Source organism: Candidatus Caldatribacterium saccharofermentans (assembly GCF_050267035.1).
Taxonomy (GTDB): domain Bacteria; phylum Atribacterota; class Atribacteria; order Atribacterales; family Caldatribacteriaceae; genus Caldatribacterium; species Caldatribacterium saccharofermentans.
In genome coordinates this window covers 2,029,779-2,144,105 of record NZ_CP187957.1, presented here as the reverse complement: position 1 = coordinate 2,144,105, position 114,327 = coordinate 2,029,779, and the positions used below count along the sequence as shown (strand labels likewise).

110 protein-coding genes, 2 tRNA genes, 1 other RNA gene, 1 riboswitch and 1 other annotated feature (1 of these 115 cut by a window edge) are annotated in these 114,327 nt (G+C 52.8%); of the genes, 37 read left to right on the top strand and 76 right to left on the bottom strand.

Features of this window, described 5'->3' with window-relative positions:
* The 4 genes in view from ACPT9Q_RS10955 to ACPT9Q_RS10940 are tightly spaced (at most 60 nt apart) and all read left to right on the top strand, a layout consistent with a single transcriptional unit that may run on beyond the window.
* Positions 1-413, top strand: partial view of an ABC transporter substrate-binding protein gene (locus ACPT9Q_RS10955; protein ID WP_427365868.1) — the 3' end only. 1,078 nt of this gene lie to the left of the window's left edge; the window shows 413 of its 1,491 coding nt (coding positions 1,079-1,491); its start codon lies off the left edge, out of view; the stop codon is at positions 411-413.
* Positions 414-473: 60 nt separating this feature from the next.
* Positions 474-1,337 carry an ABC transporter permease subunit gene (locus ACPT9Q_RS10950; RefSeq protein ID WP_017872592.1) on the top strand — a complete coding sequence of 288 codons (864 nt, stop codon included), beginning with the start codon at positions 474-476 and terminating at the stop codon, positions 1,335-1,337.
* Position 1,338: 1 nt separating this feature from the next.
* Complete coding sequence (locus tag ACPT9Q_RS10945) at positions 1,339-2,190, top strand: ABC transporter permease subunit (protein ID WP_017872593.1); 852 nt, start codon at positions 1,339-1,341, stop codon at positions 2,188-2,190.
* Between the two features lie 23 nt (positions 2,191-2,213).
* Positions 2,214-2,654: a universal stress protein gene (locus ACPT9Q_RS10940; RefSeq protein ID WP_017872594.1), complete on the top strand. Its 441-nt coding sequence runs from the start codon at positions 2,214-2,216 to the stop codon at positions 2,652-2,654.
* 37 nt (positions 2,655-2,691) lie between these two features.
* On the opposite strand, the gene ACPT9Q_RS10935 is transcribed toward ACPT9Q_RS10940, so the two are convergent.
* Genes ACPT9Q_RS10935 through ACPT9Q_RS10910 form a run of 6 tightly spaced genes read right to left on the bottom strand, consistent with a single transcriptional unit; the run spans position 2,692 to position 11,837 of the window.
* Entirely contained in the window at positions 2,692-3,555 is an 864-nt protein-coding gene (locus ACPT9Q_RS10935) for a thiamine pyrophosphate-dependent enzyme (RefSeq protein WP_427365867.1), read from the bottom strand.
* On the bottom strand, positions 3,552-5,246 hold the full coding sequence (locus ACPT9Q_RS10930; protein WP_017872596.1) for a 2-oxoacid:acceptor oxidoreductase subunit alpha: 1,695 nt from the start codon (positions 5,244-5,246) through the stop codon (positions 3,552-3,554). The genes ACPT9Q_RS10935 and ACPT9Q_RS10930 overlap by 4 nt, the downstream gene beginning before the upstream one ends.
* A 45-nt stretch (positions 5,247-5,291) precedes the next feature.
* Entirely contained in the window at positions 5,292-6,110 is an 819-nt protein-coding gene (locus tag ACPT9Q_RS10925) for a mechanosensitive ion channel domain-containing protein (RefSeq protein WP_017872597.1), read from the bottom strand.
* The gene (carB, locus tag ACPT9Q_RS10920; protein WP_017872598.1) at positions 6,107-9,400 is read right to left on the bottom strand and encodes a carbamoyl-phosphate synthase large subunit; all 3,294 of its coding nucleotides are present in this window, start codon (positions 9,398-9,400) and stop codon (positions 6,107-6,109) included. Before carB ends, ACPT9Q_RS10925 begins: the two co-directional genes overlap by 4 nt.
* Positions 9,393-10,472 carry a glutamine-hydrolyzing carbamoyl-phosphate synthase small subunit gene (carA, locus tag ACPT9Q_RS10915; RefSeq protein ID WP_427365866.1) on the bottom strand — a complete coding sequence of 360 codons (1,080 nt, stop codon included), beginning with the start codon at positions 10,470-10,472 and terminating at the stop codon, positions 9,393-9,395. The genes carB and carA overlap by 8 nt, the downstream gene beginning before the upstream one ends.
* A 15-nt stretch (positions 10,473-10,487) precedes the next feature.
* Positions 10,488-11,837, bottom strand: coding sequence for a B12-binding domain-containing radical SAM protein (locus tag ACPT9Q_RS10910; RefSeq protein ID WP_427365864.1), 1,350 nt, complete (start codon positions 11,835-11,837; stop codon positions 10,488-10,490).
* Between the two features lie 45 nt (positions 11,838-11,882).
* Between ACPT9Q_RS10910 and ACPT9Q_RS10905 the strand changes: the two genes are divergently transcribed.
* Entirely contained in the window at positions 11,883-13,118 is a 1,236-nt protein-coding gene (locus ACPT9Q_RS10905; protein WP_017872601.1) for an NfeD family protein, read from the top strand.
* Positions 13,119-13,120: 2 nt separating this feature from the next.
* Positions 13,121-13,861: an SPFH domain-containing protein gene (locus ACPT9Q_RS10900; RefSeq protein WP_017872602.1), complete on the top strand. Its 741-nt coding sequence runs from the start codon at positions 13,121-13,123 to the stop codon at positions 13,859-13,861.
* A 6-nt stretch (positions 13,862-13,867) separates the two neighbouring features.
* Here ACPT9Q_RS10900 and ACPT9Q_RS10895 read toward each other — a convergent pair whose 3' ends face one another.
* Positions 13,868-14,392: a flavin reductase family protein gene (locus tag ACPT9Q_RS10895; RefSeq protein WP_427365863.1), complete on the bottom strand. Its 525-nt coding sequence runs from the start codon at positions 14,390-14,392 to the stop codon at positions 13,868-13,870.
* Positions 14,393-14,418: 26 nt separating this feature from the next.
* Here ACPT9Q_RS10895 and ACPT9Q_RS10890 point away from each other — a divergent pair, with 26 nt between their 5' ends.
* The gene (locus ACPT9Q_RS10890) at positions 14,419-15,270 is read left to right on the top strand and encodes a radical SAM protein (protein ID WP_427365862.1); all 852 of its coding nucleotides are present in this window, start codon (positions 14,419-14,421) and stop codon (positions 15,268-15,270) included.
* On the opposite strand, the gene ACPT9Q_RS10885 is transcribed toward ACPT9Q_RS10890, so the two are convergent.
* Positions 15,260-16,351: an HD-GYP domain-containing protein gene (locus tag ACPT9Q_RS10885; protein WP_427365861.1), complete on the bottom strand. Its 1,092-nt coding sequence runs from the start codon at positions 16,349-16,351 to the stop codon at positions 15,260-15,262. The genes ACPT9Q_RS10890 and ACPT9Q_RS10885 overlap by 11 nt on opposite strands.
* Positions 16,352-16,364: 13 nt before the next feature.
* Positions 16,365-17,504 (bottom strand): HD domain-containing phosphohydrolase, encoded by a 1,140-nt coding sequence (locus tag ACPT9Q_RS10880; RefSeq protein WP_017872758.1) that lies wholly within the window; start codon positions 17,502-17,504, stop codon positions 16,365-16,367.
* A 74-nt stretch (positions 17,505-17,578) separates the two neighbouring features.
* On the opposite strand from ACPT9Q_RS10880, the gene ACPT9Q_RS10875 reads away from it, so the two are divergent.
* Genes ACPT9Q_RS10875 through ACPT9Q_RS10845 form a run of 7 tightly spaced genes read left to right on the top strand, consistent with a single transcriptional unit; the run spans position 17,579 to position 25,685 of the window.
* Positions 17,579-18,424, top strand: a complete 846-nt coding sequence (locus ACPT9Q_RS10875; RefSeq protein WP_427365860.1) for a hypothetical protein — start codon at positions 17,579-17,581, stop codon at positions 18,422-18,424.
* Positions 18,390-19,169 carry a hypothetical protein gene (locus tag ACPT9Q_RS10870; protein ID WP_017872756.1) on the top strand — a complete coding sequence of 260 codons (780 nt, stop codon included), beginning with the start codon at positions 18,390-18,392 and terminating at the stop codon, positions 19,167-19,169. Before ACPT9Q_RS10875 ends, ACPT9Q_RS10870 begins: the two co-directional genes overlap by 35 nt.
* Positions 19,166-20,302: a M14 family zinc carboxypeptidase gene (locus tag ACPT9Q_RS10865; RefSeq protein WP_017872755.1), complete on the top strand. Its 1,137-nt coding sequence runs from the start codon at positions 19,166-19,168 to the stop codon at positions 20,300-20,302. Before ACPT9Q_RS10870 ends, ACPT9Q_RS10865 begins: the two co-directional genes overlap by 4 nt.
* A gap of 1 nt (position 20,303) precedes the next feature.
* On the top strand, positions 20,304-22,436 hold the full coding sequence (locus ACPT9Q_RS10860) for a hypothetical protein (protein WP_017872754.1): 2,133 nt from the start codon (positions 20,304-20,306) through the stop codon (positions 22,434-22,436).
* A gap of 16 nt (positions 22,437-22,452) precedes the next feature.
* Positions 22,453-23,580: a hypothetical protein gene (locus ACPT9Q_RS10855; RefSeq protein ID WP_017872753.1), complete on the top strand. Its 1,128-nt coding sequence runs from the start codon at positions 22,453-22,455 to the stop codon at positions 23,578-23,580.
* A gap of 12 nt (positions 23,581-23,592) precedes the next feature.
* Complete coding sequence (locus ACPT9Q_RS10850) at positions 23,593-24,375, top strand: HAD-IIA family hydrolase (RefSeq protein WP_427365859.1); 783 nt, start codon at positions 23,593-23,595, stop codon at positions 24,373-24,375.
* Positions 24,376-24,380: 5 nt separating this feature from the next.
* Positions 24,381-25,685, top strand: coding sequence for an iron-containing alcohol dehydrogenase (locus ACPT9Q_RS10845; protein WP_017872751.1), 1,305 nt, complete (start codon positions 24,381-24,383; stop codon positions 25,683-25,685).
* On the opposite strand, the gene ACPT9Q_RS10840 is transcribed toward ACPT9Q_RS10845, so the two are convergent.
* The 21 genes from ACPT9Q_RS10840 to ACPT9Q_RS10740 form a co-directional block, all read right to left on the bottom strand.
* Positions 25,675-26,223 (bottom strand): hypothetical protein, encoded by a 549-nt coding sequence (locus tag ACPT9Q_RS10840; RefSeq protein WP_017872750.1) that lies wholly within the window; start codon positions 26,221-26,223, stop codon positions 25,675-25,677. The genes ACPT9Q_RS10845 and ACPT9Q_RS10840 overlap by 11 nt on opposite strands.
* A complete protein-coding gene (gene mtaB / locus ACPT9Q_RS10835) occupies positions 26,220-27,488 on the bottom strand; it encodes a tRNA (N(6)-L-threonylcarbamoyladenosine(37)-C(2))-methylthiotransferase MtaB (RefSeq protein ID WP_017872749.1) in 1,269 nt (422 codons plus the stop codon). Before mtaB ends, ACPT9Q_RS10840 begins: the two co-directional genes overlap by 4 nt.
* A complete protein-coding gene (locus ACPT9Q_RS10830; protein ID WP_427365858.1) occupies positions 27,457-28,212 on the bottom strand; it encodes an RsmE family RNA methyltransferase in 756 nt (251 codons plus the stop codon). The genes mtaB and ACPT9Q_RS10830 overlap by 32 nt, the downstream gene beginning before the upstream one ends.
* 5 nt (positions 28,213-28,217) lie before the next feature.
* Positions 28,218-29,384, bottom strand: coding sequence for a molecular chaperone DnaJ (gene dnaJ / locus ACPT9Q_RS10825; RefSeq protein ID WP_017872747.1), 1,167 nt, complete (start codon positions 29,382-29,384; stop codon positions 28,218-28,220).
* A 71-nt stretch (positions 29,385-29,455) separates the two neighbouring features.
* Positions 29,456-31,369, bottom strand: a complete 1,914-nt coding sequence (gene dnaK / locus ACPT9Q_RS10820) for a molecular chaperone DnaK (RefSeq protein ID WP_017872746.1) — start codon at positions 31,367-31,369, stop codon at positions 29,456-29,458.
* A gap of 16 nt (positions 31,370-31,385) precedes the next feature.
* Positions 31,386-31,982, bottom strand: coding sequence for a nucleotide exchange factor GrpE (locus tag ACPT9Q_RS10815; protein ID WP_427365855.1), 597 nt, complete (start codon positions 31,980-31,982; stop codon positions 31,386-31,388).
* 150 nt (positions 31,983-32,132) lie between these two features.
* Positions 32,133-33,041 carry a TIM barrel protein gene (locus tag ACPT9Q_RS10810; protein WP_017872744.1) on the bottom strand — a complete coding sequence of 303 codons (909 nt, stop codon included), beginning with the start codon at positions 33,039-33,041 and terminating at the stop codon, positions 32,133-32,135.
* Between the two features lie 11 nt (positions 33,042-33,052).
* A complete protein-coding gene (locus ACPT9Q_RS10805) occupies positions 33,053-34,207 on the bottom strand; it encodes a Gfo/Idh/MocA family oxidoreductase (protein ID WP_017872743.1) in 1,155 nt (384 codons plus the stop codon).
* Positions 34,204-35,193: an ROK family protein gene (locus tag ACPT9Q_RS10800; protein ID WP_427365852.1), complete on the bottom strand. Its 990-nt coding sequence runs from the start codon at positions 35,191-35,193 to the stop codon at positions 34,204-34,206. The genes ACPT9Q_RS10805 and ACPT9Q_RS10800 overlap by 4 nt, the downstream gene beginning before the upstream one ends.
* A 14-nt stretch (positions 35,194-35,207) precedes the next feature.
* Positions 35,208-35,975: a GntR family transcriptional regulator gene (locus tag ACPT9Q_RS10795; RefSeq protein WP_427365851.1), complete on the bottom strand. Its 768-nt coding sequence runs from the start codon at positions 35,973-35,975 to the stop codon at positions 35,208-35,210.
* A gap of 122 nt (positions 35,976-36,097) precedes the next feature.
* Positions 36,098-38,221, bottom strand: a complete 2,124-nt coding sequence (locus tag ACPT9Q_RS10790; protein ID WP_427365849.1) for an FAD-dependent oxidoreductase — start codon at positions 38,219-38,221, stop codon at positions 36,098-36,100.
* Between the two features lie 23 nt (positions 38,222-38,244).
* Positions 38,245-38,946, bottom strand: a complete 702-nt coding sequence (deoC, locus tag ACPT9Q_RS10785) for a deoxyribose-phosphate aldolase (protein ID WP_427365848.1) — start codon at positions 38,944-38,946, stop codon at positions 38,245-38,247.
* 102 nt (positions 38,947-39,048) lie between these two features.
* The gene (locus ACPT9Q_RS10780; protein ID WP_051040777.1) at positions 39,049-40,302 is read right to left on the bottom strand and encodes an AAA family ATPase; all 1,254 of its coding nucleotides are present in this window, start codon (positions 40,300-40,302) and stop codon (positions 39,049-39,051) included.
* A 136-nt stretch (positions 40,303-40,438) separates the two neighbouring features.
* Positions 40,439-40,777 (bottom strand): hypothetical protein, encoded by a 339-nt coding sequence (locus tag ACPT9Q_RS10775; RefSeq protein ID WP_427365846.1) that lies wholly within the window; start codon positions 40,775-40,777, stop codon positions 40,439-40,441.
* Positions 40,778-40,779: 2 nt separating this feature from the next.
* Positions 40,780-41,820: a GntG family PLP-dependent aldolase gene (locus tag ACPT9Q_RS10770; RefSeq protein ID WP_017873546.1), complete on the bottom strand. Its 1,041-nt coding sequence runs from the start codon at positions 41,818-41,820 to the stop codon at positions 40,780-40,782.
* A 9-nt stretch (positions 41,821-41,829) separates the two neighbouring features.
* Positions 41,830-42,405, bottom strand: coding sequence for a TetR/AcrR family transcriptional regulator (locus ACPT9Q_RS10765; RefSeq protein WP_427365844.1), 576 nt, complete (start codon positions 42,403-42,405; stop codon positions 41,830-41,832).
* Positions 42,406-42,413: 8 nt separating this feature from the next.
* Entirely contained in the window at positions 42,414-43,679 is a 1,266-nt protein-coding gene (locus ACPT9Q_RS10760; protein WP_427365842.1) for a DUF1302 family protein, read from the bottom strand.
* Between the two features lie 10 nt (positions 43,680-43,689).
* Positions 43,690-44,454 carry an outer membrane lipoprotein-sorting protein gene (locus tag ACPT9Q_RS10755; RefSeq protein WP_427365840.1) on the bottom strand — a complete coding sequence of 255 codons (765 nt, stop codon included), beginning with the start codon at positions 44,452-44,454 and terminating at the stop codon, positions 43,690-43,692.
* Complete coding sequence (locus tag ACPT9Q_RS10750) at positions 44,454-47,231, bottom strand: efflux RND transporter permease subunit (RefSeq protein ID WP_427365839.1); 2,778 nt, start codon at positions 47,229-47,231, stop codon at positions 44,454-44,456. The genes ACPT9Q_RS10755 and ACPT9Q_RS10750 overlap by 1 nt, the downstream gene beginning before the upstream one ends.
* Before the next feature lie 89 nt (positions 47,232-47,320).
* Positions 47,321-49,222, bottom strand: coding sequence for a 3-deoxy-7-phosphoheptulonate synthase (gene aroF, locus ACPT9Q_RS10745; RefSeq protein WP_427365837.1), 1,902 nt, complete (start codon positions 49,220-49,222; stop codon positions 47,321-47,323).
* Positions 49,219-49,779 (bottom strand): NAD(P)H-dependent oxidoreductase, encoded by a 561-nt coding sequence (locus ACPT9Q_RS10740; RefSeq protein ID WP_026137259.1) that lies wholly within the window; start codon positions 49,777-49,779, stop codon positions 49,219-49,221. The genes aroF and ACPT9Q_RS10740 overlap by 4 nt, the downstream gene beginning before the upstream one ends.
* A 104-nt stretch (positions 49,780-49,883) precedes the next feature.
* Between ACPT9Q_RS10740 and ACPT9Q_RS10735 the strand changes: the two genes are divergently transcribed.
* The gene (locus ACPT9Q_RS10735) at positions 49,884-50,342 is read left to right on the top strand and encodes a redoxin domain-containing protein (RefSeq protein WP_427365836.1); all 459 of its coding nucleotides are present in this window, start codon (positions 49,884-49,886) and stop codon (positions 50,340-50,342) included.
* A 35-nt stretch (positions 50,343-50,377) separates the two neighbouring features.
* Here the strand turns inward: ACPT9Q_RS10735 and ACPT9Q_RS10730 are convergent, their stop codons facing one another.
* The 7 genes from ACPT9Q_RS10730 to ACPT9Q_RS10700 form a co-directional block, all read right to left on the bottom strand.
* Positions 50,378-51,376 carry an ABC transporter permease subunit gene (locus ACPT9Q_RS10730; protein WP_017872901.1) on the bottom strand — a complete coding sequence of 333 codons (999 nt, stop codon included), beginning with the start codon at positions 51,374-51,376 and terminating at the stop codon, positions 50,378-50,380.
* A 10-nt stretch (positions 51,377-51,386) separates the two neighbouring features.
* Positions 51,387-52,409: an ABC transporter permease gene (locus tag ACPT9Q_RS10725; RefSeq protein ID WP_427365834.1), complete on the bottom strand. Its 1,023-nt coding sequence runs from the start codon at positions 52,407-52,409 to the stop codon at positions 51,387-51,389.
* Positions 52,410-52,424: 15 nt separating this feature from the next.
* Complete coding sequence (locus tag ACPT9Q_RS10720) at positions 52,425-53,927, bottom strand: ATP-binding cassette domain-containing protein (protein ID WP_017872903.1); 1,503 nt, start codon at positions 53,925-53,927, stop codon at positions 52,425-52,427.
* Between the two features lie 62 nt (positions 53,928-53,989).
* Positions 53,990-55,048, bottom strand: coding sequence for a substrate-binding domain-containing protein (locus tag ACPT9Q_RS10715; RefSeq protein WP_427365833.1), 1,059 nt, complete (start codon positions 55,046-55,048; stop codon positions 53,990-53,992).
* Between the two features lie 196 nt (positions 55,049-55,244).
* The gene (locus ACPT9Q_RS10710) at positions 55,245-55,415 is read right to left on the bottom strand and encodes a hypothetical protein (protein ID WP_017872905.1); all 171 of its coding nucleotides are present in this window, start codon (positions 55,413-55,415) and stop codon (positions 55,245-55,247) included.
* Positions 55,416-55,459: 44 nt separating this feature from the next.
* Positions 55,460-55,984, bottom strand: a complete 525-nt coding sequence (locus ACPT9Q_RS10705) for a ferritin family protein (protein WP_017872906.1) — start codon at positions 55,982-55,984, stop codon at positions 55,460-55,462.
* A gap of 99 nt (positions 55,985-56,083) precedes the next feature.
* Positions 56,084-56,152 (bottom strand): hypothetical protein, encoded by a 69-nt coding sequence (locus ACPT9Q_RS10700; protein WP_427366767.1) that lies wholly within the window; start codon positions 56,150-56,152, stop codon positions 56,084-56,086.
* A gap of 155 nt (positions 56,153-56,307) precedes the next feature.
* Between ACPT9Q_RS10700 and ACPT9Q_RS10695 the strand changes: the two genes are divergently transcribed.
* The 5 genes from ACPT9Q_RS10695 to ACPT9Q_RS10675 are packed head-to-tail and all read left to right on the top strand — an operon-like array spanning position 56,308 to position 59,126.
* Positions 56,308-56,610: a hypothetical protein gene (locus ACPT9Q_RS10695; RefSeq protein WP_017872907.1), complete on the top strand. Its 303-nt coding sequence runs from the start codon at positions 56,308-56,310 to the stop codon at positions 56,608-56,610.
* A 12-nt stretch (positions 56,611-56,622) separates the two neighbouring features.
* A complete protein-coding gene (locus ACPT9Q_RS10690) occupies positions 56,623-57,216 on the top strand; it encodes a sigma-70 family RNA polymerase sigma factor (RefSeq protein ID WP_427365832.1) in 594 nt (197 codons plus the stop codon).
* Positions 57,195-57,422 (top strand): anti-sigma factor family protein, encoded by a 228-nt coding sequence (locus tag ACPT9Q_RS10685; RefSeq protein ID WP_427365831.1) that lies wholly within the window; start codon positions 57,195-57,197, stop codon positions 57,420-57,422. The genes ACPT9Q_RS10690 and ACPT9Q_RS10685 overlap by 22 nt, the downstream gene beginning before the upstream one ends.
* 10 nt (positions 57,423-57,432) lie before the next feature.
* The gene (epsC, locus tag ACPT9Q_RS10680; RefSeq protein WP_427365830.1) at positions 57,433-58,350 is read left to right on the top strand and encodes a serine O-acetyltransferase EpsC; all 918 of its coding nucleotides are present in this window, start codon (positions 57,433-57,435) and stop codon (positions 58,348-58,350) included.
* A gap of 8 nt (positions 58,351-58,358) precedes the next feature.
* Positions 58,359-59,126, top strand: coding sequence for a hypothetical protein (locus ACPT9Q_RS10675; protein WP_427365829.1), 768 nt, complete (start codon positions 58,359-58,361; stop codon positions 59,124-59,126).
* Here the strand turns inward: ACPT9Q_RS10675 and ACPT9Q_RS10670 are convergent.
* Complete coding sequence (locus ACPT9Q_RS10670; protein WP_017872912.1) at positions 59,090-59,485, bottom strand: YlbF family regulator; 396 nt, start codon at positions 59,483-59,485, stop codon at positions 59,090-59,092. The genes ACPT9Q_RS10675 and ACPT9Q_RS10670 overlap by 37 nt on opposite strands.
* Positions 59,486-59,623: 138 nt before the next feature.
* Here ACPT9Q_RS10670 and ACPT9Q_RS10665 point away from each other — a divergent pair, with 138 nt between their 5' ends.
* Complete coding sequence (locus ACPT9Q_RS10665; protein WP_017872913.1) at positions 59,624-61,030, top strand: hypothetical protein; 1,407 nt, start codon at positions 59,624-59,626, stop codon at positions 61,028-61,030.
* A gap of 50 nt (positions 61,031-61,080) precedes the next feature.
* On the opposite strand, the gene ACPT9Q_RS10660 is transcribed toward ACPT9Q_RS10665, so the two are convergent.
* The 4 genes from ACPT9Q_RS10660 to ACPT9Q_RS10645 form a co-directional block, all read right to left on the bottom strand.
* A complete protein-coding gene (locus ACPT9Q_RS10660; protein WP_427365827.1) occupies positions 61,081-62,043 on the bottom strand; it encodes a substrate-binding domain-containing protein in 963 nt (320 codons plus the stop codon).
* An 85-nt stretch (positions 62,044-62,128) separates the two neighbouring features.
* Positions 62,129-63,109 (bottom strand): ABC transporter permease, encoded by a 981-nt coding sequence (locus ACPT9Q_RS10655; RefSeq protein ID WP_427365826.1) that lies wholly within the window; start codon positions 63,107-63,109, stop codon positions 62,129-62,131.
* Positions 63,093-64,607, bottom strand: a complete 1,515-nt coding sequence (locus ACPT9Q_RS10650) for a sugar ABC transporter ATP-binding protein (RefSeq protein WP_427365825.1) — start codon at positions 64,605-64,607, stop codon at positions 63,093-63,095. Before ACPT9Q_RS10650 ends, ACPT9Q_RS10655 begins: the two co-directional genes overlap by 17 nt.
* 9 nt (positions 64,608-64,616) lie before the next feature.
* Entirely contained in the window at positions 64,617-65,822 is a 1,206-nt protein-coding gene (locus ACPT9Q_RS10645; protein ID WP_427365824.1) for a hypothetical protein, read from the bottom strand.
* Between the two features lie 181 nt (positions 65,823-66,003).
* Here ACPT9Q_RS10645 and ACPT9Q_RS10640 point away from each other — a divergent pair, with 181 nt between their 5' ends.
* On the top strand, positions 66,004-67,011 hold the full coding sequence (locus ACPT9Q_RS10640) for a LacI family DNA-binding transcriptional regulator (protein ID WP_427365823.1): 1,008 nt from the start codon (positions 66,004-66,006) through the stop codon (positions 67,009-67,011).
* A 19-nt stretch (positions 67,012-67,030) separates the two neighbouring features.
* Here the strand turns inward: ACPT9Q_RS10640 and hcp are convergent, their stop codons facing one another.
* Complete coding sequence (gene hcp, locus ACPT9Q_RS10635) at positions 67,031-68,674, bottom strand: hydroxylamine reductase (RefSeq protein WP_427365822.1); 1,644 nt, start codon at positions 68,672-68,674, stop codon at positions 67,031-67,033.
* A 233-nt stretch (positions 68,675-68,907) separates the two neighbouring features.
* On the opposite strand from hcp, the gene ACPT9Q_RS10630 reads away from it, so the two are divergent.
* Positions 68,908-68,984: transfer RNA gene (locus tag ACPT9Q_RS10630), tRNA-Arg, on the top strand.
* A 42-nt stretch (positions 68,985-69,026) separates the two neighbouring features.
* On the opposite strand, the gene ACPT9Q_RS10625 is transcribed toward ACPT9Q_RS10630, so the two are convergent.
* The 4 genes from ACPT9Q_RS10625 to ACPT9Q_RS10610 form a co-directional block, all read right to left on the bottom strand.
* Positions 69,027-70,199 (bottom strand): iron-containing alcohol dehydrogenase, encoded by a 1,173-nt coding sequence (locus ACPT9Q_RS10625; RefSeq protein ID WP_427365821.1) that lies wholly within the window; start codon positions 70,197-70,199, stop codon positions 69,027-69,029.
* A 24-nt stretch (positions 70,200-70,223) separates the two neighbouring features.
* A complete protein-coding gene (locus ACPT9Q_RS10620) occupies positions 70,224-71,051 on the bottom strand; it encodes a carbohydrate ABC transporter permease (protein ID WP_427365820.1) in 828 nt (275 codons plus the stop codon).
* 15 nt (positions 71,052-71,066) lie between these two features.
* The gene (locus ACPT9Q_RS10615; protein ID WP_427366765.1) at positions 71,067-71,678 is read right to left on the bottom strand and encodes a carbohydrate ABC transporter permease; all 612 of its coding nucleotides are present in this window, start codon (positions 71,676-71,678) and stop codon (positions 71,067-71,069) included.
* Positions 71,679-72,009: 331 nt separating this feature from the next.
* Positions 72,010-72,384 (bottom strand): hypothetical protein, encoded by a 375-nt coding sequence (locus tag ACPT9Q_RS10610; RefSeq protein WP_427365819.1) that lies wholly within the window; start codon positions 72,382-72,384, stop codon positions 72,010-72,012.
* Between the two features lie 215 nt (positions 72,385-72,599).
* On the opposite strand from ACPT9Q_RS10610, the gene ACPT9Q_RS10605 reads away from it, so the two are divergent.
* Positions 72,600-73,601, top strand: coding sequence for an IS110 family transposase (locus tag ACPT9Q_RS10605; protein WP_427365818.1), 1,002 nt, complete (start codon positions 72,600-72,602; stop codon positions 73,599-73,601).
* A gap of 137 nt (positions 73,602-73,738) precedes the next feature.
* Here ACPT9Q_RS10605 and ACPT9Q_RS10600 read toward each other — a convergent pair whose 3' ends face one another.
* The 4 genes from ACPT9Q_RS10600 to ACPT9Q_RS10585 are packed head-to-tail and all read right to left on the bottom strand — an operon-like array spanning position 73,739 to position 78,494.
* A complete protein-coding gene (locus tag ACPT9Q_RS10600; protein WP_017873573.1) occupies positions 73,739-74,908 on the bottom strand; it encodes a BMP family ABC transporter substrate-binding protein in 1,170 nt (389 codons plus the stop codon).
* A 31-nt stretch (positions 74,909-74,939) separates the two neighbouring features.
* Positions 74,940-75,857 carry an ABC transporter permease gene (locus tag ACPT9Q_RS10595; RefSeq protein WP_427365817.1) on the bottom strand — a complete coding sequence of 306 codons (918 nt, stop codon included), beginning with the start codon at positions 75,855-75,857 and terminating at the stop codon, positions 74,940-74,942.
* The gene (locus ACPT9Q_RS10590) at positions 75,832-76,896 is read right to left on the bottom strand and encodes an ABC transporter permease subunit (protein ID WP_017873575.1); all 1,065 of its coding nucleotides are present in this window, start codon (positions 76,894-76,896) and stop codon (positions 75,832-75,834) included. Before ACPT9Q_RS10590 ends, ACPT9Q_RS10595 begins: the two co-directional genes overlap by 26 nt.
* Before the next feature lie 44 nt (positions 76,897-76,940).
* The gene (locus ACPT9Q_RS10585; RefSeq protein ID WP_427365816.1) at positions 76,941-78,494 is read right to left on the bottom strand and encodes an ABC transporter ATP-binding protein; all 1,554 of its coding nucleotides are present in this window, start codon (positions 78,492-78,494) and stop codon (positions 76,941-76,943) included.
* 106 nt (positions 78,495-78,600) lie between these two features.
* On the opposite strand from ACPT9Q_RS10585, the gene ACPT9Q_RS10580 reads away from it, so the two are divergent.
* The 4 genes from ACPT9Q_RS10580 to ACPT9Q_RS10565 all read left to right on the top strand — a co-directional run bounded on the left by ACPT9Q_RS10580 (position 78,601) and on the right by ACPT9Q_RS10565 (position 82,358).
* Entirely contained in the window at positions 78,601-78,768 is a 168-nt protein-coding gene (locus ACPT9Q_RS10580) for a symporter small accessory protein (protein WP_017873577.1), read from the top strand.
* 12 nt (positions 78,769-78,780) lie between these two features.
* Complete coding sequence (locus tag ACPT9Q_RS10575; RefSeq protein WP_427365815.1) at positions 78,781-80,376, top strand: sodium:solute symporter family protein; 1,596 nt, start codon at positions 78,781-78,783, stop codon at positions 80,374-80,376.
* Between the two features lie 181 nt (positions 80,377-80,557).
* Positions 80,558-82,039, top strand: a complete 1,482-nt coding sequence (gene hydG, locus ACPT9Q_RS10570; protein WP_017873579.1) for a [FeFe] hydrogenase H-cluster radical SAM maturase HydG — start codon at positions 80,558-80,560, stop codon at positions 82,037-82,039.
* The gene (locus ACPT9Q_RS10565) at positions 82,014-82,358 is read left to right on the top strand and encodes a hypothetical protein (RefSeq protein WP_017873580.1); all 345 of its coding nucleotides are present in this window, start codon (positions 82,014-82,016) and stop codon (positions 82,356-82,358) included. The genes hydG and ACPT9Q_RS10565 overlap by 26 nt, the downstream gene beginning before the upstream one ends.
* On the opposite strand, the gene ACPT9Q_RS10560 is transcribed toward ACPT9Q_RS10565, so the two are convergent.
* Complete coding sequence (locus ACPT9Q_RS10560; protein WP_427365814.1) at positions 82,322-83,470, bottom strand: radical SAM protein; 1,149 nt, start codon at positions 83,468-83,470, stop codon at positions 82,322-82,324. The two genes, ACPT9Q_RS10565 and ACPT9Q_RS10560, sit on opposite strands and share 37 nt — an antisense overlap.
* Before the next feature lie 107 nt (positions 83,471-83,577).
* On the opposite strand from ACPT9Q_RS10560, the gene ACPT9Q_RS10555 reads away from it, so the two are divergent.
* Complete coding sequence (locus ACPT9Q_RS10555) at positions 83,578-84,207, top strand: SGNH/GDSL hydrolase family protein (RefSeq protein ID WP_427365812.1); 630 nt, start codon at positions 83,578-83,580, stop codon at positions 84,205-84,207.
* Positions 84,208-84,219: 12 nt separating this feature from the next.
* Positions 84,220-84,618, top strand: coding sequence for a PaaI family thioesterase (locus ACPT9Q_RS10550; protein ID WP_427365811.1), 399 nt, complete (start codon positions 84,220-84,222; stop codon positions 84,616-84,618).
* Between the two features lie 12 nt (positions 84,619-84,630).
* Here the strand turns inward: ACPT9Q_RS10550 and ACPT9Q_RS10545 are convergent, their stop codons facing one another.
* Genes ACPT9Q_RS10545 through ACPT9Q_RS10525 form a run of 5 tightly spaced genes read right to left on the bottom strand, consistent with a single transcriptional unit; the run spans position 84,631 to position 87,805 of the window.
* A complete protein-coding gene (locus ACPT9Q_RS10545) occupies positions 84,631-85,119 on the bottom strand; it encodes a ferritin (RefSeq protein WP_427365810.1) in 489 nt (162 codons plus the stop codon).
* A gap of 32 nt (positions 85,120-85,151) precedes the next feature.
* Positions 85,152-86,348 carry an FprA family A-type flavoprotein gene (locus ACPT9Q_RS10540; RefSeq protein WP_427365809.1) on the bottom strand — a complete coding sequence of 399 codons (1,197 nt, stop codon included), beginning with the start codon at positions 86,346-86,348 and terminating at the stop codon, positions 85,152-85,154.
* Between the two features lie 46 nt (positions 86,349-86,394).
* Positions 86,395-86,931: a permease gene (locus ACPT9Q_RS10535; RefSeq protein ID WP_017873820.1), complete on the bottom strand. Its 537-nt coding sequence runs from the start codon at positions 86,929-86,931 to the stop codon at positions 86,395-86,397.
* Positions 86,932-86,934: 3 nt separating this feature from the next.
* Positions 86,935-87,432 carry a permease gene (locus ACPT9Q_RS10530; protein WP_017873821.1) on the bottom strand — a complete coding sequence of 166 codons (498 nt, stop codon included), beginning with the start codon at positions 87,430-87,432 and terminating at the stop codon, positions 86,935-86,937.
* Positions 87,425-87,805: a helix-turn-helix transcriptional regulator gene (locus ACPT9Q_RS10525; protein ID WP_017873822.1), complete on the bottom strand. Its 381-nt coding sequence runs from the start codon at positions 87,803-87,805 to the stop codon at positions 87,425-87,427. The genes ACPT9Q_RS10530 and ACPT9Q_RS10525 overlap by 8 nt, the downstream gene beginning before the upstream one ends.
* A gap of 120 nt (positions 87,806-87,925) precedes the next feature.
* A riboswitch (FMN riboswitch) is annotated at positions 87,926-88,079 on the top strand.
* A gap of 73 nt (positions 88,080-88,152) precedes the next feature.
* Here ACPT9Q_RS10525 and pdxS point away from each other — a divergent pair.
* Together pdxS and pdxT are read left to right on the top strand one after the other, a co-directional pair.
* Positions 88,153-89,028, top strand: coding sequence for a pyridoxal 5'-phosphate synthase lyase subunit PdxS (pdxS, locus tag ACPT9Q_RS10520; RefSeq protein WP_026137359.1), 876 nt, complete (start codon positions 88,153-88,155; stop codon positions 89,026-89,028).
* Entirely contained in the window at positions 89,028-89,615 is a 588-nt protein-coding gene (pdxT, locus tag ACPT9Q_RS10515; protein ID WP_017873824.1) for a pyridoxal 5'-phosphate synthase glutaminase subunit PdxT, read from the top strand. The genes pdxS and pdxT overlap by 1 nt, the downstream gene beginning before the upstream one ends.
* Positions 89,616-89,912: 297 nt before the next feature.
* Here the strand turns inward: pdxT and ACPT9Q_RS10510 are convergent, their stop codons facing one another.
* From ACPT9Q_RS10510 to ACPT9Q_RS10450, 13 genes are all read right to left on the bottom strand, one after another.
* Positions 89,913-90,962 carry a radical SAM protein gene (locus ACPT9Q_RS10510; protein ID WP_427365806.1) on the bottom strand — a complete coding sequence of 350 codons (1,050 nt, stop codon included), beginning with the start codon at positions 90,960-90,962 and terminating at the stop codon, positions 89,913-89,915.
* Entirely contained in the window at positions 90,946-92,067 is a 1,122-nt protein-coding gene (locus ACPT9Q_RS10505; RefSeq protein ID WP_427365804.1) for a tetratricopeptide repeat protein, read from the bottom strand. Before ACPT9Q_RS10505 ends, ACPT9Q_RS10510 begins: the two co-directional genes overlap by 17 nt.
* Before the next feature lie 52 nt (positions 92,068-92,119).
* Positions 92,120-92,851, bottom strand: coding sequence for a hypothetical protein (locus ACPT9Q_RS10500; RefSeq protein WP_017873911.1), 732 nt, complete (start codon positions 92,849-92,851; stop codon positions 92,120-92,122).
* Positions 92,852-93,271 carry an NIL domain-containing protein gene (locus ACPT9Q_RS10495; RefSeq protein ID WP_427365802.1) on the bottom strand — a complete coding sequence of 140 codons (420 nt, stop codon included), beginning with the start codon at positions 93,269-93,271 and terminating at the stop codon, positions 92,852-92,854. It lies immediately after the preceding gene.
* Between the two features lie 2 nt (positions 93,272-93,273).
* Positions 93,274-94,503 carry a homocysteine biosynthesis protein gene (locus tag ACPT9Q_RS10490; RefSeq protein ID WP_017873909.1) on the bottom strand — a complete coding sequence of 410 codons (1,230 nt, stop codon included), beginning with the start codon at positions 94,501-94,503 and terminating at the stop codon, positions 93,274-93,276.
* 38 nt (positions 94,504-94,541) lie between these two features.
* Positions 94,542-94,784 (bottom strand) — a binding site (T-box leader).
* Between the two features lie 33 nt (positions 94,785-94,817).
* Positions 94,818-96,140: an alpha-galactosidase gene (gene melA, locus ACPT9Q_RS10485; RefSeq protein ID WP_427365800.1), complete on the bottom strand. Its 1,323-nt coding sequence runs from the start codon at positions 96,138-96,140 to the stop codon at positions 94,818-94,820.
* Between the two features lie 28 nt (positions 96,141-96,168).
* On the bottom strand, positions 96,169-97,527 hold the full coding sequence (locus ACPT9Q_RS10480; RefSeq protein ID WP_427365798.1) for an alpha-glucosidase/alpha-galactosidase: 1,359 nt from the start codon (positions 97,525-97,527) through the stop codon (positions 96,169-96,171).
* Between the two features lie 40 nt (positions 97,528-97,567).
* Positions 97,568-98,569, bottom strand: coding sequence for an ABC transporter ATP-binding protein (locus ACPT9Q_RS10475; RefSeq protein WP_427365797.1), 1,002 nt, complete (start codon positions 98,567-98,569; stop codon positions 97,568-97,570).
* A complete protein-coding gene (locus tag ACPT9Q_RS10470; RefSeq protein WP_427365796.1) occupies positions 98,556-99,629 on the bottom strand; it encodes an ABC transporter ATP-binding protein in 1,074 nt (357 codons plus the stop codon). Before ACPT9Q_RS10470 ends, ACPT9Q_RS10475 begins: the two co-directional genes overlap by 14 nt.
* The gene (locus ACPT9Q_RS10465) at positions 99,592-100,725 is read right to left on the bottom strand and encodes an ABC transporter permease (protein ID WP_427365795.1); all 1,134 of its coding nucleotides are present in this window, start codon (positions 100,723-100,725) and stop codon (positions 99,592-99,594) included. Before ACPT9Q_RS10465 ends, ACPT9Q_RS10470 begins: the two co-directional genes overlap by 38 nt.
* Positions 100,718-101,710 carry an ABC transporter permease gene (locus ACPT9Q_RS10460; protein ID WP_427365794.1) on the bottom strand — a complete coding sequence of 331 codons (993 nt, stop codon included), beginning with the start codon at positions 101,708-101,710 and terminating at the stop codon, positions 100,718-100,720. The genes ACPT9Q_RS10465 and ACPT9Q_RS10460 overlap by 8 nt, the downstream gene beginning before the upstream one ends.
* A 61-nt stretch (positions 101,711-101,771) precedes the next feature.
* Positions 101,772-103,784 carry an ABC transporter substrate-binding protein gene (locus tag ACPT9Q_RS10455; protein WP_427365793.1) on the bottom strand — a complete coding sequence of 671 codons (2,013 nt, stop codon included), beginning with the start codon at positions 103,782-103,784 and terminating at the stop codon, positions 101,772-101,774.
* 84 nt (positions 103,785-103,868) lie between these two features.
* Positions 103,869-104,900 carry a LacI family DNA-binding transcriptional regulator gene (locus ACPT9Q_RS10450; RefSeq protein ID WP_427365792.1) on the bottom strand — a complete coding sequence of 344 codons (1,032 nt, stop codon included), beginning with the start codon at positions 104,898-104,900 and terminating at the stop codon, positions 103,869-103,871.
* Between the two features lie 366 nt (positions 104,901-105,266).
* On the opposite strand from ACPT9Q_RS10450, the gene ACPT9Q_RS10445 reads away from it, so the two are divergent.
* The 5 genes from ACPT9Q_RS10445 to rnpB all read left to right on the top strand — a co-directional run bounded on the left by ACPT9Q_RS10445 (position 105,267) and on the right by rnpB (position 107,928).
* Positions 105,267-105,341: transfer RNA gene (locus ACPT9Q_RS10445), tRNA-Ile, on the top strand.
* Positions 105,342-105,363: 22 nt separating this feature from the next.
* On the top strand, positions 105,364-106,458 hold the full coding sequence (locus tag ACPT9Q_RS10440; protein WP_427365791.1) for a Nif3-like dinuclear metal center hexameric protein: 1,095 nt from the start codon (positions 105,364-105,366) through the stop codon (positions 106,456-106,458).
* A complete protein-coding gene (locus tag ACPT9Q_RS10435; protein WP_427365790.1) occupies positions 106,455-107,153 on the top strand; it encodes a zinc ribbon domain-containing protein in 699 nt (232 codons plus the stop codon). The genes ACPT9Q_RS10440 and ACPT9Q_RS10435 overlap by 4 nt, the downstream gene beginning before the upstream one ends.
* Positions 107,134-107,568 (top strand): reverse transcriptase-like protein, encoded by a 435-nt coding sequence (locus ACPT9Q_RS10430; RefSeq protein WP_017873228.1) that lies wholly within the window; start codon positions 107,134-107,136, stop codon positions 107,566-107,568. The genes ACPT9Q_RS10435 and ACPT9Q_RS10430 overlap by 20 nt, the downstream gene beginning before the upstream one ends.
* Before the next feature lie 9 nt (positions 107,569-107,577).
* Positions 107,578-107,928, top strand: an RNA gene (gene rnpB, locus ACPT9Q_RS10425) — RNase P RNA component class A.
* Here rnpB and ACPT9Q_RS10420 read toward each other — a convergent pair.
* From ACPT9Q_RS10420 to ACPT9Q_RS10395, 6 genes are all read right to left on the bottom strand, one after another.
* The gene (locus tag ACPT9Q_RS10420) at positions 107,927-108,886 is read right to left on the bottom strand and encodes an ABC transporter permease subunit (protein WP_017873229.1); all 960 of its coding nucleotides are present in this window, start codon (positions 108,884-108,886) and stop codon (positions 107,927-107,929) included. The two genes, rnpB and ACPT9Q_RS10420, sit on opposite strands and share 2 nt — an antisense overlap.
* A 62-nt stretch (positions 108,887-108,948) precedes the next feature.
* Positions 108,949-109,779 (bottom strand): ATP-binding cassette domain-containing protein, encoded by an 831-nt coding sequence (locus ACPT9Q_RS10415; protein WP_017873230.1) that lies wholly within the window; start codon positions 109,777-109,779, stop codon positions 108,949-108,951.
* Between the two features lie 4 nt (positions 109,780-109,783).
* A complete protein-coding gene (locus ACPT9Q_RS10410; protein ID WP_427365789.1) occupies positions 109,784-110,782 on the bottom strand; it encodes a substrate-binding domain-containing protein in 999 nt (332 codons plus the stop codon).
* 99 nt (positions 110,783-110,881) lie between these two features.
* On the bottom strand, positions 110,882-111,973 hold the full coding sequence (locus ACPT9Q_RS10405) for a uroporphyrinogen decarboxylase family protein (protein ID WP_427365788.1): 1,092 nt from the start codon (positions 111,971-111,973) through the stop codon (positions 110,882-110,884).
* Complete coding sequence (locus ACPT9Q_RS10400) at positions 111,970-113,094, bottom strand: substrate-binding domain-containing protein (protein WP_017873232.1); 1,125 nt, start codon at positions 113,092-113,094, stop codon at positions 111,970-111,972. The genes ACPT9Q_RS10405 and ACPT9Q_RS10400 overlap by 4 nt, the downstream gene beginning before the upstream one ends.
* Positions 113,095-113,218: 124 nt before the next feature.
* Entirely contained in the window at positions 113,219-114,280 is a 1,062-nt protein-coding gene (locus tag ACPT9Q_RS10395; RefSeq protein WP_026137299.1) for a galactose-1-epimerase, read from the bottom strand.
* Between the last annotated feature and the right edge of the window lie 47 nt (positions 114,281-114,327).

Here is a 114,327-nt window from a genome sequence, read left to right as displayed (position 1 = left end):
ATCCTGTTCCGGCGTACAAGTTCGCCACGTACTTCACTGCTCCTGAACGGAGTCTCCTTGACGTCTGTGGCATCCACGGATACACTGGAGCCAACCCCTGGCGTTTCTCGCACTTCAAGAACATTGACAGGTGGATCGAGGGCGGCTGGGGCAAGGATTCTGTTACAAAGTATCTGGAAACCATCCAGACCATTCTTTCCGACCCCAAAGCTATCACGGACCTCCGCATTCCTGGAGCCGCAGAGTACTACGACTACCTTGACCTCTACCTTGCTGAGGTGCTCTCTGGAACCAAAGCACCCAAGGAGGCCTGTGACGCCATTTACGCCGAATGGGTGAAAATCACCGAGGCTCATGGAAAGGAGAAGCAAAAGGCCCTTTACCGTGAGTCCCTTGGACTGCCTGCAGAGTGAACGCCTTCTAAAGGGCTGGGGAACACCCCCAGCCCTTTGCCTTTCAGGGCGTGAACACCAATGAGGAAAGAGGCCACAAAGTTTGGTTTCCTTCTGCCAGGACTTCTGTACCTTATGGCCATGGCGGTATTTCCCCTCATCTGGTCACTAACACTGAGTCTCCATCGCTGGAAAGCTGCCACAGCCGCGCCAAGGGTTTTCGTGGGTATTGAGAACTTCCTCAACATCTTCTTTCGGGATCCCCGCTTTTGGAACAGCCTTCGCTTCACGGTGCTTTACGTCGCTATCGTCGTGAGCGTGGAGCTCTCTCTGGGCCTTCTTCTTGCGTACATTCTCAACGAGCGCATTCGTTTCCGGAACTTCTTCCGGGTACTTTTCCTCCTTCCCATGGCAGCACCGCCCATTGCCGTTGCCTTTATGTGGCGAATGCTTCTCAACCCCGACGCGGGCATCGTGGTGAAAATCCTGAACTCTCTGGGTTTGAACATGGTTCGATGGCTCACCGATGCCCGGCTCACCCCTTTTGTGCTCATGGCGGTAGACATCTGGGAGTGGACACCTTTCATGTTCCTCGGTCTTCTCGCCGCCATGCAATCGTTCCCCGTGTCCCTGTACGATGCTGCTCAGGTTGATGGAGCCTCCCGCCTGCAAATCTTCTGGTTCATCACTCTTCCCCTCCTTCTCCCTATTATGGTGACGCTTGTGCTTCTGCGGGCGATCGACGCCTTCAAGCTCTTCGAACTTGTCTTCGGCATTACCGGTGGTGGACCGGGAACAAGCACAGAATCCCTTTCCTACTACACGTATACCGTGGGTTTCCAGTACTTCGACCTTGGATACGCCTGTGCGCTCTCGTGGGTGTTCCTGGTGATTGTTCTCATCATGGCCAACTTTCTCCTGAGGAGGCTCCGCAGGGAGGTATGAGATGAAAAAGGGGCGAATTACCGGATTTGCCATCTTTGCCTGGGTTATCCTCATGCTCTTTTCGGTATGGACAGTCTTCCCGTTTCTCTGGGGTGCTATCACTTCCTTCAAGTCCCCCGGAGAACAGTATACCACCGCTTTCCTCCCCCTCGTCCAGTTCCGGCCCTCTACCTATGCCTGGCAGGTTGTGCTTGGACAGGCAGAGGGCGAACGTACCCGCCAGGGCCTGCGAAATAGCGTCCTCATTTCTTCGCTAAGCTCACTCCTTGTTCTTCTCCTTGGATCCTTTGCCGGTTACGCCCTTACCCGCTTTCGCTTCCACCGCTGGAAAAATAAAGATATTGCCAGCTGGATTCTCTCCAATCGCATGTTCCCCCCCATTGCCGTGGCCATCCCCTTTTTCCTCATCATGCGAACCCTGAGGCTCCTTGATACTCTGCCTGCCGTCATTATGGCTCACACGGTGTACAATCTTCCCCTCGCCATATGGCTCATGATGGACTTCTTCCGTGAACTTCCCGAAGAGGTGGAAGAAGCTGCTCTGATTGATGGGTGTTCATCGTTCCAGGCTTTTTTCCGCATCGCCTTGCCTCTTTCGCTTCCAGGAATCGTTGCAGTGTACATCCTCTGTTTCATCTTCTCCTGGAATGAGTTCCTCTTTGTGGTGACGCTCTCATACCGGAAGACTATGACCATGCCGGTGATCATCGCCGGAACGCTCACCGTACGGGGGCTGGATTTCTGGAAAGTTTCTGCGCTATCGCTCCTTGCCATCACCCCTCCCGTGGTTCTTGCTGCATTAACCTCCCGTTTCCTTATCCGCGGGTTGACACTTGGTGCTATTAAAGAGTAAAGAGCAATAGAGGAGGTGGAAACATGAACATCAAACACATTCTGGTGCCGACGGATTTTTCGCCCTTCTCAGACCTGGCACTTCAGATTGCTTCATCTCTTCAAGAAAAATTCAATGCCAGAGTTACCGTGCTCCACGTGCTTACTCCCCTTGAGGCCGAGACTTTGACCGCTCAACCTGGAAATCCCTGGGAAAATGTGGTGCTACAAATTCAGAACACTATGATCAAGGAAGTGGAGAAAAATGCTCCTTCTCTTCCTAGAGAATCCGTGAACCTTGAAGTCGTGGTGGGAGACCCGGCAGAAGAAATTGCTCGCTTTGCAGAGGAAAACGGTGCCGACCTCATCGTCATGGGAACCCACGGGAGAACAGGACTTGCAGGAATCCTCCTTGGAAGCGTGACCGTAGGAGTCATCAGGAAAACTTGCATTCCCGTGATGGTGGTGAAGTGCCCGGAAAACTGAGATCAAAAGTCCCTGCCCCGGGTCCCAGGGCAGGGATTCACAGGAACCGAGCGACCTCTTCTTGCAGGATTCTCTGGAACTCTTCCTCTTCAAAGAGATTTCGTCGCTTTTTTGCCCGTCCTTCTACTTTCATTTCGTAAGTCGGCTGAGGATTACGGTAGAAAACCCCAAGAGGGATACGATCTCCCCACTCGAGACTTTTCTGAAATGCCGCCACCTGGTCCTCGGGGTTGTGGTCCTTTCCAAGGTAGTACACTCGCTCCCGGTACCAGGCGTAGGTGTTCACAGGGTTGAAAGTCACACAGGGTTGCAGGATATCCACGAGAGCAAAGCCGCGAAAGCTCAGGGCTTCCTTAAGAATCTCTTTTAGTCCCTCTTTGTCTCCGGCAAAGGCCCTGGCCACGAGCCCTGCTCCCTGGGATATGGCCAGACTCAGGGGGTTGAGTGGTCTTGAGAGGTTTCCCCAGGGTTGTGCTTTACTCCTAAAACCCTCTCCTGAGGTTGGGGAAGCCTGGCCCTTCGTGAGACCGTATACCTGGTTATTGTGGACAAGAACGGTAATGTCAGGATTGCGGCGAATAGCATGCAGGAGGTGATTGCCACCCTCGCCGTACATGCATCCATCACCCGATTCGGCAATGACGAGGAGTTCTGGTCGAACGGTCTTAATGGCGAAAGCTACAGGAATGCTCCTTCCATGGAGACCATTGAAGACATTGACTCTGAGGTAATGAGGAGCCTTGGCTGCCTGACCGATTCCAGAAACCACCACAACGTCCTGGGGGCGATAGCCAAGTTCATTAAGGGCTTCCTTTAAAGCCTGGAGGATACCAAAATTCCCACACCCGGGACACCAGGCAATTTCCACACCATGAGCGTCAAAGGGGGTAGCCACAGTCACAGTACCTCCTCAACCTGTTCAACAAGTTCCTCGACAAGAAACGGAAGCCCATCGTAACGACAAATCCTTTTGGGGAAAGGAAAAAGCGTTTCTCGCTCGAGGAGCATGGCCAGCTGACCACTGAAATTCTGCTCCACCACGATAGGATTGGGGAAACGCTGGAGGAAGTCTCGAAGGCCTTCTGGAAGGGGATAGAGGTCGCTAAAATGCACCACCCCGATGCTTTTGCCTTTTTGCGCCAAAGCTTTGCGCACTTCAAGGAGCACGCCCCAGGTGGATCCCCATCCAATGAGCGTAGCATCTTTCCCCTCAAGCACAAAGGGAAGACGCATCTCTTTCCGCATGAACTCGAGCTTCCTCATTCGCTTCTCTTGCATCGCTTTTCGGAGCACAAGGTCTTCAGTCAGGTGTCCATACTCGTCGTGTTCGTCGCTATCGGCAATCACAAGGGCTTCTCCTCCGGGGGAGAGTCGTGGAGAAACGCCGTCAGGGGTCAGGGCGTACCTTTGGTAGGGAGGGACACCATCCCAGGAGAACAAGGGCCGGACTGGGCGCTCCTCGCAGGACAGTTGGTCATAGGACCACTTGGTGTCCGCAAGGTACTGGTCGCTGAGGATAATCGCCGGGACCTGGTATTTCTCAGCCAGGTTGAAAGCTCGGATAACCATGTTGAGTGCCTCCTGGGGGTCCCGGGGAGCAAAAACAAAGCGAGGAAACTCGTCGTGGGAAGCATGGAGCACGAAAAGAAGATCTCCCTGAGCAGTCCTCGTTGGAAGACCAGTGCTGGGCCCGGGGCGCTGCGCATCAATAACGACGATGGGGGTTTCGGTCATTGCCGCCAGCCCCAGCCCTTCGCACATGAGACAAAATCCCCCACCCGATGTCCCTGTCATGGCTCGTGTTCCTGCATAGGATGCTCCAATAGCCATGTTAATGGCAGCGATTTCATCCTCTGCTTGCTCCACAATAAGACCATAGGCTTCGGCCCTGGAAGCAAGGAAATTCAGGATGCCCGTTGAAGGGGTCATGGGGTAGGCGCTGTAGAATGTGCACCCGGCAAGGAGTGCCCCAAGCCCCAGAGCTTCGTTGCCGCTTATGAGGTACCGCTGTGAAGCTTTTAAGGAATCTGAGCGCTTTTTGAGGAATGGAGAGGAGAAGAGCCCCGATGCTTCCACAAACCTTGCCCCTTCCTCCAGAGCCTCCTCGTTCCTTGCTACAATCTCAGAACCCTTTTGGGCGAAAGTCTCCCGAACATACTCTTGAGCTTTCTCAAGACCCACACCCAGGATTGCCAGAAGTGCCCCTGTAGCCACCATATTGGCAAAGACCCGGTTCCCAAGGCGCAGGGCCACCCCCTCAAAGTCAAGAGGCAAGAGGTGAACACCCTTCCCAGAGTCCCCATTGCCAACCTTTCCCAAAATCACTCCACCTTCCTTCACCTCGCCACGGTGCAGGAGGTATGTCTCTTCGTTGAGACATACGAGGATGTCCAATGCCCTCTTTCCTCCTGAAATCCACTGCTCTGCAGTACGTATGAGGGTAAAGGTGTGGCCCCCTCGAATCCGCGACTGGTAATCCTCGATGGAGAATACGTAGTACCCATGCCGTGCAAGAATGAGGGAAAGTGCCTCGGAAACGGTTTGCACCCCCTGTCCTGCCGCACCACCCACCTTCAGGGTAACATCCACCATGACCTCACCCCCGTTTGTTTTGCCAGAGGATAACCAAAGACGCCTTTAGGTATTCCTCGGGGTATTGAGGAAAACCACGTACTTCGGGTAGGGAATCTCAATGCGCTCAGCGTCAAAGGCTTTCTTGATATGGTACAGGAGGTCCCGTTCCACTTCCCAGTGTTTCTGGGGAAGTACCTGCACCATCACTCGCAGAACAACGCCTGAGTTCTCCAGGCGAACAATACGCTGCACCGAAGGCTCACCAAGAAGGAGGTGGGGATGGCTCTTTCGGTACGCTTCCACCACTCTTTGAAGCACCTCTGTGGCCCTATCAATGTCTGCTTCATAGGCCACACTGACTTCAACCACAGCCCGGCTGAATCCCCGATTGTAGTTCACAATACGGGAGATTTCCCCATTGGGAACAGTCACCAGCGCTCCCGACAGGGTGCGAACCCGCGTGACCCGCAGACCAATTTCCTCCACAGTCCCGGTGATGTCCCCAATCTGCACCATATCCCCTACTGAGAGACTGTCCTCGAAAACCAGAAAAAGCCCCGTGAGGATGTCCCGAATAAGAGTCTGGGCACCAAAGCCCACAGCGATACCCACTACTCCCGCACCAGCCAGAATCGCCGTGGCGTCAATACCGATTTCCCGGAGGATTAGTACCAGGGCGAAGAACACCACAAGGTATGTCACCACGCTTTGGAGGAGAGGAAGGAACGTGTTGAGCTTGCGGGAGAGATCGACCTGCCTCTTTGAGGCTTTCAACCGTCTGAGGAGGAGTCGTCGGAAAACAAAACGACTCATGTATACCAGAATCCAGGAAAACCCGACAACAGCCCCAATGCGAAGAACTCTTTCAAGAAGAAGGCTCACGGAAGTATGGCAATCTCCTCTTTGTTTCTCCTTAAGTTCAGGGAAAGACCCAAAGCGGCACGGATTTCCTCGTGATACTCCTGGATTGACCGTATGGTCATTTTCCCGCTTTTGAGCCGCTCAATCGCGTAGACCGTAGCTTCCGCTCCCGAGAGCGTTGTGACACAGGGAATGTCACGCATGATGGCTTCTTTTCGAATGACGCTGCTCTCTTTCTGGGCTTTCCCTCCAGAAGGCGTGTTGATGATGAGATGAATTTCCCGGTTCTTAATCATATCTACGATGTTTGGTCGACCTTCCCCGACTTTCTTCACGACTTCAACCGGAATACCATTGTTGCTCAAGACTTTTGCTGTACCCCTTGTAGCTACAATGCGGAAGCCCATGTCCCAGAGTTTTTTTGCGAGGAAAATCACACCCCGCTTGTCCTTGTTCTTGACACTGATAAAGACCGTTCCCTCAAGGGGGAGATACGACTGGGCAGCGAGCTGGGATTTCGCATAGGCCATACCAAAGTCCCGGTCAATGCCCATAACCTCGCCTGTCGAACGCATCTCGGGGCCAAGAACGGGATCAACCCCTGGAAAACGACGGAAGGGGAATACCGACTCTTTCACCGCAAAGTATGGGATTTCGATTTCCCGTGTGAGACCAATGTCCCGGAGCTTTCGCCCCGCCATCACTTGGGACGCAAGACGAGCGAAAGGAACACCGGTGACCTTGCTCACAAAGGGAATGGTTCTAGAGGCCCGGGGATTCACCTCAAGAACATAGACCTCGTCATCCTTGACTGCATACTGCACGTTTATCAACCCCACAACCCTGAGTTCCCGGGCAAGAGCATAGGTGTACTTTTTCACCTGGTCAATGATGTCGTCGCTTAGAGAGAAAGGAGGAAGAACACAGGCACTGTCGCCAGAGTGAATTCCCGCTTCCTCAATGTGTTCCATAATTCCTGCAACAACGGTGAGCTCACCGTCACTTATGGCGTCAACGTCGATTTCGATGGCATCTTCAAGGAATTCGTCAATGAGCACTGGCCTCCCGGGGGAAACCTCCACAGCCTGAGAGATGAACTCTTCAAGCTCCTCTTCAGTGTAAATAACCCGCATGGCCCTGCCTCCAAGAACGTACGAGGGGCGGACCATGACCGGATACCCGATGCCCTGAGCGACATACTTGGCCTCCTCAAAGGAGATTGCCACACCATTTCTTGGTTGTTTGAGGCCCAGGCGTTCCACAAGGCTTTTGAAGCGATCCCGATCTTCAGCGATGTCGATGCTCTCTGGAGACGTTCCCAGAATCGGCACCCCAGCTCGCTCCAGGTCTTTGGCCAGATTCAGGGGAGTCTGCCCGCCGAGTTGGAGGATAACCCCCTCAGGACGCTCCTTCTCGATGACATTGAGAACGTCCTCAATGTACAGGGGCTCGAAGAAGAGCTTGTCTGAGGTGTCATAGTCGGTGCTCACCGTCTCGGGGTTGCTGTTCACCATAATGGTTTCGTACCCCATGTCCTGCAGGCCCCAGGTAGCGTGAACACAACAGTAATCGAACTCAATCCCCTGGCCAATACGGTTTGGCCCCGCTCCAAGAATAACAGCCTTCTTGCGGTTGCTGGGGTTTGCCTCACACTCCTCTTCATAGGTGGAGTAGTAATAGGGGGTCTCAGCCTCAAACTCCGCAGCACAGGTATCCACCTGCTTGTACACGGGCTCAATCCCCAGGGATTTGCGAATCCGACGAACTTCCCACTCATCGGTCCCAAGAAGACGAGCAATCTGTCGATCGGAGAAGCCAAACTCCTTTGCCCGCCGGAGGGTATCCCTGTCAATCTCGTAGAGCGAGGGAACTTTGCGCAGTTCTTCTTCCATCTCGACGATTTCTTCGATTTGGCGGATGAACCATGGATCGATCTTCGACCACTCGTAGATTTCCTGAATGCTCAGTCCCTCTTTCAGGGCCATTTTGATGTAGAAGATTCGGTCAGGGTTGGGGCGCGTGAGCTTCTCATAGAGGATTTCCCTCCGCCTTGCCCTGGGAATGTCATCCCATCCTTTCACGTCCTCAAGACCGCACTTCCCTATCTCCAGGGAACGGAGGCCTTTCTGTAGCGCCTCCTTGAAATTCCGCCCGATGGCCATGGTTTCTCCGACGCTCTTCATAGAGATGCCAAGGTATGGCTCTGCTTCGGGAAATTTCTCAAAGGTAAACCGGGGAATCTTGACCACACAGTAGTCCAGAGCAGGCTCAAAGCAGGCAGGGGTCTTCTTCGTGATATCGTTCGGGATCTCGTCGAGAGTATACCCCACGGCGAGTTTGGCAGCAATTTTAGCGATAGGAAACCCGGTAGCCTTTGAGGCCAGGGCAGAACTCCGGGACACTCGGGGATTGATTTCAATGATGACCATACGACCGTTTTCAGGGTTGACGGCAAACTGGATATTACACCCCCCTGTGTCCACGCCGATTTCCCGGATAGCCCGAATAGCGTAATCCCGCATCTTCTGGTACTCTTCATCGGTGAGCGTCTGCGCAGGAGCAACAGTGATACTGTCACCGGTATGGATCCCCATGGGGTCCAGGTTTTCAATTGAACAGATGATCACCACGTTATCCTTTCCATCACGCATGACTTCAAGCTCGTACTCCTTCCACCCAATGACCGACTCTTCAATGAGGATTTCCCGAATCATGCTGCTGTCGAGGGCCCGCTGGGCGAGTTCTTCGAATTCCTCAATGTTGTAGGCGATAGCCCCTCCTGTTCCCCCCAGGGTGAAACTCGGCCGAATCACAAGAGGAAAGCCAATTTCCCGAGCAACCTCCAGAGCTTCCCTAAGGTTATAGGCCTGGCCGCTTCGGGGTACATCAATGCCAATTTTCAGCATGGCTTCCTTGAAGAGCTTTCGGTCTTCGGCTTTCTCGATCGCCTCCGGCGAGGCCCCAAGGACCTTGACGCCGAAACGGTCAAGAACCCCTCGCTTTTTCAGTTGGACGGTAAGGTTGAGCGCCGTCTGGCCTCCAAGGGTCGGCAAAAGCGCGTCAGGGCGTTCCCTGGCAATGATGCTCTCCAGAACCTCAGGAATCAGGGGTTCAATATAGGTTCGGTCAGCCATCTCCGGATCAGTCATGATGGTTGCGGGATTGCTGTTCACAAGGATGACCTCATACCCCTCGCTTTTCAGGGCTTTGCATCCCTGGGTACCTGAGTAATCGAACTCACATGCCTGCCCGATGACAATCGGGCCCGAACCGATAATGAGAATCCGACGAATATCCGTCCTTTTAGGCACGGCAGTCCTCCACCATCCTTATGAACCGGTCGAAAAGGTACGTGGTGTCATGGGGTCCGGGACGGGCTTCAGGATGGAACTGCACGGAGAAAAGCGGGAGTTCCCGATGGGCAATGCCCTCGAGGGTGAAGTCGTTGAGGTTCACATGGGTGACCTCCACATTCCCCGGGAGGGTATCGGCATCGACGCTGAAACCGTGATTCTGGGTGGTGATGGCTACCTGTCCCGTTCGGAGATCCTTTACCGGATGGTTCCCTCCATGGTGGCCGAATTTGAGCTTGAAGGTTTTCGCTCCCAACGCCTGGGCAATGACCTGGTGTCCGAGGCAAATTCCAAACACCGGAACCTTCCCAATGACCCGGCGGGCGAATTCCACAACATATGGCAACGCCGCAGGGTCTCCTGGTCCGTTGGAGAGGAGGATGCCATCAGGTTTTTCTCGAAGCACATCCTCTGCTTGTGTAAAGGCGGGGTACACGATAACGCGACAACGCCGTATGGCCAGCTGCCGTAGAATGCCAAACTTCACTCCACAGTCCAAAACAGCAATGGTATAAACCCCATCCTCGCTCCACACATAGGGCTTTCGGGTTGTCACCTTCTGCACCAGGTCCTGGCCAGCCATCTCAGGGATGTTCCGTGCCTTCTCAACCAGAGATACTGGATCAAGGTCGATGCAAGACATCACTCCACGCATTGCTCCCCGTTCCCGGATATGACGCGTAAGCGCACGGGTATCAATGCGTTCAAGCCCCATGATACCATGGCGCTTCAGGTACTCTTCAAGACTCTCCTCTGCTCTCCAGTTACTGTAGAGGGAGCTCTTCTCCCGAACGATGAAACCTTCCACTTGAGGCTTTGCCGATTCCACATCTTCAGAGTTCACGCCGTAGTTCCCAATGAGGGGATACGTCATGGTGACAATCTGGCCCTTGTAGGAGGGATCGGTGAGGATTTCCTGGTAGCCGGTCATGCTGGTATTGAAGACGACTTCCCCGCTGACTTCCCCTAAAGCTCCGAAGGCGTAACCCCAGAAAACCCGTCCGTCTTCTAAAGCAAGCAGTGCCTTCACAGCAACACCCTCTGCCTAATATACCATACCTGTCAAGGGGCGCTTGCCTTCCTGGGGAAGACTTTTGGGATGGGAAGCCACCCAGTGGTAGTAGAGGCTCGCGGGAAGGAAATAGTGGAGGTACCGCCAGTTTCGGAGGAGCCGCCGGGCAATACGGGGCAAGGAGTAGAATTCCCGAAAGACAAAATTGTACCCTTCCTGAAGCTCCTGTGGGGTCATCTTCGCCGGTTGATACACCACGTGGGCGAAGTCGTACTTTGACCAGTCAAAAGAGAAAATGCGCCCCTGAGCGCGCAGCTGGTGAAAAACCTCTGTCCCGGGAAGAGGAGTAAGAATCGAAAACTGGGCAAAGTCGATTTTTGTGTCCTCAATGAACCGGAGTGTTCGACGAAAAACACCAGAGTCATCCTCATCGAATCCAAAGACGAAAGAACCTATCACCATGATGCCGTGTTGGTGGAAGCGGTCGATGAGCTTTCGATATTGGTCAACTCGGTGAAAAGATTTGTGCATCTCCCGGAGATTTTCCTCGTTCACCGACTCAAATCCCACAAAAAGGGCGATGCACCCGCTCTGGGCAGCAAGGCGCAGAAGTTCTTCGTCTTCTGCCATACGGAGTGTCCCCTGGCTCACCCATTTTCTCTTGAGGGGGATGAGTGCTCGAAAAAGCTCCCGGGAATAGGCAGGATTCCCCACAATGTTGTCGTCTAAAAACCCAATCATTCGGGAGGAGTACTGCTGGATCTCTTCAATAACTTCCTCCACCGGACGGTGACGGTATTTTCTTCCCATGAAGGCTGAAACAGAGCAGAAACCACAGGCATGAGGACATCCCCGGGTGGTCTGAAAGACGTGCTTCAGGAGATACCTCCCCTGCAGAAGGTCGAGCCTCGAGTGAGGAAGACCAGCAAGAGACGGGAAATTCTCCCTCTTGTAAAATGGTTGCAATGTCCCCCGTTCATAGTCCTCGAGAAGTTTTTCCCAGAGACCCTCTGCCTCCCCAATCACCACGCTATCTGCGTGTTCTTTTGCCTCCTCAGGAAGCGCCGTGGGATGGATACCTCCGAGGACAACTTTCACTCCTCTTTTTCTGAACTCATCGGCGATCTGATAGGCTCGAGCTGCCGTGGCACTCATGACGGTGATACCTACAAGGTCATACGATCCGTCAAAATCCACATCCTCAACTCGCTCATCCACAATGCGAACTTCGTGACGCGAAGGGGTCAGGGCAGCAAGGAGGGGAAGGCTGGCCTGAGGAAAAGGAACATACCATGCCTTCTTCCGACGTGGCGCATTTGGATCCGGAGCAACAAGGAGAATCCGCAAGCAATCAACCCTCTTTCTCTCTAATCTTTTCTGCATTATACATCACTCTCCAGGGATTGAGAATTGTGCTACAATGGAAGCGTGAAGGGGAGCATAGGAGTCCTCGGTGTTGTCGCGTGTTTCATAGCAATGGCCTTATCTCCCCTGGGGGCTCAAGAGAGGGTTCTTGGAGGGAGACTTGTGGGTGTTATTACTCCGGTTCTTGAAGATTTTGTCGAGCGTGTTCTTGACCGTGCCCTCTCTGAAAAGGCACAGGCAGTGCTCTTCCTCCTCGACACTCCTGGAGGTCTCGAAGAGTCCATGCGGAACATCGTGCGGAAAATCCTCCAGTCCTCAGTACCCGTTGTGGTGTACGTCCATCCCCAGGGGGCACGGGCTGCCTCTGCAGGGAGTTTCATCGTCCTTGCTGCCCATCGCGCTTTCATGAGCCCAAACACCACCATCGGAGCGGCTCATCCGGTGACCATTGAGGGGGAGAAGGTGAGTGAGAAAATCGTCAACGATATGGCCTCTTTTGCCCGATCCCTGGCTGAGAGCCGAAACCGGAATCCTGAAATTGCAGAGAAAATGGTCCGGGAAAGCCTCTCGCTCACGGAGCGAGAGGCATACGCTCAGCAGGTTATCGATGGGGTCTTTATGTCCGTTGAGGAGGTTCTTGAGGCTCTCCATATGAGGGGGATCCCTGTCTTCTGGGTGGAGATGTCGGGAAAGGAAAAGTTCCTCCAGTTTCTTGTCAACCCAAATCTGGCGTATATCTTTCTGGTGCTGGGAATCCTCGGGCTTATTTTTGAGCTCTCCAACCCTGGTGCCGTTGTCCCTGGAGTCTTTGGAAGCATTCTCCTTTTGCTCTCGCTGTATGCATTTTCCCTTCTGCCCACCAACTGGAGTGGCATCATCCTCCTGCTCCTCGGCTTTCTCTTCTTCGCTCTGGACCTTTTCGTCACCCCGGGCATCGGTGTCCTCACCGCAGGAGGGATAGTCTCCCTGCTCCTTGGTTCGCTCATGGTTTTCAGTCCTCAGGGAGGCATCCGCATTCCCCTTGGGCTCATCTTCGCCGTTACTGGGAGCGTGGCTGTATTCTTTGTCTTTGCCCTTTTCATGGCCTTGCGCGCCCACAGGCAGAGAGTGACAACGGGCGTGGAATCCATTATTGGGAAGATGGGTGTGGCCCGGGAAGACCTTGCCCCTGAGGGGTTCATCGTAGTCGATGGAGAGCTGTGGTGGGCGAGAGCCAAAACCCCGGTTCGAAAGGGGGAGAGAGTAGTTATTCTGGGAAAAGAGGGAGCAATGCTCCTTGTAGAGAAAAGGGAGGGATAGGCATGGTGGTACTGGGCACTATCATCGTGATTGCGCTCATTTTCTTCCTTGCGTCCATCCGGGTAGTTCGGGAATACGAACGCGGGATTATCTTTCGTCTGGGGCGTCTTGTGGGAGCAAAGGGTCCAGGGCTCTTTTTCATCATCCCCTTCATCGACCAGCTGGTGAAGGTGGACCTCCGGGTGGTCACCATGGACGTTCCCAAACAAGAACTTATCACCCGGGACAACGTCCCAGTTACGGTGGATGCAGTGGTGTACTTTCGCGTCATGAACCCTGAAGACGCGGTGACCAAGGTGGAGAACTACATTACAGCAACATCGCTGATTTCCCAGACCACCCTCCGCAGCGTTGTCGGACAGTCAGAGCTTGATGAGCTTCTCATCCATCGCGACAAAATCAACGAGTCCCTGCAGCGAATCATTGACGAAAAAACTGACCCCTGGGGTATCAAGGTTTCGGCGGTAGAGATCAAAGAAGTGACCCTTCCTGAAGAGCTCAAAAGGGCCATGGCCCGGCAGGCAGAAACCGAGCGGGAACGCAGAGCCAAAATCATTAATGCCGAGGGCGAGTTCCAGGCAGCTGAAAAACTCTCCCAGGCTGCCCGTATCATTGCAGAAAACCCCATTGCTTTGCAGCTCCGGTACCTTCAGACCCTGAGTGATATCTCTGCAGAGAATGCCACAACCATTGTTTTCCCGCTTCCCATCGAGCTTCTTGAGGTCTTCAAGAAAAGAACATAGGCTGTCCTAAGGCTCAATCCTCTTCCAGGAGGCCTGGATTTCACCAAAGTAGATGGTATGGTAATCCCCCTGAGGATAGTAGGTCTCCTGAATAAGGGGTGTGAGCGTTGAAGGTTCAACCTGTGTCTTCTCGACAACAGTACACTGAACAGTGGCAACGCACTCAGCAACGGAAGGAACAGGAAACCCTCCAAGGTAAATGGGGGTCAGTGCACAGTGGGTGAACTTGTTCATCGACCGTCCTGAGTATCTCCCACACTCCTCAACGGCTTTCTGGAGCTGTACAGGGGGAACATTGATGGTGAAAAGAGGAATCTCCTCAAGAAGGACATGGGTGAATCGGGAAGGGCGAACCAGAATGCAGGCGACTGGCCGTCCCCAAACTATCCCAAAGGACACCCACCCGATGGTCATAACGTTCGTTGCTGTGTGTTCCTTCCCCTGGGTCACAAGGAGCAATCCCCCTGTGGTTCCAAGGGCCTGGAATGCCAGAGAACACAGTTCCTCCCAGGAACATCTGTCAAAACGCACAGATCTCACCCCCATTGTAAAGTGCTATGCGAGTACTCCGCCTCTTTGATCCCTGGCAGGGAGAGCTTTGCACCTGCCCTCCAAAGTATACTTTGAACCCCTACACCGGATGTGCCCATCAGTGCCTCTACTGTTACATTTCCTCCTTTATCCCCCGAGCCTTTGAGGTCCGAGAAAAACCTCCCTTCCTCCACCTTTTGGAAAGGGACCTGAGAGAATGCGAAAAAACCCTCTACCTCTCCCTTGCAAACTCTTCCGATCCCTACCCCCCGGTAGAGGCAGAGCGGGAACTCACAAGGGCAATCCTCAAGCTCTGCCAGAGGGAAGGTATGCCCGTACTGATTCTGACTAAATCCCCCTTGGTAGTGCGGGACATTGATCTTCTGCAGGCGATGCAAGCAGCAGTGAGCATCACCATCACGACCCTGGACAGCCAAAAGGCCCGGCTTCTTGAGCCCGGTGCTCCTCCTCCACAGGACCGTGTCCGCGCTCTTCAGGCCCTGACGGAAGCCGGTATCCCCACCATCCTTCGCCTGGATCCCATTATTCCCGGCATCAACGACACTCAGGAAGAATGGCATACCATGCTTGCGCGGCTTGCTCCGTACATCAGGCAGGTTGTTGCTTCCACCCTGAAACTCCGGTGGGATACAGGGGAAAGGATCGCTACCTCCTTTCCAGAAATACGCCACTTTCTGTCTCTCTTCTCCGAGAGAAAGGGACGGAGTCTGTACCTTGAGCGAAAGGTGCGGCGCGCTCTTTTGGAAAAGCTCCGGGAAATCGTCCACGCTCATAACCTCCCCTTCTCCACCTGCCGGGAGGGTTTCCCCGAATTCAACGACCTCACCTGTGATGGAAGTGCTCTACTCAGTCGATGAGGTGTTCAATGTTGAAGGAGGCAATGTCTTCTTTCGTGTAAAAGCTCTCGAAATTCTCCTCTGCCGTCCCCACAATGGCCACGGTGAGTTCTTTCATGAGGTCAAGGTCCCTGGGTTTCTCAAGGGGCTGGCCATTCGGGTCACGGATGACCCGAACTACAGGGCGAATTGGGAGACCCTCGTTCAGACGGACCACCACGGCAATCTCCCCGGTTGTGAGACGAACGGTTTCCCCTACAGGATAGGGGGCGATGTGGCGCACCATGGTGGTGACCACCTGGAGGTCAAAGAGTCGCGAGGCATTCCCCATGAGGTACTCCAGGGCCTCTGCATAGGAGAATCGCTTCCGGTATGGTCGATCCACTGTCAGGGCATCGTACACATCGGCACAGGCACAGATACGGGAGAGGAAGTGGATCTCTTCTCCTGAGAGTCCGTAGGGGTATCCGCTACCGTCAAGGCGCTCGTGGTGCTGCAGGGCGATAACTGAAGCGAGAAAGTCGTAATCCGGGTTTCTCTGGATCATCTCCTTACTCCAGATGGGATGCATACGAACGAGATTCCGTTCATCCTCGGTGAGGTTTCGTTCTTTCACCAGAAGATCTTCGGGGAGACGAATTTTCCCAAGGTCATGGAGAAGAGCACCGAGTCCGAGTTTTCGAAGCTGCAGACGGGAGAGGTTCAAGCATTTCCCCACAAGGAGGCTCAGAACGGCCACGTTCACCGAGTGATGGAAGATGAGGTCATTGCGACTCTGCATCTGGATGAGATAGAAAACAGTGGTGGAGTTGGTAAGAATTTCATCAAGAACCTCCTCAAGCACCTGAAGAACCTCATGGTATGAAACTCCTCCACCACGTCTGAGGCGCCTCACGGTATCATGGAGTATTCTCTGTACTCGTTTCCTGGTCTCAACACGCAGCGGCTCGCTCGCCGCAATATCTTCAAAAAGCTCGTGTTCCACAAAAATCGACTGGAAACCGAGTTCCCGAAGTTTCTGAATATAGGCTTCAGTGAGCACTACACCTCTGTTAAGGAGAACAGAGCCGTCTTCCCGGAGCACTGGGTACGCAACCTTCATTCCAGGTTTCAGCTCACTCACCGGAACCCGAATCATGGCCCGTACCACCGCCGAAGAAAACGAAAGACTTCTTCTGGGGCACCTCCCAGGTGACTTCTGCCGTCCCCACAATGGCCACGGTGAGTTCTTTCATGAGGTCAAGGTCCCTGGGTTTCTCAAGGGGCTGGCCATTCGGGTCACGGATGACCCGAACTACAGGGCGAATTGGGAGACCCTCGTTCAGACGGACCACCACGGCAATCTCCCCGGTTGTGAGACGAACGGTTTCCCCTACAGGATAGGGGGCGATGTGGCGCACCATGGTGGTGACCACCTGGAGGTCAAAGAGTCGCGAGGCATTCCCCATGAGGTACTCCAGGGCCTCTGCATAGGAGAATCGCTTCCGGTATGGTCGATCCACTGTCAGGGCATCGTACACATCGGCACAGGCACAGATACGGGAGAGGAAGTGGATCTCTTCTCCTGAGAGTCCGTAGGGGTATCCGCTACCGTCAAGGCGCTCGTGGTGCTGCAGGGCGATATGGATGCTCTCTCCTTCCTCTGACACCCACTCAGACATAAGCTCCGCAGACCAGCACGAGTGTTTCCTGATGATATGCCACTCTTCCTCAGAGAGACTCCCTGGTTTATTCAGGACTTCAAGAGGCACGCGAATCTTCCCAAGATCATGCATGAGGCTCCCCAGGGCAAGCACCCGGAGCTGCTGGCGGGAGAGCCGCAGGAATTTCCCGATGAACACACTTAAAGCGGCTACATTCACGGAATGGGAGAACACTGCATCATCGTGCTGCCGTAGCTGAATCAGGCTCACCACCGATTTTTTGGTACTCAGCACTTCATCAATGATCTCATCAACAAGCCTCTTGAGGGGCTCCACCGCGGCCTCTTTCCCCCGAACAATCTGGTAGAAAGATTCGTTGAGGGTGACAAGAGCCTGGCGGCGGATATCATGAGAGAGAATCTCCTCAAGATCAACATCGGCGAAACCCGGATCCCGGACGTAGATGTACTCAAACCCCAGTTCTCGGATCTTCCGGATAAGGCGGTCGTTCAGACGAACTCCTTCTTTCAGAAGGACCACTCCATCGTCTCGAACAAGGGGATAACCAACGATCATGCCCGGCCTTAGGTGGCTTGTGGCAATACGAATCATTGTCTTCTCCCGTTGCCTTCTGATGTGTTTTTGTCTATTATACTGTCAAAAGGAGCGTGGCAAAAGGGACCTTGGTGAACTGGAGAGAGCATCTTGAAGCAGTAAATATCCCACTCTATATCCTCCCTGCAAGGCTTTCGGGATGGTACGAAGAAGGAGCATGGGTTGCCTCCCCACCTTGCGATATTGTGGAACTTGCAAGAAAAGTCCGGGGGAAATCTCCCTTTGTACTCCAGTGGGAAGTATATGCTCCTTCTTCGTCCTTGCCCCTGAGCGAGGGGGAGATGGAGAACATTCTCTGTTCTCTTGAGAGAATGATTGACGAATTCCTGTATTCTCTCTCTTTCTACGAGAAGATCGCGAGGAATTACCGTTTTATGTTCTCCCTTTGCCTTGTGGCCTACGTCATTGGACTCTTCAGCGTGAACACCTGGTGGTTTATCTGGTTCCGCCAGCCTTACCTTGCACTCACGGGTATCGATAACTGGGCAAGGCGAAGGCGTTTCCTTCGCCTTGCCCAGTGTCGGCTTCAGACAATCACCCAGGGTCAGGACCCCGAGCGGCACAAAGCGCTCTCTGAGGTGCTGGACTTTTTCCTTACCCTCTCCCCTGGGGATCCCGCATACCTTGAAAAAATCCTAAGCTTCCTGAGAGCAAAGGAAAAGACAGGTTTCGTCTTTGGAGAAATTCGCAAGGCGTACGAGAACCTCAAAAGACGCGAGAAGGACAAGAGCTATCTCCTCAAGCGCATCCCGCACACCCCCTGGACCAAGGTGAAGCGCTTCTTCCTCGGAGACCTCCTTCTCATCCCTGAGGTCTTCACACCTTTCCTCTGCGTTCCCGTGCGGGACCTCTCTTTCACCCTGGAAGCAGTGGAGGAACGTTATGCCCAAAATCGAGCTCTACAAGCTCTTCAATAAAGGTGGTTACACGCTCTTTTCCCCAAGACACCCCTTCTTTGCGGAAGAGCGATTTGCCCAGTACCTCCGGGCTTTTCGGGGCGAAAAGACAGAAATCATCCTCCATGTCGAGGATAAAGAAAAAGAAAGCTTCCTGATGCGCCTGCCTTCAGAGTTTTTGGCTGTTGAGGAAATCTCGAACGGGTACGCCGTTACTCCCCGGAAGTCCGCCAAGGAAGTGCGGGAGTACCTAAAAAACGTGTTCTTCGACACCCTCCGGAAAGACGATGCCCTCCTTCTTGAAACACAGAAACACCGGGACCTTTTCTACCATTATGGTCGTTTCCGCTTCCGGGGCTTTTACAGCATTCTCCACCGCCTCTTCCCCATCCTCTTCATCATGCATGGCATTCCGGGGTTCCAGCCGATGGCCTGGGACATGATTATCGGAGACCCGTACTTTGAAGACCGGAACTTCCTCGAGATTTCCCGACACTATCAGCAGGTGTCCTGGGGTCTAGAAAGCGCCTTTGAAGATATGGTGCTTCGCGTTGTCGAAAACCATGCGCTTCGCCTGCTCAATGATGTGGTACGGCAGGACAGAAACGGCGAGGGTTTTGTGCAGGCCTTTCGCCTTGCTGCACGGCTTGGTCTTGGATTCCTTAAGGACTTCTTCTGGCCAGCAACTCAGGCGACGGAAAAGAGCGAATGGACGAAGTTCCTCCGCCCTCCCGTACCCCTTGCTCCATGGAGCGATTCGCAATGATACCGGTTCTTGCTGACGTTACCTCCTTGGGAGCTCATCTTGAACTCCTCGAGAGAGATTACGAAGACTTCCTGGAAGCAATGGAAACCCTCGCCCTTGAACACCTGAGCAAAAGCCCTGTTCCAGGGCGTTTCCTCTTCCTTCCTGACGCAACGGGGAATACATTCCGCACCGCTGGGGGAAGGAAAATTCCTGTTCTCGAAATCGGAAATCCCGAAGCACGGAGGAACACCCTGGTCTTTGAAGCCACATGTCACGGGGGAGAAAAGGTCCATTCCCTGACCCTATTCCTTGCCTTTCTTGCCCTCTGTCAGGGAGGGAGCGAGTGGGAAACTCTCCTGGGAGAAGCGTACTGCGTCTTTCTGCCTGTCATGGACCCGGATGGGTGGCACAAAGAAACCCGGGCGTACGTGGATCGCAGCGGTGAGGAAGTTCGTACTCCTGTGGTGGTCAGTGTGAACCATATCCGGAACTTCTTCGGCTGGGAAGATGCCAATGCGGCTTTTGGAAGAAAAACGGTGACAACCCGTGGCCGGCGTATCCAGGCACTCCAGCGGTATCTCCTCTCCCAGCCGGGAAACATCCGGGTGTATTCCAGCCTCCATGAAACCGTAACCTTGGAGAGCGAATATGTATACAAGAATGCCGGTATCATGATCTTCCTCCATGAGCGTCTGTCTCCCGAAGAGTACGAGCGTGTAGCCCGTCTCCGGTACCATCTCACCTTCTGTGAGAAGGTGGAATACTTTCTGAGGAGTCGCTTTCCCTTCTTTCCTCCAAAATACCGAGGTGAGGTGTTGATGCGCTATCCTTCGGTGCAAAAGACGCTAGCCATACGGAATTTCATCCGGAAGTGCGGGTTGCCTATTTTCCAGGACGCCTTTGAAGCTGCTTTTCGGGAAATTCCTTTCTTCATGGAACGGGATCTCCCCGTTTTTGAGGGCATCTATCTCATTGGGCCCATTTTCCAAAAAGCAGGAATTGCCCTTGCACCGGACTTCTACCAGTACCACACCGGATGCATAGGACGAACCATTGAGACCTTTGCTCAGCGTAAAGAACTGAGAATCCTCCAGGGCCTTGCTTTTGTTGAGGGAACGCTGCGAGTCGAAGTGAAAGGAGAACGTTTCTGAAATGCATCTGGAACGAGCCTTTCTTGTTGAGATCCCCCATCCCCTCAATCCCGAAGAGAAAATCGTTGTGGGTTCAAAGAGTTCTCTGAGAAAGCGTTACCAGAGGCTTTCAGCTTTTTGGAGAGGCCCCGCAAAGCCCTTTCTCCTCTACTGCGTGGATAGTGCTAGTCCTGATGGATCAACAAAGGAGCGAGTCCTTGAATACGAACAACGGCTTTTTGCCCAGTGGCGGAGAGAGTACGAGAGCGCTCTGGGGAGGGATGTGCTTACTCTGGTGCTCTGTATTCTCCTCTCCTACGCCATATGGAACATCGGCTTTATATTCCAGGCAGTGGATGCACTCTTCATGCTGGCTGGGGATTACCTGAATCCGTACGCCCGGGTTGTTCTCATTATCGCCCCCCTCCTCTACGGGGTGTACCATAAACTCCTTGTGGGAGATACCATCTTTGCCAAAAGAAAGGCTTTTGCCTTCCTCGAGCTCCTACCGCATCTTGGGACCCCTCAGAAGGCGGAGCTTGAGAAAGACCTCAAGAGATTCATCGCCCGGGTGGAGGGTCCCCAAAAGTCAGCCCTCCTTGCCCTGCTTCGTGCCCTTGAGAACAATGACTACGAGACGGCAAAACGCACGCTTTCTGCCCTGGGTACCTATTCCCTCCCCCTTAAGGAAGCCCAGCAAATTGCTTCTCTCTGCAGGGAGCTCGAACTCCTCCTCGAGGGACAATTCTCCCGCCGGGTATGTCAGATTCGGCGAAATGAAGCCCTTGAAGAGTTCTTCTCCTCTTCCCTGTACTGGGACTTTGCCTCGCAACTGCAGCGCCTTGTTCAGGAACTCCCCTCGTCCTCTGTTGCCCTTTTCGAAACGCTCCAGGATCTTGAGCAAACCCTGTGTTCCAGGATAGGGGGAAGGGTGGAGGAAGAAGTACTCGAAGCCCTTCTGGAGTATTACCGGGAAATTCGTCATGCCCTGGCTTCCAGAACGCGAAGAACTTCAAAGCTTTTCGAATCCCCCAGAGAGTACCGTCTTTTCCCAACACCCGTCCAGACTGTGCTTGTGAGCTTTTTGCTCATCGGCGTGAGTCTCCTTCTCTTCAGCGTCCATCTTGTGGACCGAGAAGACTTCCTTATCGTGCGAAGCCTGAAAATTGGATGGCAGGAATTCCTGGGTGAACGGCTTGACATCGTCGAACGGGGTGTGCCCCTGGGGTCGAAAAAACTCCTCCTTACCACTCCGAGACCATTTGCCTTCGCGCACCGGGGAACACGCCGCCCCCAATCCGTCGACGCGCTGTTGCTTTTGCGAGAGGTCGAGCCCACTCTGCAGGGAGGCGTACTGGGAACACTCCGGTACCTTTGGGAAAAAAGCATGGCATTCTTCAAGGAAGGATATGGGAATGACTTTGTGGTACTCCGCTTTTCCTTCAAATTCCAGATTACTGACCCCGAAAGGTGGAAACAGTATGACTTTGACGGGAGGGGAAAGGAGCGGCTCTCACGGGACTTAGAGAGCTTCCTTCTGGCTTACGCCGATAGGGTACGGGAGAAGTACCGCCAGGCTTTCTTCGAGGAAGAATACGAGACAGCACGGGCAAAGCTTGTGGAGATTTCCCGAAGCCGAACCTTCCGGGAATGGATCCGCCGTTTCCTCTACCCTTCGCCCCTTGATACGTACCGGGTAGGGTCGGTATACGACATGTACCTCCTTGGTCTTGAATGGTTGCGGCGCCACCCGCACATGGAGAATAACCCAGAATGGCAGGCTTTTGTTGAGCATGAAATGGCGCTCATCCGCGAGAAGATGCAGAGTGAGCACGACGACCTCATCGCCAACCCCCTCCGCGTCCGAGACCTTGTGCGCAACCCGAACGTTTTTGAGCTTGCGGATTACCCCGGTCTCTACCAGACGCTCCTTGTGATGGCCATCAACGAAATTGCCATGGGCAAGCTTCTGGAAGACCTCAAGGATGAGACTTACCGAAAGGGCTTCGAAGGAGAAGCCCTGCAGTATCTCAAAAACGGGAATCGACTTTTCCAGAGTATCGGCGTTGACCTCCTTGAAGTTCGAACATCCCTTGAGCGGGTATCGTACCTGTACTACCTGCGATACCTCCAGAAACGCCAGAATCTCCTGTAAGGTGGGGGAATGAAAAATGAGAGGCAAAAGGATCTTGAGCATTCTCGGGACCTGGGTTCTCGGTTTTCTACTGTTTCTGCTCTGCGTTCTGGGCTTTTGCATCTTTTTCGCCTCCTGGCACACTCTTCCCCCAGAGAGTGTGGCCATCGTGCGAGAGGTGTGGGTACGGGAAGGAGCACTCTTTGGACCCAGTGCGCTTCCTTTTAGAATACGGGTTGTGAAGAACACCAAGAATATTCCGGTCCGCCTTTTCGTCCAGCCCCCTCCTTTCGGAGTGGTCGAAGAGGTCCTGCCCCTCCGGGGGGATATAGTTTTCTCTTTCCGGGTCCCGCTTTGGCGAAAGGACACCATTACCGGAAACCCGTATGATGGCAGTATCGCCTTCGTGGGTGAAGTAGAAGCGAGCCTCAGGGTGGTCAACTACGAACGCCTTGCCAGAAGACTTGATCCTGTTCTTGCCCGCTACGCAGGGGCAGGGCAAATCTCCCCCCTTCTTGCGGCACCCGAACGGGAAGGTCAGGAGCTTCCCCGGAAGCGACAGGACTTGCTCCGTGAAATACTCCGCTTGGACTTTTCGCAGCGTGTGATGGGAGAGTTAGGGAAACTCTTCCAGAGCCTCCACTTCAAACTTTACTTTGCCGAAAAAGTTCTGGAAGAGGCTTCTGCTCCTTCTCCTTCGGAGCGAAAGATTGTGATCTGGAAGTACCTCGAGAGATACCCCTGGTACAAGCTCGAACCCCAGGAGATGGGGAAAATCATCGCTGAAAACGCAGAGATTTTCGAAAAAATCATGACCTACCTGCGTGAGGAACACGAAAAGGGTGAAACCTACGAGAAACTCCGAGGAGAAATCCAGGAGTACTTTGCACAGTACATCGCGCAGCATCCGCAAAGCTATGTCCAGGAACTCTGGGAATACGCCATTGAGAAAGTCTCCTCAGGTCACCCTCTGCGTCTGACACCCGAGGTGCTCCGTGCCCTCTCGTACCAGTACCTTCATGGGCGACCCGTCTTCTTGGAAAACCTTTTGAAGAACGAGGACTATACGAAGTTCCTCGTCACACAGTACGGTGTGGAAGTGAAGGATCTCAGTATCCGGATTACCGAGGATTTGGCTTTCCGGTATCCAGAACTCCTCAAGTAGAGGTGAAAGAGAGTGCTCCAGAACATCAGGGTTTTTCTCTCCGATATGGACGGAACGTTCTACCTTGGTAACCGCCTGCTTCCTGGAGCTCTGGATTTTGCTGAAACTCTCACAAAGCAGGGGAAAAACCTGTACTTCCTCACCAACAATTCTTCCCACCGGGCCACCTTCTACGTCCAGAAGCTCCAGAGGCTGGGCCTTCGGGATTTTACCGAAGAGCACATCATCACCTCCACCGATGCCTGCATCTTTTACCTGAAGAAGAACTATCCCGGCTCCAGGGTGTTCCTCCTTGCCTCCCGGGAGGTGAGTATAGACTTCCTGCGAGCCGGATTCATCCTGGTTCAGGAGAATCCAGACATTGTGGTTCTTTGTTTTGACACAACGCTCACGTACTCCAGGTTAGCAAAAGCCTGCGTTTTCCTCCGAAAGGGCATCCCGTTCTTCGCCACCCATCCTGACCTTAACTGCCCCACAGAAAGCGAACCGCTGATTGATGCCGGATCCATTGCGGAAGCCATAAAAGCTGCAACCGGGAGAACCCCCCGGTACTTTGGGAAGCCCTATCCGGAAATGGTGGAGTACGCCCTCTGGCGCACGGGAGCAAGCAAAGACGAAGTTGCCATTCTCGGAGACCGGCTGTACACCGACATCGCCATGGGACAGCAAGCCGGCATCACCACCATTCTTCTACTTACCGGGGAGACCCGCCGTGAGGATCTCAGGTCCTCTCCGTGGCAGCCAGACTTTGTATTTGCCTCCCTTGAAGAACTGACTCAAGCCATCAGGGTGTGAGGGAAATGGGAAAAGACCCTCTTGCTCTCCTCGGAACAGCTTTCTCCTGTTCCTGTGGCAAAACCCATAGAATTCGGACGAAGAGGATTCTCGTGGGCAAGGGTGTCATCGCCCACATGCCTAAAGTCCTCAGGGAGCTCGGTTTTTGTGGAAAAGCTCTGGTGCTTTTCGACGACGCAACCTATGAGGCAGCGGGAAAAGCGGTGTGTGACCTCCTTTCCCGGAATGGCTTTGCCGTCATCCCCGGCCTTCTCCAAAAGCAGGAACGTTTTCCCTTCCTTGAGCCAGACGAGGAAGCAAGAAGCCAGGTTGGGGAGTTCCTCTTCCATCGGCCGGATTTCCTCGTGGCTGTGGGATCAGGGGTGATCAATGATCTGACGAAGTTCATCGCTCACAGAACAGGGCTTCCCTATGCGGCTGTTGCCACCGCTCCTTCCATGGATGGATATGTGTCTCCTGGAGCACCGATGCTCGTTGGGGGGTACAAGGTGACCTATGACGCCACGCCCCCGGTGGCACTCTTTGCCGACATAGAAATTCTCTGTGCTGCTCCTCTCTCGCTCATCCAGGCTGGTTTTGCGGACCTTGTCGGAAAAATCACCGCTAACGCTGATTGGACTATTCGTCGAGTACTCTTCGGTGAGGATTTCTGCGACGTCCTCTGGGAACATACTGCTTCTTTCCTGAGAGCCCTGAGTGCTCACGCCGAAGGGATACAACAACGGGATGAGCAGGCCATCACCGTACTCACGCAGGCTCTCATCCAGTCCGGGCTCGGCATGGAGATGATCGGGGATTCCCGTCCTGCCTCAGGAGGAGAGCATCTTATCGCCCATCACCTTGAGATGATGGCCCTCCACAGGGGCATTCATCCCTCTTTCCACGGTCTGCGAGTAGGAGCAGCAACTTGCATCGTGTGGAACCTCTTCCAGCGTTTCCTCACCGAAGAACTCCCCCAAGGAGGGAGGCTGAAATCCACCGTAGATCAGGAAACGCTGAAAGTCCACTTTGGTCCCCTCTTTCCCTTTATCGAAAAGCCGGCTCAGAAAAAGCTCAATATTCTGTGGCCAGAAATCGACTTCTCCACTCTCAAGCAGGCTGTGGAAGAGAAAATTGCCCTTCTGAATCCTCTTCGCCTTCTCAGGCGAGCAGGCATCCCCACGAGCTTCGAAGCCCTGGGGTTTCCCCCCACAATGGTCCGTGAAGCCTGTCTTTTTGCCCGATTCCTGCGCGATCGGGTGACGCTCCTTGACCTTTTGGACCACCTTGGGGTCCTTCAAGAGTTCCTGAATGCCGCCCTCAGCGAATGATACAGGAGGGACATTCGTCGACTTTCCTTTTACGCTCTTTGGGGATTTTCCTCCACAGACCGACTCCTGCCTCCTTGGCTTTCTCCTGCATACTCAGAAGATACCCAAGGAGGTTTCTCCCTGCAGTCCTCTCGTCGAGAGTCACAAGACCCTCGCAGAGGAGTACAGCGTTGACGATGCAGGGTTCTTCTTCTGGATCCTGTTGCACGTAAAGGTACCCCACCCAGGGGTGTTCTTCCGGGGTATGTCCCAGGGCAAAGTCAAAGTATACCTTTCGTCCTTCCACCAGTTCCCGCAGACGGGAAAGGGCCAGGCGGTATGCCTCAGGGTCCTCAAGGGGAGATGAAACACCAGCAAGCTTCACCCGAACCTTCTTGAATTCCTCCTTTTCCAGAACCTCGGCAACGACAAGGTTTGGACGGACGCACTTCGCAACCCGCATTTCAAGGAGCTCCTCTTCCCCAAAGGTTTCGAAGGGGAAGAGGAGAAAGGCCGCCATCAGCACCATGCACAGAATTCCAAAAAGCGCGTTTTTCACCCCGTTACCACCCTCCCCCAGGCGCCAGTGTCATCAGCACCCTCCACAAGGACCGGGAGAATTTTCCCTATCCATGCCCCCTGGAGATTCTCCACCCGCACGACAATGTAATTCTCCGAGTGACCCATTCCTACACCGTTCTCGCAAGATTCCACGAGGACCTCAAGTCTTCTGCCTACGAAAGACTGGTGGTATCGCCGGGAAAGCTCTCTCCCTACCTCAATGAGGCGTCGCACCCTCCTTTCCTTTTCAGGCTTGGGAATGTCTTCCCTCTTTCCCCATTCAAAGGCCCTGGTGCCGGGTCGAGGGGAAAAGGCAAAAACGTGCATCCTCGAAAAGCCTATGGTCTGGCAGAAACGCACGGTTGCCTCAAAATCCTCCTCTTCCTCTCCCGGGAACCCCACGATAACATCGGTGGTGATGGCCACATGGGGACAGAGTGCCCTTACGGTCATCACCAGCGCCTCGTATTCTTTGGAGGAATACCCGCGAGACATCTTCGCCAGTATCCTATCGCTTCCACTCTGGAGTGGCAAGTGCAAATGAGGACAGATTCTCGTTCCCAGGGCAAAGAATCTACAGAGGAAGTCCCTTGAAAGGAGGTAGGGCTCAAGAGAACTCAGCCGAAAGCGAATGTTCCTGGTGTTCTGCACAAGGAGCTCCAGAAGGTCAATGAGCGTTACGGATTGCAGGTCTCTACCAAAGTACCCGAGGTTCGTTCCGCAGAGAACCACCTCCTGAACCCCCTGTGCTTCAAGGTACTGAACCTCCCGCAGGATATCTTCAGGACTTCTGCTTTTCACCCCTTCCCGGAGATAGGGCACAAGACAGAAGCTGCAGAAGTGGTCGCATCCATCCTCAACTTTCACCCAAGCCCGGGACCGGGAAGGGAGAGGAAAAGGGGGGAGAGAAAGAGCGATGCCCCAGTGTTTGGCAAAGAACTGGCAAACCTCCTTTTCTTTCTGGTCTGAAACGAGCAAAACCACCCTTTCCTCGAGGGGCCTGTATCCACGACGTTGCCAGGCCTTGGCGCAACAGCCGATAAGGAGCACCAAGGCCTCTGGATTCTTCCGCAGAGCTCGACGAACATACTGCCGGGTTTTACGCTCTGCTTCTCCGGTCACTGCACAGCTGTTGATAATATAGCAATCCGCAACCTCTTCAAAGTCAACTACTTCAAGACCTGCCTTACGAAAAGCCGAGAGCAAGAAGTCACTTTCTGCCTGATTCACCTTACATCCGAGGGTTTTCACACCTATCCGCATGGTTACCCTCCATGAAGGCTACAAGAAGCGATGCTCCAAAAAGCGCCGCGGTTTCGCTACGGAGAATTCTCCCTCCCAAAAATACCGGGTATACCCCTATCCTGGAGAGCGCCTTCTTCTCCTTTTCGGAGAAATCCCCCTCAGGACCGACAATAAGTGCTGCTGAACCCTTCACCTCTCCTCTTTGCAGAACTTCGAGGAGTCGCTCCCTACAAGAAGCATCTGCAAGGAATACCCGCTGCCTTTTCCTGGAAAGACCAACGAGGAAGTCCTCCCATGACTCAAAAACTCGTACTACAGGAAACCAGGTTCTCCCAGATTGTTTACAGGCACTCACAACAATTCTCTCCCATCTTGCCATGCGGTCCTTTGAAATCCGCTCTTTTACAGAGCGTTCTGCCGGGAAAAACCCAATTTCCGTGACCCCTATTTCGACGAGTTTCTCTATCATCCAGTCCATCCTCGCTGGGCTTTTGAGAAAACCCTGCCAGACGGAGAGGAAAAAAGAAGGAGCTACATCTTCCACCTTCTCCTCAATGAGTACCAGAGCATGTTCATCTTTTCTGTCGAGCAGTATCCCCCGATACAGCCCTCCCTTGCCGTCGCCAACGAGGACAGGCGTCCGGAGGGGAACTCGCTGTACCCAGAGATGGTGGGTTTCCTCAGGAGAGAGCGCGATGACTTCCCCAATTCGGGGCGTCGGATGGAAGAGAAAACGAGCCATGGGCGCTACTCCTCGGGGTGAATGAAAGCCTCCCGCAGACGGTCAAAAAATCCCCCCTTACGGTTCTCTCCAGAGTTCTCCTCCTGAACACCGCCACGCTCGATCTCAAGAAGCCGTTCCAGAAGTCTTCGGTGTTCCCCACTGACCCCCCGGGGGACATACAACCGTACTCGCAGAATCTGGTCTCCCCGGGTTCCTGTCCGGGGATCAGGAAGGCCCCTCCCACGAAGGCGCAAAAGCGTTCCACTTTCCGTCCCGGGGGGAATGCGGATCCTTTCACTTCCCTGCAAGGTGGGAACCTCAACTTCATCCCCAAGGACAAGTTGAGCGTAAGTGACGACAAGGTCATAGTAGAGGTCCTGTCCCCTCCGTTCCAGGAATCGATGTGGTTTCACCTTCACAAGGATGTAGAGATCCCCTGGAGGACCCCCATGCTCACCTGCTCCTCCCTCTCCTGAGATCCGCAGGCGATAGCCCGTATCCACTCCAGGGGGAACCTTGATCTTCATCTTTCGTTCCCTTTGAACTTTCCCCCGACCCCGGCAGGTGGTGCAAGCCTCCTCCACCACCCAACCCCTGCCCTGACAGTACGGGCATGGACGGGACGTAATAATGGAACCAAAGAAAGAGGTTTGAGTATGGCGTATTTCCCCTGTACCGTGGCAATTGCCACAGGAAACCTTTCTCCTTCCTCCTATCCCCCGGCAGTCAGGGCACTCTTCCAGGCGCCGAAAAGATATCTCCCTTTCGGCACCGAATGCGGCCTCCTCAAATTCCAGTGTAATCTCAACCGTAACATCCTCACCCCGGACAGGCCGTGCCGTCCGTTCCCTCCGCCGGGTTTGCGTTCCGGATCCGAAAAAGAAATCGAAGATATCCCCAAAACCCGTGAACTCCCGGAAAATCTCAAAATCAGGCCCAAAATCACCATACCCCGCCTGTGCCTCGCCTCCAAAAGCACTGTGCCCAAAGCGGTCGTACAGAGCTCGTTTCTCGGGGTCGGAAAGGACCTGGTAGGCTTCGTTAATCTCCTTGAAGCGCTCAGCTGCCTCCCTGTCCCCAGGGTTCACGTCGGGATGATACTGGCGAGCCAGGCGACGGTACGCCTTTTTAATCTCCTCTTGGGTTGCGTTTCGGTCAACTCCAAGAATCTCGTAGTAATCCCGTTTCATTGCCCACCCACCTTAGCGCTTCCCACAAAAAAGAAAGCCCATATCCTCCGGGATATGGGCTTTCTTTTTTGTCACTTTCCTTCATCATCCACAACCCGGTAATCCGCATCCACGACGTTATCCTGAGTGCTTCCAGCAGTGCTACCTCCCGAGGAGTAACCGCTCGAAGACCCACCCTGGGCTGCCTTCTGGTAGAGTTCCTGAGCCATGACGTGCGAAGCTGACTGGAGATCGTCCATCTTCCGACGGATGTCTGCGACATCAGTGCCTTTCAGGGATTCCTTCAGGGCATTCAGTGCGCTCTCGACACGGGACCTTGTACTCGCTGAGAGCCGATCGCCCGATTCGCGGAGCGTCTTCTCCACCGTATAGATGAGGTTATCCGCCTGGTTCCGGAGCTCTGCTTCTTCTCGCTTGCGACGGTCCTCTTCGGCATGGAGTTCGGCTTCTCGGATCATCCGCTCGATCTCCTCTTTGGTGAGGCCACTTGATGCCTTGATGGTGATGGCCTGTTCCTTACCCGTTGCAAGGTCCTTAGCCGAGACGTGGAGAATACCGTCAGCATCGATGTCGAATTTCACCTCAATCTGTGGTACACCCCGTGGAGCCGGAGGAATCCCGGTAAGCTGGAACCTCCCGAGGGAGAAGTTATCCTTCGCCATGGGTCGTTCACCTTGGAGTACGTGAATTTCCACCGTTGTCTGGTTATCTGCTGCAGTGGTGAAGATCTGACTCCGCGAAACCGGAATGGTAGTGTTTCGCTCGATGATTTTTGTGAACACTCCACCAAGGGTCTCGATGCCCAGGGAAAGAGGTGTGACATCAAGGAGAAGAACGTCCTTCACTTCTCCCTTGAGGACGCCAGCCTGGATGGCTGCACCCATAGCGACGACCTCGTCAGGGTTGACACCCCGACGGGGCTCCCTCTTAAAGATTTTCTCCACGATTTCCTGGACTTTCGGCATCCGGGTCATGCCACCAACAAGAATCACCGCGTCGATGTCTTCGGGTTTGAGACCAGCGTCACGCATAGCCTGCTCACAGGGTCCAATAGTTCGCTCAATGAGGTCGATGGTCAGCTGCTCGAGCTTTGCCCGGGTAATGGTCATGACCAGATGTTTTGGGCCGGTGGCATCGGCGGTGATGAAGGGAAGGTTGATTTCTGTCTGCAACGCTGTAGAGAGCTCGCACTTTGCCTTTTCTGCAGCCTCCTTCAGGCGCTGAAGCGCCATCTGGTCACCCCGGAGGTCAATCCCCGTGTCCTTGCGGAACTCCTCGATGATATAGTCCATGAGTCGGCGGTCGAAATCGTCGCCACCAAGGAATGTATCCCCAGCGGTCGCCTTAACCTCAAAGACTCCGTCGCCAATTTCAAGGATGGAAATATCGAACGTTCCGCCTCCAAGGTCGTACACCGCGATGATTTCTTCCTTCCCCTTCCCAAGGCCATATGCCAGGGCTGCTGCAGTGGGTTCGTTGATGATACGCTTGACATCAAGTCCTGCAATTTTCCCTGCATCTTTGGTGGCCTGTCTCTGGCTATCGTTGAAGTAGGCTGGGACGGTGATAACAGCCTCCTGGATTTTCTCCCCCAGGTATTCTTCGGCGTCTTCCTTGAGTTTGCGGAGAATCATAGCCGAGATTTCCGGAGGAGTGTAGATCCGGTCCCCCACTTTGACACAAGCCTCACCGTGTTTCCCGGGGACGATCTCGTAGGGGAGCACACGACGGGCTTTTTCCACTTCAGGGTCGTCGTAACGGCGACCCATAAGCCGCTTGATGGAAAAAATAGTATTCTTGGGATTTGTGATTGCCTGTCGCTTGGCCAGCTGCCCCACCAGGATCTCACCCTGTTTGGTGAATGCCACAACTGACGGTGTCAAGCGAGATCCTTCCTTATTGGGGATGATGACGGGCTGACCACCTTCAAGGTAAGCAACCACTGAGTTTGTCGTTCCAAGGTCTATCCCAATGACTTTGGGCATTTCCCTCAACCTCCTTTCAGGCCATTCTGTCCTGTAAAATGCGGTTTACCTTGACCTGCGCTGGGCGCAGGACCTCATCGTGGTAGAGATACCCCTTTCGTATCTCTTCAACAATCTCAAAATCCTCCCGATCAGGGAGGGAAACTGTTATCATCGCCTCATGGTACTTGGGGTCAAACTTCTGACCCCTGGTCTCTATGGGTCGAACACCCTCCTTCTCAAGAATCCCCAGGAACTTCCGGTAAATGAACTCCACGCCCTGGAGAAACGCCTCATGAACTCCATTTTTCTGTCCCTCAGCAAGGGCTTTTTCAAGATCGTCGAGAACGGGAAGGAGTTTCAGAATCAAATCTCGATTGGCGGTCTTCACAAACTGCTGCCTGTAGAGCATTTCTCGTTTCCTGAAGTTGTCGAAATCGGCCTTTACACGCTTGAGGTCGTTCAGGTACTCATTGGCCAACTGTTCTTTCTCAAGAACTTTCTGCTTTTCCTCTTCAAGGGCTGCTCTGAGCTTTGCAACTTCTTCTTGCAATGACACTTCCCCGGTTTCCTGGAGTGGAGTGGACTGTTCGTGACCCGTTTCAGCATGCCAAAGTTCCTCTTTGTTCTCCATGCTGCCACCTCCCTTCCTTTACCTTCTTCGACTATTCACAGTTTATCGGGCAATCCTTCATTTGTCAAGTAAGGTCAAAAAATTTTCTTCCCAAAAAACATAAACCCTCCCCTTGTAAGGGAGGGTTGGTCTTTGGAAAATCCTCCACCATCACACGATATAGGGTTCAAGAAGTTTTTTCGCTAAAAGAATCCCCCGGAGCTTGCTCTCGGTGTCCTTCTCGAAACTCCGGTCCTCGTGCTCGATGCTCACCACGTAGTCATACCCGACCTCGTGGAGTGCAGTCAAAAAGGCAGACCAGTCGATGTCTCCTGTTCCGGCTACCTTGTCCACATACCAGCCAAAGCCGAAAATCCCCACCTCATACAGTTTGTCCCAGAGGATTTTCGTGTCCTTGGCATGAACATGGAAGATTTTCTCCTTGAAGTCGTACACCACCCGGACGTAGTCAATCTGCTGCCAGATGAGGTGGGAGGGGTCAAGGTTCAACCCAAAGTACGGAGAGGGAATGGCCTCGAACATCCGCTCCCAGATATAGGGAGTGGTGGCGAGATTTGTCCCTCCAGGCCAGCGGTCCAGGGTGTAGAGCATAGGGCAGTTCTCAATGGCAAGCTTCACCCCGTGGTCCTCGGCAAATTTCACAAGATCAGGGAAGACCCTGCGGAATTCCTCAAGGGCCTCTTCCACGTTCATCTTCGGATCTCGACCTACGAAAGTCCCAACCACCGGTACCCCGAGCATCTGCGCTGCTCTGATGACCTTCTTAAGGTGCTCGTGGTAGAAACGGCGGTTCTCGAGGTTGGGATCGAGGTTATTGGGGTAGTACCCAAGCGAAGAAATCGCAAGCCCATGGGAGGCAAAGAGCTCCCGGATTCGGGCAGCCTCCTCCTCGGTGAGACTGGCAACATCGATGTGCTGAGTTCCGGCATACCTCCGTTTTTCATAAACCTTTGGCCAGCAAGCCACCTCAAGCATTTGAAAGCCGTTGCGGCTGGCCCACGCAATGAGCTCTTCAAGGTTCATCTCAGGCAAACATGCGGTCATAAACCCCAGCTTCATGACCTTCCCTCCTACCGTACCTGAACCCACGTGCCTTTTCGGGCACTCTCAAGGATTGCTTCACACAGGACGACCTCCCGTAACCCATCCACAAAGGTGGGGAAGGTCCATTCCTCTCTTGACCGGGCCTCAAGGATTGCAGAGTATACCTCCCGGAAGAAGTGTTTCGAGGTATCCGGGAAGCCCTCGTTGTGCCCTCCAGGGAAAGAGATGATCTGACGCGTGGCTTCGCTCACTAAAGACGGGTCCTTCATGAGGAGTTCGTTGGCCTTATCCCTTCTCCCAATCCAAAGCTCATTCGGTCGCTCGGAATCCCAAAAGAGCGCACAGAGAGATCCATCGATCTCGTAGGTGATTCTGTTCTTCCTCCCGGCTGCTACCTGGTTCACGGTCATCACCCCATGGGCACCACCGTCAAAATGCAAGAGCACACTGGCGTAATCCTCAGTGGTAATGGGGACGGTTTCGTAATCTTCGGGTTTCAGAATTTTTCCGGCGTATGTCTCTACAGGCTTCAGGGGTTTCTTCCGGGTCTTGTGGAAGGTGGCAAAATCAGCGAAAACCTCCACCACTCGCTGTCCCGAAATGTACTCTACAAGATCCAGCCAGTGAGAACCGATATCCGCCACTGCTCTTGAGGGTCCACTGAGTTCGGGTTCTAAACGCCAGTTATAGTCCGTCTCATAAAAGAGCCAGTCCTGAAGATATGAACCGTGGATGGCAAAAATCTTCCCAACCTTCCCCTGGCTTACCAGGGAACGTGCCTCCCGTACCAGGGGGTAAAACCGGACGTTAAAGTGCACCGCGTGAACCCTTCCGACTTTTTCGGCAAGCTCCACAAGCTCTTCGGCTTCTCTCCGGTTCATAGCCAGAGGTTTTTCGCAGACCACGTGTTTCCCAGCAAGTAGAGCTTCCTTCGCCATGGTGTAATGGAGGTGATTGGGTGTACAGATATGCACGACCTCAATATGGTCTTGCCGGAGCAGTTCCTGATAATCCCCAAAGGAGAGCTCAACCGCAAGGTCGTTCGCTTTACGACAAGCGACGTCTTCATTGATATCGGCAAGCGCCACAACTTCAGCAAGAAAGGTTCGTCGCGCTGCTTCGATATGGGCAGGACCAATGAACCCGGTACCAATAACCCCAACCTTCAGCGTCCTTCTCACCCTATAACCCCCTTTTCCAGGCGTTCCTTTGCCCAGGTTGCCGTCCCAATAACCCCTGCATCAAGACCAAGCTGTGCGGGCACGAACTGAATGGTGTCAACCGGAACCATGAAAAGCCGTTCCCGGAGGCCTTTGCGGATACTCTCAAAAAGGAGCTCTCCCGCCTGGGCAACACCCCCACCGATGACGATCATCTCTGGGTTCACCACCACGCAAATACAGGAGAGCGCCTGTCCAATGTACGCCCCACTCCGTTCGATGATTTCCAGAGCCACGCTGTCTCCTTTCTGTGCTGCCTCGGCAATGACCTTTGGCGTGACCCGGGTGAGGTCATCGGCAACAAGGTCCCGAATCAGGGTGTCATTCTGTTGCACCAGAGCACGCAGAGCCTGAGCCACCATAGCTGGGCCCGAAGCGTACGCTTCAAGGCATCCCCGGTTACCACACCCACAGCGTATGCCATTGGGCTCCACCGTGATATGGCCGAATTCCCCAGCGCTTCCATCTTTTCCGATGTAGAGCTCCCCGTCGATGATAACTCCCCCACCGATGCCGGTTCCGATGGCCACCATGACCATGCTGTTGACGACTTTCCCTGCGCCAAATCGTTTTTCCGCCAGGGTAATTGCCCGAACATCGTTAATCACTGCCACGGGAAGCTCAAGGCGTTTCTCCAGCCATTCCTTCACCGGAACACCGTGCCACTTTCCAGGAAAATTCGGCAGAAGAATGCCCACTCCGGTTTTCCAGTCAATGAGCCCCGGTATGCCGATTCCTGCCGCCCAGACCTTGAACCCCCGGGCTTCGAACCTTTGACGAAGCTGGAGCGCCTCCTGGGCAATGTCGTCAAGGACTTCCTGTGCGCTTCGCATGGCCCTTGTGGGGATGACGCTTCGCTCAAGCACCACTCCATCCTTGTCCACAAGGGCGATTTTGGTATTCGTTCCCCCGAGGTCAATTCCCAGAAACAGTGCCTTGGCCACCATCGTCTCCCAACCTCCTACACTTCAACCTGGCGGCGAATTTGAGCCTGATCGGCAACAAGGAGAACCGTAAAGCGGAGGCGATCTCCCCGGGCCACGGATTTCGTCCATTCCACAGGGACCTCATTCCGGAGATAGGCAACCCGCTCAATGATGAATGCCGGAAGGCCAACGCGACATTCAAGGTGCTGCGCCTCCTCTTTTCTCACCTTTCCAACTTCATAGGTTTCATAGGCGTGGTCGAGGAGAAGGCCATACTTTTCTCGAAGCACTGCATAGAGCGACCCCCGCTCGAGGTCTTCCTCGATAAGTCCTGGACAGAGATACAGAGGAATAACAGTGGTTTCAAGGAGAATCGGCTCGTTGTTGGCACAGCGAACCCGGACAATCCGGTTCACCTTTTCCTCCTGCGCAGGGAGTCGGAGGATTTCTCGTATTTTGTCATCCGCAGTAACCACCTCGCAGGAAAGCACCCGGGAACTCGGCTGAAGGCCAAGCTCGAGCATGTCTTCGGTAAAGCTGTAGAGCTTTGGTAACCTCCGGCGAAGTTTCGGAGAGGTGACGAAGGTTCCTTTCCCCTGTTTTCGGTAGAGAAATCCCTCCTCCACGAGGCTGTGAATGGCCTGTCGAACTGTGATCCGGCTCACCCCGTATTTCGCGCACAACTCGGTCTCTGGAGGAATCCGGTCCCCCGGTTTCAGTACCCCGCTGAGAATCTGGCCTTTGAGGATATTCTTCAGCTGCTGATACAGTGGAATACCACTCTCTTCAAGAATCTCAGGCATTGCTCCACCCTCCTGTTGTTCAAAAATTCCTTTCCCTCCCGGGAGGGAGGGAGGAGTACGCCTTCTAAGTATACCGTACCCACCTTCTTTCAGCCATCATCCCAGGGAGTACCGGGAAATGCTCACCGCCCCTTTACCTCTGTGGGCAGGGAAGCTACCAGGGCAAGGTTGCCATTGAGTATGACATCCTCCTCAAGGAGGAGACCGGCGTTGGCTCCATCAGTAACGGCTCCCCGGAGATTGCGAACTTCCTTTGCATCGCCGATTTTCCCAACAAGAAGTCCTGCTTCAAGGCACTGCCTGTAGAAGGCATCGTTGGGCACAACCCTGGCAAGGATAACCTGGTCGACCTTGACCACCTTTCGTCTAAATTCACTGTCCTGAAGCACAACCTCTCCTTCAGGACGAATCTCAAGCACCGTTGTCTGGGTAAAGACCGTTACCGGATGCTTATAAGAACGAAGGGTGAGGGCTTCACCATTTCCTCCTGCAAAACGTTTCACCATGACATCCCGGTGACACGGTTCCATCCAGGAAGCAAACTCCCGGTTTTCGGTAACAATGTAGACCTTCTTCCCTTCAAACCCGAGTTTCTCTGCAGTGTCTGCCGCTCCGAAGTGATCCCCCCAGATGAGCACTGTTTCTCCACATTCCAGCGGTTCGGGCCTATCACCCGGGTAGTACGCGCACCCTCTGGCCTTGCACCGGAGAACCTCGTCAAAAGAAACCACAAAGGGCAGATCAACACCCGGAATATCAGGACGAAGAACCTTACTGCCAGTGGCTACGAGAACAACGTCGAAAGCCCTCAAATCCTCAACAGTAGGTTCGGTCCGAAGACGCACAGTAACACCAAGCTGCGTGATTTGTTCCCGTAGCCAGTCAGCATACCAGCGCATTTTCGTTTTCCCCGGAACGGTACAACAGAGGAGTATTGCTCCTCCCAGTTCTCCGGTCTTCTCAAATACCGTGACCTCATGACCCCGCAGGGTGGCAATTCTTGCCGCCTCAAGACCTCCTGGACCCCCACCGACGACGGCAACCCGAAGGGGTTTCCTGGCCTTTGGAAGATCGATAAAGCGCTCATCGCCCATCGCAGGGTTAATCGTACAGCGGCATTCCCGCTTAATCATGAGGGACTCCTGCCAACACCCCACAAGGCACGAGATGCACTTACGGATTTCCTTCACCTTTCCTTCCTTGGCTTTGTTCGCCCAGTAGGGGTCTGCAATGAGTTGCCTTGAAAGCCCAACCATGTCAGCCTTTCCTTCGGTGAGAATTCGCTCACAGTACTCAGGGTCTCGCAGAGTATGGCTCGTTATAACGGGAATCTTAACGTGTTTTTTGATTTCCCAGGCAGCATAGGTGTTCCACCCCTGAGGGTAGTACATGGGATCCATGGTCGGTCCGGGCACCTCGAATGTTCCAGCGCTGATGTCAAGAAATGCCACACCGTTTTCTTCCATCAGCTTGGCAATCTTAATGCTCTCTTCGAGAGTCCTGCCACCCTCGATCCACTCTTCTCCAGAATACCGGATACCGATGGGGAAGTTCTTCCCACACTTCCGCTTGATGCGGTCAATAATCTCGAGAACGAATCGCATCCGGTTGATGAAACTCCCGCCAAAGCGGTCATTCCTCCGGTTGATGTAGGGACTCATGAACTGGGCAATGAGATATCCATGGGCTCCGTGAAGTTCCACGGCGTCGAAACCCGCCTGCTGAACACGCCAGGCAGCCTCGGCAAATTTCTCAATGAGATCATAAATCTCTTCAATGGTCATAGCCCGGATGGATTTCCCTTTCTTAGAAATTTCCTCGGCGTAGACGATTTCGTGTCCTGCAGAACCAGGAAGGGACACCACCATATCGGTAGCAGAGAAAAGGTCTTTCCTCGGCCAGGCTGCCTGCCTTCCGGGGTGCTGGATCTGCACAGCGCATCGTGCTCCGTGACGGTGCATTGCTTCGGCAAGACGGGCAAGCCCGGGGATCATGGGATCTTCATCCGCTGCAAGGCAGGTCACAGTGGGTCTTCCTGTTGCCTTGTCGGGAGTTGTCGCGCCAACAATGATGAAACCGCAACCCCCCTTGGCAATTTCCTCATGGTACCGGATAACTCGCTCGTTCACCGAACCGTCGGCGTTCGCCGAGCTGATATCTGTAGGTACGTGGACAATCCGGTTAGGAACGACAAAGTTCCCAATCTCGATAGGAGAGAAAAGATGGGGGAAATATGGATTCTTCACTGGAATGCCTCCTCTCGCTGTACTCAACAGCACTCTTCCTTTCCTTTTCTTCGGTAGCACTCCTCCATAATCTCTTCGGTTCTCGTTGCTCCAAACCTCGTGGCACCCACCTCCCGAACCTTCAGGGCGGCATCGAGATCCCGAACGCCCCCTGCCGCCTTGACCTGGACTTTTGGAGAAACGGACTGCCTCATCAGGATAAGGTCCTCAATGGTCGCGCCTCCAGGACCAAACCCTGTGGAAGTCTTGACAAAGTCAGCCCCCGCTTCTTCAGCGAGCCTGCACCCGATGCGCTTCAATTCATCCGTGAGGTAGCAGTTCTCAAGGATGACCTTCACGATGACTCCGTGCCGGTGGGCAACCTCGACCACTGCCTGGATGTCCCGCTTCACGTACTCGAAGTCGCGGGAACGGAGCTTCCCAATGTGGATAACCATGTCGAGTTCTTCTGCTCCATCGCGAATGGCCTGTTCCGCCTCGAAGACCTTGGTTTCTGTCTTGTGAGTACCGTGGGGAAAGCCAACCACGGCTCCAACCTTGACTTCGCTCCCCTCAAGGAGCTTTCTGGCCAGAGCTACATCAGAAGGGCGACAGCACACCGAGGCAACGTTGTACTTCCTGGCAATCTCACATCCCTTCACAATGTCCTCATCGGTGAGGTCGGGTCGAAGGAGAGAATGGTCAATCATTTTGGCAATGTCTTGACAGGTGTAATCCACCACCACACCTCCTTTGTAATAACAAAATAAAAACATGATATCGCTATTCATTGTAGAAGAACATCGTCAGCCTCGTCAAGGGGGCTTCGCGAAAATCCCTGGCGGTGACTACTTCTGCTCTCCCCAGAGGAGATTCAGACGTTCTGCGAGAACCTTCTCATAACCGCGCTGGGTGGGACGATAGTACACTCTCCTTCCCAGCGAGGTGGGAAAGTACTCCTGAAGCACAAACCCTTCCGGAAAATCGTGGACGTACTGGTATTCCTTGGCGTATCCCATTTGCCGCAAAAGCCCGGTGGGAGCATTGCGAAGGTGCAAGGGAACAGGGAGTGAGCCGTATTTCTTCACATCCTCCAGGGCTTCCTGAAGTGCTCGGTACGAAGCATTGCTTTTTGGAGCACAGGCGACATAGACTGTCGCCTGTGCAAGAGCGAGTCGCCCTTCAGGTTCTCCGAGAAAATCGAAAGCCTCCCGAGCAGCCAGAGCAATGAGCAGTGCTTGAGGATCGGCATTTCCGACGTCTTCCGAAGCACAGGCAATGAGACGTCGAAGAATAGCGTGGGGGTCTTCTCCAGCTTCAAGCATTCGTGCAAGCCAGTACAGTGCCGCATCAGGGTCACTTCCCCGAAGACTCTTATGGTAGGCTGAAAGGAGGTTATAGTGTTCCTCCCCTGACTTATCGTAGAGGTAGGAGACCCTCTGGAAAAGGCCCTGCAAGAAATCAACGTCAACCCGCTTTTTGCCTTCCTGCCTCGCAAGGAGGGCAGCGGTTTCGAGCATATTCAGCGCCTGGCGGGCATCACCATCAGCAAGACGGGCAATCCACTGCAGGGCTTCCTCTTCAAAGGGTGGAGCCTTCCCTCGGAGGCCCCGCTCTTCCTCAAGGGCACGTTGAAGGAGATGCAAAAGGTCCTCAAAGGGTATTTCCCGAAAGACGACGACCTGCACTCGGGAAAGGAGGGGTGCGATGATTTCAAAAGAGGGGTTCTCTGTGGTGGATCCGATAAACGTGATAAGCCCTTCCTCAACGTAAGGCAGAAGGAGACTTTGCTGACCCTTGTGGAAGCGATGCACTTCATCGATGAAGAAAACGGTTTTCTTCCCCTGGAATTTCAGAACGTTTTCGGCTTCCTGCACCGCCTCCCGAATCTCTTTGACCCCTGAAGCCACCGCGCTCAGGGAAGTCATGCGGTACCCACACGCTTCGGCAAGGAGAAAGGCCACTGAGGTCTTTCCCGTTCCCGGTGGTCCCCAGAAAATGAGGGAAGGAAGAAATTGGGCTTCCACAATTCGGCGCAGCAACCCCTGGGGACCCGTAAGATGGGGCTGTCCTACGACTTCATCCAGCGTTCGGGGGCGCATTCGAAAGGCAAGGGGCTTTGTTTCCTCCCGAACTCCAAAGAGCTCTCCTTCTCTGAAAACCGCCGTTCTCCCCTTCCTTTAGAACTCTTGTTCTACATGTAACATTATATTCCCCAGGGCAAAAGAACACAAGCTTTTATTCCTGCAAGGCAATAAAGACCTCTCCGGGATCCAGTGCTCGGGCCAGTCCTTCCCGGAGTACCCCGAGGGTCCTTTCAATCTCAACAAGCCAAAGGAGCGTGAGATGGGAGAACTGAAGGAAGTATCCCCCGGTGGCCCGCTGCAGCATCCCAAGAAATGACGTTTCCGAGAGGAGTGCTCCCATATCTTCTGCATCAAGGCATGAAAGGTCTGCAAGATACGCCTTTACGGCTTCCTGGAAGGCATACTCTTCGAGGGGAATGAACCCCTGTTGAGGACAGGCATCGATAAGGGAATGGAGCAGCTTCTTCACCACATTCTCCAGACGCCTCATCGCTACCGTAACACCTCTTTGACAACTTCCACTGCCTCGAGGATGTCCTCTCTTGTTACCTCTCTTGAGGTCACAAACCGGACAAGCGATGCAGAAACCGGGGTAGCCAGAACACCCCGTTCTTGAAGAAGCTCGACGAAGCGATGCGCAGCAAGGTCCTTTCGGTGCAGGTGAAGCAGGACAAAGTTCGTCTGCACCCGGGAAAGGTCCACAGAAAGCCCCTCAATTTCTGCAAGTCTTTCGGCAAGAAGTCGAGCGTTTCTATGGTCCTCCTCAAGACGAGCGATATTCTCCGGAGAGAGTGCCACAATCCCACAGGCACAGAGCCACCCGGTCTGACGCATTCCCCCTCCAAGCATTTTTCGGTACCGCTTTGCTTCTTCGATGAAATCTTTCGGTCCAGCAAGAAGTGAGCCAACCGGGGCACCAAGACCCTTCGAAAGGGAAATCATCACCGTATCCGCACAGGCAGCAATGTCTCTCGCAGGAACCCCAAGGTACACCGCCGCATTGAAAAGGCGGGCCCCGTCGAGGTGGACCCGTAATCCAGCCTCTTCTGCCAGGCGCTTGATAGCCCTGAGCTTCTCAAGAGGAGGAACGATACCCCCGTAGCGGTAATGGGTGTTCTCAAGACAAATGAGGCGAGTGCGGGGATAGTGGATATCCTGCGGGCGGATGGCCCGACGAATGTCATCGGGATCCGGAGCGCCATCCTCCCCCCGGAGCGTCCGTACCATGAGTCCCGCTATGGCCCCGATACCTCCGGTTTCCGAGGTTCGAATGTGGGCGTTTTCTTCAAGAATAACCTCATCCCCCCGAGTGGTATGGGTGAGAAGGGCTACGAGATTCCCCATGGTGCCACTGGGGAGAAAGATACTCGCTTCCTTCCCCAGAAGGGACGCCGCCAGGGATTCAAGCTCGTTCTGCATGGGGTCTTCGCCGTACACGGAATCTCCCAAGGGAGCTTGAAAGGCAAACTGCTTCATTTCCTCTGTGGGAAGGGTGATGGTATCCCGGCGGAGGTCAATGATTTTCCTCTTCATCGTCTCACCTCAGGTCAGAAAGGCAGTGAAAACCTCTTTGAGGATTTCCTTGTCATCCTGAGTAATAGTCCGTCCCTCTTTCAACTCCTCAATACAGTACCCTCCAATGCTTGCGGCAACCATCCGCAAGAGCGCATCTCCCGGGATTTTCTTCCCGGTCCTCGTGGTCACTTCCCCAATTTTCTCTGCTATCCTCTTCCGAATCTCCTGGAACCTCTGGGCGACTTCCTGGAAACGCCGACAGGCCTCATCGTGACTCAGAAGGTCAAAGGCAGCGCGCTGGAACACAAAAAGGAGATCCCTTTTCTCTGAGAAAAACTCACAGTAGCAATCCACAATCCTTGCTAGAATCTCTTTAGCATTACCCCTGGGAAGGGTACTCTCTAAGGCCTCGGCGAGTTCCTCAAAAACCTCCTGAATGACTTTCATGAGGAGGTCAAGCTTACTCTCAAAGTAATAGTAAATCGTGGATTTCTTCACCCCCGAAAGGGCGGCTACGTCTTCGAGAGTGGCATCGAAAAAACTCTTCTCGGCGAAAATCTTCTTCGCCGCTTCAAGAATCTTTCTCTTCGTGTCCTCCAACACTCACCACCTCAGAAGCTGTACTTTACCTCAAGAGCAATACCCTCACCAACGCTACCCAGTTTGCTCCCCTGGGCGCCTGAAGAGACGGAATACGTCAAGGTAACATGCCAATTACCTCTTGGTTTGTATTCTGTTCCAAGCATCCATACCGTGCTTCCATCTTCAAAACTTGTAACGCAATTCAGAAAAGGCTTCCACTTCCCGTCTTCGCTCTGCCAGTCGACATGGAAATACCCGTACGGGGAAACCCGCTCTCCCTCTTCCCAGAAGTTCCCCAGGAGGTAGGCGAGATTCACATAGGTGTTGTTCCAGGAATAGTCGACTCCAAGACTTGCCTTCCAGTACGGGGTATCGAAAACGGGGATTTGAACCTCTCCTCCCTGGGGAAGGGTCACAGTATGCATCCACTTTTCGGGGACCACAAAGGCCACGTCTCCCCGGAGAGTGAGTCCCTCTATCCCGGCAAGGGTCCCCTGGAACTCCAGACCGAGGACAGACCTTTTCGGATACCCCGAATGCACCTGAACGTCCCACAGGCCTTCGGGAAGAAGGGTAATGGTGGTTTTTCGGGGGTACGATGAAAGGAAATATCCCTGAATGTAGCTCAAAGCAACGTCAAAAGCACCCATTGACCCCCGGGCCCGGAGAGCCCAGATAGGGGAAGAAAAGCTCACCGGTGGCTCATCCCTGGTGATGACCACATTCGTCCTCTGTGGGTCCACCCCAAAAGGGAGGAGAGAGGGAAGAAGGAATTGTTTCTCCACAAATTCGGGGACGAAATTGGCCACAAACCTCGGCTGGTAGAAAAACTCCAGAGACCAGGTGGCGTTAAGATACCACTCAAAGTCAAGTGCCGGAACGGGAATCTTCTCCTCAAGGACATCCGCGCTGAGATCCCGGGAGAACGGGCGGGGATTCAGGACGTCCACAGGGCTCATGACGTCTGAAGCTCCCCAGGTAACCTCAAGAAGCCCTACCCGGAAGTCTGTTGTATCCCAGGGGGCCTGAACTCCCTGGAAACTGACCTCCCGCACCCGCAAGGGGCGAATATTGTTCTCGTCCTGGTACTTCAGGAGAAGTTCCACGTTGCCGAAATAGCGGCTGTCCAGAGGTATGGTGGAAGAAAAATTCACCTTTATGCCATAGTCGAGATCCCTCTCCTGGAAGCTGTAGGAGCTGAAAGCCACAACGTTCCCTTGGGTTTCAAGAGCCCAGGCCGGGCCCAGAACACAGCCAAAAAGGAGAACAACCACTCCTGCCAGAAACCGTTTCATTGGCGTCACCTCATAATGTCGGCCGCTGAATGGTGCGGACGCTGAAGAAATCATCAGGTAGAGGAATATCCTCCTCGATGGATGAAACCTCCATGATGGTTGCATGGTTTTCCTTCACGTCTTTCAGGGAAAGCTTGAGAATCTGAATACTCCCGTCTTCCCTTTCCCGAACCTCATGAACTTCCAGCGTTTTCCAGAGGTTTCCGGCGGTATCGAAGAAGTCAATCTTTTTGAAATAGAACTTCTCCTTGTCCACGGTCATACTGAGCTTTCCGTACTTTGAGTCCGCCTTTTTAGGGATAAGCTCAAGGTAGTAGTTGGTGTCATCCTCCCCTTTCAGCGTGCTCTCGTAATCCTCCTTGCCGTAGCCTCCGGAGAGATCGTCGTAGGTAAAATCCGTTCCCATGAACTTTTCGCTCTTGCTCGAGCCAGCAATAAGGCGAACCTTCTTGTATGCTGGCATGTAGAGATAGATTTTCTCGCCGTTTCGAAGACTCAATAGCGTAACCCCCTTGACATCCGCAGGACTCAAGAAACGAAAGATGAGGGAGACCTTGTCTTCCCCTTCATCCTTAGAGTACATGACCATTTCCCGTGCTTCCTCTTTCCCCGAAGCATCAACAAGCACAATTCTGCCCACGGTCTTCTGAGTTGTAAATCGCGTCCGGCGCGCTTCCATTTCATCGAGGATCTCCGAGGCGGTAAGGGCGAACACACAACCTGTGACAAAAAGGAGAAGCAGCACAAAGAGAATCAGAACAATACCGCGCTTCATCAGGCATTCCCCCTTTGTCGTGCTTTATTGTTTCCAAGGTACTCCTCAAGGTGTAGCAGGAGAGCCAAAGCAAGGAAGGTGTAGAAAACCCCGATGAGGAGCACCGTTGCCACCAGGGAACCAAAAATCCGCAACATATGGATGCGAGAAAGGGCAAGGACATAGAGACCCCCGGCAACACCCAGGGCGTTCAGCAGAATACCTCTGCCCGTATTGGTGAGCGTTGCCTGAAGAGCCCGAGTTCCAGGGTTCTGCGCAATTTCTCTGTACCAGCGGGCCGTGAAGTGGATAGCGTAATCAATGCCTGCGCCAATGGCAATGCTCGCCACCATGAGAGTGGCTACATTAAGCGGAATACGGAACCACCCCATCACTCCAAAAGACGTCACCACGGTAAGTAGAATAGGAACCATGGCGACACTTGCCCGTCGTAGAGACAAAAGCTGCAACACAAGAAGGCCAAAGACAATCACCAGGGCAAGGAGCATGCTCTTGGCCTGCTGGCTGAAAAGCATTTCGTTGATGTGGTTGGCGATAATCGGAGTCCCAGTAATCCTGTAGGCAACCGTTATATCGCCATCCTCCGCCTCAAGGTATACCGCCTCGTCGAGGACCTCATACAGTGCGAAGTCGTGGCTCTCTTCAAAACGAACACCTGAAAGTTCTTCCAGCTTTTCCCGCAAGGTCTCAACCTTTACCCTTTTGGCCACCCGCTCAAGAGATGTTTCAAGAACACTCCCCAGGTACTCGGCGCTCTCGGCATCAAGGCCAAGCTGCTCTTCAAAAACTCTCGGAAGGGGGAGGTTTCCAGCAAGGCTCTCAACGAGCGCCGCGCAAACCGCCTCTTCCTCAAGGCCCAGATCTTCAATTTCAAGGCGAGCATCCTGGACAACCCGCTGAACAAACTGGTCGTCTTTCCTGATAAATTCCTGCCAGGGTTTTTCAAGGAATTCAAGAACAACGGCGCGGGCTTTCTCCTGAGGAAGGGAAACACCAAAAAGGCCGAGATCCTCGATAATAGTCTTTGCGAGGAATTCTCGGGCTTCGGCAATCTCAAGGGGAACCCGCTTCACTCGCTTTGGACGGCTCTCAAGGAATGCCCGTGCTTTTTCGAGTTCTTCCCTGAGCTCTGCTGAGGTCGTTTCCCGGGCTTTGAACTCGATGAACGTCTCCCGCCCATCCTCGGTCATTCTCCCTTTCAGATACTCATTATCGTTCACAAAGAACCACAGGTTGTTGATTTTCTCCTCCTCAAGGGGAATTGCTCGCCATCCCTCCATGGCCTCGTTGAGATCCAAAAGAAAAGAAGCCAAAGAGGAAGGTTCCTGGAAGTTCTGGAATCTCTTCATGTACTGGGCAACCCGGATCATCTCCCGGAGCACAAAGGGTTCCCTGATATTCTCTGTAGTCACACAAAGGTAATTGTAGTCCGTGCTCCCAAAGCGGTCCTTAAAGTACTCGACGAGCTTCGTGATGGGATGCTCTGCTCCCATTTGCATTCGGATTGTTGTCTCCACGTGAATCCTGGGAATACCGACACAGAGGATACCCGTAACGGCCACAAGAAAAAGCACAACAGCGCGTTTCCGGTGGAGTAAGGAGTGACTCAGAAAACGCAAGAATCGGTGGAAATAGTCTCCCCCGTTTTCTCCAGAATGCTCCAGGTGATGGGGAACGTACCGGATAGGGAAAACCGTATAGAATGCCCCCAGGGAAAAAGTCGAAAGAACCATGCCGAAGAAGACGCCTAAAGCCGCATAGAGGCCAAAATCGGAAACTGGCCGGATCTCGGCGGTGAGCAAAGACAAAAATCCGCCCATTGTCGTCAGAGCGCTCATGAGAATGGGCAGAAAAACACCCTGCAGTGCCCGCTCCACTGCCTCTTTGCTCTCTGCAATTCTCCGTTCCTCATAGTAACGATTGATAAAGTGTATGCCATAAGCACTGACCAGGGCGAGTAAGAGCACAGGGAGCGAAGCCGAAATGACGGTGAAGGATTTTCCCAGAAACACCGCAACACCCATAGCCCAGAGGGCCGAAAGCAGAGCCACAAAAATGGGCAAGAGCATTCCCCGAATACTCCGAAACCCAAACCAGAGGATGGCAAGGAGTACACCTCCCGCCACAGGTGTCAGAAGCCGCATGTTCCTCTGGGCGTCCTTCGACATCTCTTCCATGATAATGCGTGCCCCAAAGAAGGTCACCCGAACATCCGGGGGGATTTCGCTACGTACCACCTCCGTCACATCCCGGATGGCCTGCCCCTGGTCAACGTTGTCGAAAAAGGAGACCACAATAATGGTCCCCCTGCCGTCGGGGGTCACGATCTTCCCCCACACCAGGTCGTTACCCACCAAGCGTTCCCGGAGTGCCCGGGCTTCTTCATGGCTTTCGGGGAGGGCCTCCACGACTTCCCGGACCTCGATGCCGTATTCTGTAGTGAGGATTTCCGGCATATTCGTGAGGGCGGTAACCTTCTGAACTACGGGGAGACTCTCGATTTTCTCCACCACATTCTGGAGAAGGGCGAGGCGCTCGGGGGTGAAAAGGTCGTCAAATTCTAAAGCCACGATCATGCTCTTTTTCTGAAAACCGGAAAACTTCTCCTCCAGGGTGTTGTAAAACGACACTTCAGGGTCGCTTTCAGGAACATACTTGGTGACGTCGTCTTCAAAGCGGATGCTCTGTAGCTTCCAGAGGAAAAGCAGAGTGAGGAAAAGGGTTGCTCCAAGAATAGGCCAGGCGTACTTCCGAACCCACCGGGCGAGGCGCTCCATCCATTACCACCTCCAGAGAACTGTAAACCGACCGTTCAGTCGAAAATTATACTCTTACATCTCCCTTTCCACAACCCTGGAGCTGGATGTCACACCTCGAGTTTCCAGGCATTCCTGTAACTTCCCAGAACCCTGAGGAAAGTGCTCCGGGTTCTCAGTTCTTCAAGGAGCTGCCGGTACTTCTCCTCGACCAGATTTCCTTCCCAGTCCACGTAAAAGAGGTACTCCCAGGGCCTTCCTATGAATGGACGGGATTCAAGCTTTAAGAGATTCACACCTCTTCGGGCAAACACCCCTAAAGCCTCGTACAACGCCCCCGGGTAGTTCCGGAGGGCAAAGACGCAGGAAACCTTATCGTGTTCAGGAAGGGGCTCAAAACGCGTGGCAATGATGATGAAACGAGTGAAGTTTCGAGGGTTATCTTCGATATCCTCTTCCACCTTCTCAAGACCATATTTGGCAATGGCCTCATCGCTTGAAATGCAGCCACTCCCAGGACCAAACTCAGCAGTCCTCCGGGCCGCTTCTTCCGTACTCCCTACATTGATGATCCGCACGCCCTTAAGACGCTCGAGGAATTTCCCACACTGGGCAAACCCCTGAGGATGCGCAAAGAGCACCCGAAGGGTGTCTCTCGCTGTTCCTGGGTAAAGCCCCAGGTGCTGGGAAACCCGGATGAAACGCTCGCCGACGATGAACGTTTCCGGAAACTCCAGAAGGAGGTCAAAATTGTGGTGAATGCTCCCCGTAATGGTGTTCTCTAGGGGAACCACTCCGTGAGTTGCTTCACCCCTCACCACACGCTCAAAAACCTCACGGAAGTTCTGGCAGGGAAGAAGTTCCACGTCCTCCCCGAAGGAACGTCGAGCCACCTGGGAGCTGAAGGATCCCTGCTCCCCAAGGAATGCCACCCTCGGCTTTTCAGGGTTTGGGCCTCTGGAGGTCCTTCCAGAGCACGGTACGATTCCAGCAATGTCCTCTCGCTTGAGTTCCCGGCCCACAAGAACGCTGATCACCTCGAGGTCCCTCATGAGTTTACGGAATTGCTCAAAGCGAAGGCTCTGAGGGCCGTCAGAGAGCGCTCGCTCCGGCTCTGGATGCACTTCCACCATAACACCATCTGCTCCGCAGGCCACAGCAGCCCTCGCCATGGGGATGACCTTCTCCCTGAGGCCCGTACCGTGGCTTGGATCCACCACGATGGGAAGGTGTGAGAGCTCTTTCACCACCGGGATAGCGGTGAGGTCCAGGGTGTTTCTGGTGAAGCGCTCAATGGTCCGGATGCCCCGCTCGCAGAGAACCACCTGAAAGTTCCCAAGACTCAGAATGTACTCTGCCGCAAGAAGCAGGTCTTCAACAGTGGCGGACATGCCTCGCTTCAGGAGAACGGGCTTCCGCAACATTCCCACCTTTTTGAGAAGCTCGAAATTCTGCATGTTCCGGGCACCAATTTGAATCATGTCCGCATACGCAGCCACGAGTTCAGCATTCTCGGGACTCGTCGCCTCAGTAACCACGGGAAGGCCAAAACGTTCCCGGGCCTTGGCAAGGATTTCAAGTCCTGCCTCTCCCAGTCCCTGAAAGCTATACGGGGAAGTGCGGGGCTTAAAGGCTCCTCCCCGAAGGATATGGCCCCCAAAACGCCTCACCACTTCTGCGGTGCGGAAGAGCTGGTCCTGCGACTCCACCGCACAGGGCCCGGCAATGACCACCACGGTTTCCCCACCTATGGCAACGTCCCCAACCCGCACCACAGTGCCCTGTGGCAGGAAAGCACGATGGGCCAGCTGAAAGGATGTCTCAAGGTCAATCACCCGTTCCACAAAGGAGGCGGGGAGGACCTCAGAAACGGGGAAAGTCCGCTCGCTGACCACAATCGTCTTTTTTCCATCAAAATCCACAAAGTGCACCATGAAGCCACGATGTCGGAGGATCTCCTCAAGTTCACGCTTTTCCTTCTCATCAAGAACACGATGCCCAATAACAATCACGCGTCCTCACCCCGAAGAAAGAATCGGCCACTGGCCCTCGTTTCCTCCTGGCAGGTATGGCATTCTCTTATCGAAGCGAGAGCATCAAAACCCCGAAAGAACAGCCCTCCCTCATACGAGCACCGGAAGGCGTCAAAGAAGTACTTTATGGTCAATACCACTCCTTCAAAAAGCCTCTCTCCCCTTGTTGCTCCCACCGCCAGGAGAAAACCTTTCTTAGGTTTCATGTTCTCCTTAAAAAGATATCGCCTTGCCCAGAGCACCTGTGCCCGGTCCACCAGTGCCTTAAAAGGAGCAGGAAGGCCATAGAAGAACACCGGGGTGCTCACCACGACTCTATCTGCCGCAAGGAGCTTCTCGACTACCACGGCCATGTCATCCTGAATGACGCACTTTCCCATGGCTTCACAGTACCGGCAGCCCCGGCAAAACTGAATATGAAGCTGAGAGGGAGTGAGAATCTCCGCATCAGAAAACCCAGAAGAAAGAAACCACTCAAGGAGCACATCGCTATTCCCCCCTCTACGGGGACTACCGCGAATACCCAGAATCTTCAAAAAACATCACCCTCCTCAATTCTACACGACTTTCAGAATAAAATCCGCCTTTCCTGGTTGAAGAAGAAAACCAAAATTTGGAAGAAGAAAAGGAGGCGATCAGAATGCCCATCCCCATTGGTGAAAAGGCCAGAACTTTTGCTCTGAAGGATCAGCATGGGAACGTCGTTACCCTTGAAAGCCTTCGCGGCAGGAAAGTTGTTCTCTCCTTTCACCCTCTGGCCTTCACTCGTATATGTACTTACCAGATGCAGGACCTGGAGAGCATCAAAGGGCAACTGGATGCACTCAACGCTGTTGCTTTGGGTATCAGCGTTGATCCGGTACCAGCCAAGCATGCCTGGGCCAGAGAGATTGGGGTAAAACATACCCCTCTCCTTTCGGACTTCTGGCCCCATGGCGAAGTCGCAGAGATGTATGGGGTTTTCAGGAAAGATGACGGCTTCTCAGAGCGAGCTGTGTACATCCTCGATGGAGAGCACACCATTCGATGGGTCAAAGTGTACCCCATTTCTGAACGGCCCAGTATTGGAGAGATTCTCAAGGTTCTCGAAAGCCTCTAATTGGAAGCTGAAACCCTCTGGGACCCCAGAGGGTTTCAGCGGCTTCGCCGGTTACCGGCATACACGCTCAGCATGGCAAAAAGAATGATACCGAATCCCAACCACTTTCCGGCATCACCAAGGCCAAGAGCGGTAAGGAGATTGATCAGCGTCTGGAGGAAAATTGAGCCCAAAATGACCCCAAAATAGCTCCCCCCACCGCCGGTAAGCGGCACTCCTCCAACCACCACAGCAGCAATACTCGGCATGACGTAGTTCGATCCCATATCTTTGAAAGCGATCCCCATGTTTCCGAGAAGAAGGAGTCCAATAAGGCTTGCCAGGATACCACTTGCCACAAATGTCAGAAATCGAACCTTTTTGACGTCAATGCCACAGAGATACGCCGTCCGTTCATTGGCACCGACACCGAAAAGAACTTGCCCCCACTTCGTCCTCTCAAAAACCAGTATCGCGAGAACAGCTACCGGAATGAGCACAAAGAGGATGTTTGGGAACACTCCAGTTAACTTTGCGGCAAGGGTCACAAGGACTGGCGATGGCCTCCCTGTGATGGCCTTCCCCGCTACATAAGCGTTCACAATTCCCTGAAGAATATCTGCCATTGCCAGAGTGACCACAAGTGGAGGCAGTTTTAGGTACGACGTGAGTACCCCGTTGGCAAGTCCCACCAAAAGCCCAAGAACCAAAGCCACAAGGAGCGCCACCCAGAGATAGGCATTCCGCCCATCCATGATGCTTGCAGTGAGCACTGCAGTGAGCGTTGCTGTGTACCCCACAGAGAGATCCAACCCCCCACCTCCTGCAACAATGACAATCATCTGGCAGAGACCAAAAAGGGCAATGAAGGACGCGAGTTTCAGGGTTAAAAGGATTTGCTCAAGGGTTAAAAATCCTGGAACGATTACACCACCACCAACGTACAAAAGAACAGTGAGAAGGAGGATGGCAAAGGCTTTCCGGTACTGTACAGGGAACCAGGAACCCAGAATCCATCCATACCAGGGGGACGTTTTTTTCAGGAATGTCTCCATACATCTCACCTTAACGGAGTTCTCGACGCAGGGTGGCATACGCCGGACCTGCAATGGCAGCAATGACAATGATGCCCGAAACCAGGGTCTGGTACGCATTGGGAACATTGGCAAAAAAGATGATCCTTCCCACAAATCCAAGAATGAGCGCACCCACAATGGCAAGGTACACGCTCCCCCGACCACCAGAAAGAGCAATTCCTCCCACAACCACCGCAGCGATGGACCGAAGCGTCAAGGGTCCCCCCATGCGGGCATCGCCAGTCTGGTTCTGGCCAACAAAGAAGAGAGCTGCCAGGAAAATCAAAATGGCGTTGAGCATACAGGCAAGCATCTGTGTTTTTCCCGTATTGATACCACTCACGTAGGTGCTCTCGATATTACTTCCCACGGCGTAGATGTACCGTCCAGTACGGGTTCGACTCACAACGTACCACAGAACGCATGCCCCAACAATTAAGAGGAGAGCCGGAGGAACGTAGTTCCCAAGGCTTTTGAGTACTTCGGGGACACCTTCAACCACGCGCATGTTGTAAAACACCCTAAACCAAGGAACGCTTTCCCCGCCCGGGGTTGGGCGCAAGAAAAGCGCAATTCCGAGCCAGGCATAAGATGTGGCAAAGGTCACAATAACCGGTGGAATCCGCAGATACCCAATACCAAGGCCGTTTACCACACCGGTGCCCAGAGCTACAAGGAATGCTATGATGAGTGCATAGACACCCGTTACCGGGTCATCTCTTCTCATAACCGTGGTGAGCACACAGGTGAGCAGCGACAATGCTGCTCCAGAAGAAAGGTCAATTCCCCCAGAAACGACGACAATGGCCTGCCCCATAGCAAGGAGAATCAGGGGAGCGAAAGAGTTGATGGTTCGAACAATAGACTTGGCTTCGAAGAAATTCTTCTGCAAAATAGCGGTAATACCAAAGAGCACAAAGAACATCAAGAGACTAGAGGTTTCGGGCTGAAGCAGGGCGCGTTTCAGAACTTCGAAAGACAGGACAACGATACTCTTCCGTGCCGCATCCATACAACCTCTCCCCTTTTACCGGGCTCGTACAGAAGCAGCGGTGATAGCCTCTTCGCTGATGTCTTCTCCCGTCAGTGTGGCCACAATGTCACCCTCGTACATGACGAGAACCCGATCCGCGTACTGGGCTAACTCCTCGTGGTCGCTGGCGTAAAGGACAACGCCGATACCCCGTTCTCTTGCCAGACGTCTAATGTATTCGTACAGGTCCCTTTTGGCACCAATATCCACACCCTTTGCCGGATCAGCGAGGAGGAAAACCTTGACATCGAAAGAAAGCCATTTTCCCACAACAACTTTCTGCTGGTTACCTCCAGAAAGCGTACTCACCGGAGCATCAAGGCTAGAAACCTTAATAGAGAGGAGTCGAACAATGTCCTCACACTCTTCCCGGTACTTCTTTCCGGGAATAATCACAGGATGCCGGGGGGAACCGAACTTGGGGAAAACCATGTTACTGTACACTGAATGCTCGAGAAAGAGGCCCTCTTTCTGCCGGTCTCCAGGAACAAGAAGTATGCCATTCTGGATAGCATCCTGAGGGCGACGGAGGACAATTTTCCTCCCTTCTATTTCCACCTCGCACTGCACCCCAGGGAAGCTTCCCGCCAGGGCATAGAGCAACTCATTCTGCCCCTGACCAGCAAGACCACCGATGCCAAGAATCTCTCCTTTTGCAAGTTCCAGAGAAACATCTCGCAGAGACTTTACCCTGCTTCTGACGCGGGCTCTAAGGAGAACCTCACAGGACTCGGGTTTTTCCCCAGAGGTTCTTTCTGCCAGCGAAGGTCGAACGGTTTCCCCAGTAATGTGACCAATGATGGTTTCAGGGTCCTTCTCTTCCCGGTTGAAATCAATATATGCTACCGTGGCACCGTTCCGGAAAATGGTAACGTCATCGCAGATCTCCATGACTTCCCAGAGACGATGGGAGGTGAAGACAATAGCCACACCACTTTCTGCCAGGGCTCGCATGTAAGCAAAGAGACTCTTAACCTGGGTATGTTCAAGGGCCGCTGTAGGCTCGTCAAGGATGAGGAGCTGTGGCTTCTCGGCTATTGCCTTGGCAATCTCCACAATCTGCATCTCTCCAGGACCGAGTTCATACACCTTCTTAGTAATGTCAAGACCTGGCAAGAGTTTGCTCAGAATGTCTCTCGCAATCCGTTTTGCCTCCTGGTTGTCAAGGAAGATACCCCGGCTCTTCTCCATGCCCAGCACAACGTTCTGCCACACCGTGAGATCGGGAACAAGGCTGAGGTTCTGAAAGACAAGGGCAATACCATCTCTTTTTGCTTCACTCGGGTTCCTGTAGTGCACCAGCCGTCCCTTGTACCATATTTCTCCTCCATCGGGCCTGTACACTCCAGCGATAATCTTGGACATGGTGCTCTTCCCCGAGCCGTTTGCCCCAAGAAGTCCCGTGATCTTTCCCTGCTGGCAACGGAGGTTTCCGTCCGAAAGCGCTACAACACCACCGAAGGATTTTCGAACGCCCCTGGCTTCAAGGATGACCAACGAACATTCCCTCCCCTGATAAAGAAAAGCGCTGGAGGGAGAGCCCTCCAGCGCTTTGGGTATCACTCGAAGAGTTCGGCGACGACTTCTTCAGGCATGATCTCGGTCAAGAGGTAATCATCAGGTTTGTCCTTCAAAAGCTCCCATGCCTCGTCGAAATTCTCATCGGTAATGAACATGCTCACTTTGTAGAAGAAGGTGTTATCTACGAGAACACCTGGCTTGAACTGTTTCCCGTTGTAGAGTTGCAGAGCAATACGGAAGGCAGTACCACCAATTCCCGGCGGGTTCGGCTGAGTACAGGCCTTAAAATCTGCCCCGGCTTCGCGGAGTTTCTTCCACTCTTTGAAGAAAGCAGTTCCCGGATCACCAAACATGACCTTGGGAAGTTTTCCAGCATCGAGAAAGGCCGAAAGAACACCATACGCCATCCCATCCTGAGTGATGACCCCGTCAATCTGCTGACCAGAGGCGATGATCTGGGCTGCAACTTCTTTAGCCTTTGTCTGGTCCCAGTACCCACTTGTATCGGCAATGAGTTTGATATCGGGATACTGCTTGAGCACTTCGTAAACGGCTCTGCGGCGGTCATTGTCCGCAGGATGTCCCTCAAGGCCGTAGATTTGAATGACATTCCCCTTCTGCAGTGTGGAACAAATCCACTCCACATTTTTCTTCATCCATGTGTAGTGGTCAAGGGTGACATTAATGACATTTGGTGCAGTCACTGTAGCGTCAAAAGCCACAACAAGGATTCCCGCCTCCTGAGCTTCCTCGATAACTGCGTTCAGGGCGGTGGGGGAATTGGGGTTCACAAGAATGATGTCCACACCCTGGGCAATGAAATCGCGGAGGATATTGGCCTGCTCTGTAGCATCACCATTGACAACGTTGTTGACGATCTTAAAATCGGCAATTTTCCCCGCCGCCTTGTACTCATTACCCACTTCTTCCAGGCCGTTGATCATGATGGTACGCCAGGAAGTCCCGGAAGACCCAGTGGATATACCCACAACGGGGAGCTTCTTCTGGGCCAGTGCCTGGGACACCCCAAGCGCCAGAAGGAAGCAGAAAAGACTCACCAAAAGAACAAACATTCGGAAACCACGCCTCTGAGTCATTCCGTCCTACCCCCTTTTGGGTATTTTGGTCGAGAGATTCTGCCTTTTATCCTGCACTTTTTGCTCAGTATCTCACCTCCTTCAATCAGAACTCACGAATTTGCCATACATTATAACAATATCTTAATATGAATTCAAGGCTCCGCGCCTTAAAAAAATTTCTGCCCGTACCCTGGAGAGGGTACGGGCAGAACAGTCATCCTTCCTTCTTTTTCGCCATTGACACCCAGATACCCACAATACCCAGAATAATCTTCACAAGAGCATGCCAGACTGGCTCCGTACCGATGTTCAATCCCGGGATAAGCCCGAGAATCCCCATGATAAGCAGAAGCCAGCTGTAGATGGTGAGGAGCACTCGAACCATGATGCATCCCTCCTTTTGGATTGTGATGCCTTAATTATAACAAATCAGCCACCTTCAAAAATAGGCTTTTCCTCTCCAAAATGCCACTCCTCCGGACTGCGCAGATATTCGTAGGTATTGAAGAGGAGGTTGTAGTGGCGGTATTCTTCTGAGGCCAGAAAATCTAGGAAGTCCTGAACATCCTTCTCCTGAACTTCCTTTCTCTTCTCCACATAGAACCTGTGGGCTTTGGATTCAAGGTCCATAGCCGTCTGGAGAATATCGAGCTCTTCGCTTGTAGGAGGGATAAGCTTCTCTGTGTGTTTCTGGGCTTCGGTAAAGATGTTCTCGAAGTACTCCCGCGTGGATTTTCGAATACCCCCCCAGCTCTCGAAAACGAACTGCTGTCCCTTACTGATACGCTCAAAACCTTCCTGGATCCTCTCGATATGAACGAGCTCCTCATCGGCCAGACGTTTCAGCACTTCTTTACTCAGGGGATTCGCGACCCGAGAAATCCCGCTGAGGTAGAATTGCCGTCCATCCTCTTCCATCTTCAGAGCAAACTCGAAAATGACTTCAAGATTCATGTTTCTTCCTCCTTTCGTACATACTATCCACTTTCCATATCCTTCAAGAGTCCCTCCCCAAAATAAGAAAGCGGATAATCCTCCACTGAATAGCCAACCTCATTCTCTCCTCATCTGGGGAATGCCCTTGGGAGTTGCGAAACTCTGCAAAACTCTGTCTCCTTCCAAACGAAGATCAAAGTGATGGTGTGAAGCCCAGTGTCCATGGATGATAAACCCCGGTAGATCTCACCTCCTTCGCTTTCCTTCTTAACCATTCCGAAACTTGTCTTATTCGCGGTTCCCTGATAGAATATCCCAAAAAGAGCTCAGAGGAGGAAGCAATGCCCGAACTCCCTCTCAAGTGCAAGCACTGCAAGGCCACTATTGGCCTTGAAGATGTCACTGAGATTGGTATCTATAAGATTCCAGCGTATCGAGGTTCAGCGTATATCCGATACATTTGCCCTTACTGCCGCGACTTCGGTGAAGTCACCTTCAGTCTTGAGAAGATCGAAGACGTGGCAAAGATTTTCAAGAAGCGGCGCAAGGAGACCCCTCGAGGACAGATCACCATTGACGAGGTTATCGAATTCCATAGAGAGCTTGAGAAGTTGAAAAACGCTGATTTCCTTAAGGACTCCTGAGGCCTGGTCAAAATGATGAAGACGAAAGAGGAGCAAAAGAAGATTTTCCAAGAGCTTCTGGTTCCTGAGCTCCCTGCGCTTTTCCGTACAGCTCTTCGCATGACCAGAAACCGCGAGGACGCCGAGGATCTGGTCCAGGAGGCTGTAACTAAAGCCTTTGCCGCTTTTGACCGCTTTGAAGAAGGAACGAACTTCCGGGCCTGGATTTTCAAAATTCTCACCAATACCTTTATCAATAACTACTACCGCCTCAGAGATCGGCAGAAAGCGCCATCGCTTGAAGAGATGGAAGATGAGTCTTCTTTTCAGCCCTCCTTTGAAGGTGTCACCCCTGAGGAGGCTCTGCTTAACACGCTCACCCGGGAGGATATCCTCCGGGCCATCGAATCTCTGCCTCTTGAATTCCGTGCGGTTGTCGTGCTCACCCTCGTTGAAGGTTTTTCGTACAGGGAAACAGCTGAAATCTTAGACATCCCCATAGGCACAGTGATGTCCCGCCTCCACCGGGGGCGAAAGCTGCTCCAGAAGCTGCTCTGGGAGTACTCCACACGAAAAACCGGCATGGAGAAGGAGAACGAGAAGGGATGGACTGCAAAGACCTTGTAGAAAAACTTTATTTTTACCTTGATGGAGAAGTTCTCACTGAAGAAGAACGGAGGGCCATTGAAGAGCATCTGGCTTTGTGTCGGAAATGCTGCGAGCGGTATGAGTTCGAACGCCTCCTCTGGGATATGGTGCGGCATAATGGTCAAAACGACCACGTGCCCGAGGCCCTGATCGCCAGAATAGAAGGTGTTATTGCCCAGTTTTGAGGTGATAACCGTGAAGGGATTCCAAAGAGTTCCTGTTGAGCACATCGCAAAGGCCTTGGTGGAAAGTTACCGGAAAACACCCCGTATCACCTGTAGCGAGGAACGAGAGTTTCCTTCGCGGGAAAAAGTCATCTGGATTACCGAAGAACTTCGGGGGCTGCTCTTTCCCGGGTATCTTGGTAACACCCATATGTGCTGGGCAAATGTGGAGTACTTTGTGGGGTGCAAACTTGACCACCTCTTTGTTGCTTTGAGTCAGGAAATCTCCAAGGCCCTCCGGAGTGATCCAAAAGCCATGGAGGAGACTTCTCGCTCCTGTGAAGAACGAGCCTGCGAAGAAACTCGGCGTTTCCTTGAAAAGCTCCCGATGATTCGGGAAATGCTCGACGAGGACGTTCAGGCTGCTTTCGACGGAGACCCCGCAGCAAAAAGCATCGAAGAGGTGATCCTGAGTTATCCTTGTGTCATTGCCATCTCCATCTATCGCATGGCTCACGAACTCTTTGTCCAGGGTATTCCCCTTATCCCCAGAATGATGACTGAATATGCTCACAGCATCACAGGCATCGATATTCACCCCGGAGCCAAAATAGGTCGGAGTTTCTTTATCGACCATGGAACGGGAGTGGTTATCGGCGAGACCTGTGAAATTGGAGACAACGTAAAAATCTACCAGGGCGTGACCCTTGGAGCGCTTTCTTTTCCGAAAGACGAACGCGGGAAAATCATCCGTGGGAGGAAACGTCACCCGACCATTGAGGACAACGTAACCATCTATGCAGGAGCGACAATCTTAGGAGGCGAGACAGTCATAGGAAGAGGAAGTGTCGTTGGGGGGAATGTGTGGCTCACCCACTCAATTCCGGCAAATACCAAGGTGGTCATTGAAGAGCCCCGGCTGAGAATTATCGAAAACCGTACCCAATGAGTTTTCTGGTGCATCTTGCGTTCTTTGCAGGCTGGGTGGGAAGCAGAATTGCCTTCCCTTCCTCCTGGGTTTCCAGCAGTGTTGGAATTGCCTGGTTTATTCTCTTCCTCTCTACAGCTCTGTACTTCGCTGTCTTCTCCTGGAAAAGGAGAGCCTCTCCTCTTCAGGGTCTTGGTTACGGAATCGTTGCCGCCATCCACTACCCGGAGTTTCTGTGGAAACTCAAACCGCGGCTTGACCTCTCGTGGGAAGAAAAAAAGCAACTCCTCGCCCTCTCCCCAGCAATCACCCACGTATCGCGTCCCAGCTCTCTGCTTTGCCCCTTTTGCAAAATCGAGATCGAACACGTCCTCGTTGCACTCCCTGGGGAAGGCATCGGTGTCCGAAGAAGACCGGTCTTCTGCCCCCGCTGTCAGACTCGCCTCGATTGTTGTCGGTTCTGCGTCTTCTTCGAGCCGAGAAGCGGACACCTCCTGGGGTGGGGAGAGGACCTGACCTCTGGCCGGTGCACGCTCATCAAAAAGCACCAGTCTGTTGACGAGATTTGCAGCTCTTCCGTAGCCCAGAAACTCAAAGAGATGGGATGGCACACCCTCTATGCAGGGCTTGCCATCCCCGACTCCTTTTCACCACCAGAAGAATGCCGAACGTTCCAATTCGACGAGCGAAAAACACTCCTTGAACGCCTTCCCTGTATGGGGAAAGAACGAGTGCTACTTTTACGTCTTGAAGAGGCTATCTACTCCCAGCCTTCTTCGAGTTCCCGCTCAGGCTGAGCAGCAGAAGAGGCAAAGTCAAAACCTAAAAGGGCACTCATTTCGTTGTTAATCTCCTGAAGGAGGGAAACCAGACGATCCTGAGCCTGAAAATACGCCAGAATCACCGGGTGAGAGAGTGCTTCCTGGCGAGCCTGCTCAATCCCGGCAAAGTCCTCGTCGACAAGGTCCCTCTGGAGGGCAATTCGGCTCAAGGACCTCTGCTCCTCCTCAAGGCGCTCAAGAAGCCGCAATGCTTCGGTATTCTTTGAGAGCATGGAACGGGTGTTCTCAAAGTCCTGGAAAGGTTGGGTACAGACGATTTGTTCCACCAGCGACCGAATGGCATCCTTCAAAGATTGGGGAAGAACGATATGCACGTGACACCTCCAACAACTTTTCTCCTATTATAGGGTGCACTGGAGGAAATTTCCATCCTTCTCCAAGACTTCTTCGAAAAAACACTGCGTTCGTTTACAATTTATGGCGATGAGAGAAATTCGCAGGAGGTGAACACCGTGGCGAAAGTTGGTGTCATAACCTTTTCAGACGGACGCCCTCATGTGCACCGGGAACTCCTCTCCATGAACCTTGCTTTTCAGGAACGACTGGTGCGACGCCTTCGGGAATCCGGACACGAAGTTGTGACGGCTCCCGAACCCCCTTGGAACAACGAAACTGCTGTGCAGGCCGGGAAACTACTGCAGAGAGAAGATGTGGATTGCACCATCTTCAACTACGCCATCTGGTCATGGCCTCATTTTACAGTTCTTGCTGCCCAGTTCGCTCCCCGACCGTACCTGTGCCTTTCGAATATCAACCCTGGATACCCTGGACTTGTAGGAATGCTGGCAAGTTCCGGAGCACTGGCTAACGTCGGTATACCGTACATTCGGGTCTCTGGGGACGTTGAGGATGAGAAAGTTTTCCGGAAAATCGAAACCTTCATTCGCGCCGCGTCCTGTGTTAAGTCCCTCCGAGGGGAAACCTTTGGGTGTTTTGGCGGGCGCCCTATGGGGATGTACACGGCTACCGTGGGAGCGGACGTCTGGGCAAAGGTTTTTGGCATCGACGTGGAGCACATTGATCAGTGGGAAATCGTCCGTAGGGCTGAGACTATCCCCCGGGAGAAAATTGAACAAGCTTTTAAGTGGTGCGAAGAAAACGTGGGAAAGATTCTCTACGATGGAAAACAGCTGACCCCCGAAATCCTGAAACGTCAGATCGCCTCATACTACGCTGTCAAGTCGCTCTGTGAGGAACTGCACCTTGATTTCTGTGGTATCAAGGGGCAACCAGAGCTCACCAACAATTTCTGCACCATGGATGTTGCGGAGGCTTTTTTGAACGACCCCTACGACTTTGATGGCCCTAAAGAGCCCATCGTATGCGCAACCGAGGCCGACATGGATGCGGCCATCACCATGGAAATCCTCAAAAAACTCGCCCGAACCCCCGTGCTCTTTGCTGATGTTCGACACTGGCACGAAGATTACGGAGTGCTCGACCTCTGTAACTCAGGACAGCACGCAACATATTTTGCCGGAGGGAGCTTCGACTACCGGGATAACCTCCCCAAAGTGGTCTTCTATCCCGAGGGTTTCTACTTCCCCGCCGGAGGAGCTGCAGTTCACCACCTCGCCCACCCGGGAAAGGTTACCTTGGCACGTCTTGGTCGTAAAAACGGGACGTACTGGATGGCAATTCTCCGGGGAGAATTCGTGCAGTTCGACGAAAAGACTAACGAAGAAATCATGCGGAGAACCCAGATTGAGTGGCCTCACGCATTCTGTCGTCTCGAGACCTCCATTGAGCGGTTTATCGAAAAATTCCCTTGCAATCACATCCACGCGGTTTACGGCGATTATGTGAATGAGCTCATCATGGTGTGTGAAATCCTGGGTATCCCCTGGGAAATCCTCTAAAAAACAAAAAGCCCGGGGGCATCGTATCCCCGGGCTTTTTGTTTTATCCCTTAGAAGCTCTTCTCAGCCTCGTTGAGATTGTCCTTGGTGACGACTTTTGGCTCGATGTACACGAGGGGCTTTTCGGGAGCCACACCCTCCCGGAGGTACTTCACAAGGATTTCAAAGGCCGTGGCTGCCTGCTTTCCAGGGAACTGTTCAATGGTTGCGTCAAGAATCCCTTCTTCAATGAGCTTCAGGGCTTCGGGAAGGGCATCAAACCCAACGGTGATGACTTCCTTGACGTCGAATTTTCCGCTGGCGTCCAGGGCCTGAATGGCTCCGAGAATCATCTCGTCATTGGCCCCGAATACCGCGTCAATCTGTGGCGTGCTCATGATGAAGTCTTCCATCACTTTCATGCCGTCCTCGCGACGGAAGTTTGCAGTCTGGGACTTCACGACAATGTTCGGATACTGCTCCATAATCTCGTTGAACCCAGCACTCCGGTCAATAGCAGGACCAGCTCCAGGGGTTCCTGTGAGCTCAATAACTACCCCCTTGGGCTCACCATACTTTGCGATGAGCTTCTCCACGATGAACTTTGCTGCCTTCCTTCCACCCTCGACGTTATCGGCACCAACATGGCACAGGATCTGCACTGGGGCTCCTTCTTTAATCCTCCGGTCCACAGTCACAACAGGGATGTTGGCCTTGTTCAGGGCCTCGATAGCCGGAATAACCGCTTCGACTTCAATGGGGACAAGGAGAACGCCATTCACACCCCTGATAATCATGTCTTCAATGATGGAGATTTGCTTTGAGACATTATTTTCAGCCTCAAGCGAAACAACCTCAATGCCTCCAAGCTGGGCCGCCTTATCCTTCACCGCCTGCTCCAGAAAGGCAAACCAGGCAAAAGAAAGGCTTGGGAAAGAGAGACCAATGGTGAGGTCTTTACTGAGAGCCAGAGAACCCAGCACTGAGCACACCAGAAACATCCCAACGACAAACCCCAAGACAAACTTCCTCATTCCGTCAACCTCCTCTCAACAGAGTTCCTCCAAGGATATACAACGGCAAAAATAAATGTAACAGCTACCTTCCTTCTCACCTCCTTTACGCAGTTCTAAAGCGGCGTTTCAGTCTATCCAGAAGTACGGCAAAGATGACAATAACGCCTTTGACAATCATCTGCCAGTATGGCTGGACCCCCAGAAGGTTCAAGCCATTGGAGACAACTCCGATGAGGAGAGCTCCAATCAGCGTCCCGTACACTCCTCCTTCTCCCCCCATGAGGCTCGTCCCACCAATGACCACAGAGGCAATCACATCGAGTTCGTATCCTTGCCCCGCCACAAGCTCCCCAGAGTTCAGGCGAGAAGTCAAAATGAGTCCACTCAATCCCGAGAGGAACCCAAGGAGAGTGAAGGCACTGATTTTGTACCGCTCAACCATAATGCCCGAAAGGAGCGCCGCTTCTTCGTTACCACCGATGGCATAGATGTAGCGACCAAAAACGGTCCTCTTGAGCACAATCCCGGCAATAACCACACAACCCAGAAAGAGGATGACCGGAAAAGGAATGGGACCAACCATCCCTGCCCCGATGAAACGGAACGCAGGGCTCATCCCTGAGATAGGCTTCCCCTGAGCTACAAGAAGGGTTGCCCCTCGAAAAATGCTCATCATGCCCAGCGTTACAATAAAAGGATGCAGTTTCCCTTTGGTAGAAATGAATCCGTTGAGAAAGCCAATGCCTCCACCAATAAGTAGCGGCACAACGATACTCAGAAAAAGGCTTCCACCCCACTTGACCTGGAACCCTGCAGCAATGATCCCCGTGAAGGCCACAATGGATCCGACAGAGAGGTCGATCCCCCCAAGGAGGATAACGAAGGTCATTCCCACAGCAATGACCCCGATAATCGATACCTGCCGGATGACGTTGAGAATGTTCAGAGGATGGAAGAAAACGGGAGTCAGGGCACCGAACATGGCGAAGACCACCAGGAAGGCGAGAAGGATGCCAACCCTATCCCAGAAGACGAAAAACTTCTGGAAAATCTGAGTACCCTTCTCTTCAACCAACGCTGGCATACTCTTCTCTCCTTCCCAGGGCAAGCCTCAGAATGACCTCCTTCGTTGCCTCTTCACGGGAAAGTTCCCCAACTATTCTGCCCTCTCGCATAACAAGAATCCGGTCACTCATGGCGAGGACCTCAGGAAGCTCCGAGGAAACCATAACAATGGAGGCACCTCGCTCAAGAAGCCGATTCATCAGGTGGTAAATCTCGACTTTCGCACCAACGTCTATCCCCCGGGTTGGTTCGTCAAAGAGGTAGATGTCACAGTTGCGGGCGAACCATTTTCCAAGGACCACCTTTTGCTGGTTGCCTCCCGAAAGGTACATCACCTTCTGGAAAAGCGAGGGCGTTTTGATGTTCATATGCTGTACCATATCTTGAGCTATAACCTTCAAACGTCCGTCCTGAATGAATCCCCGAACCGAAACCAGAGGGAGAATGGGGAGACCAAGGTTATCGAGTACTGAGAGGAGGAGGACCAGTCCATGGACCTTCCGTTCCTCAGGAAGGAGAGCAATGCCGTGATTAATAGCATCAAGAGGAGACCGGATACGGGCTTCCTTTCCCCGGATGTAAATCTTCCCCTCGTCAATGGGGTCAACGCCATAGATTGCCCGAAGGAGCTCTGTTCTCCCCGAACCAACCATGCCGGCGATACCGAGAATTTCGCCTTTCCGGAGGGAAAAACTGATGTTCTCGAGGACTCCACGTCTTGTAAGACCTTCCACCCTCAGAACTTCCTCTCCGGCAGTGTGTGATACCCGGGGGAACCTCTCGACAACCTCACGTCCCACCATCATCCGGATGAGATCCTCCATGGTGACGTCTCGTACATCCCGGGTTGCAATATATCGACCATCCCTTAGTACCGTGACTCGATCACAGATCTCGTAAATTTCTTCCAGACGATGGGAAATGTAGATGATGGTCACACCTTCACTCTTCAAAAACTTGATAATCCGGAAGAGCCCCTCGATTTCCTTCTGCGCCAGAGTCGCCGTAGGCTCATCCATAATGAGAATCTTTGCTCTGTGGGAGAGCGCTTTGGCTATCTCCACCACCTGTTTTTTGGCCACACCCAGGTCCCTGACCTTCTGGTCCACGTCGATGTCCACATCAAGGAAGCGCATGAGCTCCTGAGCTTCCCTGCGCATCCGGTTCCAGTCGACAAAGAATCTCCGTGTTACAAAGTGATGCCCCATGAAGATGTTCTCGGCTACCGTCAGAGCAGGAATGAGGTTGAACTCCTGATATATTGCCGCAATACCGTTCTTCAGGGCCTCGTGAGGAGAGGAGAAATTCACCGGTTTCCCTTCAAAGAATATTTCCCCTGCAGTTTTTTGATACACTCCGGTGACAATCTTAATCAGCGTGGATTTCCCTGCTCCATTTTCTCCCACCAGGGCGTGAACTTCCCCTCTCCGGATAGAAAACGTCACTCCATCAAGCGCCAGAACCCCGGGGAAACGCTTGGTAAGCTTCTCAAAATGGAGAATGGGAACATTGCTCATTTCACATTCCTACTCCACCTTAGGCCCAAAGTGTTTGAGCATCACCAGGTTTTCAGTCGCACTCTCGTTGACAATGGTGACTCCGGCTCGTGCAGCCTCGTAGGTCACAAAGAGCTCATCGCGGGTCATTTCTCCAAAACGAATGAGGGTAGGCGCTTCAACTTCAAAAGTCCCGAATTTCCCATGTCCCTGAATGACGATAACCCCATAGGGTCCATCTTCCCTAATGGTGACACTTCTTCCGGGGAACACCGTGAGCTCTTTGGCAGAGAAATCCTCCGAACCGTAGACCACGTAGTACTCCTCATATCCTTCAGCCCGCATCTCCTCAAGAGGTCGCACGGGCTTTGGCTCAAGGTAGTGGTGGGCGAAGAAATCCGGGTCGGTGTTGGCCTCCCAGTCAAGGAGGCTCACGATGTACTCAAGGTCGTTTTTGTGTTCCGGAGGAACGTCCTTCACCACCAGGTCCCAGGGGATGAACCGGTCCCAGACGATGTTCTGGAAAGGTGCGAAAACATCGGAAGCCTTCTGAGGTTCGTAGGTCAAAAGGGATCCAGGAGCGTGGAGGATTCCAGGTTGAACAATCCAGCCAGTGCCGGGTTTGAGCTTGTATGCCCGGGAAAGGTAGAGAATGCCGTTGTCCCCTTTGTCCCACATCTCGAGGCAACGAATAACGTCTTCCTTTTTTGTCCCCGGATTCAGACCAAAGAAAGTGTAGGGGAAGTACCCACCGTGGTTGTTGAGCTGAGGCGGGAAATAGTACCCCTCGGGTTTCCCCAGCCTTCCCACCCTCTTTGCCTTCTCATCATCGTGGTGCACATGGTGGAAAAGGGGGTTCATGTTGTCGAAAAATTTGGCAAACATCGGCCATCCCCCGTACTTTTCCATCATGGCCTTTCCGACGATGACATTCCCCGCAAGCTCGATGGCATCCCGGAGAAGGATTTTCTCCGCTTTCCCTCCGTCCTCAACATAGATGTAGCTCAGCCCCTCATCAGGGAGGGTTTCCGGACCATTGTCCGCCTGAACCGTAGAGGCGAACCATCGTTCATCAATGCCCCCCCGGTGGACCCCAAAGGCGTAGTAGTCATCAGGGTGAAGCTTCAGTCGCTTTCCGGGAATACAGAAAGACCGGGGAACCCAGGTGGGGAAAAGACGCAAAACGCCTTGACCCTGATTCAGGGCAACGTCGAGAAGCATCTTCATCGTTCCCATAAGAGGATCTCCTTCCCGTACATTTTGGCAACAGGATATCGCAAACTTAAGGAAAAGTCCATTAGGATAACGTTTGCACTAAAAAACTACCACAGCCAGCTTCTCCTGTCAACCCTGGTTTTTCTCGCCTCATTCATGGTATAATCTCCCCTGGGAAGGAAAACGTTTTCGAGGGACCTGTATGGTTTCCATCAAGGATGTCGCGAAGCTTGCAGGAGTTTCTGTCACTACCGTCTCCCGGGTCATCAACAGAAGGGGGAAAACCAGCAAGACGACCGAAGAAAAAGTCTGGAGAGCCATTGAGATCCTTCAGTACCGACCAAATCTTCTGGCACAGGGTCTCAGAAGCCAGAAAACCAGGCTTCTGGGGTTGCTTGTCCCGGATATTGACAGTCCGTTTTTCGCCCGGCTCGCAAGATACATCGAAGAAGCTGCCTACCAGAGAGGATATAACCTCATCCTCTGCAACGTAGGAGAAGACCCAAAAAAAGAACGCCACTATCTCGAGGTACTCCTACAACGGCAGGTGGAGGGTATTATCTTCCCTCGGGTTTCGGATGAGAGCCTGCTTTTCCGGATTCCCTCGCTCTCGAGAGTTCCTTACGTTGTCCTTGACCGAACTCTTGAGCACGAGGAAGCCCCAACGGTAAAGCTTGATAACCTCGCCGCAGGAGCTCTGGCAGCTTCACACCTCCTTGAGCTCGGTCACAAGAAGTTTGCCTGTATCAGTGGACCTCAGAAGATCACCGTTTGCCGGGAACGCCTTGAAGGATTCCTCACCAGACTCGCTCAGGAAGGCATCCCATCCCGTGACGTTCTGGTTGTTGAAGGGGATTTCAAAATCGAGGGAGGACGTAAAGCCATGGAGACCATTCTCTCGCTCTCTTCTCCCCCCTTTGCCCTCTTTTGCATGAACGACATGATGGCTTTCGGTGCTATTCAGGTAGCAAAAGAAAAGGGCTGGCGAGTTCCTGAAGATATTTCAGTCATTGGCCTTGACAACAACCCCCTCTGCGAGGTTTTTTCTCCTCCCCTTACCACAGTAGCTCAGCCTTTTGACCGCATCGCCAAAGAAGGCATCTCGCTCCTCTGCAAGCTCATCGAGAAAAAGAAGATACGAAAAAAATCCATTACCGTTCCTCCTTACCTCATCGTACGCCAGTCCACTGCTCCTTTCCAGGAGCAATAGACTGGCGCTTTTTGAGGAATCATCCGAGGATTGCCTTCAGGTCCTCTTCGGGTGTGGTAATGGGCATGAGGTTGAATTGTTCTTTGAGGACCTTGTACACCGGCTCCTTGACGAAAGCCGGCATACTCGGCCCAAGACGCATGTTCTTGATGCCAAGATGCAGCAAAGTCAGGAGAATGGCCACCGCCTTCTGCTCATACCAGGAGAGAATGAGGGAAAGCGGGAGGCTATTGACATCGGTGTTCAGTGCCTGAGCCAGAGCGAGAGCAATCTGAATGGCCGAATAGGCGTCGTTACACTGGCCAACGTCAAGAAGGCGTGGAATGCCATCAATCATGCCAAACTCGAGTTTGTTGAAGCGGTACTTGCCACAGGCTAAGGTGAGAATGACAGCATCCTGAGGAACAGCCTGAGCAAACTGGGTGTAGTAGTTTCTCCCCGGTTTTGCTCCATCACACCCACCAATGAGGAAGAAATGCCGGATTTTCCCCTGTCTGACAAGGTCCAGGACTCTGTCGGCAACACCAAGGACAGCATTCCTTGCAAACCCCACAAGAATGGTCTTCTCCGGTTCGTCCTCAGGGAAACCCTCTTCCCTCAGAGCGGCTTCAATGACCGGGGAGAAGTCGCGATTCTGAATGTGGACGACTCCAGGCCATGCTACAAGTCCGCTGGTGAAGATGCGGTGTTTGTAGCTCTCCCTGGGTTTCTGGAGACAGTTCGTCGTCATGAGAATGGCGCCGGGGAAAACGTCGAACTCTTTTTGCTGATTCTGCCAGGCGCTGCCATAGTTGCCCACAAGATGCGGGTATTTCTTGAGACCGGGATACCCGTGAGCAGGGAGCATTTCTCCATGGGTATACACGTTAATCCCTGTTCCCTCGGTTTGTTTCAGGAGTTCTTCAAGGTCTTTCAGGTCATGACCGGAAATGACAATAGCCTTCCCCTTCACAGGGGTAACACGTACCGGTGTTGGCACCGGATGACCGTACGTGGTCGTGTGAGCCCGGTCGAGCAATTCCATAACTCGGAGGTTATATTCGCCGACCCTCAGGGCTGCGGTGAGGAGCTCCTCCAGTGTAAAGTCCTCGCGGGTCAGGAAATCCAGAGTCCTGTGGAAAAAGGCGTATACCTCGTCATCCTCTACACCAAGAATCTGGGCGTGATCTGCGTAGGCTGCCATCCCCTTCAGGCCATACAGCACAAGGTGCTTTGCTCCAGCCACTGTTTCTCCAAACCGCTCAATGTCCCTCTCGAGGGTGACTTCTTCTCCCTGGCGAATGAGGTCATTCAGACTCCCTGCAGGAGTCCACTGAGCAGGGCCCGAGAGATTCTCCGGAGTCTTTCCTTGCTCTCTGCAGGCCTCAAAGTACAGTTGTTTCAGTCTCTCCTTGATTTCGTAAGCCCTGTTGAGATACATCCGTAACCGCTCGGGGTCAAAGTCTACATTAGTGACCGTACTGAAGAGGGCCTCAAGAACAAAAACGTCGGCTTCGCGGTCCTTCACCCCGAGCTCTCTGACCCTTCTGGCAAACATAGCGATTCCCTGGGTTGCGTACACCAGAAGATCCTGCAAAGCAGCGGTCTCAGGGTCCTTTCCGCACACTCCAAAGTTGGTGCACCCTGTACCTCCGGCAGTCTGTTCACACTGGTAACAGAACACTCTCTCTGCCTCCCTCCTAAATTTTGGTATTATTATACCTAAATTCCTGTAAGGCGTCAAGAGGGAGAGCAGCTTCCTGGAACAATGTCACCACCTTACCCTGTGAAAGCAAAAAGAAGCATTGATGTCAAAACTCAGAGATTACCTCCGGACCCCTTTACTTCTCATCAGCAACAGGGTAAACTTACAGTGGTTGAGAATAGGAGGGTATAGAGGCAAAAGTCTTCCAGAGCGCGCCTGTAGCTCAACTGGACAGAGCGCTGGACTTCGGATCCAGGGGTTGGGGGTTCAAGTCCCTCCAGGCGCGCCAGGAATTGGCTCAAAGGTGTGTTCCCCAGGTCCCATCATTTGGTCAGTCCCTCGAGTATGCGCTTTCCAGAGGGGAAAGAACCTCCTCCTTCGTAGGTACCCACGGGTTCACTGTGTAATCAGGAAGCTTGAAAGTATACTCAGCGATTTCAGGGAGTTCCTCCCTGGGTATGCGCAAATCCTCAAGACCAAACCACATACCAATCTCCTTAAGGAAGGAAACCATGATGTCCCCGAGTTCCTGGGCGGCTATTTCGTCCTTCTCTTGAGAGAGCTCGGGACGGAAAATCCTGGCTATGGCGGCAAATCTTTCCAGAGCGTACGGAGCGGTACGCTGTATAAATTCGGGGTAAACTACCGACAGAGCCTCACCATGCATCACCCAGGGTGCCTTCCCTCCGATGGACATAGCAATCCCATGAGGGAGGGTTGTCCCACAATTGGCAATAGAGAGGCCCGCAAGAGTATCCGCCCAAGCCATCTGTGCCCGAGCTTCACGGTTCGAAAGATCACAAAGGAGAGGAGGAAGGAAACGAACAATAAGGCGAATGGCCTCCAAGGCGAGAAGATCGGTGTAAGGATTAGCATTGACATGTATGTAGCTTTCAAAAGCATGCGCGAAGGCGTCAAACCCTGTAGAAGCGGTGAGGTGCTGGGGAAGGGTCATGACGAGGTCCGGATCCACAATGGCTTCCTTGGGGAAAAGGAGAGGATCTACAATAGCCGATTTGAAGCGCTCCTTAGGATTGGTGAGCACGGAAACCGCCGTTACCTGAGAACCGGTACCAGAAGTGGTGGGAATGGCGATGATGGGGAGTATCTCTCTCGTGACCTTTCTTTCCCCAAAAAGGTGATACTCCCAGGCCGTTCCTTCATGCGTGACCTCCAGAGCAATGGCCTTGGCAGTATCAATGCTTGACCCTCCTCCAAGCCCCACCACGACATCGGCGCGGAAATCTCTGGCCATCTCTGCTCCCCGGGAAATGCTCTCCGTTGTGGGATTGGGAATGACCTGGTCGAAGTGGGCAACCTCAACCCCGCTCTTCCGAAGGAGACGCTTAGTCTTTTCGAAGACTGGTTCCAAGGCCGGAAAGGGAGGGACGGTAACAAGCAACGCCCTCTTCCCGTAACGGGACACGATCCGTCCCACCTCCTCAAGTTTCCCAAAGCCAAAATGAATACGGGTTGGTTGGTAATACGAGAATGACCTGAGCACTTCTATCACCCCCAACGCGGCTCACTAACTGCTCACCGCACCAAGCGTCATTCCCCGGACAAGGTATCGCTGCGCAAAAATGGCCAACAACACTATAGGAATCGCAGCGATACTCCCTCCTGCGTAGAAGGCAGACCACTCCCAGACGTAATCCCTCAAAAACCCCGAAATCGGAACAGGAAGCGTCGCAGCTTTGGTGCTGGTGAGAGAAAAGGAAAAAATGAAATCGTTCCAGGACCAAAGAACACAGAAAACCCCGGTTGCGGTAATCCCTCCGGCAGCAAGTGGAAGCACTATCCTAAAAAGAACTCCCACAGGAGTACATCCATCTAACAATGCAGCTTCGTCTATCTCCTTAGGAATTTCCCTAAAAAACCCTGCTAACATCCAACTGGCAAAGGGAAGATTGAACGTGACATGCGCCAGCACCAATCCCAGATGGCTATCTATAAGCCCAAGACGGGTAAAGAAGATGTACAGGGGCAGTATGACCACTATAGGTGGCATCATGCGTAAGCTGATAAGCCAGAAAGCAATTTGTTTTCGTCCTCGCATTGGGTACCGTGTTAACGAATATGCGACCAGCGCATCCAAGAAGAGAGAAACAGCAGCACTACCGAGAGAAACTACCAAGCTATTGAAAAGGTATTTTGGAAACTCCCTTTCCCTAATAATCTGAACAAGGTGTGAAAAATCCGGTTGCAGAGGGAAAAAGGAAGGAGGTACAGTCCACAGGTCTTTAGCCGGTTTCAGGGCAGAGGAAAATAACCAGTAGATTGGAAAAACTGCGGTCACCGACACAACTACCAGAAAGATGTAGATGGCCACTTTTGTAGTTACATGGGAACGCATCGCTCGTGTTCCTCCTTAAAACTCCATTCTCGAAACCCGGAGATACAGCTGAGACAACAAGGTCACAATTGCTGCAATAATCCACGACATTGCAGCCGCTTTCCCCATATCGAAGTAATTCAGACCAACCCTGAAGTTATACAGGGTCAGCACTTCGGTGGCATCTGCTGGACCTCCCCGGGTCAGGACATACACAACATCAAAAAGCTTCACAAGGTCCATCGTCCTCATGAGCAGGGCTATAACCATGATCGGGGTAAGCAAGGGAAAAGTGATAAACCTAAAAGCCTGCCAGCCAGAAGCTCCGTCGACTGTCGCGGCTTCCAGCGGTTCTCGAGGAAGGGAAACAAGACCAGCGTAAAGGAGCAGGAAGGCAAAGGGAGTCCACTGCCACATGTTGGCAAGAGCAACGGAGAAGAGGGCAAATCGAGGATCGGCCAGCCACTCCACCTTTGAAATGCCCAGCAGACTAAGAAGGTAATTCACAAGACCATAGGAAGGGTGTAACAGGAATTTCCACAGTACCCCAGAAACAACCGGAGTAAGGACAACAGGCATAACCAAACAGGTCCGAAAAATAACCTTTCCCCTGATGTCCCCTCTACTCAGAAGCAAAGCTAAGGACATACCCAGAGTAAATTCCACAGGAATACAGATTACAGCCAATTTCAAGGTATTAAGCAAGGCAATTCTAAAGACAGCGTCCTTGAGAAGGATCGTGGAGTAATTCCGTAAACCAACGAAGGGGAAAAGATGAGGCTTTCCCAGGTACCATCTATGAAGACTCACCCAAAACGAGAACACCATCGGATACATAACAATAAAAACCAGAAGAGCAACGGCAGGAAGAAGCATAAAGTAAGGGGATGCCTTCTGAATTCTCAATTTCACCACAGGAATTCCCTCCGCTTGGTATAAAAAACCCACGGGGGCCTCACGACCCCCGTGGGTTCATATCTTACTCAGAAGCTTTCGTTCCGTCAGGATTGACGTACTTAGAGGGCCAAACAAGGGGCTGGTCCTCGGGTATGTATCCACCTCTCACCATCAGTTCGTACAAAGCCTTTGCTGCATCGTCAAGTGCCTGCTTAGGAGTTTTAGCTCCTATGAAAGCTTGCTGAACTTCGGTTCCCACAATAATTTCATACTCAACTTCCTCAGCAATTGCCGGTCTACGACGAATGTGCTCTCGATACATTTCAAGCTCAATTGGGTATCTCCCTACTCTGTAACCCGTAGTTTCAGGAATGAAATAACCACTCAATCTGCCCGTATTTGTTCCGCCAAACTCAAGGTAATCCTTCATCTCATCGTATATTACACCCGTATTCAATCACTTCTTCACTGTGTTAACTTACTGAGGTAGAAGACGAAGGTGGAGAAAGGACGTTTCATGTCATGGTCGGTGAAGACCGCTCGGAATGCTGTCCCCCACCTTCCCCTCTCCCAAGGCTTGGGAGCATTGAGGCGGAAGAGCCTGCATGGTGCACGATGAGAGCCTGAGAGAGGGAGGATACAGGAAGACGAAGAGAAAGGAGGAGAGTACCAGTGGAGAGGAAACTCGTGGTGGGCATTGATGTGGGGAAGGAGCAGTATGCGGTGAGCCTCTTTGACGGGGAGCGCTTCCGGGACTTCTCCGTCCCTTCCTCTCCCGAGGAGCTTCTGCGGCGAATCACCCCGTACCTCCCTGGGAAGATGAGCAGCGTCCTCTTCGTCATGGAGGCCACCGGGGTCTACCACCTGAAGCTCGCCCTCTTCCTCAAAGAGCGAGGTTACCCAGTGAGCGTGGTCAACCCCTTCGTGGTGAAGAAGTACGCCGAGATGCTCCAGAAGAGGGCCAAGACTGACCCTGTGGATGCCAGGATCCTGGCCCAGTTCGGCTTCTTCGCCTCCCCTCCACCCTTCGTCCCCAAGGACAAGAAAGCCTACCTCCTTGAGGAGATCCAGAAGACCATCGAGGACTACCAGAAAAGGAGGACCGAAATCCTCAACCACCTGGAGGCCCTCCATCACCATCCCTTCCCCCACCCCAGGCTCCAAAAGCTCTACGAGGAGGAACTCCAGAGAATCGAAGAGACCCTGAGGACCTTAGAGAAGGAAGCCGAAGACCTGGCCCTCCAGTATGCCTCAAGAGAGTACAGGCTCCTTCTGAGCATCCCTGGGGTAGGGAAGAGGCTGGCCTGTGCCATTTTGGGCATCCTCTCTCCCCTCACCCGCTTTGCAAGGAGTAAGGAACTCGCAAGCTTTCTGGGTCTTGCTCCCCAGATAGACCAGTCCGGGAAGAGGAAGGAACGGGCCTGGCTGAGTAAAAGGGGGAATCCCTTCCTGCGGAAGCTCCTTTTCCTTTCCGCCCTCAGTGCTTCCCGGTTCAATGAGCAGTGCAGGATGCTCTATGAACGCCTACTCTCCCGGGGAAAACCCAAGAAGGTGGCTCTGATTGCCGTAGCCAACAAGCTCCTGCGGCAGATCTTCGCCATCCTGAGGAGTGGGATTCCCTATGATCCCCATTACTTAGAACGGAAAAGGAGCTTTGCCTTCCAGGGGACTTGACTTTGAACACAGAACATTGCGATTTCCCCTCCTCTGTGGACCTGCGAAGAGAAAAGAGACCCGCCGGAAACTATATCAATTCTCGGAAGAAAAACGCTCCCTCCCCCGTACCCTTGCAAGGGTACGGGGGCTTTCATTCACTCCGGCTCCCCAGGCCAGGCACCAACAACACCTTCTGCAGCCCACTCCATCGTGATAAGCTCGTCCATGGTGAGGCGAACCCCTTCAGGAACCCTGAGATTTCCCTTGCGGTCGCGAATGGGGCCGGTGAAGGGGCTGAAGGCATACTCAGGATCAGCCATAGCCTTAAGGAGAGCAAAAACGAGGTCGTACACGCTAATTTCACCGTATATCGGATCGTTCACCATTGTCGACTTCAACTGGTCCTCAAAAACAGGGTTAATGGGCATGCCGAAGTCTGCTCCGAGTTCAACGGCCCCCTCGCGGAGGAGCCACCAGTAGTCGACATTCTCGAGATTTTTAGGGGTGTATAGACCAGCATAGACTTTGGCGAAAAAGTCGAAATAGATGGCTTCCCAGTGCACAAGCTGACCTGATGCTACAAAGTTCGGAGCGAACTTGTACATGGGAGAGTAATGTCCAAAACTCGGAAGCCCGTGTTCTGCAGCAACCTGAACAACCGTTGGAGAGTCCTCTGTGAAAGCCAGCACGTCCACTCCCTCAGCAATGAGGGACTCTGCCGCTTCTTTGGCTCCTGCAGGGTCGTACCAGGAAGTCTGGAGCCATCGAACGAGCACCTGAGCATTGGGGTTCACCCTCCGAGCACCCAAAGCAAAGGCATTGATGTGACGCTTGAGTTCCGGAATAGGAAAAGCCCCAACGTATCCGAGCTTCCCGGTTTTCGTTAGTGCTCCCGCAATGACCCCGTTGAGGTAGTACACCTGGTGAAAGTCTGCCATGTACGTGGCCATATTGGGTGCCCTTTTGAAGCCGGAACAGTGGAAGAAAATTTTGTCGGGATACCGCTGAGCCGCACTGAGCGTCCCATCCATGAAACCAAAGCTTGTGGTAACAACGATATCAACGCCCTCCTGGTTGATCAGACGATCGATAACCCCTTCGACTTCTCCCTCCGGTACCGCTTCAACATACACAGTTTCAAGCCAGGGGTAGGTGTCGTCGACAATGCGTCGGGCCTGGTCGTGAGCATAGCTCCAGCCAAAGTCCCCGATGGGCCCAACGTAGATGAACCCGGCCTTAATCTTTGTTTCCTGTGCGTTTCCCAAAGCCACGAAACCAAAACACAGGAGGAACACCAACAGAACTCCCACCGTGAACCGTTTCATCGTTCCACCTCCACACTGGAATTGAATTGTACTAACTGCTCCCTCTCTGATAAGGCACCCCTAAGGAAGCGGGTGGCCCCACTCTCCTGCGAGCTGCTAAACGAGAGACAAAACTCAGGGCCACGAGAGGAAAAAGATATGGAAGGGTATTCAGAAGCTCCGGGGAAACCCGGGCCTGGAAACGAAAAGAAAAATGGTAGAGAACCCCAAAAAGGTATGCTCCCACCATCCCCCAGAGAGGATTCCAGAAGGCAAAAATAGTGAGTGCAATGGCCAGCCATCCCATTCCCGCGGTCATCCCGTAAGACCACGAAGGACGATACCCCAAAGAGAGATATGCTCCCGAGAGACCGGCAAGAACTCCTCCGAAGAACACGCAGGAGTAACGGACAAGGGTAACGTTGATCCCCATGGCGTCACAGGCTGCAGGGTTTTCCCCCACAGAGCGGATGACGATGCCCCAGCGTGTGTGGAAAAGGACAAACCAGAGAATAACAGCCAACCCTAAACTCACATACACAAAGACATTGTGCTTCTCAAAACCTGGAAGAGCGGAGAGGAAGGGTAAACGAAACACCGGAAGCGTTGTGGCAAGGACTTTCCCCTCGAAATCCCTCCCCAAGACCCCCGAAATCCCCATGCCGAACATTCCCAGGGCCAGTCCCGAAACCACCTGATTCGTCCGGAGCGTGACACTACAAAAGGCGTGAACAAGCGACGCACATCCGGCAACAACACCAGAAACAACCACTCCCAACCACGGATTCCCCGAAAAGAACGCCGTGGCAAAAGCTGAAAACGCTCCAAGGGACATCAAGCCCTCGACACCGAGGTTCAGTATCCCGGATCGTTCGGCGTAAATTTCCCCTAAAGTCGAAAGAAGCAACGGAACACTGTAGGCCAGGGTCCTTCCAACGACTCCACTAATCCAAAACCCTATCGTACTCATCCTCTTTCTCACCCCACGGTACAACGCGCAATGTAACCCGGTAGTACAAAAGTTGCTCTGAAGCGATGAGGAAAAAAAGCACCAGTCCATTGAGAATGTACATCACCTGGAAGGGAATGCCAAAAGCAATCTTCAACGCATCCTGTCCAGACATAAGAGCTCCAAAAAGAAAGGCACTTGCGAGAACGCCAAGAGGGTTTGCCCGGGCGATCCAGGCAACGATAATGGCTGTGAACCCATATCCAAGGGAAATGTGTGCAGGATGACGAAGCATATGGTGAATGCCGCTTACCTCACCCACCCCTGCAATACCGGCCAGCCCCCCCGAGAGAAAGAGTACCAGAGCTACAACACGCTTTGCAGGAATTCCTGCAAGATGGGCCGCTTTTTCTCCTCTTCCGACAACCCGGAGCTCAAAACCAAAGGTAGTCTTTGCCAAAAGGAAGTAACAGAAAAGAGCCGTGAGGAAGGCAAAAAGGAAGGTCACCAGAGGCACCCGGGTGGTGCCAATGGTGGCAAGCCAGGCCTCCCGGGGAAAGGGATCTGTATAGGCAAATCCCCGAACCGTTTTTCCTTTCCAGGGACCGAGAATGAGGTAAAGCACGAGATTCGCAGCAACATAGTTGAGCATTAGTGTGGTGATGATCTCATTGATCGCCAGCCTGTTCCGGCACCACGCGGCGAAAGTCCCCCATAGTGCTCCTCCCAAAAACCCGAGAACAAACATCACAGGCAAAAGCAGGGAAGGGGGAAAGGGCGAAAAGAGGGCCACCCACGTTCCCACAATGGCTCCGATGAGCATCTGCCCTTCGGCACCGATATTCCATACCGAAGCCTGAAAGGATACCGCAAGACCTGCCCCGATAATGGCCAGAGGAATCATCCGCTTCACCGTTTCAGAAAGAGCGTAGAGACTACCAAAGGCCCCCCGCCAGAAAACCCTGTACGCCTCAAGGGGAGAGATTCCAAGAAAAACAAAAAGCAGGCCACTGACCAGGAAAGCCAGAAGAAGCGAGAGCGCGGAGACAAAGAAAACCATGGAAGCTGAAGGTTCAAGTCCTCTCGTTACTTGGAGCCTTAGCCTCATCGAACCATCACGAGGCGTTCACCCGGAACCCCTCCCATCATCATTCCAATATCCCTGCGATCCTCCTCGCTCCACCCGCTCTGAGGACGCTTCCTCTCGCCGAGGATGGTTCCCCTGTACAGGACGAGTACCCTGTCAGAAAGGGCAAGGATTTCGTCAAGGTCACCAGAAACAAGGAGAATGCCAACACCCTCCTCTTGCAAAGAGAGAAAAAGTCGGTGAATAAAATCAGTAGCCAGAATGTCAAGACCAGCGGTGGGATTGGAAACTACAAGAACACGGGGACGAGAGGTCAGGACCTGTGCCAGGGCCACCCTCTGACGGTTGCCCCCAGAGAGAAGACGTACCGGAAGCTGAGGAACCGGTGGCACAATCCGGTAGGTGGCAATCATCTCTTCCGCATGTTCACGCACCTTCTTCCAGTCCACGAGGATTCCACGACGGAAAGGTGTTTTCCGGTAATCCCGGAGGAAAAGGTTTTCGGCAAGGGTCAGATCCCCAACAAGTGCCATTCGACGATCCTCAGGAACATACGCCAGACCCGCTTCACGAACTTTCTGGGGGGACCACGTTGTGACGTCCACCTCGCCAAGGAGGATACGTCCCCGCAAAGGAGGACGAAGACCAGCAAGAGCCTCAGTCAATTCCCGCTGGCCGTTTCCCACCACTCCAGCTATGCCCACGATTTCCCCCTCGCGAACCTCGAAAGACACTCCTCGTACCCTGGGGAATCCCCGGTCATCCAGCACCCAGAGGTCCTCAACTCGAAGGAGAGAGCAACCAGGAGAAAGCGGCTTTTTGGGCAGGGAAAGCGTGATCTTCTCCCCCACCATCATGGCGGCGAGGGTTTCGAAATCGGCTTCGCCTCGCGGAACCGTCCCCACCACTTTTCCCTTTCGGAGAACAGTAATGCGATCGCCGATCTCTCCCACTTCACCGAATTTATGGGTGACAAAAAGACTGGTCTTTCCTTCTTCCTTCATCCTCTGCAAAACAAGGAAAAGCCTCTCCACATCCTTGGGGGTGAGCACAGAGGTGGGTTCATCGAGGATGAGAATCTCGGCCTTTCGAAGGAGGGCCTTCAGAATTTCCACCCGTTGCTGTTCTCCAGCAGAGAGCTGCCACACCCGGGCATCCGGATCCACATCAAGACCGTATTCCCTCGAGAGGTCCCGAATCATCTCCCGTGCCCGCAAAGCAGGGAAAAGGTGGGGAACTCGAGGAAATCCAAGCACAACGTTTTCCCAGACGGTATGGTTGGGAATGAGGCGAAAGTGCTGGTGAACCATCCCGATACCCAGCTCTATGGCCACCCGGGGTGAAGGTATACGAACCTCTTTCCCCCGGAGGACAATAGCCCCCCCATCGGGCTGGTGGATCCCGTAGAGGATGTTCATGAGCGTGGTCTTCCCCGCTCCGTTCTCCCCAAGAAGAACGTGGACCGTTCCCCGCTCAACCCCAAAGCTTACCCGATCATTGGCAAGGATACCCGGTGGGAAAATTTTGGTTATGTCTCGAAAAACCACAATTTCCTGACACTCACAAGACATGTTCTTCCTCCTGAGGCACTCAACAACTCGTAATTATACTATCAGGGATTTGCAAGCAGCAATCTTCCTGCTACAATTGTGACAACTTCTTCAAAGGGGGGAGAATATGCTGGGGCTGCACGACTTCTGGATTATCCTTGCGTACCTTCTCTGTATTGGGAGCACCCTGCTCTGTGTGGTATACGGCCTGGTCAACTGGAACCGGGGTGGAGAGGGTGTGCAACCGGAGAAAATCCTCCGCTGGGAGAAAGAAGAAGAGGAGCTAACGGAGTAAGGAGGGAGAAGCATGTACCGTCTTGCCCTTGTGCTTGCAACGCTTGTGTACCTCCTCATCACGGGGTATCTTGGATACGTCGCCTACCGGAGGACCAGGACAACCACAGACTACCTTCTTGCCGGGCGGGAAGCCCACCCCTACATCATGGCCATGTCGTATGGGGCAACGTTCATCAGTACCTCGGCCATTGTGGGTTTCGGAGGGACAGCAGCACTCTTTGGGTTGAGCCTTCTCTGGCTCACGTTCCTGAACATCTTCGTCGGGATATTCATCGCCTTCGTCTTTTTCGGCCACCGGACCCGTGCCATGGGATATAACCTCGATGCACACACCTTTCCAGAGCTTCTGGGAAAGCGTTTCCAGTCGAGATTCATCCAGGTCTTCAGCGGCATTTTGATCTTCCTCTTCATGCCCATCTACGTCTCTGCAGTCCTCATGGGAGCCACGCAGTTTCTCACCGTGAACCTCAAGGTGGATTACGAAGCCGGCCTTCTACTCTTTTCCGCCATTGTCGCCCTCTACGTCATCATGGGGGGCTTGAAAGGTGTCATGTACACCGATGCCTTTCAGGGGACTGTGATGTTCGCTGGTATGCTCTCTCTCCTCTTTCTCACCTACTACCGCCTCGGGGGTGTGACCCAGGCTCACGAAGCCCTCACCGCTCTCACCCCAAAAGCCCAAGAGGTCTTTGGTGCCATGGGACACCGAGGATTCACCAGCATGCCTGCCTTTCTCTCTCCTCTCTGGTGGACGGTCGTATCCACAATTGTCCTTGGAGTGGGCATTGGGGTTCTGGCGCAACCACAACTTGTTGTCCGCTTCATGACTGTGCGGAGCAGCAGAGAGCTCAACCGGGCCACGGCCATTGGAGGGATTTTCATCCTCGCCATGACGGGAGTCGCTTTTGTCGTTGGGGCACTCACCAACGTCTACTTCTTCAACACCACCGGTCAGATTTCTTTCCTCGCTGCCCACAAACAGGTCGATTCCATCATCCCCCTCTTCATCGAAAGAACCATGCCTTCATGGTTTAGCATCCTCTTCCTCGTCACGCTTTTTGCTGCAGCCATGTCCACCATGAGTAGTCAATACCACACGATAGGCACAGCCCTGAGTCGTGACATCTTCGAAACGCTTACAGGGCGAAGGGGCACCATCGGCCTCAACCGTATTGGAACGTCCATCGGAATTATTCTGAGCAGCTTCCTCGGGTGGGGTCTGCCTCGCTTCTATGGCGCGGGTTCAGAGATCATTGCCCGGGGAACCTCCATTTTCTTCGGTCTCTGCGCTTCAACGCTCCTCCCCATGTACATCGGGGCTTTGTACTCCCGCCGCATCACTAAGGCCGGAGCCATTGCCGGAATGGTCGCAGGCTTTGCCGCAAGCATGTTCTGGTTCCTCTTCGTGCATGAAAAGGAATCCCAGGTCCTTGGGTTGTGCCAGGCCCTTTTTGGACGGGGGGCCCTGTGGGGTCTTCCCTGGAAAGTCGTGGATCCCATCGTTATTGCGCTTCCTCTTGCTGCCCTTGCAACTGTCCTAGTGAGCCGCTTCACGCAACCCCCAGACGAAACTCACCTCAAAACCTGCTTCAATGGCCTCTCATAAAAGACGGCACCGGGAAACCGGTGTTTCCCGGTGCCAGAGCGTGGTATAATACTTCAAAAAGCAAAAAACTGCCTGCGGTGAGGAAGCGAAATGCTTCTGAAACCAAGGGGGTTGGTGAACCTGGTCTACTCCTCCCGCAGGCCAGGTTTTTGTTTTATGCAGGATACAGGGAGGTGACAGTATGCTGACGAGAGACGTTCCACTCAATGTGCGAGAGTGGATGCAAGGTGTCATCAAGGAAGAAGAAATCAACCGGTACCTTGTCAACGGGCGTGATTTTATCAATGACGAGGAGATTGAAGAACTCCTCCGAAAGCACCGGAATCCTGAACCCCAGAGGGTCCGGGACATTATTGCCAAATCCCTTGCTCTGGAACGTCTTGAACCGGAGGAGACTGCAACGCTCCTCAACGTTGAGGATGAGGAGCTGTGGGAAGAAATTTTCCAGGCAGCAGGTGAGGTAAAACGGAAGGTCTACGGAGACCGCATCGTCACTTTCGCCCCACTGTACTGTAGCAACTTCTGCGTCAACAATTGCCTCTACTGCGGATTTCGAAGGGACAATCACCTGCAGAAACGGCGGCGGCTCACCATCGAAGAGGTCCGGAGGGAAGCAGAAGCCTTAGTCTCCATGGGGCATAAACGCCTCATCATGGTGTACGGAGAGCATCCTCTTTCCGATGTTGACTATATTGCCAGAACCATCCAAACCGTCTACGAAACAAAAGTCGGCAATGGGGAAATTCGCAGGGTTAACGTCAATGCAGCACCCATGGACATTGCCCGCCTTCGAATTCTCAAAGAAGTTGGGATCGGGACGTTCCAGGTTTTTCAAGAGACATACCACCACGAAACGTATCGAAAGGTTCACCCCGAGGGAACCCTCAAGGCCCATTACCGGTGGCGCCTTTATGCGCTGCACCGGGCCCAGGAAGCAGGAATCGATGATGTAGCCATTGGGGCACTCTTTGGACTCTACGACTGGAAGTTTGAGGTTATGGGGCTTCTCTACCACACCATAGACCTTGAACGGCATTTTGGAGGAGTCGGACCCCATACCATTTCCTTCCCTCGCCTTGAGCCGGCCATTAATACCCCCTTCGTCCAGGAAACACGATACAAGGTCTCTGATCGGGACTTCAAGCGGCTTGTGGCCGTTATCCGCCTCTCTGTTCCCTATACCGGAATGATTATTACCGCTCGAGAGCCAGCACATATCCGTCGTGAGGTCATCCCCGTGGGGTGTACACAGACCGACGCTTCCACGCGTATTGGCATTGGGGCTTACAGTGATCGGTATACCGAGCAGGACCTCAAGCGACAGCAGTTTCAGATTGGCGACCCCAGGTCTTTAGACGAAGTGGTGCGAGAACTCGCTGAGATGGGATACATCACGTCTTTCTGCACCGCAGACTACCGCTGTGGGAGAACCGGGAAATACTTCATGGGGATCGCCAAAAAGGGCAAAATCCACCATTTCTGCATGCCAAATGCCATCCTCACCTTCAAGGAGTACCTCATCGATTACGCCTCTCCAGAAACCCGGAGTGTCGGCGAAAGGCTCATCGAACAGAAGTTTGCTGAGCTTGACGAGGCTCTGAAACCCCTTGTTCGGGAGTACCTGGAGCGAATCGAACGTGGAGAAAGGGACCTTCGCATTTGAGGATTGGCTGAAGGAAATCCAGGAAGAAGTGGCGAAAAGAAATCTCTCAGATGCCCTGCGTACCATCGCCGAGAAAATCCTCGAGCGCTACGGTGCGCGGGTATGGTTTGCCGAAATTTTGGGAAAACGATGGTCCTATGTTACCGGATGCGGAGGGGAAGACCCTCTTCCCCTCCGTCAGATTCCCCTCACACCACGCTTTGGACTTGTGGCAGAGAAATGGGAATGCATTCCTCCTTCAGAGGGGGAGGCGATACTTGCTTTTCTGAGAGAGCTCCTTGCTCAGACAGGAACTTCCTCGGTAAAAAGCGAGGGCTGAGAGAAGGAAGAAACGGCCTTTTTACCCCGGAACAGGAGAAAAGGTAGAGCTCTTGTGGCAGAGGGCCCGAGCTTTTTGAGGACTTCCGGGGTAATGTGAACTCCCTGCCGGCGCAACCTAAGGATGTTCTTGGCCGTTTCTGGTCCAATTCCGGGGACACGGATGAGCACCTCATAGGGTGCTTGATGGACCTCAACGGGAAAGTACTCGGGATGCCGCAGCGCCCAGACGGTCTTGGGGTCTTTCGAGAGGAAGAGATTGCCATCGTCCCTCAAGGGTATTTCCTCAAAGGAGAAACCGTACTTCCGGATGAGAAAATCGGCCTGGTACAGCCGGTGTTCCCGCCAGGTGGAAACCCCAGGCATGTCCTCAAGTGGGGTTCCCACAACGGGTTGAAAAGCGCTGTAGTACACACGCTGTGCCTGAAACTCCCGATAAAGCACAGCCGACACTTTGAGGATTTCCCGGTCCTTTTCCCCGGCTGCTCCTACAACGAACTGAGTGGTGAATCCTCCACGGAGCTCCCCTCTTTTCTGGAGTTCCCGAAACCAGAAAAACTTTTCAAAGATGCGTGTAAAGTCCTTCTCAGGGGCAATCCTTTTGAGATGCTCCAGGGAAGGCGCCTCGAGGTTCACAGAAATACGGGTCGCAAACTTTGCGGCTTCTTCCACAAAGTCAAAGCCGACTTCAGGCAGAACTTTCAAATGGATGTACCCCGGGAAACGGTACCGGGAGCGGAGCATCTCAGCCACCTTAATCATGTCTTCCATTGCCCGGGAGGGTTCCCGGAAAACTGCTGAGCTCAGGAAAAGCCCCTGCACAAGACCTCTCTCGTAGAGGTTCATGAAAAGACGAGCAAGCTCTTCGGGGACGAACGTCGCTCGAAGAGAGGGTCTTCCAGCCCGATTCGCACAGTAGAAACAATTGTGAATACATTCGTTGGAAAGGAGTATCTTTAGGACCGGAACCCTTCGGCCATCGGGGAGGGCAACAGGGTAAATCCATCCACCCCTGGGATGGCGGATGCGTGACTCTCCCCCAAAACACGACCCGCACAGGTCAAACCGTGCTTCAGAACCAAGAAGGACAAGCTTTTCCTCAAGATCTTTCACCGTCTGCCCCCCAAAATACATTGTACCTCTTCCCCAAATATTCTGCCAATCCCCTTGCACACCCCCAGAATCTCCTGGTAATTTTCAGGAAAAAGGAGGGAAGTAAAATGTACCCCAGGCGTATCCTTTGCTTTGGTGACTCCCTCACTTGGGGATGGGATCCGGAAAGCCAGGATCGCTTTCCTCCGGAGAAACGCTGGACGAGGATTCTCGCTCGCCTTCTCGGGAAAGACTACGAAATCATCGAGGAAGGACTGAACGGCCGTACCACGGGTTTCGATGACCCCATTGAGGGGGACAAGAACGGTCGACGACATCTTGTAATGCTTCTCGAGACTCACAGACCACTGGATCTTGTCGTCATTCTCCTTGGCACAAACGATCTCAAGCAACGGTTCAATCTCCACCCCGCAGATATCGCTCAAAGCGCAGGAGAGCTGGTGAAAATCGCCCAGAGAAGTCCCGCCGGTCCAGGTGGTCGTGCTCCCCTGGTGCTTCTCGTCGCCCCACCACCGATTGGACCTCTACCTCAAGAGGCGGAAATTTTCACAGGAGGGGAGGAAAAATCCCGAAAGCTCGGACACCTCTACCGTCTCCAGGCAGAACGACTCAGGTGCTTCTTCTTCGATGCCCAGGAAGTGGTACGGACAAGCCCCAGAGATGGCATCCACTGGGATGCCGAGGGCAATCGGGCCTTCGCCGAAGCCTTAGCAGGGATAATCCGGCAGGCCCTGTAGGAGGAGTAGAACATGGAGAAAATCGCTATTTTGCGGGAGAAGTTCGTTAAGGAGGGATATGCCCGGTTTCTCGGAATGGAACTCGAGGAGCTTGCCGAAGGTTACGCCCGGGTACGGATGAAGGTACAGGAACACCTGCACAACATCTTCTCCATCCTCCATGGAGGGGCGCTCTTTTCCCTGCTTGATGAAGCTTTCGAACTCGCCTGCAACTCCCACGTGGAGGACGCAGTGGCCATAAGCGTCACCGTGCATTACATGAAACCTGTGGTTTCCGGAGATCTTGTTGCCGAGGCAAAAGAAGTTGCTCTCACTCCAAGAACTGGTCTTTACAGTCTCACAGCATACAACGAAGATGGGATACCTGTTGCCTTCGCGCAGGCACTCTGTTACCGAAAAAGAAAGGACTGAGGGGGTTTCCCCTCAGTCCTTTCTTTCCCCCATTCTGGCGTCGAGCACAAGAAGCCCTGGCCCCTCTCCTGCCATCTTGAGATATCCCAGGATCTCTGAGGCGTTCTTCTCTTCCTCAACCTGCTCATCGACAAACCACTGCAGGTGGGTCATAAGGGGGTAGTCTTTTTCTTCACGAGCCATTTCATAGAGCTTGTGAATCATCCCCGTGACTTTCTTCTCGTGTTCCAGGACTGCTTCAAACATGGCCTTGAGAGAAGGATACTCCACAGGAGGCTGCTCGATGGCCCGGAGCACCACGCGCCCTCCCCGGTCATTCACAAAATCGAAAAGGCGCATGCCGTGGGCGATTTCCTCCTTTGCCTGTACCTTAAGCCAGTGGGCAAATCCCTTGAGGTTCATGGCCTCACACTGCGCCGCCATCGCCAGATAAAGGTAAGCAGAATAAAACTCGTTTTTAATCTGCTCGTTCACCGCCTCTTCAAGACGCTTGCTCAGCATAAGAATCCTCCCTTCTTAGGAATTTTTATTTTTTAACCTCTGAGAGACTCTCCGAATTCCCGCCCCAGCTGCTTGACCCGTTGCCAGTCCTCTTTTGTCCCTCCACCACGGAACTCAAAGGCAACCGTCATCTCCCAGCTAAGCTCACGGGCGAAGCGTTCAACCTCTCTCCTTGCTCCTCCAGACCACCCAAAGCTCCCAAGGTACATCGCCTTTTTGTGCTTCACGTTTTTGCGAAGTGCCAGGTCAAGGACCTGTGCTACCGGTGGGAAAAGCCCGGCCTCATACGTCGGTGCCCCAACCACAACACCCTTTTTCTCCCAGAGGGAAGCCAGAATGTAGCTCGGATGTACCCGCCGGGCATCGAACATGTCGACCTGAACCCCGCTTTCGGCTATTCCCTGAGCCAGGGCGTCCACCATGGCCTCAGTGTTGCCGTACATCGAGCCATAAAGGAGCGTAACTCCTATTTCTCCCCCACTTTCCGCGTACTGAGACCATTTCCGGTAAAGCTCAATGATATGCCCCGGGTTCTTCCTCCAGATGAGACCGTGCGAGGGAGCCACGATGGAAATCGAAAGCGACGAGAGTTTCTCGATAGCTTTCAGAACCATAGTGCTGTACTTGGCCACAATGTTCGCAAAGTACCGGAGCGATTCCCTGATGTAAAAATCAAATTGCGGGCACTCGTCCTCGAAAATTGCTCCTTGAAGGGCTCCATAACCCCCGAAGGCGTCACAGGAAAAGAGCGTTTGCGTTTTCTCCTCATACGTCACCATGGTCTCCGGCCAGTGGACCATGGGGATATGGTAGAAGACCAGTTTCTTTTCCCCCAAGTCGATCCGTTCCCCATCGCGGACGACCTGAACACCTTCGGAAATGCTGTAAAAGGCCGAAACCATATCCTTCGCCTGAGGTGAACAGAGAATAACCGCTTGAGGAGCGAGTTTCCTGAGAATCCTCAAAACTCCCGTGTGGTCTGGCTCCATGTGGTTGAGGATGATGTAGTTGAGGCTTTCAAGGGGAATGCGCTCGCTAATCTGGGCAAGGTACTCATCAACTTTCAGGGATTTGGCGAGATCAACAATGGCGTTTTTTTGGTCAACAATGAGGTACGAATTATAGGAAACCCCTTCTTGCGTTATGGGCCAGAGACCTTCAAAGAGGTCTGTGGTGTGGTCGTTGACGCCAATCCAGTAGATACCGGGGCGAACCTCCACCGAGGGCATTGCCATCCCTCCTCTCTTTTCCTGCGTTGTTCCATTGTACCAGACCTTAAGGCGTCTCAAAAGGGAGATATATACGATTTTTCTCCTCAAGGCTCAGAAAACGGTCAAGGAGAAAGGCAATGGCGAGGACTCCAAGAAAAGACATGAAGTACCTCGACGCGGCAAAGACCAGCCCGAGATTCTGTATCTCAAAAAGGAGCATTGGGATTTTCATCGTTGACCACGCTCCGAGGAAAATCCACACATTCCGTAAGCTTACACCCTTTCGAAGGAGAACTTCAGCCACGGGGAATGCAGCGTAAAGAGGACCGGCAGCAAGGGCCCCCAGGGCCAGAGCTATACCGATACCAACCATCCCTGAAGCCTCTCCCAGCCGTTTCACCACCTTTTCCCTGGGGATCCACACATCAAAGAGCCCAACAAGGATAAACACAGGCGGGATAACACTGAGCATGAAAAGGATATTCTGCAGGGCTACTGCAAAGACCTTCCTTCCCAGAAGGGGAGAAAAGAAAAACATAACGAAGCACAGCCCCAGAAGGACGAAAAATCCTCGGTAGGTTCGAAGAATATCCTTGACCATGGCTCACCTCATCACCTTTACAAAGATCCAGACTCCGTACCCTACGAAAAAGGCGTAACAGTAGGCCAGGAGATTTCGCCATACTGCGGCTTTTACCCCAAAGTATCGGATCTCAAGGGGGAGGGTCACAACACCGACCATCATGAGGGTAGAGATGAATACGGCCATCTGGGCAATCCCCGCGCCATGGTCAAGGAGCACCTTTGCCATGGGAAAAGCGACAAAACCAGGAACAAGGGTAACCGCCCCAACGACAGAGGCAAGGAGATACCCCAAAAAACCACTTCTTTCCCCCAGAAAAGCGGCAATGGTTGCCTCAGGAAGGAGGACCACAACCAGGGCAAGAATGAGGAGGACCACAAGGAATGCAGGGAGAATGTTCGCAAAGCTTTTCCAGGCTTTTCTGAGTGCTTGTTCCGCCTTTTTTCGATCTCTGGCAAAAGAAAAGGCAAGCCAGGAAAGGGCAAGACCGTAGAGAACAAACGTAGTGATATCACCCATGGTGTTCGCTCTCCCTCTGGAACTTCTCGTACTCTTCAAGAAATCTCTGAAGCCTTAGTACTTGCCTCCGCACGTGCTCCACCCAAAGCCGGAGTACCGTCTTGCCTTCACCGGTGAGGGTATAGATTCTCTTTGCCGGCCCTGAAGTTTCCGTAACCCACTCCGAGGAAACCCATCCATCCTCTTCCATTTTTCGAAGGGTTCGATACACGAGTCCAGGGTCTGGGGATTCATCCTCAAGAAGAAAGTGTTTCAGCCGCTCCATGAGTTCATACCCGTGGGAGGACCGAATAGCAAGACACAGAAGGAGACACGGTTGCAGAAACCGTTCAATCCTGAATCCCGGACACTCGCAGTGCGACGAAAAGCACACGGACTCTCACTCCTTAAAATATCACTTATATGCAAAATGCACATATAGGTTATACGTCGCAGCTTCTGCTGTCAAGAGCTCTGTGATATACTTCCCTAAAAAGTGAATAGCGCTACCTTTTCCAACCTTCGGGGCAGGGTGAGGAGGGCGTTTCCCTCCAATTCCCAACCGGTGGTGATGCCCCTCTTTTCGAGGGGACGAGCCCATCAGCCTCAGCGGTTGAACCGGTGAGAATCCGGTGCCGACGGTATAGTCCGAATGGGCGAAGGTTGGTTCCGTCGTCTTTAAAGCCCCAACGAAGGTTGGGGCTTTTCTTTTTTGCAAAGCCAGAAAGGAAGGTGAGGAAAATGGAAAAGGGAAGCTGGGTGGTCAAGAAGGGGCTGGCGGAGATGCTGAAAGGAGGTGTCATCATGGATGTAACAAGCCCCGAAGAGGCTCGCATTGCTGAGGATGCAGGAGCGGTCGCCGTTATGGCTCTTGAACGTGTTCCAGCTGACATTCGCCGCGAAGGTGGTGTCGCCCGAATGGCCTCAATCGAGAAAATTGTCGCCATTATGGAAGCCGTGTCTATTCCGGTCATGGCCAAGGTTCGTATCGGGCATATTGCCGAAGCCATGGTTCTTGAAGCTCTGGGAGTGGATTTCATCGATGAGAGCGAGGTCCTCACTCCAGCGGATGAAGAAAACCACATTGACAAACACGCTTTCACCGTGCCTTTTGTCTGCGGAGCCCGGGACCTGGGAGAAGCCTTGCGGAGAATTCAGGAAGGTGCAGCGATGATTCGCACTAAGGGCGAAGCGGGCACAGGGAACGTCGTCGAGGCCGTGCGGCACATGAGACGAATCACCCGCGAGATACACTATGTCTGTTCTCTCCCCCCTGAGGAACTCCCCAGAGTCGCTAAGGAAATGGGTGTCTCTCCCGCTCTCCTTGAAGAAGTCCGCAAAGAAAAGCGACTCCCCGTGGTGAATTTCGCCGCTGGTGGCATTGCTACCCCCCAGGATGCTGCTCTTTTGCGACTCCTTGGAGCCGATGGCATCTTTGTTGGCTCGGGAATTTTCAAATCGGAAAACCCTCCCGCCTTTGCAAGAAGTATTGTCCAGGCCTGCACCTTCTTTGACGATAAGGAAGCCCTTCTTGAAGCATGCAGGGGAATCAGGGGAGCCATGAAGGGTCTTGTGAAGGAGGAGTTTACAGTACTCCTCCAGGAACGGGGGTGGTAATGGTGGAAGTCGGCATTCTCGGCTTTCAGGGAAGCGTTGAGGAACACGAGAGGATTTTTCAGCGGCTTGGGGTGAAGACCAGAAGAATCCGGTACGCAAGAGATCTCGAAGGAGTCAACGCCATTGTTTTTCCTGGAGGAGAAAGCACAACCATAGGAATTTTCCTCCAAAATGGGGACCTCGTGCAACCTCTTCGGGAAGCCCTTATCCAAGGCATGCCTGCACTCGCAACCTGCGCAGGAACAATCCTTCTTGCCCAAGAAATTGAAGGGAAACACTTTACTTCCTTAGGAGTACTCCCGATAAGGGTGCGGAGAAACGCCTACGGCAGGCAAAGGGAGAGCTTCGTTGCCCCGCTCACTCTCGCCTTTGACCCATCACGACCCTTCCCCGGGGTGTTCATCCGGGCTCCCCGGATCGAAACAGCTGGTCCTGAGGTCTACTTTCTCTCCTCTTTTGACGGGCAACCGGTAATGGTGCAATACGGTGCCATCCTTGGATGCACATTCCATCCCGAGCTTACGGAAGATACGCGGGTGCATGAATACTTCCTGGGAGTCGTCTCTTCTCGGAAACCCAGGGTATAAAACTTCCAAAAAATTTCGTTCTGCCCCTTGACAGGGAAAGAGGAAGGGGCGATAATACAACTGCCACAGGTTTCAGGAGGCTGGAAGTTGGGGAGCTGGCAGAAGAGGGAATCCTCAAGCTGCTGGGTCTTGCAGCGGAAGGTTTGCTGGAGCCTGTGGTGTAGATTGCGGGTCCCGAGGAATCTCGAGGTCCTAATGAGCTGAGGGGTTCTTCCTGATGCTCCTACGGAGGTCGCAGAGCTCCGGCCTCTGAAGCAAAAATTGGGACTTAAGGGGTTTGTTGGGACCCGCAGTTTTTTAGTACCACTGAGAGAGCAGGAATCGGTTGCCTATAAGGACGTTCTTCAACCCTGCCCCCTGGCACCTCTTGAGCGCCTCCTCGGCATGGCGAACGGACGTCGTCGGGAGATTATCGAAGAAGAAATTCGGCGCAAAACCCAAAAGGACGTAGGGGATATCAGGGTTAAGGCGGGCAATAAAAAGGGCGATCTGCTCCACTTCCTCCTCAGGGACATACCCGGGTACTAAGGGAGTACTCGCCACAACAGTGGGCCTTTCGTGCTTTTTGCTTTCTTCGGCAAGCCAGGCAAAGTTTTCGAGGATTCTGCGATTCGTCACCCCGGTGAGGGCGAAGTGAATACGCTCGTCAAAGGCCTTTAAATCCACCTTGAGAATCCCTCCGCTTTCGCAGGAAAGCTTGTACATCCTCTGGAGGATTTCAGGATGCACTGTCCCATTGGTCTCCCAGCAAACACGAACCATTGTCTTGGCCTTTCGGGCAAATGCAAGGGCATGGGCTATTTGAGGCGCTGGATCCCCACCAAAAAAGCACACACAGGCAACTCGGGGGTGTAGTGCTTTGAGGAGGTCTTCAACGCTTGCAAGAGGTTTCCGCTCGGCAAGAAGGCGGTGAAAATGCCAGTTCTGGCAGAAAAGGCAATTCAAGGAACATCCTGCGTAGAAGACGGCAAGGTTCTGGTACCCAAAGTGTTTCCTCTCAGGACAAACAGAAGCTGCCACGCAATTCGTCGGAAGGTCGTCATAGTACCACTCCAGAAGACCTCTTTTTGGTGTTCCCGCCCAACGTTTCCCTTCCTCAACCAGACCACAGAAACTCTTCTCTCCCTGCGCACAGGTATGAACACAGATCCTGCACCGGGAAGTCCCTGAAGGCGCCGGATAGGGAAGACCAAAAGACTGGCGAGCCCGACGATGAACCTCCTGAATATGGGAACGCACCTGGGAGAAATTCTCAATGATGCACCTGCGACAAAGGCCCAGGAAATCGGCGATGAGAAAGGACTTTTCTCCACAGAAAGAACAACGTCCCTCACGTGGCTCCTCCATACTCCATCACCAGGACATCACTCCCCAGTTGGTCAAAAACCCCGATTTCCTCTCCGGGACAACCCTCCTGCAATATTCCCTCTCTCTCGAGAAATACGCTCCATGGAAAACCCTGCTCTTTTAGGTGTGACACGTCTTGCTCCATTTTCTCCCACTGTCCCAGAGCCCTGTACGTAAGCGCCCGGAAAGCATACCCTCTGAGGAAAGCAGGGTTCAGAAGAATCGCCGCGGAAAAATCTTCAAGGGCCTTCTCGTACTCTCCTTTCCTGTAAAAGCACAGACCACGGGCAAAATATGCCCGGAAAAGGGCCGGATCAAGATGAATGGCTTCACTAAGGCTTTCTACTGCCTCGCCATAGTGCCCGAGCTCAAGCAGGACTATGCCCTTGAGATAATGAGCTTTGGGATTCTGTCTCTGCAGGGTGATAACCTTTGAGAAATCCTCAAGCGCCCTGTTGTGGTCTCCTTTCTGAAAGAAATAGGTACCCCGAAGCAGGTACAGCCTCGGATCAAGAGGTCGAAGACTCAGGGCTCTTGAAACATCCTGCACAACAAGCTCTTCACACCCCCTGTGCCTAAGAACAAGCAGTGCCCGGTAGTAGAGTGCCTCGGAATCAGAAGGATTCAGCGCAATGCACTGTGTGAGGTCTTCCACTGCTTCCTTGTGCTTCCCCTGCTCTGCAAGCGCTATAGCCCGGTTAAAGAAGGCCTCAGGAAGACGCGGATTCAGCTCACAGGCTCGGGAGAGGTCCTGTAAAGCCTCTTCGAGCCGACCCAGCGAGAGATAGGCATTCCCCCGGTTGTTATAGGCCTCGGCGAAATCGGGTCGCAGCACAATCGCTTTCGAGTAGTCAGCAAGCGCTTTTTCAGTCTCTCCAAGGGCGAAATAGGCATTACCACGGTTCACATACCCCTCAGCGTAATCCGGCTTCAGCTCAAGAAGAACGTTGTAGGTCTCGATGGCCTCCCGGTATCGTTTCTCCCGGAGGTATCTAAAGGCAAGAAGGACAAGCCTTCTGAGCTCTGGGGAGAAAATATCTCGAACCTCAATACGCGAGAGATAAAGCGCAAGAACCGCAAGTGCTGCAAGGAGAAGGAGAAACACTGGTTTCCTTACCCCCCACCCTTTTTCTTCTCATTTTAGCAGAAAAAGGGCCTCAGGTAAGCTTTTCGAGCTCGATATTGCCCTCCACCCCAAGAAGGTCTTCAAAAATCACGACGACTCCCTCCAAAGAGGTAATGCGCCGGGCTAAACGTAAAACGGAAGCAACATCTTCTCTTTTCCGAACCCGGTTGGCAAGACTCGTCGCCCAGGCATCAGCTAAAGCTGCAGATTTGGCCACGACAACGACGGCGTCGGCATGCCCAAAACTCAAAGAAGGCCCCACCTTCCCTGAAGAGGTGGCAACCCCCCAGCTACTTCCACCACGCAGTCGAATGCCTATCCTGAAACTGAAGGGAGAGTCCTCACCAGCATAAACGGCCACCAGGCGATCCCGTGAAGAGGTTACAAGAAGGTCTCCCCCGTTTTCGATGATGAGCTCAGGACTGAAAGGCAAAAGTTCCTCCGCAATAGCTTCATTGATGGCCCCTGCTACTGCAGCCATTGGCCCGACGCCGGCTTCCTGTGCAGCCCAGCCCATACGCCGGCATATCCGGGGAGCAAAGGAGGGAACAGGGATGGGAGTGAGCGATTCAGCAAAGCGGGGATCATAACGGATATAGGCTTCGAGGTTCCTTCGCTCCCGAAGAAGACAGGCCTCCGCTTCCTTTTTGAGGTCCTTCTCGGCGAAGATGAAGAGGTCGCTCTCCTTCACCTTCACCGAGAAGGACACAAGATCCCCGGCCTGCATATACTTTCGATACCACCGCTCCACATACCGGTGCACTTAAAGGAGCGCCTCCATGGCATGGGTTGGACAGGCGAGGACACAGAGTTCACAGGCAATGCACTTCGCCGGGTCATACCGCACAAGGAAGGAGGGTCGCTCCATCGAGAGTGCTCCTGTGGGACAGAGGCCCACGCAGGTACCACAGTGGTAACACCGCTCCTCCACCATACGGATGTCCTGGCTCAAAGGCTCGACAAAAACACCCTTTTCCCTCAGGAATTCCAGGCCTTCCTCTTGCCTATCCCGACTACCAATGAGCTCCATCACCATGATTCCCTCTCGATGGGGAGAAATAGAAGCCCGAAGGATATTGAACCGTAATCCAAAGCGCAAAGCAAGCTCGCAGACGATCGGACGATCGGCTACCTCCTGAGGAAACCGGAGGACGACTTTCTTTGAACCGTTGTTGTTCATCATCCTTACCTCCCAATGATCACACTGGCTTCAACAGGGCGTTCCACAAGGTTCTTGAACCGTACACCCGATTCCACTCCGGGAAGCTGGGCAACCGGCTGGGTCAGGGTGAACTTTCCCTCCTGGATCCACTTCTTGAGCGTCAGGGCAACCTCTCTAGCCTTGCTGTAACTGGACATGGGAGAAGTAGGCACTTCCTTGCCCCCGATTGTAATCTTGCCACTTCGAAGTTCGGCATAACTCACATACCCCAGGATTTCCCCCGTTCCGTAGGGATAAGCGTGGCTGTAGTCCACCACAGGAGCCAGAATCTCTTCATCGCTCACCGAACAGTAGTAAAGTGTCTCTTCGTCGAGAATAGGGATTGGAATACCAAGACCAAGGGCGAGAGAACAGCCGTACCCCCGAATGCTCACCCCCCAGAGCCAGTGGGGGCTCATCCCTTTTAGGTCGCCAATGACCGCAATAGTTCCTGCTCCGCCCTTGGGTATCCCCCGTTCCGTTCGTTCAACAGTCGGGTTGTGTTGTGTCCCTTGCCAGGCCACATACCCAATTCCCCCACCAAGGAAGATTTTAGTCCCTATGCCTATGACCCGGTAATACGGGTCATTCAGAAGTGGCGAAAGCTGCCCAGCCGAAGAATATCCTGCATTGCCCATCCGAGGAAGAAGAACCCCAAGGTACGTGTAAATGGTCTTGTCTGAGAGGTTCACCGCCACGTTGTAGTTCTGGTATGCATTCCGGGGATTGAAAAGATAGGCCTCGTTGAGATCCCGGATGTTAATCCAGGTGACGAGCTTCTTTCGGGGGTAGCAATCTGTCCCATAGGCATAAGCCTCAAGGAGCACGTCTTTTCCTGCCACAAGGTCCTGAATGACGTGGCCACCACCGTAGCGGAATTCCCCGGGGTGAACCTTGTTCAGAGGATCGTCCTTTGCCGGTTGTGTGGCTCCGATATAGAGGTCAACTGCAGCAAGACCAGCATAGGCCATGACCCCGTTCAGATACGCCTCGTGGATTTTCATCCTTGGCTTTGTGTGACCAATATTCAGAAAGGCTCCTGAAGAACACATGATTCCGAAGGTACCGGTTGTGACCACATCGACCTCCCGGGCAACCCTCTCAACGCCCTTCTCCCGTACAAGGTCTACGACTTCCTCTGCGGTCACTACCACAACCTGGCCTTTTTTGATTTTCTCGTTGATTTCCTCGTAGGTTCGAAGCTTCGTGCCCATTGGCAACACCTCCCCTACATAAAAATCAACCCCTCGTCCGAAGGGACGAGGGGTTGTGCTCGTGGTACCACCCTTCTTCGCTGACTCCGGGGAAGCCAGCCTCCTTGCCGGTGCTTCTCTACACCGCGGCTCTGTAACGGGAACCACCCGTCGGTCACTACTCTCGCTTCGTCACCGCAACTCCGGGGCCATGTTCATCAGGTCAGGAATACCAGGCTCCCACCTCTCCCTGGCTCTCTCTGATTCCCTTCCTGACTACTCATCCCCTTCATCGTTTCTGGGCTGGGGATATTATACCATGGCGATAGGAATTGTCAAGAATGATACCACTCATTGGGGAGGTATTCTCGCTCTGCCTCGAACATGTCATCAACCATCTTCTTGATCTCATCGAGCGAAAGAACTGCTGCAGTGAGAGGGTCGTAATAGAGTGCATAGTATATGTAGTCCCTGCGCTTTTCAAGAATACCATGCACCGCCATTTCCTGGCTCTGCACCACCATGCGGTTGAGTGCCGCAAGCTGCAATGGTAAATCCCCAACGAAAGCAGGCCGAATACGCCCTTTTTCGACAAAGCAGGGAACCTCAACGATACACTGAGGAGGAAGATTCGTGATAGTACCCCGGTTGGGGAGATTGATATTCGCCCGGAAAATCCCTCCACCCTCAAGGGCATAGATAATCTTCATCCCGTATTCTTCGCTCTCCTCGTAACTTATAGGTTCTGTGCCACTTGCAACTCGCTCAAGTTCCTGCTCGTAACTCTCCCGGTCCTTTCCGTAAAGCTTGAGAATGAACCCTGTTTCGCCGTTCCACCCCCCTCCTGGGGTGAAGCGCTGCAAGAGGTCCGGTCTTTTCCTGAACCAGGGGTTGTACTCTGAATTGTGGCCGCTCGACTCGGTAACAAAGTACCCGAGGTATTTGAGCATCTCAACGCGGGTGGTATCCTTCTTCGCAATTTCGGGATCCCAGGCCTTCTCCCTCAGGAGAGGGTACACATCCCTCCCTCGAAGACGAAGCTCCAGAAACCAGGCCTGGTGGTTGATTCCAGCGACCCAGTATTCGAGGTCCTCAAGAGGCCAACCCATGTACTCGGCGATCTGCTTTGCAGTATGCTGTACACTGTGGCAGAGGCCGTAAAACCGTAAAGAGGGATACTCTTCTTCCACGACCCAGCAGAGAATCGACATTGGGTTGGTATAGTTAAAGACAAAGGCCTCGGGGCAGAGCTCCGCTATATCCCGACAGATGTCAAGAATTACCGGTGCGGTCCGCAGAGCCCGGAAGACACCTCCAGGACCGATGGTATCCCCAATACACTGGTCTACCCCGTAACGCAGGGGGATTTCAATGTCCTTTCGGATAGCTTCGATATCGCCCACAAGAATAGAAATAAAAACGTACTGTGAACCCTCAAGAACCGCTCTTCGATCTGTTGTGGCTGTGATTCTCTCAATGGGAATGCCATTTTCGGCAAAGATTCGCTGAGCAATCCGGGTGATGTAGGAAAGTCGCCGCTCGTTAATATCCACAAGGGCAACTTCTATCCCTTCGCGGGGAAAGGGCAACCGCACAAGATCCACAAGGAGCCTTCGGGTAAAAATCAGACTTCCTGCACCGATAAAAGTGATTTTCACTGTTCTCACCCTTTCTTGGGAATCGTGTTTATACCAGGAACTTCCAGCCTTCAGGGAGGTATTCCCTCTCTGCTTCAAACATCTCGTCAACCATGCTACGAATTTCATCGAGAGTAAGTATTGCTGAGGTAAGGGGATCAAGGGCTATTGCTTCGTAGATGTACTCCTTTCTCTGCTGTAATATCCCTTCCACAGCAAGCTCCTGCACATTGATATTGGTTCTGTTAATCGCGGCAAGCTGGGGGGGTAAATCGCCAACAAAGCAAGGATGTATCCCCAGACGATCCACAAAACAGGGAACCTCGACACAGCAGCCATAAGGAAGATTCGTGATAAGACCTGTATTGGCCACGTTGCCGTTGATCCGTGTTACCTCTCCAGTTTCCATAGCGTTAATGATATACGCACCATACTCGAGACTCCTCCGAATTTCTATGGGTTCCTCACCTCGAATCTGACGCTGGATCTTCTCTAAATAGGGCGCAAGTCCCGCTCGACATATTTCGTAATAATCCCAGCGCCTGGGAATGTACTTTGTAACAAGATCAGGATTTTTCCGAAAGTAAGGCACATACTCAGACATATGATGGCTCGACTCAGTCACAAAGTAGCCAAAGTGACGCATGATTTCGAAACGAACTATATCCTGAGAGTATATGTGAGGGTCTTCCATGGCTTTTCGAAGAAGAGGATAAGCATCTTCTCCCCGGTATCTGAATTGTAAAAACCAAGCCTGATGGTTTATTCCGGCTACCCAGTAATCAATATCTGCAGGCATGGGTTTGTAGAAGAAGGCGTGCTCCTCAGTTTCGTACTTCATGGTATCTGCAACTTTCACCCCGATGTACTCGGCAAGCTGGCGAGCAGTCCCCTGAACACTATGGCAGAGACCCACACTCTTAATATGAGTCGCCTTGTTTATAGCCCAGCAGAGTATAGCCATAGGATTCGTATAATTAATGAGCAGCGCATTTGGACAGAGATCCTCCATGTCGCGGCAGATTTCAAGAAGCACGGGGACCGTACGAAGGGCCCGGAACACCCCTCCTGGACCAAGGGTGTCTCCTACGGTCTGGTCTATGCCGTATTTACGAGGAATTTCGACGTCAAGGCGATACGCTTCAAGACCTCCGACCTGAATCATATTAATAACATAATCAGCATCCTTCAGGACCTTCCTCCTGTCAGTGGCTGCTTCAATAGATATAGGGAAACATTCCTGTTTCTTGAGCTTTTCTGTAAGTCGTGCAATGATCCCCAGCCTCTCTTCATCGATGTCCACAAGCGCAAGGGTGCTATTCCGTAAAGAGGGAAAAGTCATAATATCAACGATCAGTTTCTGAGCAAAAACAACACTACCTGCACCGATGATCACGATCTTCGGCATTTTTCATTCCTCACTTCCAGAAGCAAGTTTCTTCGAACTCCTATACATAAAGCCAGCATCTCACCAGATGCCTGTCGCCCTTTTCAACCAGTGGTGGATCTTCTAAACATCTATAAGAGAAACGAGAACATCTGGACGCATAGAGGCACCCCTCAATCCTTGCGTAAGGGTCTGGAATATCGCCTTTGATAACTTCCAGCCTCTTCCTATCCTTTTTGCGCGCACAGTAGGGTATGGATCTAAAAAGGTCCTGAGTATAGGGATGCAAAGGATTTTCAAAGAGTTCCGTCCAACTGGCGTATTCCATGATTCTCCCCAAGTACATTACTCCCACATAATCAGCAATCTCAGCGATAACTCCGAGATTATGCGTGATAATCATTATCGCCATGTCCATCTCTTGCTGTAGTCTTTTTAAGAGTTCCAGGATCTGAGCCTGCACTGTCACATCCAGAGCTGTGGTAGGTTCATCAGCGATAAGAAGCCGAGGATGACACACTAAAGCCATGGCGATCATTGCTCGCTGTCGCATACCCCCGCTGAGTTGGTGAGGATAGTCGTCTATTCTTTTAGCCGGTTCCGGAATGCCCACTTGCTCCAACATGTGGACGGCCTTCTCTCTGGCCTCTCTATAGGGAACTTTCTGGTGGGTTACGATACTTTCGATAATCTGTTCTCCAATCGTGTACACTGGATTAAGAGAAACCATGGGTTCCTGGAAAACCATTGAGATGTGCTTTCCTCGTATTTCCCGAGCTACGTTTCCTTTAGGATCCAGAAGAGCCAGATCAACACAACTTCCGTTTCCACGATGATAAAGGATACTCCCCTCGACTATCCTCCCAGGGGGTGGAACCAACCGCATAACGGAGAGCGCCAATACAGTCTTGCCACTTCCCGTTTCACCTATGACACCCAGTACTCCCCTTTCTTCAATTACCAGGTCAACCCCATCTACCGCCCGAACGATACCATCATCGGTGTAAAAATACGTACGGAGTCCATGAATCTGAATGAGAGGATTGTTGCTACCCGCAGGCATCGATCTCCACTCCTCGAAGAGCCAGTCTTTCGGCAAAGTGACAAGCCACGTAATGGCTATTCCCTACATTCCTTAATTCTGGTTCTTCCTGAATACAGACCTTTTCTGCATACCGGCAACGAGGATGGAACCTACATCCCGAAGGGGAATGAAGCGGACTGGGAACATCACCCTTTAGGAGTATGCGGTCAACCTTTTTCCGACGATCCACCCTTGGTATGGCAGAGAGTAGAGCCTCGGTGTAAGGGTGTTTCGGAGTGAAGTAAACAGCTTCGGTATCTCCAAGCTCAACCAATCTCCCCAGATACATGACTGCTACCCTATCACTGACATGCTGAACCACACTGAGGTCATGGGAAATAAAAAGGTAGGTTAGGTGAAATTCACTCTTGAGATCCTCGAGGAGATTAAGGATCTGTGCCTGCACCGAGACGTCCAAAGCCGAGACTGGTTCATCAGCAACAATCAATCTCGGATTAGAGGCCAGAGCCCTGGCTATGACAATTCTCTGCCTCTGTCCCCCACTGAATTCATAAGGGTATCGCCTCATGTGTTGAGCTTTTAAACCCACCATCTCCAGCAATTCCCGTACTCTTTCCTCCAGGGCCCTTCCCTGAGCCAAACGGTGAATTTTCATGGGTTCTCCTACTATTTCCATCACCGTCAGTCGAGGATTTAAGGAGGAAAAGGGATCCTGAAATATCATTCTCATTTCTCTTCTCATGCTTTTGAGTTCTTCTAAACCAAGCTTTGTGAGCTCGACCCTTCTGCCCTCACGAGTCTTAAACCAGACCTCCCCAGCAGTAGGTTCGATAAGCCTTAGAACACACTTACCAAGAGTCGTTTTTCCACAACCACTCTCTCCCACAAGCCCAAGTGTTTCTCCTTCCCTGATAAAGAAGCTTACTCCATCAACAGCCCGTATATATCCGACAGTTCTTTTCCAAAATCCTCTGGTCAGAGGGAAGTATTTCCTGAGACCTCTCACTTCCAAGATCACTTCACCAACATCCGTCCAGCCGTTAATACGATCTTCGAACGGAGTAGGGGTCAGCAGCATCTCGCAATCCATCTCCCAAAAAGTTGAAACCAAGCACCGCAAGAATAATAAAAGCACATGGAAACATTACCCACGGATACAGACCGATGACCTCTATTCTTTGAGCCCCTTGCAAAAGAACCCCCCAGCTTATCATCGGGGGTTGAATTCCCAGACCAAGAAAACTCAAAACACTCTCCATCAAGATAAGCTCAGGAATGCTTATGGTGAGAACCACAATCATATGGCTGAGACAGTTAGGCAAAAGATGTCGGAAAATAGCTCTTGAATTCGACCCTCCCATTTCCTTCACTGCAACAATAAAATCCTGTTCGCGGAGAGACAGTACCTTGCCCCTGATCTCTCGGGCCAACATGGGCCAGTTCAGGAAGGAAAATATGACCACCATACATACGAAGACCTGAAGGGAGGACCAAGTTCTGGGAAGAGCAGCTGTGAGAGCCATCCAGAGAGGCAGTTGAGGAAAAGACTGCAACACCTCAACAGCCCGCTGCACCAGCATATCAACAAAACCACCATAATAACCAGACAGCGCCCCTAAAATGGAACCTAAAATCACCGTAACTACTGCCCCAAAAAGAGCTATAGTCAGTGAGACCCTTCCCCCATGGAGGATTCTTCCCAGAAGATCCCTGCCAAGACGATCCGTACCCAGGAGATGTATTGAGCCTTCCTCTACACCAAAAAGGTGCAACGTGGAACGGAAACCGAAAATTTGATATTCCCATCCCCGGACAAAAAATCTTATGTAAAGGGGTTTACTGGTATCCTCGCGGTAAATCCTGCTAAAGGTAACCGGGTCTATATCCAGCTTCAGATCGTATACAAAAGGCCTCCAGTGGAATTTCCCTTCGGCATCGAAGAAACGGATTCTTTGAGGTGGTCGGTAAGCTTTATCAGCGTCCAGCTTGTAGTAGTCATGAGGAGCAAAAAAGGGGGCAAAGAGAGACAAAAACGCAAGGGTTACAATAATAACTCCACCCAGCAACCCCATACGATTCTTCTTAAAGTTCCTCCACACCAGCTGAACGTAGCTCTTCCCTCGCTCCGCCTCAACCACATTCACTGCTACTCGCATTGTCCTTTTCTCAGTCATATCGCACCCTGGGGTCTATCCATGCCAGCAGAATATCAGCTAACAGATTTCCTGCGACTAAAAAGACCGCTACCAGGAGAAGGAATGATCCAGCAAGATACATATCCTGCGAAACCAAAGCACTGTAGAACATTGGCCCCGCGGTAGGTATATTGAGCACGGTGCTGGCTACAATCTCTCCCGAGATCATAAAAGGAAGCACCATGCCCTGATACATAATAATAGGGTGCAAAGCGTTCACAACAGCATGCTTAAAAACCACAGTTCTTTCTGGCAAACCCTTGGAGCGGGCGGTCAGAACATACGGTTGGTTAAGTATGTCAAGAAGATTTCCTCGCATCACTCTCATGTTCCTGGCAGTACCAGCCAAACCAACAATAACCACAGGTATCCAGATATGCTTAAGCAAATCGACGAACTTCCCCCAGCTCCAAGGAGCAAATAGGTAATACTGTGAGAATAACCCACCAGGTTGTATACCTCTGGAAGCCAGTATGTACATGGCAACCAGTGCCAAGAAAAAGCTTGGGGTGGAGAGACCTATAAAAGCAAAAAAGGTTGCTACATAATCCCCTATGCGATACTGATGAGTGGCCGAGAAAATGCCGATCATAATACCCACCAGAGTCGAGATGAGATGGCATAAAGAGGCTATAAGAATGGTCCAACCAAGTCTTTCCCAGATGACATCAGCCACTGGCTTCCGGTACTGGAAGGAAAAACCAAAATCACCCCGAGTAATAATGTTTTTCATCCATACCAGATACTGAACATATAAAGGCTTGTCCAGCCCGTAGACTTTCCGAAGTTCCTGAGCAACCTTGGCTGCTTCGGCCTCGGTCAATCCCCCTAAGGATTGCAACTGAAGTTGCACAGTAGTCATGTAATCCCCAGGAGGAAGCTGGATCACCACAAATACAACGACACTGATGACAAAAAGCGTGGGTATACTCATGAGCACTCGACGTATAACGTACCTACTCACTCCAAGGACCCCCTGATACACCTGACAGGGGGCATATGCCCCCTGTCAGGTGCTCCTTACTCTAATCCTTCGAGTATTTCACTATTACCCCGGGTAGGAACTCTGGAAGCTGCTCTTCTTTTGGCGTCCACACCTGTTCCTGCATCACGTTGAGATGGAACCACTGATGGAGCCTGGCAGGTACACCTATCGGGATGTTCTTAAATCGCTTCGTGATAGCTGTGTTGTAAATACCTTCGATAACACCAATGGTGTAGAGATTCTCGGTCCACAGCTTTTGCAGTTCGCTGAAAAGTTCCTTTCTTTTCTCGTAAGACACCTCGTATTTCAGGGCTTCTACAATTTCTATCATCCTTGCCTCAAAGGGTAAGAGATCCCTTTTATCCCCAGGACCTGCACGATGCCAGTTAGGAGTCTGAGCAGTCACTGGAGCAAGCGAAGCCAGCACTGTGTAAGGGGCAGAGAGGAAATCCTGCCGCGCCATATTGAACTCAAACTCACCAGCAGTATCCATTGCCTGCCCCACCGTAGCAGGTACAACCTTAGGAACCAGTCGAATTCCTACTGCCTCAAACATGGACACCAACATCTCTACAATGTCTATGCAGGCAGTTTGATCTTCGTGTACCTTCACCGATATGGTAAGATTTTCCCCCGCAAGAGGTCCTGAAGTCCAGTTGAGGATCCCGTCTCCATCAGTGTCTCTAAATCCCAGACCTGCCAGGAGTTCTCTTGCCTTTTCGGGGTTATAGGGGTAGGAAACCACTGCCTCAGCGTTGTAGTAATCAGCTCCAGAAGGAAAACCACTTGGCAACGGCCTCAGCATCGGGCCAGGAACCAGTGTTCTGGCTATCGTCTCCCTATCGATAGCATGCGAAACGGCTTTTCTGAACTCTAAGTTACGGAAAAGCTCTCTTAATGCTCGATCCCGCTCATCTTTTACCCCCTGATACAGAGACAGATTGAGCTCTAAAGCGAAGGTCAAAGTCCACCGTCCAGGAATTATCTTAAAGCGAGCACCAGGTAGTCTGGCCTGTTCACTGATGAAGGTAAATATTCCTGGAGTTTCAAGGTGCGTCTGATCGCAGGTACCAGCCACAAGATCTAAATCTCGCTGAATGCCTGCTCTGGCCTTCCTGAAGTAGAACTCGCCTATATAGGGGAGTTGCTTACCGGTTTCGTCGACCTTCCAGTAGTAAGGATTCCTCTTCATGATCAAGGCTTCGTCTTCCTTAAAGTATACCGGCACCCAGGCTCCGAGAACCACCGGGGGTAGCTTGTGCGGGGGCAGGGCGTTAATAAAATCCTCATAGGTTTTCTCGGGATTATACTTGGGATGATATGGTTTCAGAACATGAGCAGGTGCCACAGAAAAGTTCAGATAACCCATGTACCAGAGCAAATAGACTGGGAAGGGTTTGGCAAAATGCCAACGTATAGTGTAATCATCGACCTTTTCCAGCTGAGCTACTTCTCCTCCCACTGTCCAGGTACCGGCACCCTGCCAGCTAGGCACATGGGGATCAAGAATGCAATCATAGTAAGTGAAGAGAACATCATCTGCGGTGAAAGGATGTCCGTCCGACCACTTCGCTCCTTCAATAAGGTACATAGTCAAAGTTTTGCCATCTTCAGACCATTCCCAGTGGGTTGCTAAGTTTGGTCCAGGTTCACCAGTTTTTAGCCGCCACGCCATACCGGTGTGGACCAAACCTTCCTGCATGCACTCTTCTATTCCGAACCAACCCCCCACGACTCCCGCAGCCCAGTTCCATCCTGCCGTCGGCACCGCAGAAACTGTTCTCCAAACGTCTCCATAAACTCCTGGGCCGTCCGACATTCCGGAGGTCATGATTACAGCCGGTTTCTTAGGTAACCGTTCTTCAACTGGAGGAAGCTCTCCTCTTGCTACCGCCTCTGCCAACTCAGGTGCCTCACTGTACTGAGGAAGTGCTTTGTACTGAATGATTTCGTGAACTTCAAATGTTGGATATTCCTGTGCAAGAGAAATAGCGGTGGTCACCAACCCTATCACCACGACCCACGCTATAAACAGAGCAAACCCTCGTCTCACTTCCTTGCCCTCCTTTCGTAGGCTCATTCTCTCCATAAACCTTGAGCCTCAAACACCACCTTTTGCCACAGTATCCCTCTAACATCACCTCCCTGAAATTCTTGCTTGCTGAGTAGAACCTCTCACAACAAGCCTTTCCTCAAGAATTACCCTGCGAGGTTGGCTCAAAAACCCTTTCTCAATCCGCTCAAACAAGAGCATTGCAGCTGTCCTTCCTGCTTCATGTGTAGAGATACGCACACTGGTTAGCGGTGGTTGTAAAACCTCCCCGATAACGTCATCAACCCCCACAAGAGACAGGTCTTCGGGAATTTTGACACCGCTCTCACGAGCTGCTCTTAAAACTCCAATAGCAAGCTGCTCGCTGAAAGCGAAAATCGCCGTGGGAAGATCCCAACGAGCAAAGAGAGTCTTCGCACCAAGATATCCACTTTCCTGAGAATAATCGTCCACTTCAATCAAAAAATCTGGTGATGCGGTAACTCCAAATTCTTCCAGAGCTCTTTGGCAACCCTCAAATCGTCTCTTGCTGATACCACTCTCCCTCACTTTTACGAAGGCGATCTTCCGATGACCAAGCTCAAGCAGATACTTTGTTGCCCTGTAACACCCCCCTTCAGCATCCCCCATGACCACATCGAGCGCAGGAACACGGGTTGATCCATAGCAGTTGACGACGGGAATGCCACTTTCGATAGCTCTCTCGACCATTTCTCTCAAGGCCTCGTTGTACGGGGTCGAATAGATAATCCCCTCCACCCGGCTGCGGAGGAACATCTTAAAGAACCGCTCTGTCTTTGTGGTATCGTTATCATTGTTACAGAGAATCACGCTGTACCCCCGAGCAAAGGCCACGTCCTGAATCCCCCTCGCAATGCCAGCATAGAAGGGGTTGGTGATGTCTGGGAGAAGGTACCCTATGGTGAATGTGCGGCGGGTGCGCAGACTCTTTGCCACCAGATTGTGGTTGTAGTTGAGCTTTGCCGCTGCCTCGAGGACCTTTTTCCGTGTTTCTTTACTTACGTACCCGTAGTTCCCAAGGGCTCTGCTCGCGGTAGCAACGGAAACTCCAGCTTCCCTTGCTACGTCTTTGATGGTGACGGTTCTCCTTTCCATACTCTACCCCTTTCCCAGGAATATGGTAACGTTCTCATACCCCTCTGTCAAGGGGGATTTTCACAAAGTTCTCCACTCCTCACCAGCTGAGGGAAAGTCTCTTTCTTTCCACCTTTCAAATAGGAACACCCAGAGGCCCCCTTCGGATTCAGTAGCGATAGTGTATACCCCCCTAAAAAGAAGAAACAAGAAGAAACCAAATACAGATGTCCTCTCTGGTGCAGATTGCCTTCGGATGAGTGCAATGCCCCCCTGAAAAAGCAAAATAGGAAATCCTGCAGACCATGGCAGGAGTTATTCCGAACGGCGAGAACGTCGCAGACCTTGATAAAAATCCAAAGGGTATGGTATATTTTTACTGCCCGTGGGTCCATAGCTCAGCGGTAGAGCAGCCGGCTCATAACCGGTCGGTCCCTGGTTCGAATCCGGGTGGACCCACCATTCTTTCCCCTATGGAGGAGCGATGGAACCACTACAGAACGTTGTCTGGTTCTTTGAAGACATATTCCCCTCCTCCCTTGCTCTTCCCGAAGACCGCGTTGGTCTCCAGGTCCAGGCAAAAGACACTGTAGACAGGGTCATGGTGGCTTTAGAGCTCAATCCTCGGGTCCTTAAGAAAGCCGCAAGAGAAAGAATCGACCTTCTCTATCTTCACCACCCTCCCCTCTGGGAACCCCTCAGCAGGCTCTCTTACTTAGACCCTCTCTTTTCCATGCTTGCAGAGCTGTACTTCCAGAAAATCTCCGTCCTTGCCCATCACACCAATCTCGACCTTGCGCCAGGGGGGATTGCCGACCAGTGGGTAAAACTCCTGGGACTTGAGGGATCCACAAAACCTTTGCTACCAGTAATACACGGAAGAAAATACAAGATTGTGACCTTTGTTCCTCCTTCCCACCTCGATGAGGTGCTCAGAGCTCTCTTTGCCCAGGGTGCGGGGATTATAGGAAATTACGAGGAGTGTGCATTCCTTCTTCCGGGAACAGGAACCTTCCTTCCTCGGGCAGAAGCCCGGCCTTTCATTGGTACCCCCGGTCAGCGAGAGACAGTGGAGGAAATCCGGGTTGAAGTCGAGGTGATGTCTTCTTGCCTTGAAAAGGTTCTGGAAGCTCTCCACAGGACCCACCCCTATGAACAGCCCGTTGTGGATGTCTACCCTCTTGTGACGTTTTCCTCTTCAGCAGGCCTTGGGAGAACAGTACACCTCTCCTCCCCTCTCCCATGGGAGGCCTTCGAAGAGAGAATAGCTTCTCTGGCGATACCCCGTATGGAATTCTTTGGAGAGAGAAAGGCAGTTCTCCAGAAAATCGCCCTCTGTCCTGGAAGCGGAAGAAGGCTCGTTACCAGGGTCATCGAAGAAAGAGCTGATCTCTTCATCAGCGGAGACCTGACCCATCATGATGTTGAGACCCTTTGTCTTTCCAGCGTTTCTTACCTTCACCTTCCGCACGGTGAGGGGGAACGGCGAGCGCTCCGAGAACTTGTTCCTTCTCTAAGAGAACAGGCGCAAAAGAAAGGTTTGAAGGTCAGTATCCTCTTCGAAGAAGATGTCCCATGAGTGACATCCTTGGGCTTTTGCAGAAACTCCAGGAAATAGACCACCGGGGGGACAACCTGAAACAGAGGATTGCCAAAAGAACCAGGGAAGGAGAAACCCTTGAGGGAGAAAAAAGGCGGATAGAAGAGGAACTTCGCCTCCTGAAGCAGGCTCTGGAAAAGGCCCGTCTTGCGCTGGCCAGAAAGGAACTCGAACTCAAAGAGGCTGAAGAAAAGTGGATGACCACGAAGAACAAGCTCTACAGCGGAGAAATCACCTCTTCTAAGGAACTCGCTCAGTGGGAAAAAAGCATGAAAAAACTCGAAGAAACCAAAAGTCTCCTTGAGGACGAGATTCTTCTTGAGATGGAAAACGTGGAAAACCTGGAGCGGGAATTCCGGGAGAAAACAAAGCTCTCCTCCGAGCGCGAAAAGGACCTTACCCAGAGAATAGCCCTTATAGAGACAGAAATTGCTACTCTAAGGTCAGAACTTTCGTCCCTTGAAGCAGAGCGAGAAAGTATTGCCGCCCTGCTCCCCCAGGAAATCCTCATCCGCTACGAAGATCTTCGAAAGAAATTCCCAAACGCTGTTGTTCCCCTTGCAGGGGAAGTGTGTGAAGGATGCCATCTCACCGTGCCCACCGTGGTGGCCAAAGCAGTCCGAAGAAAAGAAGGCGTCGTGAGGTGCCCAAACTGTGGACGATTCCTCTGCTGAGCCGCTCGACGAACTCCTGGTCTTTGTCGATGGTGCCTCAAAGGGAAATCCGGGGGAAAGCGCCGCAGCCTTTGTGGTCTGTGACGGGGATGGTAACGTACTTTTTGAAATGGCCTCCCGGATCGGGATTGCAACGAACAACGAGGCAGAATACTGGGCATTACTTCTGGCCCTTGACTTTCTGCGCCAGTGGAAGGTGAAAAGACTCTCAGTCTTTTCCGACAGTGAGCTTCTGGTTCGACAACTCCAGGGCACCTACAGGGTTCGGTCTCCGAGGCTCTCTTCTCTTCACCAGCTGGTGAAAGAGCGTATTCAGGGATTTCCTTCGTTCACCATCACTCACATTCCCCGGGAGAAAAATCGACGGGCGGATTCCCTGGCTTCCGAAATACTCACTTCCCGTGTCCGGTTATAGTTGTTGAGGAGGGTAGGTCGGGCAACCGCGGGGAGTCAAAACTCCCTGAGGAAAGTCCGAGCTCCACAGAGCAGGGTGCTGGGTAACACCCAGTGGGGGTAACCCCAGGAAAGTGCCACAGAAAACATACCGCCCCGGAAGGGGTAAGGGTGAAAAGGTGAGGTAAGAGCTCACCGGACGCCGGGTGACCGGCGTGCCTGGCAAACCCCACCCGGAGCAAGGCTAAATAGGAAGGGATGAGGTGGCTCGCTGACCTTCGGGTTAGCCGCTTGAGGAGTGGGGCAACCCACTCCCCAGATAGATGGTTGCCACTCTCTCTCAGGGAGAGTACAGAACTCGGCTTACAGACCTGCCCTCCTCAAGCCACCCTTCGCCGCAGGACTGAATGGATCGCAATGGAAATGACAATGATGAGACCGTAAACAAGCTGTGTCCAGAACCCTGAAAGCCCCATAGCAATGATGCCAGCTTCAAGGATTCCAATGATAATGGCTCCGATGAAGGTCCCAAAGATAGTCCCCACACCACCCTCAACAGGTGTCCCACCAAGGAAAACAGCAGCGATAGTTTTTAGGAGATACCCCTGACCAAGGGTGGGCCAGAAGTAAAGGACTTCTAAACTTGCAAGGACTCCTGCAAAGGCTGCAAACCCGCCCATTTGTGTAAAGACAATGATTTTTACCCGATCTACATTGACTCCCATCACCCGGGCACTGGCCTCATTGTCTCCAGTATAGTAAATGTGAGCCCCGAACCGGTGCCGGTTCAAAACAAGCCAGAGGAAAAAGGCCACAACGACTGCCCAGAACATTTGAACCGGAATTTTTCCTAGAACCCTCCCCACAAGGAGGTAGTACAGGGGGCTCTCCTTGGTAGGAACCAGAGTCTTCCCCAACCCCTGACAAAGGACCTGGGTAAGACCAGCCCAGAAAAACTGTGTACCAATGGTGACCACAAGAGAGGGCAAGCGAAGCTTCACCACGAGAAGACCATTCAGGTATCCAGCAACAAGGCCAACAATAACACAAACAAGAAGGGCCAGAGCAACACTCCGCGTGGCATGGAAAACCTGGGTGAAAACGTACCCGCAAAACCCCATAATGGAAGGGAAGGAAAGGTCCATCTCGCCACAGATCACAACAAGAGTAAGCGAGAGGGCCATAATCATCGAAAACGGTATCGTGGACATAAAGGCAGCGTAGATATCCCCGGAGAGAAAAGTTTTCGGACTACTGATGATGAAAAGCAAAAGCAAAACGAAGAGGACAAAGAGAATGCTGACTTGCGTTCTGTTCTCCGAAAGCCATCTGTTCCTCATTCTTCTTCCCCCCAGAAAGAAGACTCAAAAAGAAAAGACCCCGGCAAGCAGCCGGGGTCTTTTCAGGGCATGAGTGACTCAAGACCATGAGGGGTCGTCGGTGTCCTCTGCGAGGTCTCACTCTCACCATTAAGACGACCGGTGCGGGCCACAAGGTAGAGCTTCTCAACGAGTTCCTCCAGAGAAATCGCCGCTTTCATAAACTCTCCTACCACCTTTCCCCGGTCAAGAATCACAATGCGATCCGCCACCGGGTACACGTGGTAGATGTTATGGGTGATGAAAATGGCCGATTTCCCTTTCTTCTTAATCTCCTCGACGAAACTCAACACCTTCTGTGTCTCAGAGAGTGAAAGACCCGTTGTTGGTTCGTCGAGAATAATGAGATCCGCCTGAAAGTGCAGAGCCCTTGCAATCGCCACACCCTGTTTTTCTCCTCCGGACATGGTCCCGACTATAGCGTCAACGCTGAGTGCCGAGGAAGTGAAACCCATGTACTCCCGGATGATTCGTTCAGCCTCTTCTCTCTGTTTTCGAATGTCTATGAACCCCCACCGGTTGGTGATCTCCCGACCCATGAAGATATTGCGCCAGAGGGAATGCTGCTCCGAAAGCGCCCGTTCCTGGAAGACCGTTTCGATACCCAGTTCTCGTGCCATGGCCACAGAGTAATTGACGAGCTTTTTCCCTTTCCAGTAAATCTCTCCCGAATCAGGCTGATGCACACCGGTGAGGATCTTGATAAGCGTTGACTTCCCCGCACCGTTGTCACCCAGAAGTCCGACGACTTCGTTGTACCCTACCTCGAAGTTGACCCCCCGGAGCACTTCCACATGCCCAAAGGATTTCCGAATATTGACCATCTTGACGAGAACTTCAGAAGGTTCAGCCATCCTCTCACCGAATCCCTTGCTCCACAAGCGGAGCGATTTCTTCAACGTTGGTCTTGTCCACAAGCCCAGACCCGGTGTCGATATGGAGGCCAGCAAACTTGTACTTAATGCTCATGCAGAGCTGGACAATCGGCAGGAACCCCTGCAGGAACTGCTGCTGGTCATGGATCAGGTCACAGTACCCTTTCCGCATAGCTTCAAGGGTGGCCGGGGAGAGGTCAAATCCAGCGCCATACATGTCGTCAGGTCCCTTCCCGGCGGCCTTAAAGTATGTTTCTAAAGTAGCAGTGAGCCCACCATGGTCCGTAACCACAAGCTTAACATCTGGATGCGAGGAAACATACGCAGCAAAGACCGGAGCGCCAAGGGGGGCATCGGCGTTCACTTCAGGGGAAATTTCGAGATAGTCCACAACAAGCCCTGCTTCTTCCAGAGCATCGATAACCCCCTTCGTTCTGAGACCGCGGGTAGGTTGCGAGAGAAGACCCCAGACCATAGCCCGGTCTCCAGCTTTAAGGTCGAAGCGCTCAAGGCATCCCTGACCCAGAAGCCGTCCAGACTCGTAGAGTTCCTGGCCGACATAACCAAAGCCTTTTGATCTATACTTTGCTTCAGCCTTAGGAAGGGTGGTGTTCTGCGAAGTCACGATAATACCCTGCGCGAAAGCCTCGTCAATGAGGGGCAGAAGGGCGTCGTCTCCGGGATGGCCCATAACAGCGATACCATCAGGTTTTGCCGCAACGGCTTCCTTGAACTGGCGCACCATCATTTCGGGATCCCAGTTCGACCAAACGTATTCCACCTTGCAGCCCATAAGCTTTTCAGCCAGCTGAGCACCACGGTACACAACGCTCGCAAACGGGCACCCTGGAGGACCACCGCAGAAGAATCGAATGGTAATATCCTTGAAGGGGCTTTCCTCCTGGGCAAGTGCCGAAGTTACAAAAGCCCCAAGGATAAGGAACACCGCAAATCCCAACACCCACAGCCGATTCCGCTTCATTCTGCTTCCCTCCTTTCAGAGTTTTTGCGGAATCCTCAAACACGCGAATTCCAAAAGACGCAATCCCAAAATGGCTTTCTTAGCCCTTTCTCACCTCCCTCACACCCAAACAGGATATACTCCGTACGTCTTCGCCGCCTCAAGAAAAGCCAGAAAGTTCTCCAGAGGTGTGTCAAGCTGCACGTGGTGGGTGGGAGCAATGATGAACCCTCCACCTGGAGCCATAACCCGAATGCGTTCTTGAACTTCGCGCCGAACCGTATCCGGAGTTCCAAAAGGAAGCGTCTCCTGCTCGTCAATGGTCCCCCAGAAGGAAAGCCGTGTACCATAGCGCCTCTTCAGGGCTGCAGGATCCATTGCCTTCGGCTGCACCGGGTTCAGAACATCAATGCCAATCTCGATAAGGTCCTCAATGATGGGTTCAATGTTGCCATCGCTGTGATAGGCAATGAAAATATCCGGGTTGAGACGCTTCAACTCCGAGCAGATGACAGCCATGCGGGGCTTCAGGTACTTCCTCCAGAGATCAGGAGCAATCAGCATTCCCCGTTGTGTTCCCACGTCGTCCCCAAGCCAGATGCCGTCAACACCCATCATAACGAGGCGCTTAACTGCCTCAAGGTGGAAGTAAAAGGGAATATCAAGGATAGCATTAGCTTTTTCTTCATCGGTCACCATATCCATGAGAAGTCGCTCCAAACCCCGGAGATACCATGCTCCTTCAAAGATTGTGCAAACGGTAACCCCAAGGATAAAGTAGTCCTTCCCATACCGCTTGAGAACTTCCTGCAAAGGAGCATAGAGTTCCTCCCGATGGGGGTCAGGAGGGACATAGGAAGCGATATTCTCGTCTTGAGAAAGAGGGTACCTGGCAATCTCGGTATACCTTCCCCTCCCAAAGGGCGTCTCGTACTCCACCTGCTTCCAGGTAATACCCCATTCGCAAACGTACACATCCTCTGAAGAAGCATAGTAAGAATTGGCAATCCCCACTGAGTACTGAATAATATCAAGCCCCAGGGCTTCTTCAAGGTCGTGAACGACGCCTCCATGGGGATTCAGATCCTGAGGGGGCAGGCCGAGATGCTGGCGCAGACGGCTGGCAAATTCCGGGGTGAAACTTGCCGTTATAGGTACACGGTCAGGTTCCTCATGGGAGAGGGCAACAATAACGCGTTCCTTGGAAGTCATGGCAACTCTCCTCCAGGGACCGACACCGTTTGCGGGGTTCTTCCCGCTTCCCAAAGGAGCGTTCGGCTCAAAAGCCGCTCGAATTGCTGAACGCTCTGGCTACTTGAGGTTCCCGAGAAAATGGGAATGGTGGGGAGATAGAAAGTAGGAGCGTCCAGAGTGAAGCCAAAGAGCAAATGCTGCACAAGGAAGACAAGGCTCAGAAAACCCTGGAGATAGGGGTACTGGTAAAGGCAGCAGTCAATAATCCCTTCCTCAAGGTAGGTTTCCCATTCTTTTGCCAGGTCATTCCCCACGACCACAATGCCCTGCTTTCCCGACTCTTTCAGGGCTCTTCCCACACCACAGTTTCCAAAAGCGGTGCTCACGAAAATCCCGCAAAGGCCTTCCTCTTTCAAAAGCTCCTCTTTGACCACCCGGTAGGCCTCTTCTTCGCCTTTGACCTCCACCACTCTGGACACGTCATAGGGAAGACCCCGTTCTCGCACAAAGTCAGTGAGTCCCTGCCAGCGCATAACGTGGGAAGGTGCCTGTTTGTGAGTGGTCAGGGTGTAGATAACCCCTTTTCTGTTCCCCAGAAGGAGCTGAAAAATGCGCCCCGCCATCCTCCCTGCTTCTCCACCATGCTGACCCACATAGAAGACGCGCTTACTCAAAGGGGCGTCAACATTGAAAGTCACCACTCTGGTCCCCCGGATGAAGAAAGCATTGATGAAGTAATCAAGACGGGTAAGGTCTGAGGGAACAATGGCAAGGCCGTCAATGCGCTCCCCGTGGAGAAGCTTTTCTAAGATTGTCGTTTGTTCGCCGAGATTGTGTCCTTGAGTCCGGTACATCTCAAAGTGGATCCCCCACGGAGCGAACGAACGTACAGCATCACTAACGCCCTCTTCCACTTTATCCCAGAAGAAGGCATCTGTCGGAAACAGCACCACAACTCTTTTTGGCTGCGGGAGAGGAAAAACTCCAGAAAAGGTATAACCCAACTCCCGCGCCCTCCGAACGATCTTTTCTCGCAATTCCGGATTAACCTTTCCCTTTCCACTCAAAGCCCGACTTACGGTGGCAATAGAAACATTGAGTTCCTTTGCAATGTCCCTTATAGTAACTTTTTTACCCACCGGTGCAAAACCCTTTCCTGGAGTTCAAAGAATGTCCCTCTTTTGCTCTCATATTACCAGAGACTTTCCCGAAAGACAACCCTGTCCCTCCCCAGGAGGGGAAGGACAGGGAAAGGATAGAGCCTCACTCAGTGAGGAACTTGTAAATCGTAACCTGTCTGTACACCTCTCCAGGAGAAAGGAGCGTGCTCGGGAAATTTGGGTGGTTGGGCGAATCGGGGTAATGCTGCGTCTCAAGGCAGAACCCGGCGTACTGCCCGTAGTACTTGCCGCCCTTCCCTTTGAGGTCAAGCCAGTTGCCCGTATAGAGCTGCACACCAGGCTGGGTGGTGTACACTTCCATAACGATGCCGCTTTCTGGAGCCTTTACCCGCGCCGCCAGTGCAAGCTCCCCGGTCTGATTGTTGAGCACAAAGTTGTGGTCATAACCCTTGAACGGTGGCTCGGCAAAGGCCTGGATCCGCTCACCGATTTTGCGAGGTTCGCGGAAATCAAGAGGAGTTCCAGCAACAGGAGCAATTTCGCCCGTGGGGATAAGATTGTTGTCAACGGGAGTGTAATTGTCTGCCACAATCATGAGCTCGTGGTTCAAAATGTCCCCTGAACCTTCGCCTTCGAGGTTAAAGTACGCGTGATTGGTGAGATTGACAACGGTGGGCTTGTCCGTGGTTGCCACGTACTCAATCTTCAGCGCGTTGTCGTTGGTCAGAGTATAGGTGACGGTCACGTCGAGATTCCCGGGAAAACCTTCCTCACCATCGTGACTCAGGTACTTGAGCCGCAGGGCAGGTCCCTCGGGCGTCTTCATCGGAATGGCTTTCCAAACTACATCCTGAAACCCCTTCACTCCTCCATGGAGCATGTTAGGACGGGCGCCACCAGCGTCGTTGCACGCCAGCTGATACGTTACTCCATCAATGGTGAACCGTCCCTGGGCTATACGGTTGGCATACCGTCCAACTATGCAGCCAAAGTAGGGGTCATTTGGTCCTTCGAACTCTGCAAGGGTGTCAAAGCCAAGAACGACATCCCTGAGAAGGCCGTTTTTGTCCGGAACCCAGAGCTCGGTAACAATGCCACCATAGTTGATAATCTTTACCATTGCTCCGTTGGCGTTGACAAGGGTGTACTGGTCAATGGGCGTACCGTCCTTGGTGAATCCGTAGAAGGACTTTTCAATGACCATGTCCTTGAGGGAAGCAGCAAATGCGCAGGACACGAGCACAAAGAGAA

What these genes read in the sequence shown, in the direction of transcription:
- ACPT9Q_RS10435 (WP_427365790.1), top strand. Translation starts at nt 106,455, where the DNA reads ATGAGTGACATCCTTGGGCTTTTGCAGAAACTCCAGGAAATAGACCAC.
- ACPT9Q_RS10690 (WP_427365832.1), top strand. Translation starts at nt 56,623, where the DNA reads ATGATGAAGACGAAAGAGGAGCAAAAGAAGATTTTCCAAGAGCTTCTG.
- ACPT9Q_RS10510 (WP_427365806.1), bottom strand. Translation starts at nt 90,962, where the DNA reads ATGGAGGAGCCACGTGAGGGACGTTGTTCTTTCTGTGGAGAAAAGTCC.
- ACPT9Q_RS10475 (WP_427365797.1), bottom strand. Translation starts at nt 98,569, where the DNA reads ATGCCTGCGGGTAGCAACAATCCTCTCATTCAGATTCATGGACTCCGT.
- ACPT9Q_RS10540 (WP_427365809.1), bottom strand. Translation starts at nt 86,348, where the DNA reads ATGCCCTCGGTGGAGGTTCGCCCCGGTATCTACTGGATTGGCGTCAAC.
- ACPT9Q_RS10860 (WP_017872754.1), top strand. Translation starts at nt 20,304, where the DNA reads ATGCATCTGGAACGAGCCTTTCTTGTTGAGATCCCCCATCCCCTCAAT.
- ACPT9Q_RS10855 (WP_017872753.1), top strand. Translation starts at nt 22,453, where the DNA reads ATGAGAGGCAAAAGGATCTTGAGCATTCTCGGGACCTGGGTTCTCGGT.
- ACPT9Q_RS10410 (WP_427365789.1), bottom strand. Translation starts at nt 110,782, where the DNA reads ATGAAGCGGAATCGGCTGTGGGTGTTGGGATTTGCGGTGTTCCTTATC.
- ACPT9Q_RS10550 (WP_427365811.1), top strand. Translation starts at nt 84,220, where the DNA reads ATGGAGAAAATCGCTATTTTGCGGGAGAAGTTCGTTAAGGAGGGATAT.
- ACPT9Q_RS10655 (WP_427365826.1), bottom strand. Translation starts at nt 63,109, where the DNA reads ATGCCAGCGTTGGTTGAAGAGAAGGGTACTCAGATTTTCCAGAAGTTT.
- ACPT9Q_RS10910 (WP_427365864.1), bottom strand. Translation starts at nt 11,837, where the DNA reads ATGCAGAAAAGATTAGAGAGAAAGAGGGTTGATTGCTTGCGGATTCTC.
- ACPT9Q_RS10535 (WP_017873820.1), bottom strand. Translation starts at nt 86,931, where the DNA reads ATGGTCAAGGATATTCTTCGAACCTACCGAGGATTTTTCGTCCTTCTG.
- ACPT9Q_RS10940 (WP_017872594.1), top strand. Translation starts at nt 2,214, where the DNA reads ATGAACATCAAACACATTCTGGTGCCGACGGATTTTTCGCCCTTCTCA.
- ACPT9Q_RS10795 (WP_427365851.1), bottom strand. Translation starts at nt 35,975, where the DNA reads ATGCCTGAGATTCTTGAAGAGAGTGGTATTCCACTGTATCAGCAGCTG.
- ACPT9Q_RS10715 (WP_427365833.1), bottom strand. Translation starts at nt 55,048, where the DNA reads ATGACTCAGAGGCGTGGTTTCCGAATGTTTGTTCTTTTGGTGAGTCTT.
- ACPT9Q_RS10450 (WP_427365792.1), bottom strand. Translation starts at nt 104,900, where the DNA reads ATGGAAAGGAGAACCGTCACCATCAAAGACGTAGCAAGGGAAGCTGGA.
- ACPT9Q_RS10650 (WP_427365825.1), bottom strand. Translation starts at nt 64,607, where the DNA reads ATGAGCAATGTTCCCATTCTCCATTTTGAGAAGCTTACCAAGCGTTTC.
- ACPT9Q_RS10735 (WP_427365836.1), top strand. Translation starts at nt 49,884, where the DNA reads ATGCCCATCCCCATTGGTGAAAAGGCCAGAACTTTTGCTCTGAAGGAT.
- ACPT9Q_RS10695 (WP_017872907.1), top strand. Translation starts at nt 56,308, where the DNA reads ATGCCCGAACTCCCTCTCAAGTGCAAGCACTGCAAGGCCACTATTGGC.
- ACPT9Q_RS10590 (WP_017873575.1), bottom strand. Translation starts at nt 76,896, where the DNA reads ATGGTTTTCTTTGTCTCCGCGCTCTCGCTTCTTCTGGCTTTCCTGGTC.
- ACPT9Q_RS10760 (WP_427365842.1), bottom strand. Translation starts at nt 43,679, where the DNA reads ATGAAACGGTTTCTGGCAGGAGTGGTTGTTCTCCTTTTTGGCTGTGTT.
- pdxS (WP_026137359.1), top strand. Translation starts at nt 88,153, where the DNA reads ATGGAAAAGGGAAGCTGGGTGGTCAAGAAGGGGCTGGCGGAGATGCTG.
- ACPT9Q_RS10645 (WP_427365824.1), bottom strand. Translation starts at nt 65,822, where the DNA reads ATGGGAACGATGAAGATGCTTCTCGACGTTGCCCTGAATCAGGGTCAA.
- ACPT9Q_RS10545 (WP_427365810.1), bottom strand. Translation starts at nt 85,119, where the DNA reads ATGCTGAGCAAGCGTCTTGAAGAGGCGGTGAACGAGCAGATTAAAAAC.
- ACPT9Q_RS10705 (WP_017872906.1), bottom strand. Translation starts at nt 55,984, where the DNA reads ATGAATCTTGAAGTCATTTTCGAGTTTGCTCTGAAGATGGAAGAGGAT.
- ACPT9Q_RS10815 (WP_427365855.1), bottom strand. Translation starts at nt 31,982, where the DNA reads ATGGAGAACAAAGAGGAACTTTGGCATGCTGAAACGGGTCACGAACAG.
- ACPT9Q_RS10800 (WP_427365852.1), bottom strand. Translation starts at nt 35,193, where the DNA reads ATGGTGGCCAAGGCACTGTTTCTGGGAATTGACCTCGGGGGAACGAAT.
- ACPT9Q_RS10845 (WP_017872751.1), top strand. Translation starts at nt 24,381, where the DNA reads ATGGGAAAAGACCCTCTTGCTCTCCTCGGAACAGCTTTCTCCTGTTCC.
- ACPT9Q_RS10440 (WP_427365791.1), top strand. Translation starts at nt 105,364, where the DNA reads ATGGAACCACTACAGAACGTTGTCTGGTTCTTTGAAGACATATTCCCC.
- ACPT9Q_RS10600 (WP_017873573.1), bottom strand. Translation starts at nt 74,908, where the DNA reads ATGAAACGGTTCACGGTGGGAGTTCTGTTGGTGTTCCTCCTGTGTTTT.
- ACPT9Q_RS10890 (WP_427365862.1), top strand. Translation starts at nt 14,419, where the DNA reads ATGCGAGTACTCCGCCTCTTTGATCCCTGGCAGGGAGAGCTTTGCACC.
- dnaJ (WP_017872747.1), bottom strand. Translation starts at nt 29,384, where the DNA reads ATGAAACGGGATTACTACGAGATTCTTGGAGTTGACCGAAACGCAACC.
- ACPT9Q_RS10465 (WP_427365795.1), bottom strand. Translation starts at nt 100,725, where the DNA reads ATGACTGAGAAAAGGACAATGCGAGTAGCAGTGAATGTGGTTGAGGCG.
- ACPT9Q_RS10660 (WP_427365827.1), bottom strand. Translation starts at nt 62,043, where the DNA reads ATGAGGAAGTTTGTCTTGGGGTTTGTCGTTGGGATGTTTCTGGTGTGC.
- pdxT (WP_017873824.1), top strand. Translation starts at nt 89,028, where the DNA reads ATGGTGGAAGTCGGCATTCTCGGCTTTCAGGGAAGCGTTGAGGAACAC.
- mtaB (WP_017872749.1), bottom strand. Translation starts at nt 27,488, where the DNA reads ATGCGGATAGGTGTGAAAACCCTCGGATGTAAGGTGAATCAGGCAGAA.
- hydG (WP_017873579.1), top strand. Translation starts at nt 80,558, where the DNA reads ATGCTGACGAGAGACGTTCCACTCAATGTGCGAGAGTGGATGCAAGGT.
- ACPT9Q_RS10530 (WP_017873821.1), bottom strand. Translation starts at nt 87,432, where the DNA reads ATGGGTGATATCACTACGTTTGTTCTCTACGGTCTTGCCCTTTCCTGG.
- ACPT9Q_RS10595 (WP_427365817.1), bottom strand. Translation starts at nt 75,857, where the DNA reads ATGAGTACGATAGGGTTTTGGATTAGTGGAGTCGTTGGAAGGACCCTG.
- ACPT9Q_RS10900 (WP_017872602.1), top strand. Translation starts at nt 13,121, where the DNA reads ATGGTGGTACTGGGCACTATCATCGTGATTGCGCTCATTTTCTTCCTT.
- ACPT9Q_RS10395 (WP_026137299.1), bottom strand. Translation starts at nt 114,280, where the DNA reads ATGGTCATTGAAAAGTCCTTCTACGGATTCACCAAGGACGGTACGCCC.
- ACPT9Q_RS10725 (WP_427365834.1), bottom strand. Translation starts at nt 52,409, where the DNA reads ATGGATGCGGCACGGAAGAGTATCGTTGTCCTGTCTTTCGAAGTTCTG.
- ACPT9Q_RS10885 (WP_427365861.1), bottom strand. Translation starts at nt 16,351, where the DNA reads ATGAAGGTTGCGTACCCAGTGCTCCGGGAAGACGGCTCTGTTCTCCTT.
- ACPT9Q_RS10580 (WP_017873577.1), top strand. Translation starts at nt 78,601, where the DNA reads ATGCTGGGGCTGCACGACTTCTGGATTATCCTTGCGTACCTTCTCTGT.
- ACPT9Q_RS10480 (WP_427365798.1), bottom strand. Translation starts at nt 97,527, where the DNA reads ATGCCGAAGATCGTGATCATCGGTGCAGGTAGTGTTGTTTTTGCTCAG.
- ACPT9Q_RS10620 (WP_427365820.1), bottom strand. Translation starts at nt 71,051, where the DNA reads ATGCGTTCCCATGTAACTACAAAAGTGGCCATCTACATCTTTCTGGTA.
- ACPT9Q_RS10495 (WP_427365802.1), bottom strand. Translation starts at nt 93,271, where the DNA reads ATGATGAACAACAACGGTTCAAAGAAAGTCGTCCTCCGGTTTCCTCAG.
- ACPT9Q_RS10420 (WP_017873229.1), bottom strand. Translation starts at nt 108,886, where the DNA reads ATGAGGAACAGATGGCTTTCGGAGAACAGAACGCAAGTCAGCATTCTC.
- ACPT9Q_RS10950 (WP_017872592.1), top strand. Translation starts at nt 474, where the DNA reads ATGAGGAAAGAGGCCACAAAGTTTGGTTTCCTTCTGCCAGGACTTCTG.
- ACPT9Q_RS10945 (WP_017872593.1), top strand. Translation starts at nt 1,339, where the DNA reads ATGAAAAAGGGGCGAATTACCGGATTTGCCATCTTTGCCTGGGTTATC.
- ACPT9Q_RS10405 (WP_427365788.1), bottom strand. Translation starts at nt 111,973, where the DNA reads ATGACTTCCAAGGAACGCGTTATTGTTGCCCTCTCCCATGAGGAACCT.
- ACPT9Q_RS10415 (WP_017873230.1), bottom strand. Translation starts at nt 109,779, where the DNA reads ATGGCTGAACCTTCTGAAGTTCTCGTCAAGATGGTCAATATTCGGAAA.
- ACPT9Q_RS10585 (WP_427365816.1), bottom strand. Translation starts at nt 78,494, where the DNA reads ATGTCTTGTGAGTGTCAGGAAATTGTGGTTTTTCGAGACATAACCAAA.
- ACPT9Q_RS10865 (WP_017872755.1), top strand. Translation starts at nt 19,166, where the DNA reads ATGATACCGGTTCTTGCTGACGTTACCTCCTTGGGAGCTCATCTTGAA.
- ACPT9Q_RS10710 (WP_017872905.1), bottom strand. Translation starts at nt 55,415, where the DNA reads ATGGTTCGAGTGCTCCTCACCATCTACAGCTGGCTTCTGCTTATCATG.
- dnaK (WP_017872746.1), bottom strand. Translation starts at nt 31,369, where the DNA reads ATGCCCAAAGTCATTGGGATAGACCTTGGAACGACAAACTCAGTGGTT.
- ACPT9Q_RS10770 (WP_017873546.1), bottom strand. Translation starts at nt 41,820, where the DNA reads ATGAAGAGGAAAATCATTGACCTCCGCCGGGATACCATCACCCTTCCC.
- ACPT9Q_RS10880 (WP_017872758.1), bottom strand. Translation starts at nt 17,504, where the DNA reads ATGATTCGTATTGCCACAAGCCACCTAAGGCCGGGCATGATCGTTGGT.
- ACPT9Q_RS10755 (WP_427365840.1), bottom strand. Translation starts at nt 44,454, where the DNA reads ATGAAGCGCGGTATTGTTCTGATTCTCTTTGTGCTGCTTCTCCTTTTT.
- ACPT9Q_RS10640 (WP_427365823.1), top strand. Translation starts at nt 66,004, where the DNA reads ATGGTTTCCATCAAGGATGTCGCGAAGCTTGCAGGAGTTTCTGTCACT.
- ACPT9Q_RS10555 (WP_427365812.1), top strand. Translation starts at nt 83,578, where the DNA reads ATGTACCCCAGGCGTATCCTTTGCTTTGGTGACTCCCTCACTTGGGGA.
- ACPT9Q_RS10470 (WP_427365796.1), bottom strand. Translation starts at nt 99,629, where the DNA reads ATGCTGCTGACCCCTACTCCGTTCGAAGATCGTATTAACGGCTGGACG.
- ACPT9Q_RS10870 (WP_017872756.1), top strand. Translation starts at nt 18,390, where the DNA reads ATGCCCAAAATCGAGCTCTACAAGCTCTTCAATAAAGGTGGTTACACG.
- ACPT9Q_RS10490 (WP_017873909.1), bottom strand. Translation starts at nt 94,503, where the DNA reads ATGGGCACGAAGCTTCGAACCTACGAGGAAATCAACGAGAAAATCAAA.
- ACPT9Q_RS10685 (WP_427365831.1), top strand. Translation starts at nt 57,195, where the DNA reads ATGGACTGCAAAGACCTTGTAGAAAAACTTTATTTTTACCTTGATGGA.
- ACPT9Q_RS10930 (WP_017872596.1), bottom strand. Translation starts at nt 5,246, where the DNA reads ATGGTGGATGTTACCCTGAAGGTGGGTGGTGCGGCAGGACAGGGGGTG.
- ACPT9Q_RS10810 (WP_017872744.1), bottom strand. Translation starts at nt 33,041, where the DNA reads ATGAAGCTGGGGTTTATGACCGCATGTTTGCCTGAGATGAACCTTGAA.
- ACPT9Q_RS10575 (WP_427365815.1), top strand. Translation starts at nt 78,781, where the DNA reads ATGTACCGTCTTGCCCTTGTGCTTGCAACGCTTGTGTACCTCCTCATC.
- ACPT9Q_RS10750 (WP_427365839.1), bottom strand. Translation starts at nt 47,231, where the DNA reads ATGGAGCGCCTCGCCCGGTGGGTTCGGAAGTACGCCTGGCCTATTCTT.
- ACPT9Q_RS10775 (WP_427365846.1), bottom strand. Translation starts at nt 40,777, where the DNA reads ATGAGGCGTCTGGAGAATGTGGTGAAGAAGCTGCTCCATTCCCTTATC.
- ACPT9Q_RS10830 (WP_427365858.1), bottom strand. Translation starts at nt 28,212, where the DNA reads ATGGCTCGTTTTCTCTTCCATCCGACGCCCCGAATTGGGGAAGTCATC.
- ACPT9Q_RS10730 (WP_017872901.1), bottom strand. Translation starts at nt 51,376, where the DNA reads ATGGAGACATTCCTGAAAAAAACGTCCCCCTGGTATGGATGGATTCTG.
- ACPT9Q_RS10615 (WP_427366765.1), bottom strand. Translation starts at nt 71,678, where the DNA reads ATGTCCTTAGCTTTGCTTCTGAGTAGAGGGGACATCAGGGGAAAGGTT.
- ACPT9Q_RS10780 (WP_051040777.1), bottom strand. Translation starts at nt 40,302, where the DNA reads ATGCGCCCCCGAACGCTGGATGAAGTCGTAGGACAGCCCCATCTTACG.